The following is a 112509-nucleotide window of genomic DNA, read 5'->3' on the forward strand; positions in this document are numbered from 1 at the left end:
GGAGCATCCCCGGCATGGTTGAGGCAGCTTGCGCAGGCGCGCCCCGCTCCCACTGCTGGCGGACGCGATCAAGCACTAGCTCGTGGCTGGGCTTACGCATAGGTGCCACCCTCCCCGCGATATGCTGGAACCCCCACGGCACCAACAAAAGCCCGCAAGGAGGGCGACATGGAACCAACATACGAGCAGATCTTCGGAATCAGGCTGCTGGCGCACCAAGGCATCATGCAAACCATGCTCAGGAACTGGGGACTCCCACCCGAAGCGCTTTTGTCAGATCTGATGCGATCGCAAGAAGCCTTGATTTCTTCGATGCTTCCGCAGGGCATCACCGACGCACAGATCGAGGCCGTCAAGCAGGAATTCACGACTGCGGTCATCACTTTGAACGCCCGCATCGCACACCTACCGGACGAGCGTCCGGACCCAATTCCAGAGTGAAATTGGATTCATATGAAGGTGTCGACTTAGCAGCCGGAGCCGATGACTTTGCCCGCAGCTCTGCGCGGCTCGGTCGGCCCAACCAGTCTCGCACCAACACCCTCAGATTCCAGCGATCAGGCAACATCGGCCACCTCCAGGAAGTTGAGCGGCCAGCCCACGCGGCGGCGGCGCTCGGTGAGTGCCGCCCAGTCGTCGGCGGTCAGGCACAGGTCGGCGATATCGCCGTTGTTGTGGATCGGCAGGCCCACCAACGTGGCGAGCTCGCCCGCGGTCAAGGCGTCGTCCAGCGGAGTGATGTGGCGGGACACGTAGCACGTCTCACAGTTACTGCAGTGCGCCGACAGGTATGCTTCGGCAATTACGGCATCGGGAAGGGTGATCTGCATGGCGCAATTTTTCTGGCGCAAGACGCGAGCAGGCATTTTTCGCATCGCACATGCGGATGGCGGCTGGCAGGCGTGGTTCGAGGACGAGAAGCTCATGGGAACCTACCCCTCCCCACAGCACGCGCTGGACGACTTGGCCGGCGGATACACCGACTGGCCCTCCTGTGGCGACCCATCGGAACTCGGACTGCCCGACGATATCGACGCCTGGACCTGGCACAGCGACGCGCGATAGCGCTGGACCGCCACAGCATCGAGCAACGCCAGCGCAGTACGTTCGGCCTCACCCAGGCTCAGCCGCAGGCGCAACGCCTCGTCAGCGCGGCCACTGCTGGTGTCCAACGACAACCCCACCACGCTGGCATCAGCAGGCGGGGTCCCCACCGCACGCAGAACAACGCGCTGATACGCCGGATTCAACAATGGGCAGGGCATCAGGCCGCACTCCCCGCAATCAACGCAGCAGCCACCAACGACACACTGGTCAGCGCCAAGGCGCCATCAGCAAGCGGGGAAAGACCATCCCACTCATCCACCACATGCGTGCAGCCGAACATCTGTGCCAACGCATCTGCGTGCCGGCCTTTCCCTGCGCCTTGAGGTGCGTAGACAACAACAAAATGCGAAGCGTTAGACATGGACATGACCTTGGGCAAGCCGGACAAATTCACCGGCCGGAAAGGGGCCGCACCCCGGTGCTAGGCTGAGAGCCGCGAAACCACAACCCGAACAGCGGAGTACGACATGAAGGAAGAGATGCGAAACGCGAGAACCCAGCTGCACCGAACGCACGCAGACCTCGCGGTATTGCTGGAAGAATTCGGTGACGACCTTTTTGCAAGAAAAGGCTGGAAGGGCGGCCTGAAAGGACTCGATGCTGTGCACTACTACCTGGTGGTCACACATCACTGGACGCCCTCCCAGGTGCGGGGAATGTCGACTGAGGACATTCGCTTTGCATTGACCGAAGAGTTTCAAGGGTGGCAGCCGCAGAGATAGCAGCCGCATGTAGGGGGCAGCTCGCACGGGCTGCCTCCAACGCCAACAACCGGCTTCGCGCGGCATGCGCTTGGGCGACCAGCTCGGACAGTGAGGCGGTGGCGTGGTGAGACATCAGGCCACCTCCTGCACGTCGGTCGCGGCGCCGAAGACATCGGGCCGCAAACTATGACGCGACACCTTGGTGCAGGCCTCAATTGCCAAAACGTGGTGTGCGGCAACCGGCCGCCGCGCGGTTGCCCACTGAGAGACAAGCGCGGGATGTACGCCAAGGGTGTCCGCGAGCGCCCTCTGCCCGCCCGCTACCCGAATAGCCATCTGAATCGGAGTGTCCATAGTGCGAGCATAGCAACGCTATCTACGCATGTAAATAGCGTTGCTGATGGTTGTCCAAGGAACCTACAAATAGCATTGCTAAATGCCTAGACCAGCCAACCCTAAGACCCCAGAAGGCCACCTCATCACAGAAGCGATTCAGCGTTCAGGTCAGTCACAAGCCAAGCTTGCAGACGCGCTGGATGTCAGTGCGGGGTTCATTTCTCAGTTCGCTACTGGGCACAGGCCAGTCCCTTGGGACAAAGCCGAGCCCCTGGCGTCTCGCATCGGGGTCGCACCTGAGCAGATCAGCAGTGAGTACCGCCGACTTCAAGCCTACTTCGCCGAGTCTCACTCGCAGCGACTGGATGCAGAAATAATCCTGGCTGCGGTCGCGTACGCCAAGAAGATTGCGGGCTTGATGTCGGATGACAGCTTCAGTATCGAGCACAGGCCGCAGGAGTTAGCCGACGCAATCAACGCGACCTTGGAGATGAAGCGATTGATGGAGGAAAACAGTGAGCCTGAAGGACGAAATGGAAAAATTAGCCGAGTCGGTGGCGATGCGCGCCCAAAGGCGACTAGGCCAGAAATCGAGGCTGCGCGTGGTAGGACGCGAAAGTCTGCATAGAGAACTCCCGGGAGCGCCCCGAGCCTCCCCCTCTTCGCAAATGGATGCGATCACAAGGGAGGGTCACTACCGGATGATTCGGCACTATCGTCATTTCTGGGGTCGGTCCATGCAGATACTGATCGACCAAGCCTGCCTCCTGGTCGCTGGCATAGAGCAATTATCTGACGACGAATTGAGGCAATTAATGAGTGACATGGATAGAGGCATCGAATGTATCCGCGAGGACATTTCTTTTGAAGACGCGGGATTACTTCGACCGCTCACATAAGGAGGGAATCGTGAAAAAGATAGTTCTACTTGCAGCTGCCGTAATCTCCGGCTGCGCAACAAGCCCAAAGGGTCTCGAAAAGCCTGAGTTTTCGTCAACTTTTACAGTTGATGCTCCCTACCAACTTGTTCTTAAACGCATCGTTGAGGCTGACCGAGAATGCAGGCCCACGCAACTTGTACCCATTGGACAAGTAATCAATGACGTGCACAACTATCCCGACCTACGCGAAGCAAAGATAGTTCAGGGAGCCTCCGGTGTCGGCACCCAGATTTATGTGGTGATCTCGATAAAGGAACTCCAATCAAACCACAGTGAAGTGACGCTCTACGCGAGGACAGCTCGCGCAAAGCAATCGGCGCGCCTTCAGCGCTGGGCTGAGGGCGGCGGCGGCTGCGAATTTTGACGTAACTGCTCACAGCAAAACCATTCATTGAAAGATAGATAGCCTTGCTATTGACCGCCGTACATAGCTTAGCTATTATTTCCCCGTCAGCCCACAAAGCTGACGGGCGACCGGCGGGTCGTCCCTGCCGGTCAGCCCTCCCCGCTGCCCGGCAGCAGGCCCCTCCCCTGGCCTGCCTGACCTGCCGGCGCCCTCCTTCCTTCGGAGAGCGCCATGTCCAGCACCAGCACGCAACAGCCTCGCTTCACCCAAACCCATGGCGGCGTCCTGACCGTCATCGACGCCACTACCGGCCTTGAGTGGTCCGCCACGCCGGTTGCCAAGAATGTCAGCCACCACGCTGCCGATACGGCATGCGCCACCCTCGAACTCGGCGGGCATCGCGACTGGCGCCTGCCCACGCGGCAAGAGCTGCTCTCGCTGGTGGACCTGACCCGGCACAACCCCGCGATCGACACCACTGTGTTCCCCGGCTTTCCCTCCGCCTGGTTCTGGACCAGCGATCTTTGCGCCTGGTCTTCGGCGTCCGCGTGGTACGTCTACTTCGACAGCGGCAGCGCCGTCAACGGCCGCCGCGACAGCTTCGGGTTCGCGTTGGCGGTTCGCCGCGCCGGTCAGTAATTGGCCCTTTGCCGCTGTTTGCCTCCGCATCGCACTGAGAGACCGGCATGTCCCATATTGCAGAGCATTACCGCGAGTCCACGCTCGCACAGATCCTGAGCACTTCCAGCGCCGCTCGGCGATGCCTGAGCGCCTGCGCGTCCCAGGACCATCGCCATGCAGAACAACTCCGCCGCCGCTGCAACGCCCGCTCTGCGCTCAATTCGCGCCATGCACGCATGCGAGTGGCCAGCAAGCGCGAAGAAGCCGCCAGCCGGGATCTTGCGCAGGAGCTGCGGTCATGAGCGGCCTGCGCCTTGAAGTGCCCTGCTACGGCGAAACGAGCGCCGTCTTGTCCAAGCACCTCAACCGAGCCACGGGATCGCCGTACTGGATCGCGGAAATTTACTGCGACGCCGCCCGCGCCCAGCTGATTCAGTTGGTTGTAATCATCGGTAAAGAAGGGTCGCTGCCTCGCTTTGAAGTCCCATCCGAGCGCAAGTGCGCCCATCACACGCTCTGGCTTGACCAGAGCTGCATGGAGCTACCGCCCGCATCATGGGAAAAGCTGAAGATCTGGGCCAACAGCGCAGCACTTGCAACCGCCAGCGAGAGCTTGGCGGAGGCACGGGCATGAGCGCCGCCACCGCATCCGCCCGCTCCACCGGGCGCTTCCGCCTCGGTCGCGGCCTGCGACTGCAATTGACCGTCGTCGGCGACACTGTGCTGGCCGCCGTATGCCCGGCGATGGGCGACGGCGCCCCCGAGCATTACAGCCTCACCCGCTGTGACCGTGACCAGGTGAGCAGCGTGCCGACGCACTGCATGGTGTTCGGCAACACCGCCATCCCGGCCGATGACGACACGCGCGTGGCGATCATCGCCTGGCTGCGTGAGCACGACATTGCCGTGCGCGAGGTGCCCTGACATGCGCACCCACACACCCACAGCCGCGTTGCAATGCGCCGACTTCGCCACTGGCCACCGAGGGCAGCTGCTGTGCCTGCAGGTGACGCCAGACAGCGCGCAGTTCGGGCGCGGGCACGTCTGGGCAGGCCTGTATGCCAGCGAATACAGCCGCACCGCACAGGAGGTCTCGGTGGGGTTTGCGCGGCAGCTGGTGGCGCGCCCGACCGAGCTGCAGATCGGCGCCGGCCGGTACCGCATGTCGGCTACAGCGCTGCGCGCTGCAGTGCGCTGGCTGGACCGCGCTGGCCGCCGTGTGCGCGAGGTGCAGCCATGACGCGCCGCATGCGCATCGCCTGGTGCCTGCTGGCGCTGGCCGCCTGCTACATCGTCCCCCACCGCGTGCTTGAGCTGGCGCAGGCACACGCCGAACACGCTGAGGCCGTCGCCCGTGGCCGCTGACATCTCCCTGGAGCGCCGCGTGCGCACCGCCTTTGCGGCCCACCGGCATGCCTACACGCAGGCCACCCAGTCACGCCTGCGCGGCGAGGCACAGCTGGCTGCGTTCTGGGTCGTCATCGCTCATGCCTGCACGGCAGAGACGGATGAGTGCCTGGCAGCCATCCATGCCGGCGTGGAGGACGCTGTGCGGCCCATCCCCGGCTTGCTCACCGGCAACGCTGACATCCACCCACTGGAGGCATGACCATGCGTCAAATCGCCATCCCGCTGCATCCCAGCATCCCCGGCTGCCACGCCGGGCACCACCCCCAGTGGGTGGAAACGCACGGCGCACCGATGCGCCTGCGCACCCGCCTGGGCACGCCCGTGCCGGTGACCTTCCACATCCAGTGCGCCCGCTGCGGCGTGGCCACGCGGCCGACGCATCTGCGCTCGCTGGTGGAGAACCGCTGGACCGACCCGCTTGGCCTGCAGCGTGTGCCGCTCTCGCTCATCGGCCGCGCTCGCGAAGAGGCACTGGCCGCCCTCAACCCAGCGGCGCACGCCGCCTAGGAGCCCGTATGCACCTCAAGCCCATCGTCCGCGAAGCCCTACTTGCGGCATTCCAGTCCCCCGATCACGCACTGCGTCGTACGCGCGCCGGCTTTCGTGGCGCCACCGATCGCGCCTTTACGCGCCGCGCCATCAACTGGCTGGAGGAAAGCAGGTTGGCCGACTTCGACCACCGCGATTTCCCCAGCGTTGTCACGCTCAATGCGCGCGGCATTGCTCACGCGCAACAGCTCACCGCGCCTGTGGCGCAGGCGGGTGCGGCATGAGCAGCGGCATGCAATCGAAGGGCCTCGCTGCGCAGCTGCGCGCAGGCCTTTTCCACGCGAAGGACGGCGCCACCAGTGCCGCCCTGCAAGCCACCGCCGCGCCTGAGTGCACGCAGCCCCAGGTCACGCGCGCACTCAACACAATGCGCAGAAAGGGCCTTGTTACCTGCACGCCTGATCCGACCGGCACACGTTGGAGCCTGACAGCCGCCACGCGCATCAAGGTTGCCAGAGTCGTCATCTCTCACAACGAGAACACCGCGCGTCGCAGCCATGCCGTTGCTACGGTCTCACCAATCGCGCCACCACCGTCCGGCTTTGCATTAACCGCCGCTCAGAAAAAAGCACGCGAAAGCGCCTGCATTACCGAACAAATCGCCGCATTCCAGGCGGGGGGCGGCTGCATCGAAGTGCTTGGCACCACACCCATCCGCCATCCGCCAGGCTATCGCCAATCCATGAGCGGCATCGCCACCGACTGACCACCAGGACACCTCCAATGAACGAGATCACGATCACCACCCCGCTGCAAAAAATCGTTATCACCAGCTTGCCGCAACCCACCGGCGAGCTGCTGGAAATTCGTCCCACCGGCTGTCCGCTGGTGCTCACACCGGCCGATGCTGGTGGCGCAGCAAGCCCGCGCTACACCAAGATCCTCAACGACGGCACGCGCCTTGTCGCCGGTGATGCGCGGACCGACCACGTCGCCGTCATCGACAACACCACTGGCCTCATGTGGTCCGTGGAATCGCTGGGCGATGCGGAGGAGGCCGGCATCAGCCAAGAGGCCTGCAAGGCGCGCTGCAGTGCGCTACGCACGCTCGGATTCACCGACTGGCGGCTACCTTCCCGCACCGAGCTTACCGGCCTGGTGGATGACTGCCAGCACGAGCCTGCGATCGATACCGATGCATTCCCGCGCGTGAAGCCTTGTTGGCACTGGACGAGTACCCCGGCCGCCTGGTCTTCGGCGTCCGCGTGGTACGTCCTCTTCGGCGGCGGCTTCGTCTACTACGGCCGCCGCGGCTACGACGGGTTCGCGTTGGCGGTTCGCCGCGCCGGTCAGTAATTTGATTTTTGGGCCGAAATAATGACTTCTCGATTCCAACCGCCGCCGATTATCAAAGCTTGCGAACGCCTACTCGTTGAAATTGAGCAGTGCGTCCGCCGGTTCGTGCGTTATCACCGCTACGCGATCGGTACCGATCTTCGGCAGCAGGCAATGACGGTCTATCGCAACGCAAACCGCGCGTGGCGCGACCGCGAACATCAAGCCGATTGGGTGAGGCAGTTGGTATGGGATATCGATGCGCTCAAGCAGTACCTGCAGACCGCGAAGCTGCTGCACGCCTTTGGCAGCTTCCGACAGTTTGAAATGCTTGCCCGCCTTGCCGAACAGCTTGGCGCGCAGGCCGGCGGGTGGCACCGCCAGCTGAATCTTCCCAAGGCCCAGAATGCACAAGCCAACAGCGTCGTGCAGCGTGGTCAGAAACTGAGTACCCGTACCGCCTCTGTGGGGGCCAATCCATGACGACGCCGCGCTATCCACATCCGGGCTGCGCGGCCTGGTCGCAAGTGTACGGGGAGGCGGCCGCCTGGTCTTCGGCGTCCGCGTGGAACGTCAACTTCAACAACGGCAACGTCAACAACAACCACCGCGACAACAACGGGTTCGCGTTGGCGGTTCGCCGCGCCGGTGAGTTTCAGGAAGAGCCGACACTGCAGGAGCTACACCAGGCATGGCGCTGTGCCAGGCGCCAGAAAGTACCGAGTCACAACCAGCTTCACTTCGACACCCACTGGATGACCAACTTGCTGCAACTGCAGCGCGAACTGGTCGGTCAGACATGGGCGCCACGCCCATCGACGTCTTTCGTTGCCACACGACCGAAGGCACGCGAAATCCACGCCCCTGACTTCGCCGACCGTGTAGTTCACCACTGGCTTGTCCCGCAGCTGGAAGCGCTCTACGAGCGGACCTTCATTCACGACAGCTACGCCAATCGCCGTGGCAAGGGAAGCCATGCGGCCGTCCAGCGAGCGCAGGCGTTCTCCCGGCAAGTGCACAGCGGCCAATCGGGCGGCTGGTATCTGCAGCTGGACGTGGCCAACTTCTTCAACAGCATCCACCGGCCCACGCTATGGGCGATGCTGCGCAGGCGCATGGAGCGCCACAAGACGTCCGCAACTGTTCAGCAGACCACCCATGCGCTTCTCCGACGCGGGCCGCTGCATGCGGGCGTCCGCGACCGCGCAACGCCTGCCGAACGAGCTCAGGTTCCGCCGCACAAGCAATTGGTCAACGCACCGCCTGGGCGCGGCCTGCCGATCGGCAACTTGTCCAGCCAGTTCTTCGCCAACGTCTATCTGGATGCACTGGACCAGTATGCCAAGCACGAGCTGAAGGCAAAGCGGTACCTCCGCTACGTCGACGACTTCGTTATTTTTCATCATGACCGTGAGCAACTGCAGCGCTGGCAAACACAGATCGAACAGTTCCTGCGCGCGAAGCTGCGCCTCGAACTCAAAGCAGATATCCGCCTTCGGCAACTGACTGATGGCCTCGACTTTCTCGGCTACGTGATCTACCCCACTCACACGCTAACGCGCCAACGGGTTATCGGCCATGCACGCGCCGCATTGGCGCAATGGGAAGGCACGCATGTCCACGGCAACACCATCCGTGGCACGCCAGCCGATCTCCGCCAGCTGCAGGCGCGCATGTCGAGCTACGCCGGGCACCTACGCCACGCCGACAGCCACCGGCTACTGACCGCACTCCATCGGCGCTACAGCTGGTTGCGAAGCGCTACGCGGCATCGTCGATTCTCTCCGCGCCTGGAAGGCAAGCACCTCACTATCCGGATCAAACGCAATGGCTGACGGCTCGCACTCCTTCAACTTCCCACCCCCGCAGGTTTCGTGCCTGCGCCCCGGCGAGATCGTGGTCGATCTATTCGCAGGCGGCGGCGGCGCCAGTGAGGCGCTGAAGCAGGCGCTAGGCGTTGATCCCGCGCTGGCCTACAACCACGATGAGTGGGCGATCGGCATGCACGCGGCGAACCACCCGCTGACGATCCATCACCGCGAAGATATCTGGCACGCCGACCCGCGCAAGGATGTGGCCGGCCGCCCGATCGGCTGGTTCCATGCCTCTCCGGACTGCACGCACTTCAGCCAGGCCAAGGGCGGCCAGCCGCGCAGCCACAAGACGCGGGCGCTCTCATGGGTCGCGCTGAAGTGGATCGGCCAGCTGCTACGCGCCGACTTACGAGACGGCACGAACACCGCGCCACGCATCCTGTCGCTGGAGAACGTGTGGCAGATACTGACCTGGGGGCCGCTGGTGGCCAAGCGCTGCAAGGCGACCGGCCGCGTCCTGAAGATGGACGGCACCGTTGCGGCGCGCGGCGAGCGAGTGCCCGTGGCGAATCAGCAGCTGGTGCCGGACAAGCGCCACAGTGGCCGCACCTGGCGCCAGTTCGTCGCGGCACTGGAATCGAAGGGCTACCGCGTGGAGTGGCGCAAGCTGACCGCCAGCGATTACGGCGCCGGCACCAGCCGCGAGCGGCTGTTCCTGATCGCGCGCCGCGATGGTGAGCCGATCGTGTGGCCCTCGCCGACGCACGGCGCAGCGCCCGGTCAGCTGCCGCGCGTGCGCGCTGCCGACTGCCTGGACTTCTCGCTGCCCTGCCCGTCGATCTTCACCCGCAAGCGGCCGCTCGCTGACGCCACGCTGCGCCGCATCGCCAAGGGCGTGATGCGCCACGTGCTGCAGTCGGCCGATCCTTTCATCGTGCCGGCCACGCACCAGGGCTCGGACCGTGTCAACGACGTGCAGGCGCCGCTGCCGACGATCACCGCCGCACACCGCGGCGAGCTGATGCTGGTTGCGCCAATCCTCGCCGGCGTCGGCGGGCGTGCCGGCCAGTCCGAGCCGCGCTCGGGCGCCGAGCCGCTCTACACGATGACCACGAAGGCAGACACCGCTTTGGTGGCTCCCTGTCTTGTGCAGATGGGCCATGGCGAGGGAAAGACGCCAGGCAAGCGCTTCAGTCACGGCATCAACGATATCCAGGGCCCGATCGGCACCATCGTCGCGAGCGGCGGCGGCCAGGGCGTGATGACGGCCTTCCCGGAACAGGCGAACGGCGGCTTCTACGAAGGCGGCGGCCGCGATGCGCGCGAGCCGATGAGCACTATCACCGCGACCGGCAGCCAGCAGCAGTTGGTGACTGCGCACCTGCTAACTAACACCAGCGCACACACGGGGGCGGCGGCGGTACAGCCCATTCCAACGATCACCAGCGCTGGCAATCAGGCAGTCGTTGAGTGCACGCTGAGTCCCGAGCAGGAGGCCGGCGCGCTGCAGGTGGCCGCGTTCCTGGTGAAGTACTACGGCAGCGGCATCGCCGTGGACCCGCGCGATCCGCTGGACACGGTTACCACCAAGGACCGGCTGGCGCTGGTCACCGTGGTGATCCAGGGCACGCCCTACGTGATCGTCGACATCGGCCTGCGCATGCTCAAGCCGCACGAGCTGTTCCACGCGCAGGGCTTCCCCGCCACCTACCGGATCACCCACACCGCTGACGGCCGCGCCATCAGCACCAGCGCGGCGGTGCGCATGTGCGGCAACTCGGTCAGCCCGCCGCCACTGGCCGCGCTGGCGCGGGCGAACCTCGACACGAAGCCGCTTCCTTTGCAGGTGGCCGCATGATCCACATCGGCGACTGCCTCAGCATCCTGCCCACCCTGGCCGCGGCCTCGGTGCAGACCTGCATCACCAGCCCGCCCTACTACGGTCTGCGCGACTACGGCATGGCCGGCCAGATCGGCCTGGAAGAAACGCCGGCGGACTACGTCGCTCGCTTGGTCGCGGTGTTCGCGGAAGTGCATCGCGTGCTGCGCGACGACGGCACGCTGTGGCTCAACCTGGGCGACAGCTATGCCAATGATGGGAAATGGGGCGGTAGCAGCGGGGGCAAGCATGCAAACGCACTGCACGGCTCTACCAGTATCGGGCGTGGGAAGGTCTCGACCGAACTCAAACCGAAGGATTTGATCGGAATTCCCTGGCGCGTTGCATTCGCGCTGCAGGAGGCCGGCTGGCATCTGCGTCAGGACATCATCTGGGCCAAGCCCAACCCAATGCCGGAAAGCGTCGGCGACCGCTGCACGAAAGCGCACGAGTACCTCTTCCTGCTGAGCAAGTCGCCGCGCTACTACTTCGACCAGGGCGCGATCCGCGAACAGGTCGCCGCCAGCAGCGTGGCCCGCTGGGCGCAGGACCTGGATCAGCAGGCTGGCAGCGACCGCGTACCAGGCAAGTCCAACGGCACCATGAAGGCAGTCGGCGGACGCAGTCGGCGCGACACCTTTGCCCGCGCCGGCGCCGTTGCCGAGCATGTGCTGCCGGGCCAGCAGGCCGCCCAGCACCGTGCGGACCGCGCGGAGGCCACATTCGGCACCGAGACGCGCAACAAGCGCAGCGTGTGGACGGTGGCCACCAAGCCATTCCGCGAAGCGCACTTCGCCACTTTCCCGGAGCAGCTGATCGAGCCGTGCGTGCTGGCCGGCGCGCCCGCAGGCGGTGTGGTGCTCGATCCCTTCTTGGGCGCCGGCACGACCGCAGTGGTCGCTGAGCGGCTGGGGCGGCGTTGGCTGGGTGTCGAGCTCAATCCGGAATATGTCGCCATCGCAGAGGAGCGCCTGCGCGGCGTTAGCGCCGGCCTGCCGCTGGGAGGTGTCGCATGACCATCCAGCACTTGGTCAACGTCAGCGGCGGGAAGGACAGCACCGCCACTTACCTCAAGGCGATCGAGTCAGGCCGCGCTTTCCGTGCCGTTTTCGCCGACACAGGTAATGAGCATGAGATCACCCTCGAATACGTGGCGACGCTGGCGCAGCGCACTGGCGGGCCGGAGGTCGAGATGGTGCGCGCCGACTTCACTGCGGCGCTGGCCCGACACCGCGAATACGTGCTGCGCGTGTGGCCGCAGGAAGGCGTTCCACAAGACATCGTAGAAGAAGCGGCAGCAATGCACGAACCAACTGGCATCCCATTCCTGGACCTATGCATCACGCGGGGTCGCGTCCCCTCACATGGCGCTCAGTTCTGCACCGAAGAATTGAAGGTCCAGCCCATCATCGAGCAGACTGTCTTGCCGATGCTCAAGTGCGGCCAAGTGCTTCAGTGGGTGGGCATCCGAGCGGAGGAAAGCCCCCGGCGCGCGCATCAACCGAGATACAACCGGCACGAGTCAGGCAGCTGGATGTGGCGTCCAATCTTCGATTGGTCGGTGGACCAAGTGTGGCGCCAGCACAGCAGACACGGAATCCTCCCAAACCCGCTCTATGCCATGGGCATGGGCCGCGTCGGCTGCATGCCCTGCATCAACTGCCGGAAGGAGGAACTCCGCGGCATTGCTGATCTTTTCCCTGGGCACATCAAGCGCATAGCGCAGTGGGAAGACCTGCTGGCGCGGGCCAACAAGCGCCGACAGGCAACTTTCTTCGCACCCATGAAGGACCCTACCGACGCCGATACGCCTGGACAGTACTCGCGGATCGGCAAGGTGGTTGACTGGAGCCGGACCGGGCGTGGCGGTCGGCAGTTCGACCTCTTTTTTCAGCACCAGCCGGGCGGCGGGTGCACGTCTGACCTCGGACTGTGCGAAATGTCGGAGGCCGCATGACCATCGCCCTCCTCGGCCGCAGCATCGACGCCATCGTGCAGCACGACCTCGCCGGCATGCCGCGCCAGATCACCGCCGCCGCGCGCCTCCACCGCTACGAGAACGCCCGGCAGCTTCGCCGCGAAACCCAGTCGCCCGATGCCCGCGAGATCGAACGGCTCCGCGAGCAGTTCGGCCGCCACTACCAGACCGCCTGGCGCAACGGCCAGCGCCCAGACCTCACACAGCTGCCGCTGCACTTCGCGGCGATCGACAAGGAGCAATCCCATGCGTGACCTCACGCCAGAGGAACTGTATGTCCTGCGCCACTCGCTAGGCACCGGCGAAGGAGGGCGCAACCCGAGCTATCGAAACCACTTCGTCACCGGCGAAGGAAGCACCGACCATCCGACGTGCATGCAACTGGTTGACCTGGGGCTGATGCAACGCCGCAGCGGCAATGCGCTGTCCGGTGGCGATGACATCTTCACCGTCACGGCAGTCGGGCGCGCCGCCGAAGCCGCCAAGGTCGAGCAGTTGCCGCCTGAGCCGATGCTGACGCCAGGCCAGCGCAGATATCGCGACTACCTCAAATCCGAATCGAACGAAAGTTTCGCCGAGTGGCTTGGGGTGCCGAGTCGCAGTGATGTGCGCTACAGGGAGCGCATGCGTCGCCTGGGGATTTTCACTCATGCGTGAGCGCACCATCCTGTTCAACGGCGCCATGGTGCGCGCCATCCTGTCCGGCGCGAAGACGCAAACCCGCCGACCGATGAAGCACCAGCCGCAGAACGTGGTAATTCCTGGCATCGGCCCCATGGTGGCGGTGCGCAAGGCGAAAGGCACCGACCGATGGCTGTGGCCAAACGCGCGCGAGCAAGTCATCGCAGGATGCCCTTTCGGACGGCCCGGCGACCGGCTGTGGGTGCGGGAGACGTGGGCGCCGCGCACGCTCGGACGTTGGAGCGTGCTGGAAAAGCACATGCAGCCGCTGTACCGAGCCAGCGAGGACAAGCCCGAATGGAAAGGCATCTGGCGCCCCAGCATCCACATGCCGCGCTGGGCCTGCCGCCTTGTGCTGGAGATCACCGACGCGCGCGTCGAGCGGCTGCAGGCGATCAGCGAAGCCGATGCGCTAGCTGAGGGCGCCATGGAGTGGGTAGGCGAGCAAAACACGCCAATCCGCGACCTCAACGCCGGTGACGAACGCATTGCCTTCAAGGCTCTGTGGGAAAGCACCGGTGGCGACTGGGACGCCAACCCCTGGGTTTGGGTCATCGGCTTCAGGAGGACCGAGCAATGAGGTCGGCCGACACCCAGCTCCCGCTCGGCATCAAGCCGAAACCGACAGTCGATGACTGGCGCCAAGCCGCAGAGAAATGCGCCGAACAGTATCCAGGCGACCAGCGGCGATTGAACTACTACTTGGATGGCTTGGAAAAGGCCGAAAACATGGAGAAATCAGCATGACCAACCACACCAAATGCACTTGCCCGTCGGGCGATGGATCTCTCCGCTGGCCATGCCCGGCGCATCCACCTGGACTCACGACGAACGCCTTACCTATCGACGTCACCGACCCGTGGCGCGGGCTCTATCAACCAGAGCGCTTGCGTGCATACAACGAATACGGAGAGCTATACCACCTGGATACTCCGAGTTGGCCCGATGACCGCGAAGATGCGCTGGACAAGTTGGTGCACGCTCAGGGATTTGACTTTCAGGTTGTCGCCGGCGATTTCAGCGACGAGGCTGTGGAAGATGGTGAAGATTTGTACTGGCAGGAAATGCGCGCGTGGAATCCGAAGGCCCCGGCGGGCGACTGGCGGCTTGCATGGAAAGGCGACACCGAAGATGGCCCCTATGCGTGGTTCGTCCGCCCTATGGCGCTGCGACCCGACCCCGAGGCAATTGCCCCCCACCAACCAGCCCAGGGCGGAACACTGATTGGCTGGCGGATGATCGACGGCGTACGTGTGTACGAGGTCGCTTCGCACTCTGGAATCGTAGATCCGCAGAAGTTCGTGCTCCATGACGACTACCTCGCCGCCCAGCAGCCGGTGGGGCAGGAGCCTGTTGTGGTCGAAGCCGTAGCGACCATCAAGCGAGATGCGGACGGCGATCACTACCTTGACTGGTTGCTTGAAGGGGGCATTGCCGAAATGTCCGATGGCGACGTGCTCATGGTTTGCAATCGTCAGATCACGAACGAAGAAGGAGTCGGCGAGGTCTACACCGCCCCACCCGCTCCTGCTGCTGTGCCGGTGGAAGTGGTGCGCGATGCCGAGCGGTATCGGTGGTTGCGTGAGCAGAGTGGCGCGGATATCTCCATCGAAGAGGCTGATGAAGACGGTGACATGGTCTTCGTGAGCGGACACAGCGCCGAAGAACTTGATGAGGCGGTAGATAAAGCGTTGCAACTAGACCGGATGGTGTCGAAGGCTCATGACCGATTTGAGGCCGCCATGCTCGCCACCCACCCCCAGCCGCCAGCGGCATGCGAGGAAGCGCGACCGATGGACACCACGCCCGCGCAAGTGGAATTGAGGCAATTTCGGCCATTCGTGCAGTCCGAGCGCGACTACTTGTCTGGGCGCATAGAACGCTGCGATGCGATTGGCAGTGCTGACCGGCTACAGGCGTTGCAAGTCAAGTATCGGGAATGTGATCGCCTGCTTGCGCTGATCGACAGCGCGCATGTGCAAGCGCCTGCTGCTGTGACAATGGCTGATGCGCTTGCGGCGGGCGACGAGACGCTGCACGGGGCAGTGGATAGTTGGCAGGAGCGAGCATTGCGCGCAGAGCGGCAGATTGCCCAGACGCATGATACTCGCCGGATGTGCGTGGATGAGCTGCTGGCAGAACTGAACACCCCGCCTGCCGTTGCTGCTGTGCCGATCGGTTACTCACTCGTTCCGACCTCGAAACTTAAACAGTCAGCGTCTGTGCTTGAGCGGGACGGCGATGAGCATGGGATCGGACTCGATATTCGGGCCATGCTCGCCGCCCACCCCCAACCGGCAGCGGCGAAGGATGGTGATGCGTGATGTTCGACTTGATTGCGGCCGAAGATCCGGTGGATGTGATGAATAGGGCTTGCAACGTCCTTGCCGCAACCGGACACCCGAAATTGGCGGATAGGCTGGTACAGGCGCGCGAGCGGGTCGAGCGTGTTGTTGATGCGGCCGGGCAGGGAACGGAAGAAGCAGGCGACCGCGCAGTGAGCGTCGGCCTGTGGTTTGGGCCACAGCGAGCGACGCAACTGCGCGAAGCGCTGGCACCGTTCGCCGCTAGCGGCGACCATCAGGCCAAGCCGGCAGGCGAGGTGAGAAATGGCTGAACTATGCCTCTCGCGCGATGAAGTTGCCGCGCTTTGCCGCAGCCCTCAGCGCGCCCGTCAAGAGCTGTTTTTGAGGAAGAACGGTATCAAGCACTACCTTGATGTGCACGGCTGGCCAGTGGTGCTGCGCAGCGCGATCGACCCGACCGAAAAGAAGACCGCCATAGTCGCGGCCTGGTCGCCCAACAAGGCAGCATGATGGGGAGGAAGCCAAGCAGGCCGGGCGCGGTGCCGCGGTTACGCGCCCGCAAGCAGAAGTCGGGCGTAGTGCATTACTACTACGATCACGGCGGCAATCCTCGCAAGGAAACGCCGCTGGGCGCCGACTACGGGCTGGCTATCAAGCGCTGGGCGGAAATTGAGCATGCACGCGTGATCCCCGTGCACGCGCAGCTGACCTTTCGACACGTCGCCGATCGCTACCGGGTAGAGGTGATTCCAACGAAGGCGCCAGGCACTCAGCGATTGCACAACCTGTGCCTGACGTGGCTGCTCACGTTTTTCGATGACCCGCCCGGGCCTCTCGATGCAATCAAGCCGCTGCACATACGCAAATATCTCGACTGGCGCAAGTCCAAGGTGATCGCAAACCGCGAAGTGGCCCTCTTCTCTCACCTGTGGAACTGGGCGCGCGGCAAGGGTCTTACCGACCTTTCCAACCCCTGCGAGGGCATCCGCCGAAACAAGGAAACCGGCCGGGACGTGTACGTAGACGATGCCACGTTCCGTGCCGTCTACGAGCGCGGCGACCAGACCTTGCGCGACGCGCTGGACCTGGCCTACCTGACCGGTCAGCGCGTGGGCGACGTGTGGTCGATGGACGAGCGGCAGCTCGGCGCGGACGAGCTGGTGGTGCGGCAGGCCAAGACCGGGACCAAGCTGACGATGGCCGTCACCGGCGAGCTGGCGGCGCTGCTGGATCGGATCGCCGCGCGCAAGCAAGGGCTGACCCTGCGCAGCACACGACTCATCGTAGATGCAGAGGGGCTGGCGATCGGCCGGGCCGCGCTTCGCTACCGATTCGACCAGGCGCGCAAGGCCGCTGGCGTGGACAAGGGCGACTTTCAGTTCCGGGATCTGCGCGCCAAGGCGGGGACGGACAAGGCCGATTCGGCCGGCGACATCCGCCAGGCCCAGGCGCAGTTGGGGCATGCATCGGTGACGATGACCGAGCACTACGTGCGCAAGCGCAAGGGCGCGAAGACAACCCCGACGCGATAATTGCGGAGCGGTCTGGATTTTGCGGAGCGTGCCGAAACCACGAAACCCTTGCGGCACATGGAGCGGGCGATGGGAATCGAACCCACGTCAGTAGCTTGGGAAGCTACAGCTCTACCATTGAGCTACGCCCGCGCGGCGCAAGGAGAGTTTAGGCGGGTGCGGGCATCGGGCGCAATGTGCACGTGAGATGCAGTGACGCGCCTGCCTGGCCACAGCCAGCGCCGGGGCCCATCTCGCCGTGTGCGGCCGGGATCAGTGCTCCCGGATTCCACCTACAACGAGGGCCGGTTGCCCGGCCCTCGTGTCTTGCGGGTGCTGCGTGGTCTACGGGGTGTGGATCAGAATGCGCCGCTGAAGTTCACGAACAAGGTGGCATCGCGGGCATCGCGCTGGGCGGTCGTGGTGCTCAGGCCGATGTTGCTCTGCAGGCCCCACAGGCCGGTACGCGCGCCCAGCACCACGGTGGCGTAGTTGCGGTCGAAGTTCTGGCCAGGAACGGTGTACATGCCGAACTCCGGCATCGACTGCAGCCAGGCGCTGGCTTCGCCGCCGTCCTTGAACTCGTGGTCGTAGGTCGCCTGCAGGTACGGCTTGACCGCCGCGCCGTCCAGACGCACCTGGAAGCCGACGCGGCCGACCAGCGAGTCGATGTCCTGGTTGGCGTAACCCAGCGCGGTGGCGCTGTCGTTGCTTTCGGTGTAACCGTCGAGCTTGATCTTCTGCCAGGTCAGGCCGGCAACCGGGCCGTACTTGACGTTGCCTTCGCCCAGCGAATACCCGGCGTTGAGCGCGGCGGTGAGGTTGCTGCCGTCCGGCGAGCCGCTGTGTACGCGGGTGGCCGGCCCAAGCTGCACTTCGCGGTCCACGTCGTAGCTCAGCCAGCTGTAGCTGACCTGGGCGTTGACCCACACCGGGCCGGTGTACCAGCCGAAGAAGCCGCCCAGGGTGGTGTCGTCCTGCTTGAAGCTGCCGTTGCGGTTACCGAAATCGGCGTCCATGCGGCCGAAACCGGCAAAGCCACCGAACACCAGGTCGCCTGCGGTCCAGTCCACGCCGAACAGGCCGGCCGGGGCCATGCCGTCGTACAGGTCGGCATGGTCGTAGCGCTGCATGTCGCCGCGCACGCTGCCCCACCAGCGCAGGCCATCGGCATCCGGCTTGCCATCCAGATGCCAGGCCACCTGGTCGGCGCGCGCGCGGCCGCCGGCCTGCGCGGAATGGGTCAGCACCTGCTGCAGACGCGGGGCCTCCAGCAACGAGATCGCGTACTCACCCAGGATCTGGTGCACGGCGGTGGTCGGGTGGATGCTGTCGGCGAACACATAGGTATTCTGTGCGTTGGCAGCGACCAGGCTGGTCGGGTTGCAGGCTGGCAGCGCCAGGGCCGGGTTGCACGCGGTGCTGGTGACGTTGCTGAAGCCGAACGTGCCCGGCGTGGCGACGATTTCCTGCAGGATGTGGAAGGTATCGACCGGGATCACCCGCAGGCCGGCCGACCGCAGGCCGTTGAACAAGGCAGTGTTGTAGGCGGTGGCAGCGCCGGTGCCCTGCGCCATTCCGACAGCGCCACCAGCGCGAAAGCGCGGGGTGAGGCCCACATCCGGAATGGTCGGCACCATGACGTAGCGCGCGCCGGCGTTCTGCAAGGTGGCCACGGCACCCACCTGGGCGGTGACGGCGCTACCGATGATGGCCTGCGCCTGGGCCGGCACGGTGGCCGCGGCGAGCAGGTCGTTGGCGCCGCCCCACACGGTGTAGAGCGCATTCGGGTCGGCGCGGCCACCGTTGGCGGTGAGGTAGGTGTTGATCTGGCTGGTCACCGACGGTGCGGCGCCCAGCGCGCTGACCGAACCGGCCTGGATGCGCGCGCCACCGGCGGCGTAGTTGTCGCCGATCTGGCCGTTGCCGTTGGGAGCGGCGTTGGTGCCGAAATGATCGGCCACGTATTCGGCCCACACCCAGCCCGGGTTGGTGGTGAACTTGCCGGTAACCGCGCGCGAGGCAGCCGGCAGCAGCGGGTTGTAGTAACCGCTGTCGGTGAGGCTGTCACCGAAGAACACGGTCCGGTCGAAGGCCGACTCGGCCATGGCCGGGGTGGCCGCGATGGCGATGGCGACCGCCATCAGGGAGCGGATCGGGCGAAATGTTGAAGCCATGGAAGTGCCTGCTTGGAGTGAGTGGGACCGGACCGGCCTGCGCACGTACGCAGGCGAATGGCAATGGTTTCATCCCCGCCGCCTGCGCTCACGCTGCAGTGCCGCATAACGCAAAACGCGCGCCCGGACGGCACGCGATGCGACAATGATGCCATGAACATCCAACTCAACGGCAGCCTGCGCACGCTGCCCGACAACCTGCCGCTGGCTGCATTGCTGGACCAGGAAGGCCTGTCACAACGGCGCGTGGCGGTGGAGGTCAATGGCGAAATCGTGTCGCGCGGGCGGCATGCCGAGCATGTCCTGCACGAAGGCGACATGGTGGAAATCGTGCACGCATTGGGCGGCGGTTGATGCGTCATGCAGGCCAACGCACCCGCGCGTGATGGGTGATAATTGCCCCATGACCACTCCCACCCCCTCCGACGCGTTGCTGATCGCCGGCAAACGCTACCGTTCGCGCCTGCTCACCGGCACCGGCAAGTTCAAGGATCTGGACGAAACCCGCTTGGCCACCGAGGCCGCTGCCGCCGAGATCGTGACCGTGGCAATCCGCCGCGTGAACATCGGCCAGGACCCCAACGCGCCCAGCCTGCTCGATGTGCTGCCGCCGGATCGCTACACGCTGTTGCCCAACACCGCTGGCTGCTACACCGCCGATGATGCGGTGCGTACCTGCCGACTGGCGCGCGAGCTGCTGGATGGCCACAACCTCACCAAGCTGGAAGTGCTGGGCGACGAGAAGACGCTGTACCCGGACGTGGTGCAGACGCTCAAGGCTGCCGAACAACTGGTGGCCGATGGTTTCGAGGTGATGGTCTACACCTCCGACGACCCGATCCTGGCCAAGCGGCTGGAAGAGATCGGCTGCGTGGCGGTGATGCCGCTGGCCGCGCCGATCGGCTCGGGCCTGGGCATCCAGAACAAGTACAACCTGCTGGAAATCATCGAGAACGCCAAGGTGCCGATCATCGTCGATGCCGGCGTGGGCACCGCTTCCGATGCGGCCATTGCGATGGAGCTGGGCTGCGACGGCGTGCTGATGAACACCGCCATTGCCGGCGCGCGCGATCCGATCCTGATGGCCAGCGCGATGCGCAAGGCGATCGAAGCCGGCCGCGAGGCGTTCCTGGCCGGGCGGATTCCGCGCAAGCGCTATGCCTCGGCGTCGAGCCCGGTGGATGGCGTGATTGGATGAGCGGGGGGTTTGCTGGCGCCGTGCGTTCGACCGTCTGCAGTGCGCAACCGCCAGGCAGCGGCCGCGCGACTGCCTGCGGTGAGCAGATCCGGCGCTGCTTCGCCCGTCCCCTCACCCCCGCTCTGCGCGCCGGCGTCGCGGGCGCTCCCCGGCCTGCGCGCCCACGGCGCGCAGGCCGTGCCTCCTCGCCCCGGTGGGAAAGGGGCTTTTTTCAGCTTCTGTGTAGGGCGCGATGTGGTTGCCGCGCACGCGCGGGGCATGTGTTTGCTGACGTGACCGACCTTTCATGACCGACCCGTTTACCAGCGACGGCGCCAAGATGCCGCCCAAACCCTTCACCATCGAAGAGGGCCGCCGGCAGGTGCGTAGCTTCGTATTGCGCCAGGGCCGTTTCACCCCCGCGCAGCAGCGCGCCTTCGACGAGCTGTGGCCGCGGTTTGGGCTGGACTACACCGGCGCGCCGCGCGATCTGGATGCGGCATTCGGGAGCGACGCGCCCAAGGTGCTGGAGATCGGTTTCGGCAACGGCGCCGCCTTGCGCTTTGCGGCCCAGCACGATCCCAGCCGCGACTACATCGGCATCGAGGTACATGCGCCCGGCGTGGGACGCCTGCTCAACGCGCTGGACGAAGACGGCAGCACGCATGTGCGCCTGTATCACCATGACGCGGTGGAAGTGCTGGAACATGAGATCGCCGATGGCGCGCTGGATGAAGTGCGCATCTACTTCCCGGACCCGTGGCACAAAAAGCGCCACAACAAGCGCCGCCTGATCCAGCCGGCATTTGCGCAGTTGCTGGTGCGCAAGCTACGCGATGGCGGCCGCCTGCATGCAGCCACCGACTGGGCCGACTACGCCGAACAGATGTGGGACGTGCTAGACGCCACCTCCGGCCTGGTCAACCGCGCCGGCCCGCGCGGCCACGTCGAGCGCCCCGCCTGGCGCCCGCAGACCCACTTCGAAACCCGCGGCCAGAAGCTTGGGCATGGCGTGTGGGATCTGCTGTATGACCGGGAATCGGGAATCGGGAATCGGGAATCGCAAGAGCAACTGCCTTCGGCATCCGGATAGCGCCTGCTTGCCTCGGCCTTACCCGCTTTTCCCCATTCCCCATTCCCGACTCCCCATTCCCAGCCCCCAATGGACACCGCGCTGACGCTGACCAACGATATGAAGCTCGTCCTCGGGCTGGTTGGTTTCACGATGGCGATGTTTCTGTTCGAGCGCATCCGTGCCGATGTGGTGGCGTTGATCGTGCTGGTGGTGCTGGGCGTCACCGGGCTGGTGGCGCCGGAAGAGTTGTTCGGCGGTTTTTCCGGTAACGCGGTGATGAGCATCATCGCCACCACCATCCTTGGTGCGGGGCTGGAGCGTACCGGCGCGCTGAACCGGCTGGCCAGCTGGCTGCTGCGGCGCTCGCACGGCAGCGAGCAGCGGCTGATGATGATGACGCTGGCCATCTCCGGCTTGAACTCGTCATTCATGCAAAACCCCTCGGTGATGGCCTTGTACCTGCCGGTGGCCTCGCGGCTGGCCGCGCGCACCGGGCTCACCCTGCAGCGCTTGTTGTTGCCGATCGCCGCAGCCATCGTGATGGGCGGTGCGCTCACCATGGTGGGCAATTCGCCATTGATCCTGCTCAACGACCTGCTGGTGTCGGCCAACAACAACCTGCCCTCGGGCATGGCCAGCATCGAGCCGCTGACGATGTTCGCGCCGCTGCCGATCGGTCTGGCCTTGCTGATCGCCGCGCTGCTGTATTTCCGCTTCTATGGCGATCGCAAGCTGATCGAGGAGGAGCGCCTGATTAACGAAGGCGTTACCCCCTCGCGGACCGAAAGCTACTTCGCCAAGACCTACGGCATCGATGGCGATGTGTTCGAACTCATCGTCACCGCCGAAAGCCCGCTGGTCGGCATGACCCTGGGCGAAGCCGAGGCCTTGCACGATGCGCCGCTGCTGCTGGCGCTGAAGACCGGCAACGACACCCGTCTGGCACCGCCGGCGGACATGCGCATCTGGGTCGGCAGCGTGCTGGGGGCGATGGGCCAGCGCCAGGACGTGGCCGACTTTGCACAGAACCACTTCCTGCGCATGTCCTCGCGGCTGCGCAACTTGGGCGACCTGTTCAACCCGAGCCTTGCCGGCATTTCCGAAGCGGTGATCCCGCCCAACTCGCGGTTGATCGGCAAGAGCGCTGGCGAACTGCGGCTGCGCAAGCAGTCCGGCATCAGCCTGCTGGCGATCAACCGCGACAAGCAGGTCATCCGCGAGGACGTGCGCAAGGTGCCGCTGCGGGCCGGCGACATGCTGGTGTTCCACAGCATCTGGCAGGATCTGGCGCAGGCGGCGGAAAGCCGCGATTTCGTGCCGGTGACCGACTTCCCGAAAGGCGAGCAGCGCCCGCACAAGTTCAAGATCGCCATGGCGATCTTCGCCTTCACCTTCCTGATCGCGCTGACCTCGCGCCTGCCAGTGGCGCTGACGCTGATGACCGGGGTGGCCTGCATGCTGGTCAGCGGCGTGCTGCGCATGGACGAGGCCTATGCCTCGATCAACTGGAAGACCATCTTCATGATGGCCGGGCTGATTCCGCTGGGCTGGGCAATGGACAGCAGTGGCACTGCCGCCTGGGTAGCCGGCCACACCATCGATCGCCTGCCCGAAGGCATTCCGGTGTGGGCACTGGAAATCAGCCTGGCACTGCTGACCACCGCGTTTTCGCTGGTCATCAGCCATGTCGGGGCGACCATCGTGATGGTGCCGATTGCGGTGAACCTGGCATTGGCGGCCAACGGCAATCCCACGGCGTTCGCGCTGATCGTGGCGTTGTCGGCGTCGAACAACCTGATGACCGCCTCCAACCCGGTGATCTCGATGGTGGCCGGCCCGGCCAACTATCAGCCGCGCGAGCTATGGCGCGTGGGCGCACCGCTGTCGCTGATCTACATCGTGGTGATGGTGTCGGTCATCAACCTGATGTTCTGGTGGGCCGCACGCTAGGGCGCAGGCGCGGTGCGGCGTATCGGGTGCGCCATCCGCTCGAAGCTGACTTCCGTCCGCACCTGCTCGCTGTACTGCCGCGCTATCGACCGCAGTTATCCCAGCACCACCTGTTCGCCATCGACGCGCACCGGCACCGCCACCAGCGATTGGCCGCGGCAGGGACCGCTGATGCACTCCCCGGCAGTCAGTTCGAAGGCGGCCCCATGTGCGGCGCAGACCAGATGCCCTTCCTTGGTCTTGAGGAACTGGCCTGGCGCCCAGTCCAGCCGCCGGCCGGCATGCGGGCAGACGTTCAACCAGGCACGTACCTGCGCACCCTCGCGGTACAGCACCAGCGATTCGCTGGCCTGCTCCCAGGTCGCTTCCACCTCCAGGAATCCGGCATCGGGAATCTGCGCCAGGCGGGCGAGCGTGGTGGGTGAGGACGAGGGCATGGGCCACGGCGGAGTCGGGAACGGGCCGCCGATTGTGGCATGCGCGTCCTGCCACGCCTGCGCAAGGCTGGCAGCGGCTCGGTGCCGATAGCCCGGCAGCAGCCAAGCCAATGGATGCTCACGGTAGACGTCGGTTAGCACACCCAGCGTGATGCATTTAACAAAACGCGTGTTGAATTAACGAAGTTTTCACTCAATGACATGAAACCGCAACGATACTGCGCCCTTGTTTCCTGCCCGGCAGCCCACCGCCATGTCTGCACGTCTGTTCCAATTCGGCAATCTCCATCACCTGTTTGCGCCACGCAAGCCGCGCCATCCGTTGGTGCGCATTGCGGCGGGCCTTGCTGGACTGGCTATCCTGGCAGTGCTGATCTTCTTCAGCGTGTTCGTTGGCGCGGCGATGATCCTGGGCGGCATCGCCTGGAAGCTGTTGAGCAAGGCCAACCGCCGTCCGTCGCCGCAGGCGCGCGTGGTCGAAGCCGAGTACCGCGTGGTGCGCAAGCCCGCGTTGCCGTTGTCGCACTGAGCACCAGCGCTAGCGCTGCGTTCCGGCCGCGCCTGGAGTCGGGCTGTCGCGCTGCATGATCGATCGGCATGTCTTTGCACATGTCTATTTGCGTTTGGCCGCAGCCTGACCAACCCAATGGCGCGAAGTGGGCCGATGATGCGTCCCGCGTTTCAGCAGCGAAGGTTCCGTGTTGCACGGCGTAGCGGCTAGACTCACGCGTCCCGTTCCGAGGATGCGCGCATGACCCACGATGTGATTCCCGCCACCGATGTTCCGCGCATTCCGGTAGTCGGCGGCGGGACGTTTCCGGTGCACCGCATCTATTGTGTCGGCCGCAACTTCGCCGACCACGCGCGTGAGATGGGCGCCAGTGCGCCGGCCTCCAAGGCCGAACGCGGGCAGCCGACCTTCTTCATGAAGCCTGCCGACGCCATCGTGGTCGGTCATGGCGACCACATCCCCTACCCGCCCGGCACCAAGGAGCTACATCACGAAGTGGAGCTAGTGGTGGCGCTGGGCAGCGATGCGCCTGCCGGGCTATTGCCGCTGGACCAGGCCGAGGCGCTGATCTACGGCTATGGCGTGGGCCTGGACCTGACCCGGCGCGATCTGCAGGCCGCTGCCAAGGCCAAGGGGCTGCCGTGGGATACGGCCAAGGGCTTCGACCATTCCGCACCCATCAGCGAGTTGGTGCATGCCGGCGAAGTGGGTGCACTGGAGGCATTGAACCTGTCGCTGGAGATCAATGGACAGGTGCGCCAGCAGTCGCTGCTGGACCAGATGATCTGGAACGTGCCAGAAATCCTGCACGAGTTGTCCAAGCTCTACGCCTTGCGCGCGGGCGATCTGATCTTCATGGGCACCCCGGCCGGCGTCGGCCCGTTGCTGCCGGGCGATCACTTCAGTGCGCGCCTGGAAAACGTGGCCGAACGCCACGGCATCATCGCCGGCTGACATCGGCCGGGCTACGCTCGGCATAGCGGCAGTGGGTCCGCAACTGCATCTGGAGAACACTTATGGCAATGGTCAGCGAGTTCAAGCAATTCGCGATGCGCGGCAATGTCATCGATCTTGCGGTCGGTGTGGTCATCGGTGCGGCGTTCGGCAAGATCGTCACCGCGCTTGTCGAAAAAATCATCATGCCGCCAATCGGCTGGGCCATCGGCAACGTGGATTTTTCGCGGCTGGCATGGGTACTCAAGCCAGCCGAGCTGGATGCCGCCGGCAAGGAGATTCCGGCGGTGGTGGTCGGCTATGGCGACTTCATCAACACCGTTGTGCAGTTCGTCATCGTCGCGTTTGCGATCTTCATGGTGGTCAAGCTGATTAACCGCCTCAGCCATCGCAAGCCGGACGCCCCCAAGGGCCCAAGCGAAGAAGTGCTGTTGTTGCGCGAGATCCGCGACTCGCTCAAGAACGACACGCTCAAGCCGCCGACCACGCCCTGACCAGGCGCATCCATTGCGCGCTTCGCGCAGAAGGATGACCTTTCGCACGCAGACGGGGGACCTTGCGCTGATAAGCTCGGGGTTCCCTTTGTCGTTTGGAGCCGCCCTGCATGCGTCGCCTCGCCGTTGCCATCTCCGCCCTGCTCGCCTGCGCGTCCGCCTGTGCCGCACAGACCACCATCCCCGACAGCGCGCTGCGTACCGCCGCGCAGCTGCGCGAGCAGGCGCTGGCCGACAACACCGGCTTTGCAGTGGTGCAATCGCTGACCACCGAGGTGGGGCCTCGCCTCGCCGGGGGCGAGGCCGACCCGCGTGCCGTGGCCTGGGCCAAGGCCAAGTTCCAGTCGCTGGGCTTTGACAAGGTGTGGACCGAGCCGGTGACCTTTCCCAAGTGGGAACGTCGTAGCGAACACGCCGCCGTGCTCGGCGCGCACGCGCAACCGCTGACCATCACCGCGTTGGGCGGCAGCCCGGGCGGCAGTGTTGAAGGCGAGGTGGTGCGCTTTGAGAATCTTGCCGCGTTGCAGGCCGCGCCTGCCGGCTCGCTGGCCGGCAAGATCGCCTTCGTCGACTACCAGATGGTCAAGGCGCGCGACGGCAAGGATTACGGCAATGGCGGCGCGGTGCGCAGCAAGGGGCCGTCGGAAGCGATCCGCAAGGGCGCGATTGGATTCGTGATGCGCTCGGCCGGCACCGATTCGCACCGCGTGCCGCATACCGGCATCACCCGGTTCGACGAAGGACTCACCCCGGTGCCGGCAGCGGCCTTGTCGGTGCCCGATGCCAACCAGCTCGCCCGCCTTGCTGCCTTGGGTGCCACACGCATCCGTCTGGCACTGGATTGCGGCTGGGACGGCACCGCGACTTCGTACAACGTGATCGGCGAGATCACCGGCCGCAGCAAGCCCAAGGAAGTGGTGGTGATCGGCGGGCACCTGGATTCATGGGATCTGGGCACCGGCGCGATCGACGACGGCGCCGGCGTGGCGATCACCATGGCGGCAGGCCACCTGATCGGGCAACTCAAGCAGGCGCCCAAGCGCAGCATCCGCGTGGTGGCCTTCGCCAACGAAGAACAGGGCTTGTACGGCGGCAAGGCGTATGCCGCGGCGCACGGCAACGATGCCAAGGACATGGCGCTGCATCAGATCGGCGCAGAGAGCGACTTCGGTGCCGGGCGCATCTATGCATTCAATACCGGCGCGGCTGCGCCAGAGGACTCGCGGGCAGCGACCAAGCAGATCGCCGACGTGCTTGCGCCGCTGGGCATCGCGTATGAGCCGAGCAAGGGCGGCCCCGGCCCGGATGTCGGGCCGATTTCCGCCAAGGGTGGCGCCTGGGGATGGCTGGCGCAGGATGGCACCGACTACTTCGACCTGCACCATACCGCCGACGACACGCTGGACAAGATCGACCCGAAGGCACTGGCGCAGAACGTGGCCGCCTACACCGTGTTCGCGTATCTGGCGGCCGAAGCCGATGGCGATTTCGGCAGCCGCGCCAGCGCCGTGCAGCCGCCGAACGAGTAAGCTGGCACCGCGTTGCACGCTTGCGCTTCTACTCCAGGACGAGCACACACCATGGTGGCCAGGCGGCAACGCAGTGCGAACAATGCGGCGACCTTGCTTGACGTCGCCAAACACGCCGGTGTGTCGCCGATGACCGCATCGCGCGTCATCAACCGGCACCCGCATGTCGGCCAGGACATGCGGGCGCGGGTGGAAGCATCGGTGCAGGCGTTGGGCTACCGGCCCAATCTGGCCGGCCGCTCGTTGCGTACCAGCGGCCTGCTGCGGATCGGCGTGCTGTACAGCAACCCCAGCGCGGCCTACCTCAATCAATTCATGCTGGGGCTGCTCGAGCAGAGCAGCCTCAATGGCAGCCAGGTGCTGGTGGAAAAATGCGGCGCCATCCGCAGCCAGCGCGCCGCTACCGAGCGCCTGCTGGCGGCCGGCGTGGATGGCGTGATCCTGCCGCCACCGCTGTGCGATTCGCGCCAGACCATTGCCGAACTGGATGCACGCGGCATTCCCGTGGTGGCCGTGGCCAGCGGCGCGCCGATGGCGCAGATCAGTTCGGTACGCATCGACGATTACCAGGCTGCGCGTGCCATCGTGTGCCACCTGATCGAGCTCGGGCACCGGCGCATCGCCCTGGTCAAAGGCGACCCGAAACACACACCCAGCGCATTGCGTGCCAGCGGCTACCTCGACAGCCTGCAGGCGGCAGGGCTGGCGATTGTCGATGAACTGATCGCAGACGGCCTGTTCACCTACCGCTCCGGCCTGATCGCTGCACACGGCCTGCTCGCCCGGCCGCAGCCACCCACCGCCATCTTCTGCAGCAACGACGACATGGCTGCCGCCACCGTCGCCGTTGCGCACGGGCTGGGGCTGCGCGTGCCCGAGGACGTCTCGGTGGCGGGATTTGACGACACACCGGTGGCCACCACCATCTGGCCCGAACTCACCACCGTGCATCAACCGGTGGCGGCGATGGGGCGCGCCGCCGTCTCGTTGCTGGCCGACGCCATCCGCCAGCGGCGCAAGGGTGTTGCCGCAGACGGCGTGCACCAGGTCATGAAATACACCGTGGTCAAGCGCGCTTCGACGGCTGCGCCAGCGAAAGGCTGATGGATTGGCGCGCACCCATTGGCCGTTGGGGTGACCGTGGCGACTGCACGCGTAGGTGCACCGGGCAGACAGAAGCACCTCTGCGATCATCCATTTTGCCGATGCAGCGCGGTCACCTTGCAAGCAAGGTGCACTAGCTACGCACGACGTCAACCTCTGACACACCCAACAAGCCTGCCAAGGGTACCTGCGCCCGGCGTTGCCGTGGGCTGACAGCCAATCCCTGAGCACGCAGCCTATCCAACAACTGTTCGGCCAGGGGCATCACCATGTGCCTGCCCCAACAACGCTCCGAGGCATGACCGAACGGAAGATAGCCGGGCAGGTCATCTGGATCCAGCTGGTCCCAACGCTCAGGACGAAATGCGTCGGGAGATTCCCACAACGCAGGATCGCGGTGACTCAACAAGGGCAGGACCAATACATCGTCCTGCACGCCGATGCGGGAATCGAGCAATGGATATTCCGGCGATGCAGTGCGCAAGATATTCCAGGACGGCGGCAACAACCGTAAGGATTCGTAGACGATATTCCGGCTGGAACTCCCAGGATCAAAGGGCGATCCCAGCCAGAGCGCATTGGCGACCAGCGTCGAAATGGTGAAGCACACCGGCGCGGCAGTTCGTCGATACAAGCCCATCGCGAAGCGACGCGCCTGGTAGCCATCTGCAGCAGCAGTGAATGTCGCAAGCGCTGACGCATTGGCCTGCAAGCTGAGTGGCGTGATCGCACCGGCAGCGATGACCGCCCAGGTCAGCTTGGGAGTCAGCTCCAGCGTGCGGTCCATCAACACGCGTAACCGCAGTGGATCGCCCCCCAGCAACAGATCGCGCAAATACACATGGCCCACATGCGGCCACGGGCCTGCCAGATCCGCATCTGCCGCGATGGGGCGCTTCAATGCCTCGCGTACATCGCGCCCGATGGCTTGCATCAGTTTGGAGGCATGCGTGCGGGCGATCGATCGCCCCTGTAACGGTTTGAAGGTCGGCCGCTCGCCCTCGGTCGCCGGACGCGCATCGAGCAACCGATGTGTCAGCGTCGGCCCGGCAACACCAACGGTATCTCCGTCCAGCCGAAACATCTCCTTGCCCATGTGCTCGCGCAGGAGCGCGAACAGGCGCGGCGCGAACACAGTCTGCCTGCCGCATTCAGCGGCACTGGATAAAGACATGGAGATCACTCGGCTTCGATAACACCCGCGTCCGGCAAAACACTCACCTCGCGCGGGCGAACACTACCAATAGCACGCTGGATACAAGGCGTTTTCGGCCGCCCTGGTCAGCGCGGTCAGTACCAGATGTACCAGGAGTAGGACTTCAGGCTTTTGTTGGACGCGAGCAGGTTCTTGAGCGAGAACAGCATTTTCATGAGCGACATCCTATTCTGGGGAGTGGTTTGCCCTGATGGGCGATGCGCACAATCAATCACGTGTCACACGAGCGGCAATGGTCGCGCCCGCCACGCCAACATACGCCCGGCACTCAGCGACGAACATTGCGTGCGCGCACAGATTCGTCAGAGTGCAGAAACCGTAATGCAGTCATTTTCGTTCTGCAGCACGTAACTTCGCGTCACCTGAAAGCAACCATGGCAGGCAGGTGGCCAGGTAGCCACCCTCGGTTTTCATGCGACATGCGTTCAGCGCAGCGATACCGCAGGAGTCACAAGCTGCCACGCACATCGGCTGGCACCGGCATGCCGGCGCCAGCCGATCGCATCACCTGTTCGGTTTGGTGCGCACCACAGCCGACGGCGTACCCATTCCTGCCGCATTGTTGGCGCTGACCACATACTCGTAGCTGGCAACATTATTGACCGACTGATCGACGAACGAAGCCCCAGCGACATTGGACGCCACCGTCGTGAACGCAATGCCGGCACCACTGCGACGCTGCACCGTGTAGCTGCTCGCACCGATCACCGGCGACCAACTCAGCTTGACGCGGCGATCGCCGACGGTGGCGATGAGACCACGCGTTGCCTCAGGCACTGCGATCGGCGCAGGCCGCACTGTTGCCGCACTGGCCGTGGCGATCACCGGGTACGCATTGTTCACCAGCTCCACGAATTGGTTGTGGAACCAGGCGCCGGAGATCGGTGCGCTGGGGAAGGCACCGGTCAACACGCCATCGGCCGTGGTGTAGGTGGGATCGCACATGCGGTCGAAGCCCTTGCCCTCGTTGTTCGCGATGAGTGAGCTGGAACCATCGGATTCGCCCGGTGGCTTGACCCAGGCGTAGGCATCCAGATGCGGACCCGGCGCCGCCGTGGGCAGCTCGCCAATGCCGGCGCCCTTCTGATTGCACCAGTTGCCACGATGCAGACGGCGATCGATGCGGCCGGAATTGACGTAGCTGGTGACGTCGTTCCCGAACGCGCCACTCGGACGATTCGGCCCACCCCAACCATTGCGGCCCGTATCGATGATGAAGCCGATGGTGCTGGGCCAGCCCGCGCTGACGAAGCCATTGTACAAGGCCTGGGTAAAATCGGTCTCGTCGAAATATGGGTTCCATTCGTAGTATTTCGACGACTTGATCGGCTGCCCGTTGATGCTCAAATCGGGATTGGGGAGATTCGGTTCGTTCAACGGCGTGGTATTGGCGGTATTGGTGACGAACCCATCCACGCTCGCAAGGCCAGAACTGGTGCCCTGCACCACCCGGGTATACAGCGAAATCGATGGACCACGATTACTGTCCCAGCCCAACCAGCCGGAGTGCCCGATATCCAGATAGTTGTAGGTATTGGAAACGGCATGCAGCTTGTTGATGGCGTATTTGACGCCCTCCTCGTAAATACCGGTGGAGCTGGCCAGCGCGCAGCGCATGTCGTTCAAATTGGTGACCAGATTCGGCAAGCTGTCCGGCTCGATCACATTGACGATGCGGATATCCTTGTACTTCGGATCGGCGAAGATCGCGGCAATGACGTCGATATACTCTTTCTTGTAACGGTCCAGCGCTGCCGGCGTCAGCGGCAGCTCGCCATTGGAAGCAAGTGCATGACAATCGCGGCCCGGCAGGTTGTAGATGACGAAGCTGGCGGTGATCGGCATATTGGGCTTTTTCTGTGCCAAGGCCGCATCCAGGTGGCCGCGCAACCCCAGCCGCCCGGCGTTCTGGGAGCCGCCGCTGATCGCGGCAATGCGATCCAGCCACACCGCAGTGGGATAGGTCTTGACCACGCCCATCTGGGCCTTCAGCGTCGCACCTTTCACCTTTGCAATCGATGCATCGACCTTCTTGGCGTAGTCGGGATTGACATACCCGCTCGCACCCACGAACGGATTGTCGACATGGGCTTGCGCGCCCACCGCCCCGATCACGAACGGATTCACTGCCAATAGCGAAAACGCCAGCGAGCGCTTGAGATTGCGACGAATGCCTTTCCTGGTCATGACCTTCACCTTTATTGATCTTCGGATGGTTGGTACGAACGTTGGATTGCGGCGCGTCCTTTCGGCAGCCTTGCCTTGTCGTTCAAAACACTCGTCGGATCGTTTCCGAGGCCGGCCGAAAACGCTCCATCGACGCACGGCCGAAGAGAATTTCTGGAAGTTATGTCGGCAGCGCCCAGGACAACGCGCAGCCTGGGATGGCTGCCGATTCCTGAAAACTTGCCTGTCACCTCAGACGCGTCGAAGGCCTGGATATCGCGACGACATTATCTTCGCGACGGCAGCCTGCGTAATGTTCGGAGTGTCTCCAGGGAGCGATTGAGCGAGCAGCATCGATGCTGTGCCTGCGAACGGGTGATCGTGTTCGCCAGGCGGAAACTACGCCGCATACCTGGCATAAGCAATCGTCAAACATTGCGTTTGCACACAGATCCAGAGACTGTCCATGGCGACATTTCGACTGCGGGCATTACGCCACAAACGGACGTGCCATTCCGCACAAAAAACGGTCGCATCGCTTCCCGACGATGCGACCGAATGGGAGGGTACCCGGCGTTGACGCCGGGCGTACTGCAGCGCCGGACAACCGGCGACGGGAAGAACGCGCAATCACCACTTGGAGAGGACACACGGTAGAGCCTGTGTGGCACGCCACGCGAGAATGGCGTGCCACACGAGGGCAGGTCTGGTCAGAAACGCAGGCGTAGGCCAGCGTAGTAACGACGCTCGAAGATGTTCTGGTCGTAGTAGTGGTTGCTCCACTGCGCGTAACGACGCTCGCTTTGCCCGGTCAGGTTGGTGGCCTGGGCGTACAGCGTGAGGTGATCGTTGACGTCGTAGCTGAGCGACGCATCCAGGTAGCCCACGTCGTCGTTCCAGATTGCCAGCTTGTCGCCCCATGCGCCGCTATTGATCTGGCTGAAGCGCTTGCTGCGCCAGTTATAGGCCACACGCGCCTGCAATCTGTCTTTCTGATACCACAGCACCGCGTTGGCCTGGTGCCTGGAATTATCGCCGATCGGCAGTGTATTTCCCTGGATATCGGTGTTGTCGGTGTCGGCATCGGAGAACGTGTAGTTGAGGTTGGTGCCGAAACCGCTGAGCCAGCCTGGCAGGAAATCGAAGGCCTGCTGATAACCGATCTCGAATCCCTTGATCTTGCCGCCACCACCATTGACGATGCGCTCCACCGGGCCGCCCAGGCGTGCCACGCCATCGGCATCGGGCAGTGGCTCGATGTTGGTGACGGTGGTGGGGAAGGACTTCACGTCGATCAGGAAGGCACCCACGCTGAGCAGCGAGGCATCGGCGAAATACCATTCCCACGAGGCGTTGTAGTTGGTGGCGCGGTACGGATCCAGATCCGGATTGCCGGAGCGGCCATTGAGGAACAGCACCGCATCCGATGGCAATGCGGGATTGCGCGGCGGCGTACCGTTGACGGCGTAGAAACTCACCAGGCCACGACCGAGATCGGGCAGGTCCTGACGTGCCACAGCCTTGTTATAGGCAAAGCGCAGCTTCTGCGCGTCGGTGATGTCCAGCGACAGGTTGGCACTGGGCAACACGTCGGTGTATTGCCGGTTCAGGCGATTGGTGCCGATCGCAGGACTCACGCCGTTCCATTCGACGTTGCCGATAAAGACATTGCCACTGCTCAGGTATTGATCGATCGCCAGCTTGGTCTGCACGATGCGCGCGCCGATATTGGCCGTCCACGGCACGCGGCTACCAATGCCACCCTCCAGATTGGCGAGGAAGTACGCCGCGCTGCTCTTCTCGGTGACCTGATAGGAATCGGCGGCCTGCTGGTAGGCCACGTTGCCCGGATACAGGCTGTTGAGATAGGCGACCGGGTCTTTCATCACCTGCGGGTTGATCGCCGGCAGCCCCTGCGGCCCCAGGCCGTTGACCTTGAGCGGATCGAAGTCGTTGAAGTAGGCCCAATAGCCGGGGATGGTATTGAATGGCAGCAGGCGTGCCTCGGACACGCCGCTGCAGGTGTCGACGATCAGCGGATCCTTGAAGTAATACAGCGAACGGTTCGGATCGGCACACGCGGTGGAGACCGGCGACAGGTAGCGATAGGTGTCCAGTTTGAAATCGCGCTCGCCGTAACGGATGCCGAACTGGAAGCCGCGAACAACGCCATCGTCGAACTCGAACGTGCCGTCGGCGCGGAACGCATCCATCGTGGCTTCGATCTTGTTGCCCTGTGCCCAGGTGGACATCAGCTGCCAGTTGTCCGGATTGGACACGTCGGTACCAAGATTGACCGCCGGATAGGTACCGCGGAAATCCACCGAGGCATCCACCACCGGCAAACCGTTGGCGTTGGCCCATTGGCTGACGCCACCGGCGCGGGTGATGCGGTCGCCGCGCGTCACCACCGCATCGGCGCGGGCTTCGTCGTAGGTGCGCTGCGCATCGCCATGCACCCAGCGGAACGAGGCACGGAACGGGCCGCCGTCGTCGTAGCGCAATTCCAGATTGGTATTGAGCGCGTCCGAATCAGCCACGCCGGCCATGGAGTGCGCCTGGAAGCGGTTGTAGCGGAATTGGCCGTACTCGAGCACGCCGTTGGGATCGACCACCGATCCCGGCTGCAACTGATTGGTCGCCCAGCCGGTATGCAGCTGCGCGGCCACCGAGGTATCGTGATCTTCGAGCTTGGTGTAGGCCGCATCGGCCAGCACCGTCCAGGAGTCGTTGATATTGAACTGGAACGAGCCATTGATGCCGGTACGCTGGCGATCGGTGCTGCGGTTGTCCAGCTCGGTGGCCACCCAGTTGTAGAAATAATCGCGCGGCAGGTTGGACGGATCGGTGTTGCTACCGATGCGGCCGTCGCCGTTGAAGTCGAAGCCCACGTTCTGCTCGGTGGACTTCTGCGCGCCATTGGAATACACGCTGGGGTGCTTGTTCTCCAGCGTGGCATCGGAGTAGGACACCGCCAGCAACGCGCCCCAGCGCTCGGTGCGGAAGCTGGCCAACCCCGAATACAGCTGATTGGGTTCCTGCACGCGATCGCCGTACGACCCCTCGGCCTGGCCGCTGAAGGTCCAGCCTTCCGGCAATTCGAACGGGCGACGGGTCTTCAGCGAGACGGTGCCGCTGATGCCGCCATCCAGATCCGCGGCAGTGGGTGACTTGATGACATCCACACCGCTGAACAGCGTCGGCGGAATGTCGACGAAATCCGGCTGCGCGCGGCCGATGTTGGGCTGGCCGTACTGGTCGCCGCCACCGGCACTCAGGTACATTTCGCCGTTCATGGTGGTCTGCACCTGCGGCATGCCACGAATGTTGAGCTGCGAGCCCTCGCCGGCCGAGCGCCGGATCTGCACCCCCGGCACCCGCTGCAGCGAGTCGGTGATGGTGACGTCGGGCAGCTTGCCGATGTCTTCAGCCGAGATCGAATCGATAATCTGCGCGGCGGTGCGCTTGTTCTCGATCGCCTCGGCCTGCGCGCCGCGCACGCCCTTGACCAGGATCTTGTCCAGCTCGGTGACGCCGTTGCCGGTGCCCGCATCCTGCGCGGCAGCATGTGCAGCCACCAGTGCAAGCGCCGCCGCCAGCGCGGCGGCCAATGGGGTGTGATGGGTACTGCGAGACAGCTTGTTCATGGTCCCCTCCCAGGGATGACGACAAATCCACGACCGTTTCGAATGGCAGTGCCAAGGCACTGCGGTGTTGGCTGACCTACCGCACGGCAGGTCAGTGCGAATGCCGTGCACGCCACGGCACTTCAGCTCGCAGACGCATCTACGGCGATCCGTTGCCCGCGTCTGTCGAAGGTTCAACGTTCCACCCGCGCACCTGCAGCCGGGCAGTGCGCAGGACGGCGGCAGCCGGGCCGCGAATCTCGATCTCGCGCTGTTCGCCGGGCACCAGGCTCAGGTAGTTATCGCTGTAGTACGCCGGCAGGATGCGCTGCCCTTGCGCATCGACCAGCGTCAGCTTGGTATTCAATGCCACCTGCGGCGAGCGATTGCGCACGCTGGCGCGCAACACCGGTTCGGCAGCGTCGTCGAGCCGGGTAGCGATCTGCACCGGCACCGTTGCCAGTGCATCCAGACCACGCATGGCCTGCGCATCGCGCGCCACCCAGTAAAAGTTGCGCGACCGCACCAGCCCATCGTGGTCCAGTAGCTGCAGGCGTACGAAGCCCAATCCGTCGGTGGCCTGCAGCGCCGGCGCCAGTTGCAGCACCGGTGCCGACACCGCCACCGCTGCAGCGTCCAGCGCTTGTTCGTGCTGTTGCAGCAGCGCGCCTTGCGCCGAGTAGATCTCTGCTCGCACGCGCAGGTTGGCAACCGGTGTGGGGGCATTGTTCACCACCACCACCTCGTGCCCTGGCAGGTTCATCTGCACATGCAACATTTCGGCCGCGTTGCGCACACCGTAATACGCCGCGTGGGTGTCGTAATCGTGGCTGTAGATCTGCCACATGTTGCTGGGCCAGGCCGGATGGCTCATCCACAACAACCGCCCGCTGTTCCTGGTCCACAGCTGCGCGTTGAAGCCTTCGAAGATGGCGCGATGGGTTTCGTAGTTGAGCAATTGCGCCTTGCGCTCGAAGTCCTCCAGGCCGGTCGGCGCACCCAGTTTATCGGTCAGCGAACGCATGAAACTGGCGGTATCGCCGTTACCGGACTGATGCCAGTCGTGGTAGGCCCAGACATCGCCGATCGGCCACTGATCGGGCGCTGTCGGAACCGAGGCTTTGAACGATTCGAGTGTGGAGAACGAGGGCGTTCCCACTTCCACCGAAAACCCCTGCGCCAGCGCCGTGAAGTAGGCAGTCGGTTCGCGGTAGTTGTAGGGCCCACTGCTCTGCAGATTGATTTCGTTGGAGCTGCCGGTGTACCAGCGCGTGCCGTCCAGTTCGGCAACCAGCTTGTCTAGCCCTTCATTGAGGATGGGAGCCGGCACGCCCTCGTTGCGACCGAACCACAGCACGATGGAAGGATGGTTGCGGAAGCGCTGGATGACCTCGGCCGCGTTGTCCAGGAACAACGCCGCATCGGCCGGCTCCACGTTGTAGTTCTGCGTGGACTGCCAGAAATCGTTAAGGACCAGCATGCCGTATTCGTCGGCAAGGTCGAAGAAGCTGGCTTGCGTGTTCTGCCCAACCCAGTTGCGTACCACGTTGAAATGCGCCTCGCGCTGCAGGCGGAAGTACGGCTCCAGGCGCTCGCGCGATACCCGCTTGCGCCAATCGTCCATGCCCCAATTGCCGCCCTTCACCGCGATCCGCACCCCGTTCATGCGCAGCACCAGGTGCGGCGCCAGCGTGGTGTCGTCCAGCGGCTGCACCGCCGGCGAGCCGAGCGCGCCGGGATACAGCGATTGCGCATTGCCGCCGGGAACGGCATGGATCGCCTCGTGACGCACATCCACGATACGCTCGCCGCGTTGGCGTGCCTGGTTGAAATCCACCAGCACCCGCCGCAGCGCACCGCCCTCATCGAACAGCGACAATTCGTAGCTGACCTGGCGAATGCCGAAACGCACCTGCTGTGCGTCCGACTGCGCACCCGCCACTTCCACCCCCACCTGCAAGGTGTACAGCGCCGGCTCGCCATAGCCGTTGGGCCACCACAGCCGCGGATTGGCGATGCGTAGCTGCGGCGTATCGGCAGCGGTCAGCTTTAGCGTGCTGCCGCCGGCCGGCACGCGCACCTCGCGCTGGATGTGTATATCGCCTAATGCCAGCTGCACCGTGCCCTGTACTGCGGCGGCAGAGTCGTTGCGCAGCGGCAGGTTGATCTCCAGTTCGGCGTGACGGTGATCCGCTGCCAGACCGGCGGTCACCACCTGGACATCGCCGATCGCCAGCGGGCCGCTCGCATGCAGCTGCACGTCCTGCCACAGCCCGGCATTGCGATCGCGCACCGCCGGAATCCAGTCCCAGCCCTCACTGGCGATGAAGGTGGGCCCGTCCAGCGCCTGCATGCCGCCGTTCTCGCCCACCCCGGCGGCCATCGACTGCTCGTGTGCGATGCCCGGATGTGGCGGCGGCGACACGCGCACCGCGACGATATTGCGACCAGGCCTGAGCTGCGTGCTGACATCGAAGCGCCCGCGCGCAAAGGCACCGCGCGTGCGTCCGAGCTGGACGCCGTTGACCCAGATCTCGCCGGCATAGTTGATGCCGTTGAACACCAGCTCCAACCGCTTGCCCTGTGCGGCAGCAGGCAGATCGAAACGACTGCGGTACCACCAGTCCTGGCGGCTCAGGGATTCGGGAATGGCCATGTTGTTGAGGCCGATATCCGGATCCGGATACACGCCGCGATCGACCAGCGTGGTGAGCACCGTGCCTGGAACCGTGGCGACATGCCAGGTGTCTACGCCGGCCACCTCATCGCCGCGCGACAGGCCTGCACCCGTGGCGCTCCCGAGGTCCGAGGCCGCCGCCAGTTGCCAGCCACCCACGCGCCATGCAGTGGTGTCCAGCGGTTGCAGCACGGGCGCCGCGACGACCGGCCTGGCCACCGGCACGGGAAACGGTGCGGCGCTGCGCGGCAACGTGGCGGCGGCCTGTGGCGCGACCTGGCCGGTCATCTGCTTGACCTGCACACGCCACGCCGGCGATGCCTCCTCGAAACGCTGCAAGGCCGACTCCGGCCGCTTGGCCGCCTGCTGCACGATGGCTGCGGCTTCCAGCGCGCCGGCATGCGCGGCGAAGCCGGCAATCTCGCCGCCGAAATGCTGCGTGTAGGCGGCCGGTTGCTGGCGCGGACCAAAGACCAGCATCGGCGCAACTGCGGCCTGACGCACGCTGCCGCTGGCAACCTGGCGGCCATTGGCGTAAAGGGTCAGCCGTCCACCACGCGCCACCACCGCCACATGCGTCCACACGCCCGCAGGCAACGCCTGCCTGCTGCGCAGCACCGCATCGCCCCCTTGCACAAAGCCGAGCCTGCCCTGTTCGATCGCGAAGTAACGCCCGGCGGCCGATGGATCGCCCACCCCGGCAATCAACGCCGGCCCGCTGATGGCAGGCGATGGCCGCACCCAGCCGGACACGCTCCAGTCCGCATCGGCGGCCAGCAATGGTGTCTGCGCCGCCAGCGTCTTGGTCAGCCCCATGCCGCCGGTCAATACGCGCACATCGTACGGGCCGGGTGGTTGTCCATCGACCGGTGCGGCCTGTACCGCACCCCAGCCCATGCAACCACACAGCAACCACAGCGCTCCACGGCGGAGCGCATTGCGAACCATCAGCATTAGAGGCCTCTCCCAAGCTCTATTGCCAAGCAACGGTGCACACCGCTGCCACGCGATCAGCGAGCGGCGAACGCCGTCTTGCCGATGCCCTGCAATGGTGCCGCCCGTGGCTGCCGCCCCTGTTTCAGCGGCCATGGTGCGAGGTAACGTTACCCCAGCGCGATATCGACGACAACCGTTCTGGGTTAGGGTTGACGCTTCCAGGAGGAGGGACTCATGCGAAACCTGATCCAGTCCGTAGTACCGGCGGCCTGCGCGCTGCTGTGCCTGATCGCTGTGCCCGCCGCCGCGCAAGCGCTGCACGTGCAGTCGCCCGATGCACGCACGCGCGTGGAATTCTCGCTACGCGACGGCGGTGTGCCCAGTTACCGTGTGCTGTATCGCAACAACGTGGTGCTCGACGACGCGCCACTCGGATTGGACCTGGGCAGGGCCGATAAACTCGGTCGCGGTATGACGGTGTCCGGCAGCAGTATCGACACCCACGACAGCCGCTTCACGCTGCAGGTCGGCAAGACGCGGCAGGTGCGCGATCACTATCGGCAACTACGTGTGCAGCTGACCGACCCGCAACGCCGGCCGCTGACGATCGAATTGCGTGCCTACGACGATGGCGTCGCGCTGCGCTATGTCTTGCCCGATGCCGGGCAGGTGCGCATCCGCAACGAACTGACCAGTTTCGCGTTCCCGCGCGACTACCCATGCTGGACCTTGAACCTGGGCCGTTTCGGCACCAGCCACGAGGGCGAGTACGACGCCATCGCTGCGTCGAAACTGCGGCCGCACAATCTGCTCGAACTTCCGCTGGTCTGCCAGACCGATGCGAAAGGCACCACGCTGGCGATCGGCGAGGCGAATCTGCGCGACTACGCGGGGCTGTATCTCACCGGGCGCAGCGAGGGCGGGCTGGGCGTCTCGGCGAAGTTGTCGCCGCGTCTGGACGACCCGTCACTGGCAGTGCGCATCGATGCCAAGGGACGCGATTTCGCAACCCCATGGCGGGTCATCCTGTTGGGCGACACACCGGCCAGCCTGATCGAATCCACGCTGATGTCCGCGCTCAATCCACCACCGGCGTTCGATGCGAGCTGGGTGCGCGCGGGCAAGTCGGCGTGGGACTGGTGGTCGGGCAACCTGGCCAGCGGCGTGGCCGATCCGGGCATGAACACCGCCACCATCCGGCGCTACATCGATCACGCCCAGCAGTTGAAGCTGCAGTACATGCTGATCGACGACGGCTGGTATCACGGCAGTACCGGCGATGGCCAATACAACGCCGATGCCGACATCCGCCGCCCGGTGGAGCAACTGGACCTACCAGGCCTGGTGGCCTATGCGCGCGAGCGCAACGTGGGCCTGTGGTTGTGGGCGCACTGGCGCGCGCTCGATGCGCAGATGGATCAGGCGCTGGCGTGGTACCAGCAACTGGGCATCAAGGGCATCAAGGTCGACTTCATGGACCGCGATGACCAGCAGATGGTGGATTTCTACCATCGTCTGTTGGCCAAGGCTGCAGAGCACAAGCTGCTGGTGAACCTGCATGGGGCTTACCATCCCACCGGGTTGACCCGCACTTTTCCTAACTACCTGACCCAGGAGGGCGTGCTGGGCGCCGAGTACAACAAGTGGACCTCCCGCATCACCGCCACCCACAACCTCACGCTGCCGTTCACGCGCATGCTGCTTGGGCCGATGGACTACACGCCCGGTGGTTTCCGTAATGTGCGCCCGTCCGAGTTCAAGTGGCAGCACATCGCCCCGCAGGTGATGACCACCCGTGCACAGCAGCTGGCGATGTATGTGGTTTATGAAAGCCCGTTTGCGGTGGTAGCCGACAGCCCGGAGCAGTACGAGAACGTGCCGGCTGCGCAATTCTTGCGCGATGTGCCGGCCAGCTGGGACGAAACACGCGCACTGGACGGTGCCATCGGCGAACACATCGCACTGGCGCGACGTAGCGGCACCGACTGGTACATCGGCGCAATGACCAACGAGCAGGCGCGTACGCTAGCGCTGCCCCTGTCGTTTCTGGACAAAGGCAACTGGGTCGCCACGATCTATGCCGACGGCCAATCACCCACCGATGTCCATATCGAAACACGCACGCTCAATCGCCAGGACACCTTGCAGCTGACACTGGCCGCAAGCGGTGGCGCTGCGGTCAGGCTGCAGAAAAAGTAGCAAGGCCGTGCTGCGGAAACGTGATCGCGTGTACCTTGCACGCGATCACGATTTCAGCATGCGATGCCGTCAGCGCATCACGGCATCGCAGCCATTGACTCGGCCACGCCGCATGCACCGACGCAGTGCATGCGGCGCACTACTCAGCGCGTGCAGCCAGGTCCGCCGAAATAGAAACCGCCGTTCTTCATTTCCGGCGACAGGCTGGTGCGGGTGACGCCCGCGCCTAGGGCAAACGGATAGGCAAAGCCTGCAATGGCCATCGTATAGCACGCAGGTTGCTTCACATTCATCGACGACAGGCGCTGCGCCGGGTGAGTCACCAGTTCCGCATCGCGATAGAAGTGGTTGGCCTGGAAGGCTGCCTGGCGATAGCCGGCCGCAGCGAAACGACCACTGCCCATCGGGGCGCTGGGGCGACCATCCCAAGTGGAGATCTCCCCCCCCGCAGAGATGTAGATCTTTGAACTTCCTTCGGCCAGCTCGCCTTCGTACAGCTCGGCCTTGTAGTAACCGATCCATTCGCCGTTCAAGCGGAACCACCAATAGCCATCGGCATTACGCTGGAATTCCACACGCATCATCGCCTGCGCCCCGCCAGCGGTGCTGTAGCCACTGGGTGGTGGGGCACCAAGCACGTTGGCAGTACTGACCTGCACGAAGTCGGCGCAGTCGAGATTGTGACAGCCCGTGTGGGCATAGCCGTCCTGGGTCGAATAGATGAACAGCAACGGTCGCGTGCCCCAATTTGCAGCCGGCTGGGTCTGCCAGCCTGCTTCCACGGTCTGAGCCAGGCCTGCGCTGCTATTGCCAACCAGCCAGATCTGGCTGATCGACTGGGCATCGTTGTCGCCCACTGCGGGCACCCAGGTATTGAGGTCAGCGCCGGCGCCGGTCACTGGCGAGCCGGCGGTGTCCAGATAGACGACGGAGTGATAGTGCTGCACCAACGAAACATCCCGTACCGCCGATACCGTCGCAGCCTGCTGCGCGGGTGCGATCGCACGCGGCGTGGTGCCACGCAGAAAGCTGCGCAGATCTGCATGCTTGCTCATGTCCGACAGGCCAACCCGTTCAAGCGGCACACTCCCGGCATCGCAACGCTGTGCGGTATCGGTCGCAGTCAATGCGCCGGTGCCTGCATCCATGGTGGGTGGTGCCACCAGTGGGCTGCCATCGCGCAGTGCTGGTTGCTGCTCGCGCGGAATACAGTCGAATACCTTGCCGCCCTGATGCACGCTGCGCAGGACCGTCACTCCGTTATAGCGATTGAACAGATAACGCTGCATCTCGGCGAACGCGGTGGGGTTGGCGACCTTGGCCGACGCGCCGCGCCTGGCGTAGCTAAGCTGTGCCTGCGCGTCAAGAAACTGCTTGAATTCGCTCGTGACCTGCGGGAACGCGCGCGAGGCTGCGGTAAGCAACACGGTGTCCTGTTGCACGGCTGCGACGCGTGCGGTTGCAGGCGTTTGCAGCAGCGGCGGCATCACGGCATCGACCTCGCGGTCGCGCGTTGCAGAGATCGATGGTGGCAACAGCGTGGCGGCGATGCTGGCCGGAGCCAATACGCAAACAGCGAGCGCGGTCAAGGCACGGCCGATCACGATCGGCCGAGTAAAAGTACAACTCATGGATGTTTCCCCTGTACGCCGAAAAGAAGCGGCCTGCATGCGGCGCAGCCTGCAGACAGCACCAACACGATGCAAGGGCATACCGATGTTCACCTGGATATGCACGACTGCCGTGAAGGCGTGCAGATACTAGTAGTTGCGTTCGCAGGGACAAGGGCAATTGCGTGTTGCGTGACATGCAGCACGCGAAGAATGCGATATGCCATACAACTCTGTAGTTGCTGTCCGACGACACTTGTGCGTACGGTAGGCAACGTTGCGCAAAGGTGCGTGCGGTCACGTCAACTTGGCATGGCTGCTCTTACTTTTTTGTCTTACTTTTTGCAGCCTGATTGCAGCGCCACTGGCAGCAGTTAAACATCCGCTGCGGAGCGGCTGAGCTGTAAGCGTAAACGCATGCCTGCAGATACCGCTGCAATATACCAAGGCCACGCATTAGGTGCCGCAGGGTGTGCCGGAGCGGGCGGCAACAGCTCCCGCGCCGCCAGGTCACAACGCTGCTACTGCCGTCACGATGACCGTCGCTTCAGGGCAAGTCGAGGCCCGCGCAGCTGTCTGGCGCCGCGTCGCTGATCTGCTGTACTCCACGCGCATCGAAATGCAGCGCCGCATGCCCGGGCGCAAACGCCGGCCAGGCCGGCAACTGCTTGGCATTGGGGTTGCCTTGCTGCACAAAGGCAGCCCAATAGCGCTGCAAACTCACCGGCGGCTGTCCGATCGGCAGATCCTTGAACAGGAACGGCAATTCGGCGCTATGGGTCACCTGCGCGCCGGGTGCGGCGGTATCGAAGACGTAATGCCATACCGGTACGCCCAGTGCGGCCTGGTGCTGGGCGACGATCAACGCCGGACAGCGGAACGTGAGATCGGTGGACAGCTGCATCGCCGCATTGCCCTGCCGCGCCGCACGCTGCTCTGCGCGCGCGCGCTGCGCCTGCAGCACGGCATCGGCACGATCCGGATAGTCGCGGCGCAACCGTGCCTGCGCTCCCTGCTCGCCGCCATAGGTGAGTTCCTGCACCACGTAACCGATCAGCAGCGGCACCTTGGCTTGCGCGCCGCTTGCCAACAGTTCGGCTGGCGCGCGCGGCAGCACGCGCCCATCGACAACCGCCTGCAGCCAGATGTAGCCATCGTCGTCCAGCGCCGGCACATCCACGCCCTGCCCGGCCTTGAGCAGTTGGTCCACCGGCAGCGCACGCAATTGCGCCAGGCGCGTGGCCGGATCGTCGATACCGGCACGCTTGGCGATGCTCACGCCCAGCGCGCGATTTTCTTCCAGGCTACGCGCCGGCAAGCCGAAGCCGGCGGTGCCACTCTGTTCGATGGCGGCCGAAAACAACCCGCGTGCAGGTGGACTGAGCATCAGCAGGCCCACGTCCTGGCCGCCGGCCGATTGCCCGGCAATGGTGAGCCGCGCCGGGTCGCCGCCGAACTGCGCAATGTTGTCGCGCACCCAGCGCAAGGCCGCAATCTGGTCGAGCAAGGCGTAGTTGCCGGCCGCCGCGTTGTCGCCATCGCGCAACTCCGGCAACGACAGGAAACCCAGTACGCCCAACCGGTATTGCAGTGTCACCACCAGCATATTCTGCGCAACCAGGTTGGTCGGTAGATGCCCGTCCGCACCACCGGCCACATTGGCGCCACCATGGATCCACACGAACACCGGCAACGGCGTGGCCGGATGCAGCTGCGGCGTCTGCACTTCCACATACAGGCAGTCTTCGCTGGCGCGGCTGGCCATGGCGTTGTTCCAGCCCAGCGCAGGCTGCACGCACGGCGTGGCGGCCTGGGTGGCGTCACGCACCTGCGTCCATGCGGCGGCCGGTTGCGGTGACCGCCAGCGCAACGCGCCCAGCGGCGGTGCGGCGAACGGAATCTTGCGGAACACCGCGCTGCCATCGTCCTGCCACTGCCCGCGCAGCGCACCGTGGTCGGTGTGCACTTGCGGCGGCGCGGCAGGCGTGGGCGCCTTGGCAGCAGCAGCGCTGCCGGTGACAACGCAGGTTGCAGCAAGTAGCCAGGCAGATGGACGCATCAGAGCTCTCCAGTCATCACACGGGCACGCCAGGCGGCCTGGAAAACCGCAGTGGCCGAGGCCACGTTGAGGCTTTCGACCTTGCCGCTGCCGCCGATGGACAGCTGCAGATCGCAGTCGCGCGCGAACTGGCGGTCCATTCCATCGCTTTCCGCCCCCATCACGTACACCAGGCGTTGCGGCAGGCGGGCAGCGAACACGTCCTGGCCGCCATCAACGAGCGTGGCCGCCACTGCAAACCCGGCGTGCCGCAACTGCGCCAGCGCCTGCGCAGTCTCCGGCAACTGCACCAGCGGCACCGCTTCGGCACCCCCTTCGGCGACGCGGGCCGCCGCGCCGGACAACCCCAGCGTGGAGCCGGCCGGCAGCAGCAGGCCGGCCACGCCGAAGTGCGCCGACGAGCGCAGGATCGCGCCGAAGTTGTGCGGGTTGCCCACGCCGTCCAGCCACAGCGCCAGCACCGGACCTGGCGGCAGCGCGGCCAGCCATTCCTGCAGCGGCTGCGGTGGCACGCGCAGCACATCGGCCACCACGCCTTCGTGGTGCGCACTGGCGGCGAGCTTGCTCAGGTCGGCCTCCTCCACCACGCGGTAGCCGATGCGCTGGGCCACACACCAAGCCAGCAAGGCCTTGCACTGCGGAATCCGCGCCTGGCTCAGATAGAGCTTGCGCAGCGCCTGTGGGCGCGCCTTGAACACGGCCTGCACGGCGTTGATGCCGTACAGGCGCAGCTCGCGTGCATTGCCGCCCGATGGCGGCGCTGCCGACGGGCCGGCGTCGGGCGCCCGTTGCGCGAGCGGGTTAGGCGCGGGTGCGCGCGGCGCGGCGCGGCCCCAGGGATTGTGCGGGCCGCCTGATGGCTTGCCGCCATCGCGTGGCGGCCGTGGGCCGCGTCCATCGTGCTGTGTCATCGTGGTATCCAGAAGTTCGCGTGCATTGCCGTGTCGCCTGGGCCGTATGGCCGTTGAAGGCGCACTGCGTTCACCGCCCCCGCAGCGCCAGCCGGGGCCGTCGCTGCAGGTACAGTGGCGACGATGGTAAGCCAGTGCATCCCCGCGCGCGCATCGCGGTACTGCGGCACCAGGGCCGGGCATACGCCACCGGCCTGCGTGATTGGCCACAGAGCGAGCAAAGTACGACCGTGCCGGCCTCCGCTACTTGTTTCCAGCGCTGGCGATCCAGCGAGCGCGATGCCTCGTCCATCGCCCGGATCCTTGCGTGCGCAGCCTCAGAAGTACCGATGTTCGGCACATGGCGCAGCGGCTGCAACTGGAAGGCCGTTGCAGACGCAAATCTCTGCCATCGGCCAACAGCAGCAGCCAAGCGTGCGCATGCATGAGCGCCGGCAGTGTCCATCGGACCACTGCGGGCCGGTAGCATCTGGAAACCTCAGCGCTTGGCGGTCTGTGCCTGTTGCAGTGCAGCGCACAGGCGGATGGTCTCGCTGGCCTGAGCCAGGCCGCGATCGGCACCGCTGAGGCTGGTCAGGCGCGGCTTGAAGAAGGCCTCCAGGCGGTCGGCTTCCGCGCTGCTGCAACCGCCGCTCGCACCCAGCCCAGGCAAGCCACCACCATCGAACGAGCCGCTGCGTTGCACGATACGGTCGAAATTTGCGGTGAACCACGGCCACATCGACGCATGCGATGCCTGCTCGTCATGGCCGCTGCGCAGCAGGCTCTTCATCTCGCCGACCTTGATGGCATCAGTGAGTGCAAAATCCCGGACCTGCTTGAGCAGTGCCGGATCCTGCACCGCGCCCAGCCCGTCGATCATCGCGTTGCGCTGTGCCGGGTCGGCATGCGTGCGCAATGCCGCGATCAAGGCATCCACCGCGGCGGCGCCACGTTCCTGCACGCTCACCGCCAGTGCGTTGCCGAGCAGGTCGGGATTGGCCGCAGAAAAGTCCAGCGCACCGTTGCCGCCGGCCAGCACGGCATCGCCCTGGGCAAGCAGGGCCTTGCGTACTTCGGGGCTGCGCAGGCGCAAGCCGAACAGGCTGGTCAACGAACTCCGTAGCGTGATGTCGTCGATCGATTCACCGCTGCGCCGCGTGTAACCCAACTGACGCAGGCGCGGCAGGTAGGCCTGCTCGGCCACCTTGCGCAATGCGCCGCGTTGCGCGTCGGTGCTGGCCTGGTACTGCCAGATCCACACGAAGCGGTCCACCAGCGCGGTGGACACATCGGCCGATGGAGACGGCGCCAGCTGCTTGATCGCTGCCAGCACCGCATCGCTGTCGGCATCGCCATGGCGGTAGGCCGCATCGATCGCATCGGCATAGGCGAGCTTCTCGCTGTCATCGAGCTGGCCGACCTGCTTGCCCAGTGCGGCCAGCTGCTGCTTCGGCAGGCTGAAACGGTAATAGCCGGCACCACGCGCGTTCGGGAACACCCAGGTGTTCTTGCCCGCCCCTTCCAGCACGATGCTGCCGCTGGCGCTGTCCAGCAATTGGCAGGCCGTACCGACCTGGTTGTTGCCCTTGCCGTACTTCACGCACACCGGCACGCCCCACTGCTGTGTGGTCGATCCGGTCGAGCCCAGCGGCAGATATCGCTGCTGCCGCAGGTTGACCACGGTCTTGCCACCGGCGCGGGCCACCTGGGTCTGCAGGTACGGCACGCCCGGCTGGTCGAGGAAACTGCGGAAGGCGGCCTTGAACGCCGCGTCCTTGCCGGCGCCTGCGGCGATCGCATCGACCAGGTCGTCGGCGGTTGCATTGGCAAACGTGTGCCTGGCGATATAGGCGCGCATGCCCTCGCGGAACACCTCTTCGCCGACAAAGGCTTCGAACATCGCCAGCACCGCCGCACCCTTCTGGTAGGTGATGCCGTCGAAGGCGGTTTCGATATCGCCGTTGCCGGTGATCGGTTGGCGGATCTTGCGTGCGCTGACCAGGCTGTCGTTATCCATCGCGTGCTGCGCGCCGCCGATGCGATCCAGGTTGGCGTGATACTCCGGATGCAGCTGCATGGTGATCTTCTGCTGCATCCAGGTGGCGAAGGCCTCGTTGAGCCACAGGTCGTCCCACCATTCCATGGTCACGGTGTCGCCAGTCCATTGATGCGCCAGCTCGTGCGCATTGGTGTTGAAGGAGCGCTGCACGTTCACCGCCGGTGAGTCCTTGTCCAGCAACAGTAGCCAGTCGCGGAAGGTGACGAAGCCGGGGTTTTCCATCGCGCCGGCGCTGAAATCCGGGGCGGCCACCAGGTCGAGCTTGTCGAACGGATAGCCGAAGGCGTAGTACTCCTCCAGCGCGGCGATGATTGCCGGCGTCTGGTCCAGTGCGGGGGTGATGCGCGGGCCCTGCCCCTTGGCCGCGATACCGCGCAACGGGGTGGCCGCAGGCCGCTGCGGCGTGGCCGGCATTGCCGGTACGTCCACCACATCCCACGGACCGGCCGCGTACGCCACCAGGTAGGTGGGCAACGGCACGGTGGGCGCGAAGGTCACTGTCTTCCAGCCCTTGCCGGCCGGCTTGGTCGAGATGGCGATGGTATTGGCCAACGCCTGGTCGTCCTTGGGCACGGTCAGGCTGATGTCGAACGGCGTCTTGAATGCCGGCTCATCGAAACCGGGAAATGCGTAGCGCGCGCTGATCGGTTCCATCTGGGTCATTGCATAGGCATTGTCCTGGTACTTCACTTGATACAGGCCCTGCAGCTGCTGATTGAGCGGCGCGCTGTAGGTGATGTCCACGGTGAGCGTCTGCGGCTGGAGCGTGCGACCGAATTCCAGCCGCGCCACACCGGTCTGCGCATCGGCCTGCACATAGCGCGCGGTCAGGGCCTTGCCCTTGCCGGGCGTGACCGTGGCCTTGCTAACCTTCAGCTCCTTGCCGTGCAACCAAAGGTGATCGGAGGCCTGCTTGAGCTGCACGCGGATGGTGCTACGGCCGCTGAACTGCGCCTGGTCCGGGTCGATCTTCAGCGCCAGGCTGTAGCGCTCGGGCACCGCCCAGGTCGGCAGCCGGCCGTTGGGCACCGGTTCGCTGGCGGACTGGGCCAGCGCGGCGCCACAGCACAGTGCAAGGACGGAAGGAGCGAGCAGGCAGACGAGACGACGCATGGGAGATTCCGGTCAGGGCAAGCGTCGGAGTCGACCACAGACCGGCACGGCTGTCACGCGCGCACCGGTCACCGCGACCGCCAGGCCAGGCACGCACGCCGCTTACGCATGCCCGCCCACCGATGGGGTTGTCGCCTCCAGCGCGTCCAATTCACGCGCCAACGCTTCGGGCGATTTGGTATAGGGCGCGATCAGGCTGTAGAACGCCGGCACCACGTACAGCGACAGCAGCGTGGACAGCGAGACACCGAAGATCACCACCACGCCGATGGTGGCGCGGCTGGCCGAACCGGGTCCACCGGCCACCACCAACGGGATCGCACCGACCACGGTGGCGATGGAGGTCATCAGGATCGGGCGCAGGCGCACCGATGCCGATTCGACGATGGCCGCGTGCACGCTGCGGCCTTCGTCGCGCAGCTGATTGGCGAATTCCACGATCAGGATGCCGTTCTTGGCCGCCAGGCCCACCAGCATCACGATGCCGATCTGGCTGAAGAGGTTGAGCGTACCGCCGGTGAGCCACAGGCCGACCAGTGCACCCAGCACCGCCAACGGCACGGTGAGCATGATGACCAGCGGGTGGGCAAAGCTTTCGAACTGCGCCGCCAGCACCAGGTACACCACCAGCAAGGCCATGCCGAAGGTCAGCAACACCGCACTGCCGGATTGCTGGTATTCGCGCGATTCGCCCTTCCAGTCCACCTGGGCATATTCGGGCAATTCTTCGCGCGCGGCCTGCTGCGCCCAGGCGATGGCCTCGCCCAGCGGGTAGCCCGGCGCCAGGCCGGCGGTAATGGTGATCGCGCGCAGGCGATTGAAGCGGTTCAAGGTGCCGGCTTCGGCCACTTCGCTCAAGCTCACCAGATTGGACAGCGGAATCAGCTCGCCACGGGTGGAGCGCACGCGGATGGCGGTGAGGTCTTCCGGCGCCATGCGGCCTTCGCGCCCGGCCTGCAGCATCACATCGTATTCCTCGCCGTTATCGACGAAGGTGGTGACACGGCGCGAGCCCATCATCGCCTCCAGCGCGCCACCGATTGCGGTGACCGGCACGCCCAGGTCGGCCGCACGCAGGCGGTCGATGTTGACGCGCATCTGCGGGCGGGTTTCCTTGTAATCCGAGTCCGGGCCGACCAGGCCGGGATTGGCCTCCATGCGCAGCAGGATGCGATCGCGCCATTGCGCGATCTCGGCGTAGTCCGGCCCGCCCAGCACCAGCTGGAACGGCTGGCCGCGGCTACGTACCAGGCCACCGCTGACCTGCGTGCGCGCACGCACGCCGCTGAGCGCGTTGAGCTTCTGCTGCAGTTCGTCGGCCACTTCGGTGGTCGGGCGGGTGCGCTGCTGCCAGTCCTGCAGAAACACGCTGACGCGACCGGTGTGCATTTCCTCGCTGCTGCCAAAGCCCCCGGGCACGCGCGGGTTGGCACGCACGATGGGCTTGTCCGGGCCGACGTACGGACGCAGGATGTCTTCGACCTGATGCATCTGCCCCACGGTGTAATCAAAACCGGCGCCCTCCGGGCCATCGATCATGATCTGGAAATTGCCGCGGTCCTCGACCGGTGCCAGCTCGGAGGGAATGCGGCCCATCAGCCATGCACTGGCGCCCAGCGCCAGCAGCATCAGCAACGCAAAGACCCAGGTGCGTTGTACATGGCGCTCCAGCGAGCGGCCGTACGCTCCGGACACTGCCTGCATGCGCCCGTCGAACCATTGATGGAAGCGATTGGGCCTGGCCTGCGCATGCGAGCGCAACAACTTGGACGACATCATCGGCGTCAGCGTCAGCGCCACGAAGGCCGAGATCGCCACCGCCGCCGCCAGCGCCACCGCCAGCTCGCGGAACAGCCGCCCGGTGTTGCCTTCCAGAAAACCGACCGGCAGAAACACCGCCACCAGTACCGCCGTGGTCGCAATCACCGCGAACGCCACCTGCCCGGTGCCGCGTTTGGCGGCCACCAGCGGCGGCTCCCCCAGATCGATGCGGCGCTGGATGTTTTCCACCACCACGATGGCATCGTCCACCACCAGCCCGATACACAGCACCAGCGCCAGCAGGGTCAGCAGGTTGATCGAGAAGTCGAACGCGTACAGCGCGATGAAGGCGGCGATCAGGCACACCGGCACGGTCACGGCCGGGATCAAGGCGGCGCGCGCGCTGCCCAGGAACACCCAGATCACCACCAGCACCAGAATCACCGCTTCGACCAACGTGTGATACACGCGTTCCACCGCCGCATCGATGAAGGTGGTGGTGTCGAAGGCGACGAAGATATCGGTGCCCTTGGGCAGGGTCTTCTGGATCTCTTCGGCCCGTGCCCGCGCCTCACGCGCCACATCCAGCGCGTTGGCGGTGGAATTGCGCACGATGCCCAGGCCGACGTTGGGCACGCCATTGCTCTGGAAATACGCGCGCCGCTCGGCCGAGGTGAGCTCCACCCTGGCCACGTCACCCAACCGCACGACATAACCGCCCTCGCCCTTGCCCTTGCCCAGTGGCAGCTTGGCAAAGTCCTCCGGCTTGAGATAGCTGCGCTCCACGCGCAGGGTGAAGTCGCGCTGCGCCGATTCGATGCTGCCGGCCGGCAGTTCCACGTTCTCGTTCTGCAGCGCCGCTTCCACGTCGGCCACGGTGAGCGCGCGTGCGGCGAGCTGGTCGCGGTCCAGCCAGATGCGCATGGCATAGCGCTGACGCCCACCAATGCGCACCTGCGCCACGCCATCCAGGCTGGAGAAGCGATCCACCACATAGCGTTCGGCGTAATCGGACAGCTGCAGCGTGTCCATCGTACTGGAGCTCATATTGAGCCACAGGATGGGGTCGGCGTCGGCTTCGACCTTGGAAATTTCCGGTGGGCGCGCCTGGTCGGGCATGCGGTCGGAGACCCTGCTCACCGCATCGCGCACGTCGTTGGCGGCCGCTTCCACATCGCGGGTGGGTGCGAATTCGATGCTGATGTCGGAGGACCCATTGCGGCTACGCGCCTCGATGGTCTCGATGCCTTCGATGCCGGCGAGTGCGTCTTCCAGTACCTGAGTGATGCGGCTTTCCACCACTGCCGCCGAGGCGCCGGTGTATTCCACCTCCACCGACACGATGGGCGGGTCGATCGCCGGCAATTCGCGCAGGGTGAGCCGGGTGAACGACATCACCCCCAGCACGATCAGCAACAGGCTCATCACCACCGCCATCACCGGGCGGGTAATGGACAGGTCAGAGAGTTTCATCGTGCAGCCTGCGGAGTGGCCCGCGCGGGCGCGGGCTGGTCGGCGACCTGCAGGCCCGGACGCAGCTTGCCGGTGCCATCCACCACGATGCGCTCACCGGCCTTGAGGCCGTCGAGGACTTCCACCTTGCCATCGCGCCGCTCGCCCAGGCGCACATCGGCGCGCTCCACGCGGCTGTCGGGCTTGACCCGGAACACGTAGGACTCGCGCCCCACCTGCACCACCGCGATTTCCGGAATCACCACCGCCTGCCGCGCGGGCTGGTATAGCCGTACGTCCAGCAGCATGCCCGGGCGCAGCCGGCGATCGTCGTTGGAAAAATCCGCCCGCACCGTTACCGAACGCGTGGTCTCATCGATCCGCGAATCGATCGCGGCCACCTCGCCTTCGAAACGCGCACCCGGATACGCCGCCGCGGTACCGTTGACCGTGTTGCCCAGTTGCACCAGACCGAATTGCGATTCGGGCACCTGGAAATCCACGTACATGCGCGCCACATCGTCCAGCGTGGCGATCACCGTACTGGAGGTAATCAACGAGCCCGGGCTGATCTGGCGGATGCCCAGCACGCCGGAAAACGGCGCACGCACCTCGCGGTCGATGATCTCCGCGCGCATCTGCTGCACCCGCGCCTGCGCCGCATCACGCAACGCACGCTGGGTATCGACCGTGGACTTGGCCACCAGTTGCTGGCTCACCAGGCTCAACTGGCGGCGGTACAGCTGGTCGGTTTCCTCGAAGGTGGCCTGCGCGGCCGTCAGCGCCGCCTGCTGCGAATTGCCGCGCAGGCGCAGCAGCAGCTGCCCGGCCTTGACCTCATCGCCACTCTCGAAATAAACCTGCTCGACCACATCGCTGACCGCAGCGGTGAGCGCCACCGACTCGCGCGCACGCACGGTGGCGATGGATTGCACGGTGGAGTTCCAGGGTTGCACCGCCACCGGCTGCACCACCACGGGGATGGGCTTGGCTACCGCCGGCGCACTCGCCTGACGGGCACAACCGGACAGCCATACGGCCAACAGAAGCGCAACGCAGACGCGCGCGCTGGGCAGAACAAGCATCAGAGCATCCTGGCGGGGTACCGCGAAAGTTTACCGACCTTGCCGCCATGAATTGACAAAAAGGGCGCGCTTTGCACCATGACCAACGACCCTTGCCGCGGGCGCCACGATGCGCTGTCGAGTGTGACGCCTTCCGCAATAGCTACAGCGCCAAGCGAGCCCAAGCGGCAACTCGATCATGGCGTACATGATGCCCACCGATCACGCGTACCGCCTACTGCCTGGTCACTGTCCGCTTTGCCGCATGCGTCGCGCTCAGCGCTCCAGCCCGAGATACCCCAGTACCTGGCGCGCCAGCGCTGCTACATTCTCACCGTCGGCGTGAAGATGGACTTCCGGCACCTCGGGCGGCTCGTACGGCGAGTCGATGCCGGTGAAATTGGGAATCTGCCCGGCGCGGGCCTTGCGGTATAGCCCCTTCACGTCGCGTGCCTCGGCCACCGCCAGCGGCACATCGACGAACACCTCGACGAACTCGCCCGCCTCGAAGCGTTCGCGCGCCCGTTGCCGCTCGGCGCGGAACGGCGAGATGAAGCTGACCAGCACGATCAGCCCGGCATCGGCCATCAACCGGGCGACTTCGGCCACCCGGCGGATGTTTTCCACGCGATCCTCGTCAGTGAAGCCCAGATCGCGGTTAAGCCCGTGGCGCACGTTGTCGCCGTCCAGGATGAAGGTGTGATAGCCCAGCGCATGCAGGCGCTTGTCGACCAGGTTGGCCACGCTGGACTTGCCGGCGCCGGACAGGCCGGTGAACCACAGCACGCGCGGCGCCTGGCCCTTGATGCGTGCCCGCGCACTGCGGTCCACATCCAGATGCTGCCAATGCACGTTGCCGGCACGGCGCAGCGCGAACTCCAGCGTGCCAGCAGCCACGGTGGCATGGGTCTGCCGATCGATCAGGATGAAGCCGCCCAGCACGCGATTGCGCGCATACGGGGTAAACGCGATGGGCTCGTCCAGCGACAGATTGCAGTAGCCCACCTCATTGAGCTCCAGCCGTTTGGCGGCCAGGCGCTCCTGGGTATTCACATCGACCTTGTGCTTGATCTCGCTGATGCTCGCGGTGACCGTGCGTGCGCCAATCTTCAGCCAGTAAGGGCGCCCCGGCAGCAGCGCGGCATCGTCCATCCACAACAAATGTGCGGCGAACTGGTCGGCCACTTCGGGCGGATCGTCGATACCGGCGATGATGTCGCCGCGGCTGATATCGATTTCGTCGGACAAGGTCAGCGTCACCGCCTGACCGGCACGTGCAGCATCCGCCGCGCCATTGGCATCGAGCACGCTGGCGACCTGCGAGCGCCGCCCGGAGGGCACCACCACCACCGCATCGCCTACCCGTACCTGCCCGGCCGCGAGGGTGCCGGCGTAGCCGCGAAACTGCGCATTGGGTCGATTGACCCATTGCACCGGCAGACGCAGGCTGCCGGCGTCCTCTGGCGACGCCAGTTGCACGCTCTCCAGATGCTGCAGCAGAGACGGCCCCTGGTACCACGGCATGCGGGTGGACGGGGCGGACAGGTTTTCGCCGGCCAGCGCCGACAACGGGATGCATTGCACATCGGCGATGCCCAGCTGTGCGGCCAGCGTTTTGTAGCCTTCTGCAATCTGGGCGAACACCTGCGCGTCGTAGTCCACCAGATCCATCTTGTTGACCGCCAGCACCACGTGGCCGATGCCCAGCAGCGACACGATGTAGCTATGCCGGCGGGTCTGGGTCAGCACCCCCTTGCGGGCGTCCACCAGCACCACCGCCACATCCGCAGTGGACGCACCGGTGGCCATGTTGCGGGTGTACTGCTCGTGGCCAGGGCAATCGGCCACGATGAACTTGCGCCGGTCGGTATCGAAATAACGGTAGGCCACATCGATGGTGATGCCCTGCTCGCGTTCGGCCGCCAGCCCGTCCATCAGCAAGGCGTAATCGATGCCCTCGCCCTGCGTGCCATGGCGGCGGCTATCACTTTCCAGCGCCGCCAATTGATCGTCGAACAAGCGCTTGCTGTCGTACAGCAACCGCCCGATCAGCGTGCTCTTGCCATCGTCCACGCTGCCACAGGTGATGAAGCGCAGCAGCGGCTTGGATTCGTGCTGTTGGAGGTAGGCAGCGATGCTGCCGGGAATCGGGAATCGGGAATCGGGAATCGCAACGGCGTCCTCCTCCGTCTTGACGTTCGCGGCTAGCCGCTGTTCCGATTCCCCATTCCCGACTCCCGATTCCCGGCTCATCAAAAATACCCCTCCAGCTTCTTCTGTTCCATCGAGGCGCCCGGTGCGTGGTCGATCATGCGGCCCTGGCGCTCGGAGCTGGTGCTGACCAGCATTTCGGCGATCACCGCTTCCAGCGTGTCGGCGGTGGAATCGATCGCGCCAGTGAGTGGGTAGCAGCCCAGCGTGCGGAAGCGGACCGAGCGCAGCTGCGGGGTTTCGCCAGGGTGCAGCGGCAGGCGCGCGTCGTCGACCAGGATCCAGGCGCCGTCGCGCTCCACCACCGGGCGCGGTGCGGCAAAATACAACTGCACCACAGGGATCTGTTCGCGGTAGATGTACAGCCAGATATCCAGCTCGGTCCAGTTGGACAGCGGGAACACGCGCACGCTCTCGCCGTGGCGGGTGCGTGCGTTGTACAGATTCCACAGCTCCGGGCGCTGGTTCTTCGGGTCCCAGCGATGGCGCGCATTGCGGAACGAGAACACCCGCTCCTTGGCGCGCGACTTCTCCTCGTCACGCCGCGCCCCGCCGATCGCCGCATCGAAGCGGCCCTGCTCCAGCGCCTGCTTCAGGCCCTGGGTCTTCATGATGTCGGTGTGGACGGCGGCACCGTGGCTGATCGGGCCGATGTCCTGGGCGATGCCGTCGGGGTTGATGTGCACGCGCAGCTCCACGCCGGTGTCGGCCGCGCGGCGGTCGCGGAAGGCAATCATCTCGCGGAACTTCCAGCGCGTGTCCACATGCAGCAGCGGAATCGGCGGCGGCGACGGCGCGAACGCCTTGAGCAGCAGATGTAGCAGCACCGAACTGTCCTTGCCGACCGAATACAGCATCACTGGTGCGCGGAATTCAGCGGCGACTTCGCGCAGGATGTGGATGCTTTCGGCTTCGAGCCGGTCGAGGTGGGACAGCGGTGGCAGGGTCATCGGGATGGCATCGGCATCGGTGGCGGGCCATCCGATGGTAGGGCAAGGCGCCGCAGTGTGTGCCGGGCGACCGCCTGCCCGAAATAAGCGGCCGGCATAACGCGATAACGGCTGCTCCTTTCTGGCGGCCGCAACGCATCCCTAACATCGTCGGTCTCATCCAAGCCCCCGGACCCGAATGACTGCCGCCAGCTCCGCGCTACCGCCCAGCCCCTTGCCCGACGAGCGCAAGGCACTGCTGGAGCGGTTGGTCGACGGCCTGGATGCCGCGTCGCTGTGGTGGCTGTCGGGCTACACCGCCGGGCTGGCCCAGGGCCAGCCGCCGCGCGCGCTGGCGGTGCTGCCAGGCGGGCAGCCGCAGGCAGTGGCGCAGGACAGTCAGCGCCTGACCGTGCTGTATGGCAGCCAGACCGGCAATGCCCGCCGACAGGCCGAGCAGTTGGCCGCCGACGCCGAGGCGGCGGGCCTGGCCGTGCGGCTGCTGCGCGCCGATGCCTACCCTACCCGCGAGCTGGCCAGCGAACGCCTGCTGTACGTGGTCATCAGCACCCAGGGCGATGGCGACCCGCCGGACGATGCGATCGGCCTGGTGGAATGGCTCACCGGCCGCCGCGCCCCCAAGCTGCCCGAGCTCAAGTACGCGGTGCTGGGCCTGGGCGATTCCAGCTATGCGGACTTCTGCGGAATTGCGCGGCGCATCGATGAACGCCTGGCCGAGCTGGGCAGCCGCCGCGTGCAGCCGCGCGGCGAAGCCGACCTGGAGATCGACAGCGTGGCCACCCCCTGGCGCACGCAGGCACTCAAGCACGCGCGCGAACAGCTCAAGAGCGGCCCGCACTCGGCCACGATCACGCCACTGCGTAGCAGCCCTGCGGCCCCGGCCTGGTCGCACCAGCGCCCGTTCGGCGCCGAGCTGCTGGCAAACCAGATCATCAGCGGGCGCGACTTCAAGGGACCGGGCTTCGGTGTCTACGCACAACCGGGCAAGCGCGTGCGGCATCTGGAATTCTCGTTGGAGGGCAGTGGCCTGAGCTACGAGCCCGGCGATGCGCTCGGCATCGTCCATCGCAATCCGCCGGCCCTGGTGGACCCGCTGCTGGACGTCTTGCAACTGGATGGCGATGCCATTGTCACCATCGGCGAAGACAGCCTGGCCCTGCGCGACTGGCTGGGCAGCCGGCGCGAACTGACCAAGCTATCGCGGCCATTTCTCACCGCACATGCCGAGCGCGCCGGTGCCCACGAGCTGCAGGCGCTGCTCGCCCCGACCCAGACCGCCGGCCTGGCGGCGCTGCTGGCCGATCACCAGGTGATCGACGTGCTGCGCCGCTGGCCGGCGGATTGGGACCACGCCAGCCTGCTGAGCAGCCTGCGCCCGCTCACGCCACGGCTGTACTCCATCGCCTCCAGCCGCAAGCGTGTGGGCGAGGAGGTGCATCTGGCCGTGGACGAGCTGCATTACCAGGCCCACGGCCATGCGCACCTGGGGTCGGCCAGCGGCTTTCTCGCCGCGCTGGCCGAAGGCGACACCGCACCGGTCTACATCGAGCCGAACGCACGCTTCCGCGTGCCGGCCGACACCGACCGCGACATCCTGATGATCGGCCCGGGTACCGGCGTGGCGCCCTTCCGCGGCTTCGTGCAGGAGCGCGCCGAAACCGGTGCCAGCGGCCGCAACTGGCTGTTCTTCGGCGCCCAGCACTTCAACACCGATTTCCTGTACCAGGCCGAGTGGCAGCAGGCCCTGCAGCGCGGCGAGCTGCATGCCCTGGACCTGGCGTTCTCGCGCGATCACAGCGAAAAGGTCTATGTGCAGCACCGCCTGCGCGCGCGTGGCGCCGAGGTCTATGCCTGGCTGCAAGGCGGCGCGCATGTGTACGTGTGCGGCGCCATCGGCATGGGCAAAGACGTGCACGCCGCACTGCTGGACATCGTCAGCACCCACGGCGCGCTGAATGCAGAAACCGCTGTGGCCTATCTCACCCAGCTGCAGGTGGAGGGACGGTATGCGCGTGATGTCTATTGAGGCCGGGAATCGGGAGTGGGGAATCGGGAATCGGTACAGCCCGCAACTGAACTCTCCCGGCAGACCAAGCCGCTTTCTACGATTCCCCGTTCCCGATTCCCGATTCCCATGAGCCACTCCGTCGAAGACATCAAATCCGAAAGCCGTCGCCTGCGGGGGTCGCTGGAACAGAGCCTGGCCGATGCGGTGACCGGGGCGCTGCGCGAGGACGATCAGACGCTGATCAAGTACCACGGCAGCTACCAGCAGGATGACCGCGATATTCGCGACGAGCGGCGCCGGCAAAAGCTGGAACCGGCCTATCAGTTCATGATCCGCACGCGCACGCCGGGCGGGGTGATTTCGCCCAGCCAGTGGCTGGCGCTGGACGGCATCGCCACGCGCTACGCCAATCACTCGCTGCGCATCACCACCCGCCAGGCGTTCCAGTTCCACGGGGTGATCAAGCGCGAGCTCAAGGCCACCATGCAGGCGATCAATGCCACCTTGATCGACACCCTGGCCGCCTGCGGCGATGTCAATCGCAATGTGCAGGTCGCGGCCAACCCGCTGCTGTCGCAGGCGCATGCCACGCTGTATGCCGACGCGGCGCGCGTGTCCGAGCATCTGTTGCCCAACACGCGTGCGTATTACGAAATCTGGCTGGACGAAGAACGCGTGTCCGGCTCCGGCAGCGAAGACGAGCCGATCTACGGCGAGCGCTATCTGCCGCGCAAGTTCAAGATCGGCTTCGCCGCACCGCCGCTCAACGACGTGGACGTGTTCGCCAACGACCTGGGCTTCATCGCGATCCTGCGCGAGGGCGAACTGCTCGGCTACAACGTCAGTATCGGCGGCGGCATGGGTGCCACCCACGGCGATACCGACACCTGGCCGCGCGTGGCCAATGTGATCGGCTTCGTGACTCGCGAGCAGTTACTGGAGATCGCTACTGCGGTGGTCACCACCCAGCGCGACCTGGGCAACCGCGCGGTGCGCAAGCGCGCGCGTTTCAAGTACACCATCGACGACCACGGCCTGGATACCATCGTCGCCGAGATCGAGCGCCGCGCCGGGTTCGCCCTGCAACCGGCGCAGCATTTTGCGTTCGACCACAACGGCGACCGCTATGGCTGGGTGGAGGGCGAAGACGGCCTGTGGCACCTGACCCTGTCGCTACCGGCCGGCCGCATCGCCGACACCGACACTGCCGCACACCTGAGCGGTCTGCGCGCCATCGCGCAGCTGCAGGTGGGCCAGTTCCGCATGACGCCCAACCAGAACCTGGTCATTGCCGGTGTGCCGGCGCAACAGCGCACGCGCATCGATACCCTGGTCGCGCACTACGCGCTGGATGCCGGCAACCATGCGGCCACCGCGCTGGCACGCGGCGCAATGGCCTGCGTGGCACTGCCCACCTGCGGCCTGGCGATGGCCGAAGCCGAGCGCTACCTGCCGGACTTCAGCACGGCGCTACAGCCACTGCTGGAACGGCATGGCCTGGCCAACACGCCCATCGTGCTGCGCCTGTCCGGCTGCCCGAACGGTTGCTCACGGCCCTACCTGGCCGAGATCGCACTGGTGGGCAAGGCGCCCGGCCGCTACAACCTGATGCTGGGCGGCGACCGACGTGGGCAACGCCTCAACACCTTGTACCGCGAAAACATCACCGAAGCGGAGATCCTCGCCGCGCTCGACCCGCTGCTGGCCCGCTATGCGACAGAACGCGACCAGGCCCGCGACGAAGGCTTCGGCGACTTCCTGCATCGCAGCGCGTTGATCGCGTTGCCGCCCTACCCCACCCACCGTCACCTCGACCTGGAATTGCTTGCATGACTGCGCTGCCCGCCGCATCGAACAGCGCTTCGGCGCTAGACGACCTGGATGCACTCAACGCGCAACTGGAACCCCTGCGCGCCGACGAGCGCGTGGCCTGGGCGTTGCAGCACGGGCCGCAAGAGGCGGCGCTGTCGTCCAGCTTCGGTGCGCAATCGGCGGTCACGCTGCATCTATTGTCCCAGCAGCGCCCAGGCATCCCGGTCATCCTGATCGATACCGGCTACCTGTTTCCGGAAACCTACCGCTTTGCCGATGCATTGACCGACCGGCTCAAGCTCAACCTCAAGGTATATCGCCCGCTGGTCAGCCGCGCCTGGATGGAAGCGCGCCACGGACGCCTGTGGGAGCAGGGCATGGTGGGCATCGATCAGTACAACAACCTGCGCAAGGTCGAGCCGATGCGGCGCGCACTGGACGAGCTCAACGTAGGCACCTGGTTCACCGGCCTGCGCCGCAGCCAGTCGCGCGGCCGTGCGCAGACCCCGATCCTGCAGAAGCGCGGCGACCGCTACAAGATCAGCCCCATCGCCGACTGGACCGACCGCGACGTCTGGCAATACCTGCAGGCCCACGACCTGCCCTACCACCCGCTATGGGAGCAGGGCTACGTCTCCATCGGCGATTTCCACACCACCCGCCGTTGGGAGCCAGGCATGCGCGAGGAAGACACGCGCTTTTTCGGGCTCAAGCGCGAGTGCGGTATTCACGAGGACATTTGAGCGGTTTTTCACATGCTCTGAAAGTCAACCGCAGCAGGAGTCGTCTTGTCTGGGCCAGCCATCCCCATGCCTCTGCAACGCAGGTCAGCCGCGCATGGCGAATCGGCGTGCAGGCTTGTTCCAGGCATGCATGCGCTCCACCACCCCGCACTTGGCCAGTACCACCGCTCATCGAGCCTTGGCACAGGGCTTCCCGCTTCTTCCTGCACGCTGGCGCCATTGTGCGCGCAGACGACCGTGCGTCCGACTGCCTTACATGCCCATGCCGGGCTGCGACTGTGCTTGCGCCTGCAGGCGGCTCTGGGCGATGTACTCACTGATCTGCGCGTGCTTCAGATCGCCGGCCTGTGCCACCTCCATCGAAGCCTGGACCGACGGTGCCGCCTCGTGCATCTGCACGCGCGCGATGCCAAGCGGGTGGTCGTAATTGAGCGCAAACACGGTGTCGCGCGCCACATAGAACTCGCCCTTCCAGCCGGGCTTGAAGTAGGATTCGTTCAGCGCCGCAGTGATCTGAGTCAGGCGCTCTTCCGAAAAATCGTGGCCCTGCTTCTGCATCCGCTCTTGCACGTCCGCATACAGCGCATGCTTGGGATGCGCGGGATCGCTATAAGGGCGTAGACCTGGCGGCGGTGTGTGCGCATCGTCTTGGACGGCGGTGGCCGACAGCTCCTTGTCGCGCTGCGCCTTGCGGCTGTTCTCGTCCTCCTCGCGCTGTGCCTGCTCCTGCTGGTATTGCCGGGCCTGCAACAGCAGCTGTTGATCCTGCTGCAGTTGCAGCTGGCGTTGTTGCTCCAGCGCTTGTTGCTGCTGTTGCGCATGCAGATCGGGTTGGCTGCGTTCGGGCGCTGTTGCCGGCGATGGTGTGGAGGGCATGACCATCGTGCGATGTGGCGCATCCTGCAGCGCGACGCCACGGTCGCCAGGGCGTAGCGCGGTGTCCGGTGAGTGGGTGTGGTCGGGTGCGGCGTGTTCGGTTGGCGCCGCGTGCGCCTTGGCCGGTTGCAGGGACTGGGCCTGGAGTTGGTCTACGGCCTCGCGGATCTCCTCGGTGGTGGTGGTTGCCGCAACCCGCACCGTGCCATCGGCATCGCGACGCAAATGCCGTACCGGGCTGTCCACCGAGTAATGGCCGGACCCATCGCGCTCCAGCGCCAGCGAGGTGGTGGAGGCGTCGATGGCGTTTGCATCGCGGGTGTGTTGTAGCGCCTGCTGGATGGCCGCTGCGGTCGTGGCATTGGGCGCAACCCCGTAGGCGGCATAGGTCGCCTGGAGATTGGCCTGATCCTGCTGTTGCGCCGTGGGAAGCTGCCGTTGGGGCATCTGCGCCATCGCCTGTGCGTGCTGCGCCAGGGCGGGCTGCAGCTGTTGGCGGGTGGCATCCAGCTCCGCTGCGAGCGTGCCGTGCGCCACGTCCTCGCCAGCGCGCCATTGGCCACGCGTATCGCGCAGGTAGTGCCTGCCGTCAGAGGCCTGCAGGGCGTCCGCGCTCAACGCGGCTTGCACGGCGGCGGGCATTGGGCCGAAATCGTCCCAGCCGTTGCGCCGGTGGGCGGCTTGATAGGTCGCTGCAATGGCTGCTTGCCCATGGGCGATGTTGCCGTCGATCACCTGCGCCGCTTGCTGGTCCAGTTGCACAGCGCGCTCGGGGCTGGCCGGGTCGAGAGTCCAGACTGGCCGATCATTGCGATCAACCTCGTCGGCCACCATCCGCGACCATTGCCCGTTGTCGGCATCACGCCGCCAATCGCGTTGGTACAGATGCGCGGCATCTGCCTGGCTGGACGGCTGCACGAAGGGATTGCGCGGCGCTACCGCGCCAAGCGCCTGCTCGGTCGCCTGGCCACTGGCGTAGTAATTGAGCTCGCGTGCCTTCTCGGGCAGCGCGAACATGGCCTGCCGGTGCGGCGTATCAACACCGTCGCGCAACAGGTCGGCCCGCTCATGCCGCAACCACTGGCTGCCATCGAATTCCCAGCGCACATGCTGCTTGTCGGTCTGGGTATGGATCTGACGCTGATCCCAGAGCGTGGCGGCCTTGTCTGCTGCCATGCTGAACAGATAGGCGTCGGCCATGACCAGCCCCACCGGCCCGGCTCCCGTGGTGCCCACCACCGCAGCAGCGGCCGTTCCGCCGACCCAGCCACCCATTCCACGCGCACTGAAGTGCAGCGCTTGCGAACGGGCAGCGGCAAGATTGTCCTGCGCCAGCAAGCTGCCGATGCGATCGCCGGTCTGCACGGCATCGTAGGCGCTTGCGGCAACTCCTACACCCGCCAGCCCCGCTGTCATGCCTGCACGACGCAGGCCGGGAATGTCGGGTTCGGGCACCGGCGCGCGTGCGGGTGGCGCACCTGGGCGTACCAGTTCGTCGACGGTGGCGATGCCTTCCAGACGACTTGCAGCCCCATCCTTGACGTGCAGATCGGCATGCTCTGCCAGCAAATGCTGCTGGATGGCACCGGTGGTGTTGGGGATCTGCTGCACATGTGACGGCAAATCGCGATGCCAATCGGCTTGTTGCTGCCAGGCGTCCCGAAGCTGCCGGGTAAACTCCGGGTCCTTCAGGCGCGCATGACGTGCGGCTTCCAGCGCCTGGCCCGGCGGGCGTGCATCGCTGCGGCTGTCATAGACCTCGGTGCCTTGGCGATTGAAAATGCGGATCGGTGCAGTGGTCTGCGCGTGCACGAAATCCAGGCTTTGCGGCAATTTGGTGTAGATCGCGTCGCGGGCGCCTTCGGGGACGTAGCGGCCATGGCCGCGCTGATCGAGCGAGACTGAAAAGCGCTCATCGACGCCATGCTCGCTTTCCAGCTTGGGCGCGGCCATTGCCCTCACCTCGACGACATAACCGCGTGACTGTAATTGCTGGATTAACTCCGCGCTCCACTGGCCGTTGCTGAGCGTGGTGTCGAAGATCAGGTTCCTCTTGCCTTCCACCGTGGCCTGCAGCAACTCTTCAGCCCATTGGCTGGCATCGGCCTGGGTGTAACCGGACCAGGTGTAGGGGTGTGCGTTGCGGAGCGCTGATACTTGCGGGTGGGCGTTACGCAATTCATCCGGGTCGATCAGCACAACGTCCCTGTTTAACTCAATTTTTGCAGATCTGGCAAGACTTCCTTTGCCTGATCCTGGCTGGCCAGCCAGGATGATCGCCTTGGGCTGTTCAAAGGATGGGTGGATTCACTCACGAAGTGCAAGGGTATCGTAGTTGAAAAAGACCTCGGCTGGAGTGAGATAGCTCAATCGTTTTCTGGGTCGGTTGTTGAGTGAATGTTCAACCTGCTGCAGCTCTTGCGCCGTGATGGTGCTGAAGTCACGACTGCGCGGAAAATACTGCCGGAGCAGTCCGTTGAGATTCTCATTGCAGCCGCGTTGCCAAGGGGCATGTGGGTCGGCAAAGTACACCTTGGTCGATAGCCGGTCCTCGATGCGGGCATCCTGGGCGAACTCGCTACCGCGATCGCAGGTCAGCGTCAGCACCTTATCGCGCACACGCCATAGGCGCGCGCAAATGACCTCGGCAACAGCATCGGCGGTGCCGTCAGGACTCCAGCCCAGACGCACATAGCCACTGCTGCGTTCGACATGCGTCACCAGCACGCCAGTGCCGCGCGATGGGCGGACCGTATCCAATTCCCAATGGCCTAACTGCGCACGTGAGGCCACATGCGCGGGGCGTTGGTGAATGGATTTGCGCTCTTCAAATCGCTTGGCACGGCCACGCCCATAAGGACGCCGCCGTGTTGGCAGGCGTAGCAAATGCCGTAACCGGTGACGCTTGAGATAGCGATACACACTGGCCACCCCTACCATCGGTTGACCCAGCAAACGCGCACGGCCGTGGATCTGCGCAGGGCTACATTTTTCGGCCAGCCCGGCCAGCAATGCAGCCTGCATCGGCCCGTCCATCTGCGCGTGGCTACTGCCTTGACTGCGACGCTGGCGGGCGGTGCGGTGCGCCTGCTGGGCACGGTACGTTCCACTACTGGCATTACGATTGCGCGCGCGCTCGCGGCCAATCGTACTGGCATGACGGCCGAGCTGGCGGGCGATGTCCGCATTGGAGACAGAGAGATCACACCCCCAGGCAATCTGGTACCGTTCGTCCTGGGTCAGGTGTCGATAGCGCATGTGCAACTCCACTTGGTCGTGTAGGGGCTCAGGCTACGACACCTGGCCCGCTACGTTATAGGACTGTTGCACTTCGCGGGCGAATCCACCGATGACTTTGTTTCCAGTGCGGCATCATCAAGAATCTTTTGCTCAAATAATCTGCGATGCTCAGCATCATCGAGGCGGTATTCTTTTTCGTTCATATCAGAGATTCCTTATGCACCTCGATGTAATTCCAAAGCTGCTCTAGATCTGACATTCCGCGATTCTTCGATCTCGCATGACGTGTGACACGTTCTTTTTCTTCTGCCATATTTATAGCCTCAGCGTCACCATTGGCTTGCGCGCGCTCAAGCTCCTCGCGAGCCTCGGAGATAAATGAACCGAGTTCATCCTCCAACATCCATATCGCCCACTCGAATGGCGGAGTTACTTTTGATGGTCGCCGCACGGCAAAGTTCAGCTGCTGTTGAAGCCGCTCGATGAGCTCGGGGTAGTCCTTCAATAGCTCGCGCAGTTTTTGCGGAACAGGAGGCGCAGGCAAGCCATTTTCAATGGAAGAAGTAGTGGGCTTGGACATGGCAAGGTCTTCTCTCTCAGCAGTGGCCAGGTGCGGTCCAGGCGGCGCGTCGGCATGCGGTGGTGTGGAATGCTGGACTGGCTGCGCCCAGGGTGCCGGCTTGGGCTTGCGCTTGACCTGCACTGGCAGTCCGCCACGCGGCAATGGACCAAGCTCACGCAGCGTGCGCTCATTGATCCGTTGCACATCGTGCAGCAGCTGCGCTGCATGCGCCTCCACCACACGGCGCGCCAGGGCAGCATAACGGGATTCTTGGGCATCGCTCATATGCGTTTCCTTGCAGATGTTGCGTTGATAGCGGCTAGCGGGGGATGTTATCCCACGGATCCGGCGGGGATGCTTGCACGTCGCGCTGGGGTTACTGACGGCCAATTGCGCGATGGTAAGCCCGCTCCCAGGCAGTGCGAAGCGGCCTGCCGGTGCGGTGCATCGACACCGTCGCGAAACAGATCGGCTTGCTGCTGCCGCAACCACTTGGCGTCAATGCGCGTGTAGGTCGTCTCAAAAGCTCCAGTCCCAGGACAGCGACAGCGCGCGGCCATCGCCCGGCGAATAGCCCGAACTACCACTGTCGTACCACGCATAGACATAGCTGCGATCGGTTGCATTGCGCAGCTGCAGGCTCAACGCATTGCGTGCGTTCACGCTCCAGCGCGCGCCGAGGTTGAGCAGGGCATAACCGCCGGTGCGGCCAAGCGTGTTGCTGCGTTCAAGGTAGTAATCGCCCTGCGCATTGCCCCAGACGCTGAGCTGCACCGCTGCTGTGATCTGCCACTCCAGCCCGGCGGTGGCCAACCAATGCGGCACGTTTTCGATCTCATTGCCACCGGTGGCCGGTGCGCTTGGGTCGGGCGTGGCAATGCTGGCCTTTTGCCGTGAATACGACATCCATGCGCGCCAGTGTTCGGCCGGCTGCAGGTTCAACTGCGCATCCCAGCCACGCCGCAACGTGCGCCCCACGTTGGCTACATCGCCGATACCCGCCGCGCCGTTGACGCCCAGAATGCTCGCCACCTCGCCGGAGGCGCGTTGTTCCCAATACGCCAGGCGCCCATCCAGCACCGCCGACGGCGCAAACTTGAATCCGGCCTCCCAACCATCGTTGATCGATGGCCCCAGATTGGCAGCGTGCCGACGATAGGCTCCGTCGCCGCTACCAATCTGGAAGCTGCGCCCCCAGTTGGCATAGGCACTGCCCTGCTCGCCCACGCGATAGCTGGCGCTGAACTTGGGCTGCTTGATGGTGCCGTAGTCATAGGTGGGAGCAGACACGCCCGCCAGCACATCGTGCAACTGGCCATCGATACGATCGATGCGATAACCGGGCACCAGCTGCAGGCGCGCGGTAGGTTTGAGCACCGCCTGCACATAGGCGCCGTGCGTGCGCAGGTCGTACTTCCAATCGCGCAACTGCGCACCGCGCACACGCGCCGCGGTGCGATACCGCTGTGACTGATTGGACTGCCACTGCCCATCCACGCCGGCTTCCAGGCTGGCGTCCATTGCCTCCCAGCCGGGTTGCCAGTTGCCACGCAGCACCATGCCGCGATGGGTTTCATCGGTCTCCCGCTCCTGCTGCAGGCCAGCGGCAGAGAAGCGCACCCAACGCTGGTTGCGGTAACCGTTCTGGTAGGCCTTGGCGCTCCACTGCGCCTGCGCACCCAGCGTACCGTCTGCATGCAGGGCAGTCTGCCGCACGCGACGTTCGCTGCGATCGTCCTGCGCATACGCCGGTGAACTGCGCGGTGCCCTAGCGGCGGTGGCCGCATCCAGATAGCCGGCCTCCAGCGCATGGTTGTCGTAGTAACGCGTGGTCAGCCCGGCACGGAAGGCACCATCCGGGGCGGTGTAGAACCACTTGCCGGCCACGCTGCGCTTGCGTGCATCGGCGTGATCGCGGTAGCCATCAGAATCGCGCCAGGCCAGCACATAGTTCTGGCTCCAGGCACCGCGCTCGATGCCCTTGCCCAATTGCAGCTCGCGTGCGCCGAAACTCCCTGTGGTGACGCTCAGCCGGCCATCGTTGCCGCCACTGCGGGTCAGCACGTCCACGCTGCCGGCGATGGCGTTCAAGCCGTAACGCGCATCGTTGGTGCCGCGCACGATCTCGATGGCGCTGATGTCCTGCGGAAACACCGCGTCCAGATACGGCATGCCGCCGGCATTGTCGTTGCTGGGGATGCCGTCGATCAGCAACTTCACCGCATTGATCCGCCCCTCGCCATTGAAACCGCGAAAGGAAAATCGCCCGGCGTCGGTGCCCATGCGGAACTGGGTGACCTGCACGCCAGGCGCGCGCATCAACAGCTCCCAGCTGTAATCCACGTGCTGATCGTGCAGCAGTTCGCCGCCGATCACATCCACCGAACTGAGCACCCGCACCGCGCCCGGGAAGCGCTGGGCGTGCTCGCTGACCTGCACCTTGCCCAGCGTCAATGCCGCCTCCTGCGCCTGTAGCTCGCACACAGGCCCGTACATCAGCACCAACGACGGCGCGTACCACAACGTTCTCAACAACCCACAACGCATGACCAATCCTTTGCCGTTGCAAAACGGCACGACAGCCGCGCACCGCCGCAACACGGCGGGCGCGCGCTTGATTCAAGGCAACCGGCGATTCATCCAGCCGCGCACACGCTGGCCGAGGTGTCGGCGACGTAGCGGCTGTGGTGAGACGAACGCCCGCGACGGGCAAGGTTCACGCGGACAGTGGTGGCCCGCGCGCGCCATGCGCTGCCCGGCGCAGCGCCGTCCGGCATGACGTGCAGACGCGCGTAGCGACCGGCGCTGGCCGCAACTGCAACAGGCACAGCACGGCCAGCAACAGCCAGGGCAGCAGCCGTGCCGCCAGCGTGCAGTAGTCGCAGGCTTCGCCATGCCGGGCGGCAGCGTGGTCGCCTGGCTGTTGCCCGATCCCGGCCGCATGCCCGGTGTGATGCCACGCGTACGGCGACGGCATCGCCTGCCCGGGAAACGACGCGGCCACGATGCTGCCGGCCGGCCCGCTGCTGCACATCGGCTCCTGCGATGGCACCTGGCTCCAACGGCTGATCGGCGGCGCTGCCAGCAATAGCAGCAGCGCCAGCCAGACAAGCAGATGCAACAGCCGGTGGCGGTGGAACGAGCGCAGCATGTCCGCAGTGTAAGCGGCCCGGCACTCCCGCCGCGCTGCCGGCTGCCCCGGCGCGACCGGATGTCGCACCCTTTGTCCTGGGACCTTCGCGTGGAAGCGTTCCCTGGCAACCCCGCGACAAGAGACTGCCAGACAGCTTGCGGCGGCACTGCGCACTGGCCGACGAACCGCACGGCTGGCGCCCATCGAGGCAGTGGCAACGCCCGCGTGTCCACGCCGACAGTCACAGTTCCCTACCAGCGCGTCGGGGCACGCACCTGTTGCGCACGGTCATGCCCTATGCTTGCGGCTCATCCCATCACCTTGCGCGCATGAGCACCGTCCTGTCCGATCCAGCGGCCGAACCACTCCCCTGCGCGCCCAAGCCCCCGAGCGAAGCACTCCGCCTCCAGGCGCTGCGCAGCTACGGCGTGCTCGACACCTCGCGCGAGGCGGCGTTCGAAGACATCACCCGGCTCGCGTCGATCATCTGCCAGACCCCGATCGCACTGATCAGCCTGGTGGACGCCGACCGCCAGTGGTTCAAGAGCGAACTGGGCATGGGCGAGCGCGAGACGCCGCTGTTCAAGTCGATGTGCGCCTACGCACTGCTGGACAACGACGTGCTGGTGGTACCGGACACCCGCCAGGACATCCGCTTTTCGCGCAACCCGCTGGTGACCGGCGAAGCGCCGCTGTATTTCTATGCCGGCGCGCTGCTGAAAACGCCCGACGGCCTGCCGCTGGGCACGGTCTGCGTGCTCGACCGCAAGCCGCGCCAGCTCACCGACGAGCAGGTCGAAGCCCTGCGTGCCCTGGCGCGGCAGACCATGGCGCAGCTGGAATTGCGCCGCGCACTGCTGATCGCCGAGCAGTCCGATCGTTACCGCAGCCGCTTGATGGCCATCGCCGGGCACGATCTCAAGACACCGTTGCGCACCGCAGCCTACGCCATCGACAAGATGCGCCGGCATGCCAACGTCGATTCCGTTCCCACCCTGGTGACTGCACGCGATGCCATCAACCAGGTCGGGCGCGAGCTGGACGAACTGGCCACGCTGGCGGCAGCCGGCAAATCCGCGATGCCCGACCTGCAGACGCTGCAACTGGAAGACGTGCTGCATGCGGTCCTGGGCGTGTGGCGCCAACCGGCCATCGACAAGTGCCTGGCGCTGCGCCATGTCCCGACCTCACTGCGCGTGCGCAGCCACCCCACCTTGCTGACCACGTTGATCGGCAACCTGGTCGGCAACGCGGTCAAGTACACCGAGCGCGGACGCGTGCTGGTCGGCGCCCGCCGCCGCCCTGGCTACGCCGTGGTGGAAATCATCGACAGCGGGATCGGCCTGAACCTGGACCAGCCAGAGCAGGTCTTCCAGGCGTTTCGCCAAGCCGATCCATGCAGCGATGGCCTCGGGATCGGGCTGTGGATCGTGCACCGCACTGCCGAAAGCCTGGGCTGCGAGGTCGGCGTGCGGCTGCGGCCTGCGGGAGGCACCTGCTTTTCGGTGCGGATTCCCCTGGCCTGACCGCAGCGCCACCGGCCAACGCCGCACGCAGACGCTGGCCGGTGGTGCGCGCGTCCTGCGACGGCTGCCCTCACCCCTTCGGCTGACTGTCTACCCGGAACGCCCCGGCAAGGCGCGATGAACCACAAAAAAGGCGGATCCGAGCTCCCGACCCGGATCCGCCGCCAAGCACGCCGGGCCTCTCCCCAGGGACCCGGGTGCGCCAGCCGCGACTGCACGCAGTCTCGCGCGACAGTGATGCGACAGCGCTAGCAACCCCACAACGACACCCCACTGACCAGGCCGGCAAAGCGATCACCGCATCGCCGGCCCTGCGTCGTCCACCCCTAGACATCCGAAGATGTCGTGTCATGGCTGCTATAAGGGTTTACGACAGCGCCGGGGGCAACTTGATGGACACCATCCACCCCACCGCCGCCAGCCCTGACAGGGAGCAGGAAAATCACTGACAGCGCGCCTGTTGGCGCGCCCGGCAGCATATCCAGATTATTGATTCCAAAGGGTTTTAAAGCACTTCACCGACGGTGCAGTGCAACATCAAATCGCAAATCGCAGATTGGTGCGGCAAGCACCGCTGTTACGAATCCCCAATCCCCAATCTCCAATCCCGGCTCAACTGGTAATGGTCTGGGTCAGCGATTCCCAGGTCGGCGGCAGCGGCCAGTTCGGTGCCTGGTTGCCATCCAGCACGCGGCGCAGGTCGCGCTTGTCGATCTGCGGGGCCAGTACATGCACCAGGTCCAGCGCGTAGTCGCGCAGCACCCGGTCGCGCGGCAGCACCGCCCAGGCGATGCATTCGGCAATCGGTGCCGGTGCCGGCCAGGCGCACAGGTCTTCGTCATAGGCGCTGACCGCCATCTCCGCCACCAGCCCCACGCCCAGCCCGGCGCGAACATAGGTCTTGATGAGGTCCGCATCCAGCGCGGTCAGCGCGATGCTGGGCTCCAGCCCCACTTGCGCAAATGCGCGTTGCAGCGACGAACCCGGCCGGGTGGAGGATTCGTAGCTGATCAACGGATGTTCGGACAGCGCCTGCATGTCCGGCGCCGCGCGCGGGTGATCCAGCGCGTGCCCGCGCGGCACCACCACCAGCCGCCGCCAGCGGTACAGCGGCACCGCGATGCCGGCACTGGGCTCGCCGCCGGCCGTACTCACCACCGCGATATCCGCATCGCCCTGGCTGAGCAGGTCCAGCGCCGCGCTTTCGGCGGCCTGCTGCAGGTGCACGCTCACCTGCGGGTAGGCGTGCTTGATCTGCGCCACCGCCGGCGGCAGCACGAAGCGCGCCTGGGTGTGGGTGGTGGTCAGGGTCAGCTGCCCCTGGCTCTCGCGGCGCTGGTTGGCGGCGTAGGTGCGGATGTTGTTGGCTTCGGACAGCACCGCGCGCGCGCGCTCGATCACTTCCACCCCGGCCGGTGTCACCGTATCCAGGCTGCGCCCCTTGCGCACGAACAACAGGAAGCCCAGCTCGTCCTCCAGCTGCTTGAGCTGCTTGGATAGGCCGGGCTGGGTGGCATGCACCCGCGCGGCGGCCAGGGTGATGTTCAGCTCGGCATCGGCAATGGCCACCAGATAACGAAGTTGGGTCAGCGTCATGGGCTTATCTCCAGAAAAGCGCGAGGCGCCACAAGGACTGAGACTGTAGAGGAGTTCTGCGGGCCAGCTTATAACCGAACGCTATTTTCGGGGTGTATGAAGTCATTTCCGACGGCTATATGCCGGCGGTACGGTCTAGCCCTCCCCTTCGATCCCCCGGACCGTGACTGCTGCGTTTCCGCTCCTTGCCGACCTGCGTGGCCGTGCCGTCCTGTTGGTCGGTGGCGGTGCCGCCGCCGAGCGCGCCACTGCTGCGCTGTTGCAGGCCGGTGCACTGCTGCTGGTCGGCGCCCCGGCGCTGACCCCGCAACTGCAGCAGTGGGCCCAGGCCGGAGACCTGCGTTGGCTGGTCGGGCGTTTCGACCACGCCTGGCTGGCACTGCCCGATGCGCCGTTGTGGCTGACCATCGCCGCCAGCGACATCCCCGAGCTCAACGATGCCCTGCGTGCCGCCGCCGGTGCCCACCGCCTGCTGACCCACAGCGCCGCGCCCGCCATTGCCCCATCTGCGCCCTCCCCCACGCAGCGCGCCCACATCGCGCCACTGTCCCCCGGCAGCGTGACCCTGGTCGGCGCAGGCCCCGGCGACCCCGGCCTGCTCACCCGGCATGCGCTGCGCGCCCTGCGGCAGGCCGAGGTGGTGCTGCACGACCGCCTGGTCAGCCCGCAGATCCTGCGCCTGGCCCGCAGTGACGCGCTGCTGGTGGAAGTCGGCAAGTCTGCGCAGGGTCACAGCACGCGCCAGGAACAGATCCACGCGTTGATGCTCGACCATGCGCGCGCTGGCCGCCGGGTGGTGCGCCTGAAGGGCGGTGATGCGTTCGTGTTCGGCCGCGGCGGCGAAGAGCTGGAATTCCTGCATGCGCATGGGATCGGCTTCCAGGTCATCCCCGGCATCACTGCCGCACTGGCCTGCGCGGCCTACGCCGGCATCCCGCTCACCCATCGCGACCACGCGCAATCGCTGCGGCTGATTACCGCGCACTGCAAGGATTCGCTGGACACCCTGGACTGGCAGGCGCTGGGCCAGGAGCGGCAGACACTGGCCTTCTACATGGGTGTGGCGGGTCTGGATAGCATCCAGCAGCGGCTGCTGCAGGCCGGCCGCGCACCCGCCACCCCGTTTGCGCTGGTGGAGAACGGCTCGCGCCCGCAGCAGCGCGTCATCACCGGTACGCTGGCCACGCTGGCCGCCACTGCCCGGTTGCACGCCGTACGCGCGCCGGCACTGCTGATCCTGGGCGAGGTGGCCGCGCTGGCGCAGACGCTGCACTGGTTCGGCCCTGCGCCGCTGGGCGCGCCAGCCACCCTGCACTCACCCATCGCAACGCCGCACTCGCCCACACTCGCCCACGCAGCCTGATTCCGACGGAGACCCCATGGCCCTGTACGACACCATCCTCGACACCATCGGCCGCACCCCGGTGGTCAAACTCAACCGCCTCGCGCCGGAGCACGTCTCGCTCTACGTCAAGGTGGAATCGTTCAATCCCGGCGGCTCGGTCAAGGACCGCCTGGCACTGGCGATCATCCTGGACGCCGAGCAGCGCGGCCTGCTCAAGCCCGGCGACACCATCGTGGAAGCCACCTCCGGCAACACCGGCGTGGCCCTGGCCATGGTGGCCGCCGCGCGCGGCTACAAGTTCGTCGCCACCATGGTGGAAACCTTCTCCATCGAGCGCCGCAAGCTGATGCGCGCCTACGGCGCCAAGGTGATCCTGACCCCGGCCGCCGAGCGCGGCAGCGGCATGGTGCGCAAGGCCAAGGAGCTGGCCGAACAGCACGGCTGGTTCCTGGCCAGCCAGTTCGCCAATCCGGCCAACCCGGCCTACCACCGCAACACCACCGCCGCTGAGATCCTGCGCGACTTCGCTGGCCACCGGCTAGACCATTTCGTCACTGGCTGGGGCACCGGCGGCACCCTCACCGGTGTAGGCGAAGTGCTGCGCGTGGCGCGGCCGGAAGTGCGCATCACCGCCACCGAGCCGGCCGGCGCCGCCCTGCTGCAAGGCCAGGACTGGAAGCCGCACAAGATCCAGGGCTGGACCCCGGATTTCGTGCCAGAGGTGCTCAACCGCGAGGTCGCCCACGAGGTGCTGAGCGTGGAAGACACCGACGCCATCAGCGTGGCGCGCCGCGTGGCCGCCGAGGAAGGCATCTTCACCGGCATTTCCGGCGGTGCCACGGTCGCCACCGCGCTGCGCGTGGCCGAAGGCGCCGCGCCCGGCGCGGTCATCCTGGCCATGCTGCCGGACACCGGCGAGCGCTATTTCTCCACCCCCCTGTTCGCCGACATCAACGAAGGCTCCGACGACGACTGGCTGGCCGGCCTGCCCTGAGCAGGCCCGGAGTGTGGGGGGCGGTTTGGGCTGTGACTTTTTTTCGGGACCGGGGACCGGGGACCCGGGACTCGGGACCCGGAAGAGCAAAGCCTTGCGAAGCGCTTGGTCGCACGCCCCCCGCCTCGCAGCAACCCGGAAAACCCATCCGGCGGGTCCCCACCACCGATGCGCGAGCGTTTCGGCTTCTAGGGTCCCGGATCCCGTGACCCAGCCTTCCGCGCTCCCCTCCCCGTCAAGGAAACGTTAGGATGACGACCTGACGCGGGGGAGCAATGTCGTGGGGAATGGAGCGTGTGGACACAGCGACGGTGGCGCCGCGCGGGCACCATGGCTGGTGAAGATGACCTCGCCGGCGCATTTCGTGCTGGCGCTCGGCCTGGGGGCCTGGCTGCAGGCGCTACTGGAACTGCCGCTACCGCATCCATCGTTGCTGGCATGGATCCAGCTGGCGGGCGGGATCGTCGCCTGCCTGGGGCTGGCGTTGGCGGTGAGCTGCCTGGTGCTGTTCGCCCGCCGGCGCACCACCATCCTGCCCAGCGGCCATCCCTCGCGGCTGGTGCTCGACGGCCCGTATCGGCTCACCCGCAACCCGATGTACCTCGCCCTGGTGCTGAGCCATGTCGGGCTGTGCCTGCAACTGGGTCAGCTGTGGGCCGTGTTGCTGGTCCCGCTGCCGTGGCTGGCCCTGCAGCGCTACGTCATTCCGTTCGAGGAAGCGCGCCTGCGTGCCGAATTCGGCCGCCCATACGCGGACTACTGCGCGCGCGTCCGCCGCTGGCTGTAGCGCCCCGGGCGCAGGCACGCTCTTCCGGTCGATGGAGTCAGCCGCGATACCAGCGACGCTCCGGGCGCTCGATCGCGTGCTGGGCGCGGTCGCAGCCGATGAGATGAATGCAGGTTAGCGTGCAGCCACTGCAACGCTTACCCCATCACGCTTTCATCATTCAAATCGCATAATTATCGCCGCATGAAAATCGAAGTCTGGCAGGGCGACATCACCGAACTGGACGTTGACGTCATCGTCAATGCCGCCAATGAATCGTTGCTGGGCGGTGGTGGGGTGGACGGCGCCATCCACCGTGCCGCCGGCCCAGGCTTGCTGCGTGCCTGCCAAGCGCTGCCCCAGGTGCGTTCAGGCGTGCGCTGCCCGACCGGCGAGATCCGTGTCACCGACGGCTTCGCGCTCAAGGCCCGTCACGTCTTCCACACGGTGGGCCCGGTGTGGCGCGACGGCAAACACAATGAGCCCGAACAACTGGCCAACTGCTACTGGCAGTCGCTGAAGCTGGCCGAGCAGATGCGGCTGCACTCGATCGCGTTCCCGGCCATCAGTTGCGGCATCTACGGCTACCCGCTGTACCAGGCCGCCCGCATTGCCGTGACCGAAACGCGCGATTGGCAGCGTTCGCACAAGGTGCCCAAGCACATCGTGCTGGTGGCCTACAACGAAGCCACCTACAAGGCCTACCAGCAGGCGCTGGCCACGCAGGAAACGGTCGCCGCCTGACGGCGCGGCCACACGCTTGCAATGACGAGCGCCGCAAGGCGCTCGTTGCGTTTGGGCAGCGGCAATCGGCGCGCTTGCGGCAGTGCCATGGCAGCCGCACGGCTGACGGCCAGGCCACATCCGGATGCCACGCGCGCAGCTAGCTTTTAAGGTGCGTGCTGCAATCAAGCCCATCGCTCCAACGGCTCGCACGCCGCCACCCATGCAACAAAAAACGCCGGCATCGCTGCCGGCGTCTTCGCGTTGACCTTCGATCCGGCCTTGCGGCCGCGATCAAGCGATCAGCCCTTCCACTTGCCCAGTGCTGCCAGGCCGTTTTCCTTGGCGCGCTCGTAGATCACCTGCTGCGCCTTGGCGTAGTTGCCGGTCATGTCCTGGGACCATAGCTTCAACGCCGCCTGCTGCATGGCGCGGCCGTAGGAGAAGCTCAGCGGCCACGGCAGGTTGCCCAGCTGGTGCATCTCGTTGAGGTGCGCGGTGGACTGCTCGTCGGTCTGGCCGCCGGACAGGAACACGATGCCCGGCAGGATCGCCGGCACGGTGGACTTCAGGCACATCACGGTGGACTCGGCCACTTCTTCGACGCTGGCCTGCTCTTCGCAGCTCTTGCCGGAGATGACCATCGAAGCCTTCAGGATGGTGCCTTCCAGCACGACGTTCTGCTCGTACAGCGCGCCGAACAGCGAGCGCAGCGTGGCTTCGGTGACTTCGTAGCAGGTCTCGATGTCGTGGCTACCGTCCATGATGACCTCCGGCTCGACCATCGGCACCAGCCCCTGCTCCTGGCACAGCGCGGCGTAACGCGCCAGCGCATGCGAGTTGGCCTCGATGCAGGTGCCGGACGGAATGTCTTCGCCGATGTTGATGACCGCACGCCACTTGGCGAAGCGCGCGCCCAGCGTGTAGTACTCCTCCAGACGTGCACGCAGGCCGTCCAGACCTTCGGTCACCAGCTCGCCCGGCATGCCGGCCAGCGGCTGCGCGCCCTTGTCGACCTTGATGCCCGGGATGATGCCGTGGTCGGTCATGTACTTGGCGAACGGCACGCCATCCTTGGTCTTTTGACGGATGGTCTCGTCGAACAGGATGGCGCCGGAGATGTAGTCGCTCAGCTTGGGCGTGGTGAGCAGCAGTTCGCGATAGGCGCGACGGTTTTCTTCGATGTTCTCGATGCCGACGCTGGCAAAACGCTTGGCGATCGTGCTGGTCGATTCGTCGATGGCGATGATGCCCTTGCCCGGGGCGACCATGGCCTGGGCGGTTTCGGCAAGCTGTTCGATGCTCATGTAGTTCCTGTGGCAGCAGCGGGGAGGACGAAAGTATAGCGACCAAAGTCGCTGACATTCCTTCACGGAATGGCTGCAACCGATTACACCCGGATCCGCCTCTCCCAATGTGTGGCGCGGCTCGCATCACGGGAATCGGGAATCGGCAAAGCCGAGCATGGTGTGCAGCTTGTTGCTTGCTTCGCCGTATCCGGCCGTTGAGCAACACGCCGCCCACGGCAGAGCGCTTGCCCGCGCCCGGCATCTCCACTCAGCACAACGGCAGCCCTGGGGCTGCCGTTGCGTGTCGCGTCGTCCGGCTCAGGTCATGCGCCGGGTGCCATCGACAGGGGTTACAGCTCGCCCAGGCCGGTGGCGCGACCGTCCTCGCCCACTTCCAGCAGGCGCAAGGTATTGGTGGCGCCGTGGGTCTCCATGTGCTCGCCACTGGTGAACACCACGCGGTCGCCCGGGCCCATGCGCTCGTTCTCCACCAGCAGGCGGATGGCCGCGCGTGCAGCCTCGCGCGGGGTCAGGCCACGGCTGTCGAAGTTGATCGGGAACACGCCCCGCATCATCGCCATCTGCCGACGCGCGCCGTCATGACGGGTGAAGGCATAGATCGGCATGTTGGAGCGGAAGCGCGACAGAAAGCGCGGGGTGCCGCCGGATTCGGTCAACGCCACCACACCGCCCAGGCCGATGTGCTCGGACAAGAACATGGTCGCCATCGCGATCGCTTGGTCGGCACGCTGCAGGTTGCGTTGCGCCGCTTCGAAGTCGGTATCGAATTCGAACTGGTGTTCGGCCCCCAGGCAGATACGCGCCATCGCTTCCACCGCACGCACCGGGTAGGCACCGGCAGCGGTTTCGGCCGACAGCATCACCGCATCGGTGCCGTCGATGACCGCGTTGGCCACGTCCAGCACTTCGGCGCGGGTGGGGATCGGGCTTTCGACCATCGACTGCAGCATCTGCGTGGCGGTGATGACCACCTTGTTCTGCGCCAGCGACTCGCGAATGATCTTCTTCTGCAGGCCCGGCAATTCGGCATCGCCGATTTCCACGCCCAGGTCACCACGCGCCACCATCACCACGTCGGAGGCTTCGACGATCTCGACCAAGTTGTCGATCGCTTCGGTGCGCTCGATCTTGGACACCAGCTGCGCATCGCAGCCGTGCTGCTGGGCGATCTGGCGGGCGTCGTGCATGTCCTGCGCATTGCGACAGAACGACACCGCGATGAAGTCCACGCCGATCTTGGCGACGATGCCGATCAGCTCCTTGTCGCGCTCGGTCAACGCGCCCAGCGACAAACCGCCGCCCTGCTTGTTCAAGCCCTTGCGGTCGGACAGCACGCCATCGTTCAACACCTTGGTAACGATGCGCGCACCCTGCACATCGGTCACCTGCAGCTGCACCAGACCATCGTCGAGCAGCAGGACGTCGTCGGCGGTCACGTCCTGCGGCAGGCCGAGGTAGCTCACGCCTACCTGCTGCTGGTCGCCGGCCGGTGCATTGGCATCGGCCACCAGGTCGAAGCGCTCGCCCATGGTCAGCTTGATCTTGCCTTCGGCAAAACGCTCGATACGGATCTTCGGGCCCGGCAGGTCGGCCAGGATGCCGACTTCGGCACCGACGCGGGCGGCGGCGGCGCGCACCTCGGCGGCACGCTTGGCCTGGCCGGACGGGTCGCCGTGGCTGAAATTGAGGCGCACCACGTTGACGCCCGCCTTGAACAAGGCGTCAAGCACGCCGGGCGCATCCGTTGCCGGTCCGAGGGTGGCGAGGATCTTGGTGCGGCGTTGACGTTCTTTCATGATGGCCTCCCTGTAAAAGCCGCGAAACTTAACATACACCCCACGCATCGAGGATGGCATTGCGGCATAGCCCGCCGCTGATTCCGGCATGTCCTACAGACAGTGCGGGACAGTACGCGCCTCTGTACCCACACCGCAGCGGGCAGTGCGGGTGCCCGTTACCCTGATCCAGCAGCGACGAAAACTGTTCGGCGTGCCGAAAACAGCCAGGCTCCGGACACGCTTCGAGCCAAGCCGACACCCGCTGCTCATGCGTGGATCACCTGCATCAGCTCGGCAGGCGTTCGCGCCAAGGCGCCAGCGCCTGCGGCACGCAATTCGGCGGCGTCGCCAAAGCCCCACAACACACCGATGCTGTGGAGGCCGTGGTGATTGGCGCCTTCGATATCCATGCGGCGGTCGCCGATCATCACGCATCCGGTCTTGGCGATGTCCAGCCGTCGCAGCGCTTCGGCGATGAGGTCGGGCTTGAAGCGGCGCTCGCCATCTTCGCTGGCGCCGATCACCTCTTCGAAGCAGGCACCGAATGGCAGATGCTCGACGGTACGCCGCGCATAACGCTCATTCTTGGAGGTGACCACGGCCAGGCGATGACCGGCGCGTTGCAGGCCGGTGACCACCTCGCCGATGCCGTCGAACACGCGCAGTTCGGTCCAGCCCACCGCGTCGTAGCGCTCGCGGTAGATAGCGAGCGCGCGCTGCACCAGCGCCGGATCGTCCGGGAAGCACTCGGTGAAGCTGTCGCGCAACGGCGGGCCGATCCAGGCACGCAAGGTCTGCGGCGGCGGGCAGGGCTGGCCCACCCGCTCGAAGGCATGCGCGATACTGGCGACGATACCCGCTTCCGAATCCACCAGCGTGCCGTCCAGATCGAAGAACAGCGTGGCTGCACTCACTGGCCGCGCGCCTGCAGCGCGGCCACGGCCGGCAGGGTCTTGCCTTCCAGGAATTCCAGGAACGCGCCGCCACCGGTGGAGATGTAGGTGACGTCCTGGGCGATGGCGTACTTGTCCACCGCTGCCAGGGTGTCGCCGCCGCCGGCAAGGGAGAACGCCTTCGATGCGGCGATCGCGCGCGCCAGGGTTTCGGTGCCGTGGCTGAAGGGCTCGAATTCGAACACGCCCACCGGCCCGTTCCACACCACGGTACCGGCATTGGCGATCAACTCGGCGTAGCGCTGCGCGGTCTGCGGGCCGATATCCAGAATCAGATCGTCTGCTTCGACAGCATCGAGCGACTTCACCGTGGCTTGCGCATCGGGCAGGAACTGCTTGGCCACGACCACGTCGGTGGGCAGCGGAATCTCGGCGCCACGCGCCTTGGCATCGGCCACGATCTGGTTGGCGGTGGGAATCAGATCCGGCTCGTTCAAGGACTTGCCCACGTCATGCCCGGCGGCGGCGATGAAGGTGTTGGCGATGCCACCGCCGACAATCAACTGGTCGACCTTGTTGACCAGGTTGGAGAGCAGCTCCAGCTTGGTGGACACCTTGCTGCCAGCCACGATCGCCAGCAGCGGCTTGGCCGGGTTGTCCAGTGCCTTGGCCAGTGCGTCCAGCTCGGCCATCAGCAGCGGGCCACCGGCGGCCACGGGCGCGAAGCGGATCACGCCATGCGTGGACGCCTGCGCGCGGTGCGCAGTACCGAAGGCATCCATGACGAACACATCGCACAGCGCGGCGTACTTGCGCGCCAGGGTCTCGTCGTCCTTGCCCTCGCCGACATTCATGCGGCAGTTCTCCAGCAACACCACCTGGCCCGGCGCGACGTCCACGCCATCGACCCAGTCGCGCACCAGCGGCACGTCCACGCCCAGCAGCGCGGTCAGCCGCGCGGCCACCGGGGCCAACGAATCGGCTTCGCTCCAGCTGCCTTCCTTGGGCCGGCCCAGATGCGAGGTAACCATCACCGCCGCACCGTTTTCCAGCGCCAGCTTGATGGTGGGCACCGAGGCGGTGATGCGCTGTTCGGAGGTGATCTGGCCGTTGTCGATCGGCACGTTGAGATCCTGGCGGATCAGCACGCGCTTGCCGGAGAGATCGAGGTCGGTCATACGGACAATGGACATGGGCTTGGCTCGCTAAGTCGGGGGAATGGGGAATGGGGAATCGAAAGAGCCGCGATGCGCAGCGTGCCGCAGACGCGCGCGGGTCGTGACCATGCGCGCCGCCACCGCTGGCGCGGTGGAGGGACGGTGGTCGGTCGTACACGGCGGGCAAGCGACTGCCTTGGCGACGGGGGCGCCCATTGTCGGACCTTCGCGCCGCAGCGGCAAACCGGCCGCCCGACGCGCGCCGCTTACAGCTGGCGGCGGCATGCGTGCCGCCCGGCCAAAGACCCACCGCGCAACCACCCTGCTCGCAGTTCGCCTAAAAAAACGCCCGGAAAACCGGGCGTCTAGGAGTCATTCGCGGTAGCCGCTGTCGTTCTTGTTGTGGATGATCCAGATCAGGTTGCCGCCGGTATCCATGGACTTGCCGGCAAACACCAGCCGGCCCTGGCCCTTGTACGCCATCTCGTAACGGTAGCGGTCCCCGCCGAAGAAGAACGGAATGAACGCCTTGCCGGTCACGTACGCGCCCTGGTCGGTCGGCTGGCCGATCAGATCGGTCACCTGTTTGATCGGCATGCCGATCTTGAGCTGGGTGAACTTGCTGTCGGGCGCCGGCTTGCCGGTGATCTCGCCTTCGTAATCATTGATGCCCTTGACCGTCTCGCCGTAGCCGGCTTCAACGTCGGACGACTTGATGACCTCACCATCGGCGTTCATCCAGGCCGGGGTACCGGTCTGCTTCTTGGCGATGGCCTGCGGCGCCAGCCCTGCCAGCACCAGGGTCAGCACCATGGCTCCCACCCACATACGACTGCTCTGCACGTTTGCCTCTCCTTGAGTTCGTTGAGTGCTCCTGTAGGTCTTCTGCCATTCCAGCGCAGGAACAACCGCTGGTCGGCCGGAGATTAGGGCATGCGCTCCGGCCAATGTCTACGCCGGGCCGGCGTGCAGGCAGCAGCGACAAGTCCTTGCCGAAGGCGGCCTGCAGTGCTAAAAACGCGCCAGCGCACGGGCGAGCCCGCTTCGCAAGGACCCATCGCACCGCCGCCCTGCAAGGATGTATCGCCATGACTGCCTTCCGCCCTCACTCCCTGCCTGCACTGTGCGCACTCGCACTGCTGGCGCTCGCACCGCAGGCATCGGCCGACGTGTTCGGCAGCGCCGAAACCATCGCCCGGAGCTGGATTGGCCACGACGCCAGCGAGCTCATCATGCAATGGCCGGTCGGCAAAGGACTCTATACCGCCGAAAACACCGAGACGTTGGAGACGGCCTACACCTACAACTTCGGCACAGAGGCGTACTACCGCACCAACTACTGGTCCACGCAGGGGGGAGTCATCGGCGTGGTCGGCGGCGGCAATGGCGTGGCCCCCACCCCGATCTTTCAGGAATATCAGCATAGCGAAGAAGTCTTCGTTCCTGCGCAACATCATTGCGAAATCACCTTCATCGCCGACTCCAGCGGCACCATCACCCGATACGATTTCGCTGGCAGCAAGTGCAACGACCATGTGCGCAGCTGGGGGCGCCCGAAGAAGAGATAGCCCCATCGGCCGGATATCGATCTACCAACCAAGGAACGCACGGAATGAAAACAAGGAACTGGATGTGCCATGCCGCATGGCTGACGCTCTTGCTGACGCAAGGGGTGCTGGCTGTCCCAGGCATGGCCCAATCGGTGCGACATGGGACCATTGCGTCAATGGAACCCATCGAGAACAAGGCTGACAACGTTCCCGAACGCAACCAGAGGCTCAAGAGCGCAGCCTCGGACTTTGGCGCCATCGCGGGCGGCTTCATCGGCCTCAAAGCCAACGCACGCATTGGTGCAGAAGCCGGCGCAGCCGCAGGCAATTATGCCGGCACCAAGGCGGGCGAGAAGGTGGTCGGCAACGGCGTCCCCGCGTACTTCATGCTGAAGATCCGTTTCGACAACAAGTCGCAGGTGGTCGTGACAAAGCCGCGTGCGGACGTCGCAGGGCTTGCCGTCGGTAGCCGGGTCGCGGTCACCGGCAAGGGCGAAGACATGCGGATCGCTGCGGAATAAGTGCCTGCCGGCGCGCGTGATTGCAAACAAAAAAGCGCCCGGAGGCGCTTTTTTGTTTCATTCGGATCGGCCGATCACCTGGCGACCACGCGCACCATTTCCAGGCACTTGTTGGAATAGCCCCACTCGTTGTCGTACCAGGACACCAGCTTGACAAAGGTGGAATCCAGCGCGATGCCGGCGTCGGCGTCGAACACCGAGGTGCAGGTCTCGCCGCGGAAATCGGTGGCCACCACCTTGTCTTCGGTGTAACCCAGCACGCCCTTCAGCGCGCCTTCGCTCTGTGCCTTCACTTCGGCGCAGATCTCGGCATAGGTGGCCGGCTTTTCCAGTTCCACGGTCAGATCGACCACCGACACGTCCGAGGTCGGCACGCGGAAGCTCATGCCGGTCAGCTTCTTGTTGAGCTCGGGAATCACCACGCCCACGGCCTTGGCCGCACCGGTGGAGGAGGGAATGATGTTCTCCAGGATGCCGCGGCCACCGCGCCAGTCCTTGTTCGACGGGCCGTCCACGGTCTTCTGGGTGGCGGTGGCCGCATGCACGGTGGTCATCAGGCCGCGCTTGATGCCCCACTTGTCGTTGATGACCTTGGCCAGCGGCGCCAGGCAGTTGGTGGTGCACGAGGCGTTGGAGATGATGGCCTCGCCCTTGTAGGTGGTGTCGTTGACGCCGTAGACGAACATCGGGGTGTCGTCCTTGGAGGGGGCCGACAGGATCACCTTCTTGGCGCCCGCATCGATGTGCTTCTGCGCGGTGTCCTTGGTCAGGAACAGGCCGGTGGATTCGATCACCACATCGGCGCCCACCGCATCCCACTTGAGGTTGGCCGGGTCGCGCTCCTGGGTCAGGCGGATCTTCTTGCCGTTGACGACCAGCGTGTTGCCATCGACCGAGACATCGGCCTTGAAGCGGCCGTGCACCGAGTCGTACTGCAGCATGTAAGCCAGGTAATCGGGTTCGAGCAGGTCATTGATGGCCACGATCTCGATGTCATTGGCGAAGTTCTGCACCGCAGAGCGCAGCACGTTGCGTCCGATGCGACCGAATCCGTTGATGCCAACCTTGATTGCCATGTTCACAAGCTCCTGCGACCGCGACAGCGCGGCGGATGGAAAGGGGCCGCCATTCTAGCAGCGTCGCCCATGCGCGGCCGTGCAGCGGCGACTGCTACCGGGACGACACTCCTCCCGCCCGACGCATGGCCGACGCGGTTGGCAATGCCCATCCCACAGCCAACCCTGAATGGCGCACATCGGCAACCGAGCCATCGCGGCGACCGCATCGAGTGGCGACAGCTCCTATAAAATCTTCGCTATGGATATTTTCTATTAATTTCAGTAACTTAATACTATAAAGAATATGCCGAAAAGCGTATTCATCCGTATGCCGAACGGCAGCATTTCTCCCCTCCGTGGATTTCGATACTGGCCCTGCCAACCAAGGCACCCACTCACCCACACGGAGGCTCCCCCATGCATCGCACCCTGCTCTCTCTGGTCCTGGCGTTTGCCACCACCCCGGCACTGGCCGCCGGCGTCATGCACTACACCGAAAAAGCATCGCTGCCTGCCGATGGGGAAGCGCGCGAAGTGGCCGCGCTGTTCGATACCTGGAACGCGGCCCTGGCGACCGGCAACCCGCACAAGGTGGCCGACCTGTATGCGCCCGATGGCGTGCTGTTGCCGACCGTGTCCAACGAAGTGCGCGCCTCGCGCGAGCAGATCGAGAAGTACTTCGAGCTGTTTCTGACCAAGAAGCCGAAGGGCGTGGTCAACTACCGCACCGTGCGCCTGCTCGATGACGACAGTGCAGTGGACGCCGGCGTATACACCTTCACGCTGACCGACAAGGACGGCAAGAAGAGCGACGTGCAGGCGCGCTACACCTTCGTCTACGAAAAGCGCGACGGCAAGTGGCTGATTATCAATCACCACAGCTCGGCGATGCCGGAAAAGGACGCAGCACCGCTCGCCCAGGTCAGGTAATGCCGGCCGATCGCCGCGTCACACCGCTTCCCTGCGAGGTAACGCGCGCTGGCGTCGGCTCACCTCCCCGGCCGACGCCCGCTTCGGCGCTTTGCCCGCCTCCTTCCAGCCTTGGTGCGTCCTGCACGCACCGCACTGGTGTACGGCGATGCAGACATTGCCCAGCACTGCCGCCCTCGGCGCACGACGGCCGCCTGTCTCCGGATCACCGGTCGTGTCACGACACTGGATTGATCCGGATCAAGGCGGTCATCCCCCCAACGCCGAACACTGCACTCATCCCTACTCAACGAGACGTCCTATGCACATGCGCTCTGCCCTGCTCCTCGCGGCTCTGGCAACCAGCTTCACCACCGTCACCGCATCTGCTCAAACCAAAGGCGACTGGGCCGTTGCCGTCGGCGCCCACCAGGTCGCTCCCAAGTCCGACAATGGACGCCTGGTCGGCGGTACGCTGGAAGCGGACGTGGGCAAGGACATCAGGCCGACCTTCAGCGCCGAATATTTCATCGCCGACAACCTGGGCATCGAGGTCCTGGCCGCGCTGCCCTTCGAGCACGACATCGCCCTGCGCGGCCTGGGCCGGGTCGGCAGCACCAAGCATCTGCCGCCGGTGATCTCGCTGCAGTATCACTTCAACAGCCAGGGCAAGGTTTCCCCGTTCCTTGGCGCCGGCCTCAACTACACCCGCTTCTTCGACACGCAGACCCGCGGGGCGCTGGCCGGCAGCGAGCTGGAGCTGGACGATTCGTGGGGCCTGGCCTTGCACGCGGGCCTGGATTTCAAGCTCAGCGACCGCGGCGCCTTGCGGGTCAACCTGCGCTGGATCGATATCGATACCGAGGCCCGCTTGAACGGCAGCCGCATCGGCACGGTCAATATCGACCCGCTGGTCTATGGTGCGGCGTACGTACACCGGTTCTGAGCGGTAGCGGCAAGCACGGGACATCTCTGGCACACTGGGTCTCCAGGGACGTGCATCCACCGCCGGAGTTGCGGACAGGTCGATCGCGTCGAGCGCCTGTCCGACGACCTACCGGGGATTCCATGAGCAGCTTGTTCCGCACCGCACTTGCCATCGCACTGGCCGCTTCGACCAGCCCTGTCCTCGCCCAATCCGCCGGGCACTGGACGACCGGCTACGGTGCCGGCTACGTATCGCCGAAGTCCGATAGCGGTGCCTTCGGCACCGCGCGAGGCGAGATCAAGGGCGCGCCGACGCTCTCGTTCACCTACGAATACTTCCTGCGCAACAACCTCGGCATCGAGGTGCACGCCGCCGTTGCTGGCAGGCACGACCTAGAACTGCAAGGCGTCGGCAAGGTGGGCAGCTATTGGTCGGTGCCACCGAGCGTGTTGCTGCAGTACCACATCAATGGCTACGGCACGGTGTCGCCGTTCGTGGGCGTTGGCATCAACTACACCGCCTTCCTGGGCGAGGACACCGAGCCGGCGATCGGCAATGGCTCGCTGCGCTTTGAAGACTCGGTGGGCGCCACTGCGCATGTCGGGGTGGATTTCATCTTCAATGATCGCAGCGGCCTGCGCGTGGACGCGCGCTGGACCGATTCGCGCAGCAAGGTGGATTTCAACGGCAGGCGGCTGGGCGAAGCACGCATCGACCCGCTGACCTACGGGGTGTCGTACCTGGTCTACTTCTGATCGAGCGGCCGCCGCCCACCCGCGGCGGCATGCCGGAAGCCGCCATGAAGCCGACCCTGGCGGTTGCGTACAATCCGGCCAATGAAGACCTTTCCTCGCTCGCTCTGCATCCTTGCCGTCGCCGTTGCTGCGGCGATCCACTCCAACGCGGCATTCGCCTGGGGCGCGCAGGGCCACCGCCTGGTGGCCCGTATCGCCGAGACCGAACTGAGCCCGCAGGCACGCGCGCAAGTCGCATCCTTGCTGGCCGGCGAGCCGGACCCGACCTTGCACGGTGTGGCGACCTGGGCCGACGAACTGCGTGAACACGACCCCGACCTGGGCAAGCGTTCCGGGCCGTGGCATTACGTCAACCTTGGCGAGCACGACTGCAGCTATGCGCCGTCGCGCGATTGCCCGGATGGCAACTGCGTGATCGCCGCGCTCGAACGCCAGACCGCCCTGCTCGCCGATCGCAGCCAGCCGCTGGAGGTGCGGCGGCAAGCGTTGAAATTCGTGGTGCATTTCGTCGGCGACATCCATCAGCCGATGCACGCCGGCTATGCGCACGACAAGGGCGGCAACGATTTCCAGCTGCAGGTCGATGGCAAGGGCAGCAACCTGCATGCACTGTGGGACAGCGGCATGCTCAACGACCGCCACCTCGGCGACGAGGCCTATCTGCAACGTCTGCTGGCGCTGCCGGCCGCTGCTCCTGTCTCGCCAGTGCTGCCGCCGCCGGCAGCGGCGTGGGCACAGGCGTCCTGCAAGATCGCCATTGCCCCGGGCGCGTACCCGGGCTCCCACGTATTGCCGGAGGGCTACATGGCCACCTACCGACCGATCGCAGAAACGCAGTTGCGCCTCGCCGGCGACCGCCTGGCCGCCGTACTCAATGCGGCACTGGCCGGCTCCTGACGTGGAGACGCCGATGCCGCCGGAGGTGCTTGCGTTCTTCCATGCCGATAGCAACACCTTCACCTATGTGGTGGCCGATGCGGCCTCCGGCGCGGCGGCGGTGATCGACCCGGCACTGGACTATGCAGCCGACAGCGGCGCTATCGGCACGCAGGCCGCGCAGACGATCGTGGATGCCATCCGGCAACGCGGATGGCAGGTGCAGTGGCTGCTGGAAACCCATGCGCATGCCGATCACCTGTCTGCCGCACAATGGCTCAAGCCGCATTGGCCGCAGGCGCGCGTGGGCATCGGCGCCGGCATTGCCCAGGTGCAACGCACGCTCGCACCGCGCTACGCATTGCCGCAGGACTTTCGCGCCGACGGCTCGCAGTTCGACCAGTTGTTCGCCGATGACGAACGCTTCCTGCTCGGCGGCATCCAGGCGCGGGTCATCGCGGTGCCCGGCCACACCAGCGACAGCGTTGCGTACCTGATCGGCGATGCGTTGTTCCCCGGCGACTCGCTGTTCATGCCCGACGCGGGGACTGCGCGCTGCGACTTCCCTGGCGGCGATGCGCGGCAGCTGTATGCCTCGATCCAGCGCCTGTACACGCTACCAGATGCCACCCGCGTATTTGTCTGCCACGACTATGGCCCGGGCGGCCGGCCGGTGGCGCACCAGACCAGCATCGGCGAACAGCGGCGCAGCAATCTCCACGTGCGCGATGGCGTGGACATCGAAGCGTTCGTGGCGCAGCGGCAGGCACGCGACGCGACCCTGCCCGAGCCCAGGCTGATCGGCCCCGCGCTGCGGGCCAACCTACAGGCGGGGCGTTGCGGGGATGGAATTCCGTAACCCCAGCTGGCGGTCGCCACGCTGGTCACCGTGCAGCCGTTATGATCGGTGCCCGCCACCTGTTTGGAACGTCCCATGCGCATGATCGGTTTCTGGCAGCGCGCCCTGTGCGTGCTGATGCTTGCCCTGCCCGTGCTGGCCTGCGCGCAAGCCGCGCCGGTGACCGTCTTCGCGGCGGCCAGCCTGAAGGAGTCGATGGACGACGCCGCTGCCGCGTACGAAAAGGCCACCGGAACGCCGGTGCGCGTGTCGTATGCCGCAAGCTCGGCGCTGGCGCGTCAGATCGAGCAAGGCGCGCCGGCGGACGTGTTCTTTTCGGCCGATCTGGAATGGATGGACTATCTGCAACAGCGCAACCTGGTGGAGCCGGCACACCGCCAGCAGCTGCTTGGCAACACGCTGGTGCTGATCGCGCGAGCGGCCAGCAAGGTGCAGGTGGATCCGCGCGTACCGGGCAGCATCGCCAAGGCCTTGGGCGAGCGCGGCCGCCTGGCGGTTGGCCAGACCACCAGCGTGCCGGCCGGCAAATACGCCGCGGCGGCGCTGCGCTCGCTTGGTCAGTGGGACAGCGTGCAGGCACGCCTGGCCGAATCGGAAAGCGTGCGTGCAGCGTTGATGCTGGTGTCGCGTGGCGAGGCACCGTTGGGCATCGTGTATGGCTCGGATGCGCGCGCCGACGCCAAGGTGCGCGTCGTGGCAGCCTTCCCTGCGAGCAGTCATGCGCCCATCGTCTATCCGGTCGCTGCCTTGAAGAACAGCCGCAACCCCGCCGCCACCGCTTTCGTTACATGGCTGCGCAGCGCGCCGGCCAAGGCAATCTTCCGCCGTCGTGGCTTCTCGCTGCAGGATTGAGGCGCAGCGCTTGTCGATGTTCACCCCGCAGGAACTGATGGCCATCGGCCTGAGTCTGAAGGTTGCGCTGGTGGCGGCAGTGGCCAGCCTGCCACCGGGCATCGCCTGCGGCTGGCTGCTGGCGCGCCGGCGCTTCCCCGGCAAGGCACTGCTGGATGCGCTCTTGCATCTGCCGCTGGTGATGCCGCCGGTGGGGACGGGTTATGCGTTGCTGGTGACCCTGGGCACGCAGGGGGTGATCGGCAGCTGGTTGCTGGAGCACCTCGGCGTGCAATTCGCGTTCCGCTGGACCGGCGCGGCATTGGCCTGCGCGGTGATGGGATTTCCACTGATGGTGCGCGCAATCCGGCTATCGATCGAGGCCACCGACCGCCGCCTGGAAGCGGCGGCGGCCACGCTGGGTGCCGGGCCGTGGCGGGTGTTCTTCAGCATCACCTTGCCCCTGGCCTGGCCTGGCCTGATGGCCGGCATGGTGCTGGCGTTCGCCAAGGCACTGGGCGAGTTCGGCGCCACCATCACCTTCGTGTCGAATATCCCGGGCGAAACCCAGACCTTGTCGTCGGCCATCTACGGCCTGATGCAGGTACCCGGCATGGAATCGGGCGTGTGGCGGTTGGCGACGGTAGCCCTGGCGATCTCGCTGGCGGCATTACTGCTCTCCGAATGGCTGGTACGCCGGCCGCATCCGCGCGAGGACGGCTGATGCTGGATCTGGACCTGCATCTGCGCCGTGGCACGTTCCAGCGACACCTCTGCATCCAGGACGCGGCACGCGTGGTGGCCTTGGTGGGACCGTCCGGCGCGGGCAAGACCACGGTGCTTAACGCCATCGCCGGCCTGGTGCAGCCGGATGCGGGCCATATCCGCATCGATGGGCGCTGCCTGTACGACCACCAGCAGCGTGTGGACCTGCCCACGCACCAGCGCCGTATCGGCTATGTCTTCCAGGACGCGCGGCTGTTCCCGCATCTGGATGTGCGGCACAACCTGCGCTATGGCCGGCATGCGCGCGGTGCGGCGACCTTCGGCTTCGACGATGTGGTGGCCTTGCTCGGCATCGCGCCGCTGCTGCAGCGCCGGCCGCGCAACTTATCCGGCGGCGAAGCGCAGCGGGTGGCGATCGGCCGCGCGCTGCTGTCGCAGCCGGCAATCCTGTTGTTCGATGAGCCGCTGTCGGCGCTGGATCAGGCGCGCCGCGAAGAATTGATCCCCTACCTGCAGCGGGTGCGCGATGAAATCCGCCTGCCGATGTTGTACGTGAGCCATCACCCGGACGAAGTACAGCGCATCGCCGACAGTGTGCATGTACTGACGTGACCCGCTGATCCGGGCATCCGCATGCATGACTCAGCGTGCCACGTTGCCGGACCGCACACTTGCCTTGCCCTGCCGTACCTCGAAGGTGAAGGCAAACGGCAAGGTCACCGGCACCGGCTCCACACGCGCCGCGCCGGTACAGTCGTCCAGGTCTGCCGGAGGTGTTGCGCCGGGCGTGTAGGTGCACATCGCCGCCGGCACGAACTGCCACTGCATGACGGCGGTGCGCACGGCCTGCAGCAGATCGGCATGTTCGGGCAGCTGCCCTTTGCTGCACTCGTCGCGATCGGACAGCGGGTCCACGCGCTGCACCGCGCCGTCGGCCGTGAGGATCACCTGCACGCAGACCGTGGTCGGCGCCAGGGTCTGCTGCGACCAATCAGGTGGCAGCGTTGGTGGATCGCTGCGCACGGCGCGCGGCATGCGAAAGCGCTGTGTGGGCGACAGCGTGTACGCCTGGATCGCGCCTGTACCATCCGCAGCGGACTGCACCGGCAACATGCGTTGATCGACCGAATCCTCGCGTTGACTGCGCTCCTGCTCCACCGCAGGCTGGCTCGCGCAGCCGCTCAGCAGCAGCGCCAGTACACCGCCTCCAGACACCAGCGCGCGCCGCATCACCGCGTCTCCTGCGCGGTGCAACCCGATGCCGGACAGCCGGTTTTGTGCGCAAGCTGCGCAGTGTCATGCGCACTGTCGGTGGGCGGAGCAATATCGGACGCGTCTTCCGGTGGATCCATTTCGAAGCGCACCGGCACGCGTACCGTCGAGGTCACCGCCCTGCCGTCGACATGGACGGGCTTGAAGCGCCAGCCGTGCGCCGCCTCAAGCACGGACTGGTCGAACACACCGGCCGGCTGGCTATGCACAATGGCGATGCGTTCGGGCGCCCCACTCGGGCCCACCAGGATCTGCAGCTCGACCAGGCCGGCAAGACGCGCAGCGACTGCCGCAGCAGGGTACCTGGGCGGCTGCATCGTGCTGAAATCCAACGGGTTGCCGGCCACCGGCGTGGCTTGCAGACGCGCTGGCTGGATCACCCAACAGGCGGCACTGGCGATGACCGCCAGCAGCAGCACCACGCGACGGTTCGTGCGCGCACGCTGCCCGGTGATGGTGGGCATGCGCAGGGCCGCCAGACGCTGGGTCAACGGATGCGACGGCGCCCAACCACACGCAAGGGGCATCCAGCGGCCACCAAGCTGGCATTTGAGCATCGCATCGGCATAGCTGCGGCGCTTGTCTGGATGTCGCGCGATCACCGCAGCATCGCAGGCCAGCTCCTGATCCAGACGAAACGCGCGCCACCCCAGATGCAGCAGCGGATTGAACCAGCCCAGGCACAGCAGCACGATGGCCAGCGCGTTGGCGCGTAGATCGCCGCGGCGCAGATGCTGCTGCTCGTGGGCCAGGATCAACGCGCGCTCGTCGGCGCTGTAGCGGGTGGTGAAGTCCAGCGGCAGCACGATGCGTGGACGTCGCACGCCCAGCGACACCGGCAAGCTGGCATCATGGGTTGCCACCCATAGCGTCTTGTCCAGGGCCACCAGCGGGCCGAGACTGCGCACGAAACGCCGCTGCCCGCGCCATGCAGCGATGCCCATCAGCATCGCACCGGCCAGCCACACTGCAGCGAGCAGTTCGCGCCCACCCGCGCCGCTGCCCTGGATACCGGTTGCCGATGGCAGCACCACCAGCGCCGGTACGCGGGACAACACCGTGCCCACCGGCAGGCCTGGAAACATGGCGGCCACCAGCGCCAGCGGCACGCTTGCCCAGATTGCATACGCGGCGACCGCACCCAGCCAGCGCCGCAGCGGTCGCCGCAGCAGCAGGCAGATCAGCACCGCAACACTGCTGTAGCAGATGGCACGCAGCAACACGGCATCAAGGCTCATCGTCCAGCTCCCTGAGCAAACGCTTCAACTCGGCCACATCCGACGCACTGAGCTTTCCGCGCTCGCTGAAGTGCGCCACCAGCGGCGCGACCCGGCCGCCGAACAGCCGCTGCAGCAGGCCCTCGCTCTGTTGCTGCACCCACTGGTCGCGCTGCAGCACCGGCGTGTACAGATACTTGCGCCCGTCCTTCTGCGCGGCAATGGCGCCTTTGGTGAGCAGGCGATTGAGCAAGGTCTTGATGGTGGGCTCGGCCCAGTCGGTCTGCGACAGCGCTGCCACCACCTCCTCGGCGGTGCGTGGCGCGCCATCCCAGAGCACTTGCATCACCACCGCTTCCGCATCACTGATCGGCATACGATTACGCCCGTAATTTTTTACGATTACGCGCGTAAACTCAACCGATGTCAAGCGTCCGATCGACGCATTGCGGTTGCGGTGGCCGCCCATGCGCAGCGGCCGGCCTGCAGGCATCGCCGCGGCGGCTCGGCTACCCTTGCACGGATGACCAACCACCTGACCGACCTGGACTCCGCGCTGGAGTGGATCCTGCAGCGCATCGACGGCCCCCTGCGCGTTGGCGCGCCACTGGGCATCGGCAAACCGCACCGGCTGTTGAACGCGCTCTACGCACGGCTCAAGGACACCCCCTCGCGGCCGCTGGCGCTGTACACCGCGCTGTCGCTCAATCCCCCCAAACCGGGCGCCGGCCTTCAGGCACGCTTTGCAGCGCCGTTCATTGCGCGCCACTTCGGCGAGGACTTCCCGCAGCTTGCGTATGTCGATGCCATGCTGCGCGACGCCCTGCCTGCGCATATCCAGGTGGAAGAGTTCTACATGCAATCCGGTGGCCTGTTGCAGTCGACGCAGGCGCAGGCCGACTACACCAGCCTGAACTACACGCACGCCGCGGCGGCGGTGGCGCAGCGGGCGCCGAACCTGATCGTACAGAAGGTGGCACGCGAACCTGGCGGCACCCGGCTGTCGTTGTCGTGCAACAACGACATCACCCAGGACACCCTGGACGCGGTGCAGTCACTGGGGCTGCCGCGCCCGTTGCTGGTAGCCGAGGTCGACCCGCAATTGCCCTGGATCGGCGGCACCGCGGCGGTGGACGCGGCGTTCTTCGATCTGGTCATCGACCTGCCCGGCCCTACGCCGCGCCTGTTCGGCCTGCCGCGGCAGCCGGTGAACACCGTCGATTACGCCATCGGGCTGTACGCAAGCACCCTGGTGCGCGATGGCGGCACCTTGCAGATCGGCATCGGCACGCTGGCCGACGCCCTGAGCCATGCGCTGGTGCTACGCCACACCGACAACGCCACCTATCGCCGCGTGCTGCAGGCACTGGACCCTGACCTGGCAACGCATCCGGCCGTGCAGGCCAGCGGCGGGCTGGAGCCGTTCGCGATCGGCCTGTATGGCTGTAGCGAGATGCTCAACGAAGGCTTCAAGCAATTGGTGGACAGTGGCGTGATCGGCCGCAAGGTGCACGACGACCTGCCGCTGATGCAACGCATCGCCGATGGCCGTGCCAATGCCGACGACCACGCACGCCTGGCACGCGAGGGCCAATTCCTGCATGGCGCGTTCTATCTCGGCTCGCCGGACTTCTACCAGTGGTTGCGCACCCTCGACGAGCACACCCGCACTGCTATCGGCATGCGCCGCATCAGCGAGATCAATCAGCTCTATGGGGGCAACGAAGCGCTGGAACGCCTGCAACGGCGCGATGCGCGCTTCTTCAACTCCTGCATGATGGCCACCGCGCTGGGGGCGGCGGTGTCCGATGGTCTGGAGGATGGACGCGTGGTGTCCGGTGTGGGTGGCCAATACAACTTCGTGGCGATGGCGCATGCGCTACCGCAGGCACGCAGCGCGCTGATGTTGCGCGCCACCCGCGATGCCGGCGCGCGGGCGGTGAGCAATGTCCGTTGGAACTATGGTCACACCACCATCCCGCGTCACCTGCGCGATCTCTACATCACCGAGTACGGCATCGCCGACCTGCGCTACAAGACCGATCAGGAATGCGTACTGGAGATGGCCGGCATCTGCGATGCCCGCTTCCAAGACACGTTGCTGGCGCAGGCGACGCAGTCGCGCAAGCTACGCACCCCACCGCAACTGGCTACACGCGCGCAACGCAATACGCCCGAGGCGCTGGAGCAGGCCTTGGCCCCGTTTCGCCGCGACGGCAGCCTGCCCGACTATCCGCTGGGCAGCGACTTCACCGAAATCGAGCAGCATCTGCTGCGCGCCTTGGCCTGGCTAAAGGCTGCAACGGCCAGCCCCGGCAGCAAGGCTGCAACCGTGGCGCGTGCGGTACTTGCACCCGGAGCGGTGCAAGCCGTCGAAGCAGCCTGCCTGCAACGCATGGCGCTGGATGCACCACGCGGCCTGGGCGAGCGCGTGCAGGCCAAGCTGCTCGTCTACAGCCTGCGGCAGTGCGCATCCGCCTGACACCGCAACGCGGCGCAGCGGTGTTCCCTGCATCGAGGCACATGCGCAATGGTCCGGCTCGCACATGCGTGGTGCCCGTGCCCCGGCGACGGTGGATCGGGAGGAATCGGTCTTGGCGCGCTAGCGCGTTGGCCGCTGACCTTGCGACTGCCATTTCACGTCGACACGCGGGCGGCTGCGGCAAGGTGCCCGCATACTTCTTACGGACCCGCCCATGTCATTACGCTCCAATGCTCGTGTCTGTTTGCTCGCACTGGCGCTCGGCGCCTGGCTGCCTGCGCTGGCACAGGCGCCGCAATCTGCAGCCGCATCTGCGGCATCTGACGCCACACCCGCAGCAACGGGCGTTCCCACCGGTCCACGCTCGGACCTGCACGCACAGGTCTTGCTTGACCGTGCGCATTTTTCGCCGGGCCAGATCGATAGCGAACGCGGCTCCAACCAGAAGCGTGCGGTCTCCGGGTTCCAGGCAGCGCACGCCATCAAGGCCACCGGCGAGCTGGATGACGCAACCTGGCAGGCACTGCAGGCCGACACCACACCGACGCTGGTGCAATACACCTTGACCGAGGCCGATGTTGCCGGGCCGTTCCAACCGATCCCAAAGGGCCCGGCCGAGCAGGCCAGGCTGTCCGCACTGGGCTATGCATCGGTCGATGAGGCATTGGGCGAGCGCTTTCATGCCGACCCCGCGTTGCTGCGCCAACTCAATCCGGGCGTGGACCTGGGCAAGGCCGGCGGCGTGATCCAGGTACCCAACATCGATGGCGTAACACCGCTGGCCAAGCCGGCCAAACTGGTGGTCGACAAGTCCGATTCGACGCTGCGCCTGTTCGACGCGGACGACAAGGTGTACGCGCAGTTCCCGGTCTCATCCGGCAGCAAGCACGACCCGCTGCCGATCGGACGCTGGAAAATCCTGGGCATCTCGCGCGAACCGGTGTTCAAGTACAACCCCAAGCTGTTCTGGGACGCCAAGAAAGGCGACAAGAAAGCCACGTTACCGGCGGGCCCCAATAACCCGGTGGGCCGCGTCTGGATCGATCTATCCAAGCCGCATTATGGCCTGCATGGCACGCCGGAGCCGGGTCATGTCGGCAAGACCGAATCGCACGGTTGCGTGCGCCTGACCAACTGGGATGCCGTTGCGCTGGCCGGCGTGGTAGGGCCGTCGGTCCCGGTGGTGATGCAGGAGTAAACATGAAATTGCTGATGATCTTGATTGCAGGCGTGGCGATTGGCGCTGGCGGCTACTGGTGGCTGGAACGTCATGCACCGGAAGCAGCGGTCCCGGTGGCCGCCAGTGCCGCGCCCATCGTTGCAGCGCCGGCTCCCGCAGTGGACGTGGCTGCGCCTGCTGCGCCAGCGATGGCGCCGGCTGACTCCGTGCCTGTGACCCCGGCAACGGCATCCGCTGCGCCGGCCATGCCGGCGCCCGCCGCTGCCACTGTCCCGTCAGCAACCGCATCGGTGACACCCGCCGGCCTGCTGATTCCGGTACAAGGCATCGGCCGCGATCAATTGCAGGACACCTTCACCGATGCACGCAGCGAAGGCCGCGTACATGACGCCATCGACATCCTCGCACCGACCGGCACGCCGGTACTTGCGGTCGCTGATGGAACGGTCGAAAAGCTGTTCGACAGCGAACGCGGTGGCCTGACCGTGTATCAATTCGATCCAGGCGGCACGTATTGCTACTACTACGCGCATCTGGAACGTTACGCCGATGGCCTGGCGGAAAAGCAGTCCATCACGCGTGGCCAGATCATTGGCTATGTCGGCAGCACCGGCAACGCAAATCCTGCCGCGCCGCACCTGCACTTCGAAATCCACCACCTGGGACCGGAAAAACAATGGTGGAAGGGTGAGGCATTGAACCCCTACCCCATCCTGCGGGGCGATCAGCCGTTGCAGTAAGCAAGACAGGCACCTTTTGCAAGGTGCCTGTGCAATGACACAGCGAGGCGTAAGGTCGGCAACGCCTTGACGTGCGCTCGGTCAGAACGAATAGTTGAAGGTCAGCATGCCGTTGCGCGATGCGCCCCACGCGCCATAGCCACCGTTGAACTGCGAGAGGTAGTGCTTGTCGAGCAGGTTGTCGACGTTGAGTTGCACCGAGAACTGCGGCGACAGGCGGTAGCGGGCAAATGCACTGACCAGTGCGTAGGCACTCTGCTGGAAGGTGCCATACACCGGGTCCACGTAGTAGGAACGGTTCTGCCAGTTGACGCCGCCGCCCACGGTCAGGTCGCTCCACGCCCCCTGCGGGGTGTAGCTGCTGAATACCTTGATGGTGGTGCGCGGCAAATGCGTGTTGATCGAAGCGCCACCGGAATCACGCGCGGTGTAGTGCGACGCACCGACCGTGGCATTCCAGCCCTGGGTCAGGCGCCCGGACACCTCGAGGTCGAAGCCTTCGCTCACCACGCCATTGGCGGCCTGGTAAGCGGACTCGCTGCTGCCGGGAACAAAGCCACCGGTGGGCACACCAAGGTTGTCCTGCTCGATGCGGAACAGCGCCAGCGAGGCGTTGAGCTGGTCGTCGAACCACGCGGCCTTGACGCCGGCTTCGTAGCCCTTCCCGCTCAGCGGGTCGAGATAGCCACCGTTGGCATCGCGCAAGGTCTGCGGATTGAAGATTTCGGTATAGCTGACGTAGGTCGACCACACATCGTTGATGTCGTAGACCAGGCCGGCATATGGGGTGACTTCGGTCTGGGTGTCGGAAAACGGCAGCAACTGCTGCGTGGTGAAGTCGACGTTGCGGCCATCGATCTGCCAATCGGTGTAGCGCGCGCCCACCAGCAGCGTCAGCGGGTCGGCCAGCGAAAAACGTGCAGCCACGTAGGCGGCCTTCTGTTCGATGGTGGCTGCGCTCTGCAGCGTGCGCGGGTTCCAGTTGGGCTCCGGATAGGCGCCATTCCAACCGAAATAGCTGGTCAGAGGCGCGGGAAAATCGAAGGTGCCGTTGTTGACGTACTCGCGACGGTTGTAGCTGGCGCCGGCCACCAACTGATGCTCGCGGCCGAACAGCTGGAACGGACCTTCGGCATAGACATCGGCGCCATCGGCCTTGCGCTCGGTCTGGTAGTTGCCCGAATACGGCACCACACCGCCACCGGTGGCACGGTCGAAGCCAAAGATCGTATAGAACGGGTAGAACAGATGATTGGCCGCTTCGGTCTTTTCGTGGCTCACATTGGCCTTGAGCAGCCAGCCACTGTCAAAGCTCTGCTGCAGGCTGGCGAAGGTACGCTGCAGGCGCGTGTCCCAGAACGTCCAGTCGGCCGCCGGGTTGAACGAGCGGTCGAAGCGGGTGCGGCTGCCATCGCTGAAGAACAGCGGGAATCCGCCCCAGGTGACATCGTCCGATTCCTTCTTCTGGTATTCGTAGCCCACACTCAGCAAGGTGCTGTCGGTGAGGTCGGCATCAATGATGGCCGAACCGATCTTCTTGCGCAGCGAGTAGCGTTCCATGTCCGACTCGCCGTCCTGGTAGACGCCGACCACGCGCGCACGCACGGTGCCTTCGGGGTTCAGCGGCACGGTGACATCGGCCACGCTGCGGGTCTTGTTGAAGTCACCACCACCCACCGACACGGTGCCGGTAAAGTCGCGGCTGACCGCATGCTTGCGCACCAGGTTGATCGAGGCCGACGGGTTGCCCGAGCCGGTCAGCAGGCCGGTGGCGCCACGCACCACTTCCACGCGCTCGTACAACGCCACGTCCAGCGCGGAGTCGCCGTAGCTCCAGGCCTGTTCCATGTAGGCCGGGATGCCGTCGAACTGGTAGTTGTCGATGTAGAAACCACGCGCATAGAACTCCAGCCGCTCGCTATCGCTTTGCGCAACCGAGATGCCGGAAACGTTGTTGAGTACGTCGCTGATGCTTTGTAGGTTCTGGTCGTCCATGCGCTCGCGCGTCACCACCGTCACCGACTGCGGAATCTCGCGCAGCGACAGATTCATGCGGGTGCCGGCGGTGGTCTTCTCCACGGTATAGCCCTTGACCTGCTCGCCCTGCACGTTGAGCCGGTCCAGCGTGGTGACCTCGGCAGCGGCGGCGGCAACGGGCGTCTCGGCCAACGCCTGGCCGGCGGCCAGCGTGCACAGCGCGACGAACAAAGCGCGCGGCAGGGCGTGGCGACGCGCGCCCACGGAAACAAGACGCAACTCGGTACTACGGATCATCGGGAACTCCAACACAGACGGATCAGACCCAGCGCTGCGAAGACGCCGCGCCGGCAACAAGGGTGGAAAAGGTGTGCGCTAAGAGCGGCAGCGCGCTATCTTAATGGGAATGATTCGCATTTTAAATAGCCGATTGAGGTTTATTTAGCATTTGCTTGACACAAGCGAGCGCTACCCAAGCGAAAGGCGCATGGTGCAACTCCCGGTCCAACCGCAGCCATTGCAGCCGAACTCGCATAGACGCGACACTCACAGCGGGAGCTGCCGAACAGGTGGCTGATGCGATGACGGAACGCACTGCAACGGGAATCACATGAAGAAATGCTGGGTAGCGATCGCTCTACTGCTGGTGTGCGCGCCGGCAGTGCGTGCGGAGGAGTCAGGAAAAACGCGGTTGAATGACGCTTGCCGGGTCCCCGGCAACGCCGTCCACGAGGCAGGTCTTGTCCAGATCGGAGGCATCCAGCAATGGGTCACGATCGAAGGCCAGGACTGCCGTAATCCAGTGGTGCTGATCGTCCATGGCGGGCCGGGCAACCCGAATACGCCGTTCGCGCATCGCCTGTTCGGCAGCTGGACGCGCGATTTCACCATCGTGCAGTGGGACCAACGCGGTTCCGGCAAGACCTATGCGGCAAGCAAGCCTGCCGACGGCGAGTCGCTGACCATGCAGCGGCTGACCCAGGACGGTAGCGAGGTCGCACGCTATGCCACGCAACGGCTGGGCAAACCCAAGCTCATCCTGATGGGCGGGTCGTGGGGCTCGGCACTGGCCGTCACTCTCGCCAAGGCGAATCCCAACCTGTTCCACGCTTATGTCGGCACGGCGCAACTGGTCAACTACCAGGACGACATGGCGTCGAGCTACGCCAAGACACTGAGCCTGGCCCGCGCAGCCAACGATGCGGATGCGATCGGCAAGCTGGAGACGATCGGCCCGCCGCCTTGGACAAACCCACGCAACTTCGGAGTCCTCAGGCGCCTGACGCGCAAATACGAAGCCTTGCGTACCGACCCGGCACCGGAAGACTGGTTCACCTTCGCAGCGGACTACGACACGCCCGACTACCGCGCAGCCTATGAGGCCGGGGAAGACTATTCCTTCCTGCAGTTCGTCGGGCTGGCAGGCGACGGCATGGGCCCGCAGATCGACCTGCGCGCACTCGGGCCGCAGTTAGCCATGCCGGTCTATCTGATCCAGGGCGAGCAGGATCTGGTCACTCCGGCGCACATCAGCAAAGCCTATTTCGATGGTCTTTCTGCACCGAGCAAGGAATTTCTCCTGCTGCCACGCACAGGACACGATCCCAATCCGCCGATGATGGACGCACAGCTCAAAGTGCTGACCAGGATCCGTACAGCCGTGCTGGCCAACGAGGCGCACTGAGCCACGCAAGGCATCCGTTGAACGATGACGCACTGCGCATGGCTCGCGAAATCCAACAAAAAAGCCGGCTTTCGCCGGCTTCTTTGTTCGAGCACCACGCAAGGCGTTACAGCGCCTTGGCCGCCGCAACCACATGCGCGGCCGTGATCTTGAAGTACGCGTACAGCTGATCGGCCGGCGCCGAGGCGCCGAAGGTATCGATACCGACCACATCGCCATCCAGGCCCACGTACTTGCGCCAGAAGCCGGTCACGCCCGCTTCCACTGCCACGCGCTTGCGCACGGCGTTCGGCAGCACCTGTTCGCGGTACGCCGCATCCTGGCGGTCGAACACATCGGTCGACGGCATCGAAACAACGCGCGTCTTCAACCCCGCCGCATCCAGCGTCTGCTTGGCTTCCATCGCCAGGCCCACCTCCGAACCGGTGCCGATCAGGATCACATCGGGCGTGCCGCCTTCGGCATCGGCCAGCACGTAGCCACCGCGTTCGATCAACTTGAGCTGTTCGGCGCTGCGCGGCTGGTGCTGCAGGTTCTGGCGGCTGAAGATCAGGCAGCTCGGGCCGTCCTTGCGAGTGATCGCGGCCTTCCAGCTCACTGCCGATTCCACCGCATCGCCCGGGCGCCAGACATCGTTATTGGGGATGTAGCGCAGCGAGGCCAGGTGTTCCACCGGCTGATGGGTCGGGCCGTCTTCGCCCAGGCCGATCGAGTCGTGCGTGTACACATGGATGGCATGCGCCGGATTCAGCGCGCTCATGCGCACGCCATTGCGCGCGTAATCGCTGAACACCAGGAAGGTGGCATCGAACGGAATGAAGCCGCCATGCAGCGCCAGGCCATTGGCAATGGCGGTCATGCCGAACTCGCGCACGCCGTAATACACGTAGTTGGCGTCCGGGTCATCGGTGGCCACCGACTTGCTGGCCTTCCACAGGGTCAGGTTGGAATGCGCCAGGTCGGCCGAGCCGCCGATCAACTCGGGCAGCAGCGGCGCGAAGGCTTCGATGGCCAGCTGCGAGGCCTTGCGCGAGGCGATGGTCTGGCCGTCTTGCTGCGCCTTGGCGATGTAGGCATCGGCCTGGGCGATGAAGTCGGCCGGCAGCTCGCCGTGCGAGCGGCGGGTCAGCTCATCGGCTTCGCTGGTGTACTGCCTGGCGTACTTGTCGAACAGCTGTTCCCACTCGGCCTGGCGCAGCGTGCCGGTGCCACCGGCGCGCCAGCCGGCGTAGATCTCTTCGGGAATTTCGAACGGGCCATACGGCCATTCCAGTGCCTTGCGCGCGCCTTCCAGCTCGTCCTTGCCCAGCGGTGCGCCGTGCGAGGATTCCTTGCCGGCCTTGGTCGGCGCGCCGAAACCGATCTTGGTGCGGCAGCAGACCAGCGTGGGCTTGTCGCTGTTGTCCAGCGCCGCCTCGATGGCGGCCTTGATCTTCTCGGCATCATGCCCGTCCACGTCGCGGATGACGTGCCAGCCATAGGCTTCGAAACGCGCCGGGGTGTCGTCGCTGAACCAGCCGGCAGTGTTGCCGTCGATGGAGATCTGGTTGTTGTCCCAGAACGCCACCAGCTTGCCCAGGCCCCAGGTGCCTGCCAGCGAGGCGGCTTCGTGCGAAATGCCTTCCATCAGGCAGCCATCGCCCATGAACACCCAGGTGCGGTGGTCGACGATTTCCAGCTCCGGGCGGTTGTAGCGCTGTGCCAGCAACTTCTCGGCCAGCGCGAACCCGACCGCATTGGCAAAGCCCTGGCCGAGCGGGCCGGTAGTGGTCTCCACGCCCGGGGTTTCGCTGTGCTCCGGGTGGCCGGCGGTCTTGCTGTGCAGCTGGCGGAACTGCTTGAGCTGCTCGATCGGCAGGTCGTAGCCGGACAGGTGCAGCAGCGCGTACTGCAGCATCGAGCCGTGGCCGTTGGACAGCACGAAACGGTCGCGGTTGAACCACTGCGGGTTGTTCGGGTTGTGCCGGTAGAAATCGTTCCACAGCACTTCGGCGATATCGGCCATGCCCATCGGCATGCCGGGATGGCCGGACTTGGCGGCTTCGACCGCATCTGCGGCAAGAAAACGGATGGCGTTGGCCAGCTGGCGGCGGGTGGGCTGGGTCATGGGCGTCTATGGAAGCGGAAGGGAACACCGCTGGAAGCGGAGCCTTCATTCTCCCATACACAGCGTTACGGGAATCGGGAATCGGGAATCGGATGCAGCGTTGCGGGTTGGTCGATGGGCTCACCTTCGCGCCAGCCCGCTTTTACCGATTCTCGATTCTCGATTCCCGATTCCCTATTCCTCGCCCTTGGCCACCAGGGTCGTCAGCGCCAGATCCCCGGTCACGTTCAAGGCCGTGCGGCACATGTCCAGGAAGTGGTTGACGCCCAGGATCATGCCGATGCCCACCGGGTTGACCCCCACCATCGCGCAGATCAGCGCCACCACCGGCAGCGAGCCGGAGGGCACGCCGGCGGTGCCGATGCCGCCCAGGATGCAGACCAGCATCACCATGAATTGCTGGCCGAGGCTCAAGTCCACGTTGAAGAACTGCGCCAGGAAGATCACCGTCACGCCCTCGAACAACGCGGTGCCGTTCTGGTTGGCGGTGGCGCCCACCGTCAGCACGAAGCGCGACACCCGCGGCGGCAGGCCCATCTCGTCGGCCACGCGCAGGGCGGTGGGCAAGGTGGCGTTGCTGGACGCCGTGGAGAACGCCATCAACGTGGCTTCCTGGGTCTGCTTGAAGAAGCCCAACGGCGAGCGCCCGGCAAACTTCACCGCCAGCCCGTAGCTCACCACCATGTGCAGCCCCAACGCCAGCACGACCACGCCCACGTAGGCGCCCAGACGGATCAGCAGGTCGAAGCCAAACAGCGCGGCAAGATTGAACATGAAGCAGGCCACCGCATACGGCGCCAGGCGGATCACCAGGCCGATCAGGGTCATCGAGATCTCGAAGACGCCTTCGATCCCGCGCCGCAGCGTGGCGACCTTTTCATCGGCGCTCAGCACCATGCCCACGCCGAACATCACTGCAAAGAACATCAGCGACAGGATGGCGCCATTGCTGGACGCGGCGGCAATCACGTTGCTGGGCACGATCGACAACAGCATGTCCATGCCCTGCGGCTGGGTGCCGGAGCTGGAAATGATCTCGCGGGTGCGCTCGGCATTTTCCTGGATCAGCTGATTGGCCAGTTGCGGGTCCACCCCCGCACCGGGCTTGAGCACATTGACCAGCACCAAACCGAGCAGCACTGCAATGCCAGACAGCACGACGGTGTAGCCCAGGGTGCGCCAGCCCACGCGGCCCAGCGCGCGGATGTCGCCCATGTCGGAGATGCCCATCACCAGTGCCGAAAACAGCAACGGCACGATCAGCATGAAGATCAGATTGAGGAAAACCTGCGAAAACGGCGTGGTGACGTACTTGGTCGCCAGGCGCACCCAGTCGGCGTCGCTACCGGCCAGATAGTAGACCGCCAGCCCCAGCACCAGGCCCACGGCAAAGCCAATGCCCATCTTCCAGTGCAGGGGCAGGCCCGGGCGGCGTGCGGCAGGGGATGCAGTCATCTGGTCGGCCTTGATCTGAACACAAAGACTGGAGCTTAACAAACGCCATCGGTGCGACCACGCGTGGATGGCCCGCTGCGCGAGTTTTGCGGGGCGATAGGCCACCCCACAATTCCGTCTGGATGCTGAACATACTGGCGACTACCCGGCTGCCTTGGTTGGTTCGGCCTGGCGTAGACCGCCGCGCGAGCAATCGCAGTCGGCCTCTCATCGCAGGCAGTCGTCCGCTGGCCTGGATGGCGCGCAGGGCCTGCAGCAGACCCGTGGTAGATGCCGATCCCGGACACCGGCCACGCCTGCCTGGCGGCGGCGCAGCAGGGGGCTTGGCCGCTCTAGAAGTGGTAGCCAATGATCGAGAAAATGGATGTCTTCGTCCGGCCGTCGCCGCCTTGCGCTGCACCGCCGAGGTATTGGCCGGCACCGACGAAGGGATCGTTGCGCCCAACCAGTAGCTCGGTGGAAATCTGCAACGCAGCGCGCTTCCAGGCAATCCCCAGCGTCAAGCGCTCGCTGTCCTGGAACGCGGCCCGGTCCTTGAAGAAGCGTGAATAGCTGGCGTACGTGTTGAACGATTCGCTCCCCAGGGTGACCGGCATGCCAAATTCCGCAAACACCACGGTTCCGCAGGTTGCGATGTTGTACGACGCATCGAAGCCGCCGACGGTCACAATGTCAGGGTTCCGCACTCCCGACAGGTTGATTTGCTGGCGCGCGGCAAGCAACTTCGCGCTCCAGGACGTGGCCACCAGCTTGAGACTGGCGGCATACGCCAAACGCTGACCATCGCGATGACCGAGCCCGCTTTCGTCCACCAGCCGGGAGTGCAGGCCGGACACTGCGGCAGTGAGTTTCGCATCGCAACCACTGGCTACATCCCAATCGTAGGTGGCGGCCAGCAGATCGCGTTCGGAGGTATTCGTCCCATCGGGTACGTAACCGTCGGCCTGCACGAACGTGGTGGAGTAGCGGGCACCATCGCGGCTGAGACCCTTGCCGTTCGGCGTGGAGATCGGGTAATAGCCGGTGGACAGGCGATACCCTGGCCCGTCGTGCTTGTAGGTGATGCCCGGGGCATACACCTCTTCAAGACCGATCACGAATCCAATGCTACCCAACACCTGCGCACCCCAGTACTGATCGTCCAGTACCACCGGCGGCAGGCCTACCGCGATGCGATCGCCATTGGCAAGCCGGCGACCGGCGTACGCCTGCAGCGGGAAACCCACCTCGCCTGGATAGTTGCGATAGCCGGAGGTGGTTGGATACAGAAAGCTTCCGCCATAGAACCGGTACTGCGCTGACGCAAAATAATCGCGGCCGTCGAAGTCGGCCTTCAGGATGAAGGTGTCGAACGAAAGATGATCGGAGGTCCGCCGTTGGCCGCCGCCGCCGACGTCGTTGAAACGCACGTCCCAACGTGCGCGCAACACCGCACCGGCCGTCCAGCCAGCCGGCGCCACGGTCGCTGGAGCCGCATATTCCACTGTCTGTGCTTGCACGCTGGCAGAACACACCAAAGCCACTGCCAGGGCACTCGCGCACAAGCGCAATGGCAGGCGGGAGGGCAAAGCAAAACGATGAGCAATGGCCATGTTGAGATTCCCGGACAGGCGTGCAGACGGAAGGCAACCGCAGCCCCTCCGCCCGTCACGGCGGCAAGGCCACTGCATGAGGGAATGCCGCGTTTACGCCGGGTCAGCCGTATCGAACTCGGCGATCGCTTCCCGGGCGATGCGGAAGCTATCCACGGCCGCCGGCACGCCGCAGTAGACCGCTACCTGCGGCAGCGCTTCACGGATTTTTTCGCGGGGGACGCCATTGCGCAGTGCGCCTTTCACGTGGATCTTCAGCTCGTGCGGCCGGTTCAAGGCGGAAATCATCGCCAGGTTGATGAGACTCCGCTCGGAGCGGGCCAGATCGCTGCGCGCCCATACCGTGCCCCAGCAATATTCCGTGACCAGTTCCTGCAGCGGCTGGCTGAAGGCATCGGCCTGTGCCAACGCACGATCCACATAAGCATCGCCCAGCACTTCACGTCGAATCTGCAGGCCTTTCTCAAATCGTGCGTCGTTCATGCTGTCATGCCTCCGAAGATGGTGTACTTGATGTCAAGGAAGTCTTCGATACCGTACTTGGATCCTTCGCGCCCCAGGCCGGACTGCTTGATGGCGCCGAACGGCGCAACCTCGTTGGAGATGGCGGCACGGTTGATGCCAACCATGCCGTAGTCCAGTTGCTCACTCATGCGCCAGGCGCGGTCCAGATCGCGGGTATAGCAGTAGGCGGCCAAGCCTGAATCGGTATCGTTGGCCAGTGCCACGGCCTCGCTTTCAGTGTGGAAGCGGAAGACCGCCGCCAGCGGGCCGAAGGTTTCATCACGGGCGACCTGCATGTCCGCGACCGCGTCGGCAATCAGGGTCGGCGCGTAGAAACATTCACCGGCCGGCAAGACGTGCCCGCCCGCGAGCAGCCGCCCGCCTTTGGCCAGCGCGTCATCCACATGCGACTGCACCTTGGCCACTGCTGCCGGATTGATCAGTGGGCCCACGTCGGTGTCGGCATCCTCACCGGCGCCAACCTTGAGCGCGCTGATGCGCGCCTGCAGCGCGCTCAGAAAGACGTCGTAGACGGCATCCTGCACCAGGAAGCGGTTCACGCAGACGCAGGTCTGGCCGGCATTGCGAAACTTGGCCAGCATGGCGCCATCGACGGCGGCCGGGATGTCCGCATCGTCGAACACGATGAAGGGCGCATTGCCACCCAACTCCAGCGAGACCTTCTTGATGGTCTTGGCGGCCTTGCCATACAACAGACGCCCAATGGGAGTGGAGCCGGTGAAGGTGAACTTGCGCACATCGGTACTTTCGAAGAACGCTTCGCCGATGGCTTGTGCGTCGCCGGTGACCACGCTGAGCATCGCCGGCGGCACTCCCGCCTGCAGGGCCAGGTCGGCCAGTGCCAGCGCGGTGTACGGTGTTTCAGCCGCAGGCTTGACGATGCAAGGGCACCCAGCCGCGAGTGCCGGAGCCAGCTTGCGGGTAATCATCGCGGCAGGGAAATTCCACGGCGTGATCGCTGCGACCACGCCGATGGGCTGCTTGGTCACCATGATGCGTGCGTCGCCATGCGGACTGGGAATGATGTCGCCGTAGACGCGTTTGGCTTCTTCGGCAAACCATTCCACGAAACTGGCCGCGTACACGACCTCGGCACGCGCCTCGGCAAGCGGCTTGCCCTGTTCCAATGTGAGAATGGCCGCCAGTTCGTCGGCATGATCGACCATCAGCTGGAACCAGCGCTTGAGGATGTCCGAACGCTCCCGCGCCGTGCGGCTGCGCCATTGCGGCCACTGCGCTTGCGCCAATGCGATGGCACGCCGGGTCTCCTCACCAGCCATGCGCGGTACCGTGCCGATCACGCCTTGGGTAGCGGGGTTGAAAATGTCGTCGGTCTGGCCATTGTCGGCGGCGCACCATGCACCGGCGATCAGGGCCTTCTGGTGGAACAGGGCGAACGATTGAACGTCCATTGCGACCTCGTAGAATGGGCAAGCCACAGCGCGCGTGGCAGTGCGCGTGCAGCGCTCAGTTGACTGGAATGTTGGCGTGGCGTGGACTGCGCACCACGAGCAGCGCATAGCAGATCGCGCTGACGATCAGGCCGACGATCCAGGAAACGTCCACCCCACCGAACAGGCTGGCCCACGGCCCCTGGAAGAAGGTGTTGCTGATGAAAGGAACCTGCACCAGCGTACCGATGACATAGGCCGTCATCGCCTTGCCGTTGAACAGGCCGTAACGACCGCCGTCACGCGCGAAGATCGAGGCGATGTCGTACTTGCCACGGTTGACCACGTAGAAGTCCAGCAAGTTGATCGACACCCACGGGGCGAGGATGAACAGCAGCGCGAACACGGCGTTGATGAAGATCTCGATGAAGTTGGACGACGCCCACAACGCACATATCGTGGACACGGCCAGCAGCACGCACGACAGCGTGATCCGCGCCAGACGCCCCGGTGTCCACATGGGCGAGAAGGTCTGCAATGAAGTCACGCAGGACAGCACCGCGCCATACAGGTTCATTGCGTTGTGACCGATGATGTTGACCAGGAACAGGATCATCAGCACGTAGCCGAAGCCGCCGGTATGGATGCGCACGGCCTCCATGGCATCGGTCTGGCCACCTCCGCTGACTGCCAACATGCCGAAGGTGAAGGCCAGGATGGGCCCAAGCGATGCGCCAAGATAGGTGTAGATGAAGGGCTTGAACACGCCCACGCTGCGCGGCAATGCGCGCGAATAATCCGAGGTGTAGGGAGAGAAGCTGATCTGCCACACGCAGCCGATGCCGAACATGGAAACCCAGCCGGCTGGCGTGAAGCCACCTTGACTCAGCGTATCGGCGCTGAGGTTGGGCACCATGATGGCCAGGCCGATGACCAGCGCCCCGCCCATGAACCAGATGCCGATCCGGTTGAAGCTGTGAATGAAGGTGTAGCCGATGATACCGATGACGGTCGCCAGGGCCGCTCCCAGCACGGTCGCCAACGGCACGGGGATGGCGGGGATCACCGTGTGCAGCGTCTTGCCGGACAGGATGATGTTGGAGATGAAGTAACCCAGGTAGATGAGCGTGGTGAAGCCCACCACCAGCAACGAACCGAAGCGACCGAACTGCGCGCGGCTCTGGATCATCTGCGGAATGCCCGCCAGCGGACCTTGTGCCGATGCCAGCGCCAGGACGATGGCACCGAACAGGTGGCCGGCCACGATGGCGGTGATCGCGCTGACCACATCCAACTTGAAGGTCAGGATGGACATCGCTCCGGTGATGACCGCCAACGGCGCGATGTTGGTACAGAACCAGAGGGTGAACAGGTCACGGGGATTCCCGTGGCGCTGCTGGTCCGGGATGTAGCCGATGGAGTGACCCTCGATGGCGAAAACGCCGTCTTGCTTGTCTGCGATGCTCATGTTCGTTGATCCTTGGGCAGGATCGACCACGCCACCCGCAGACACTCTGCGCGGATGTGGACCGATTCAGTCATCAGTTTGGGAGCACTGCAACGCCCATCGAGGGGGGAAGGCGGGCAGTGCCGGCGGGTGACGCGTTGGAGTGCCGCCAATGCGGAAGAGCACAGCGCCCTAGCGCATCACGAAGGGGTCATCCATGGGCGTATCGGAGGTGCGTAACCACACCGTCTTGGTGGTGGTGTATTCCAGGGCCGCCGCCGCGCCACCCTCCCGGCCGTGACCGGAGAGGCCGAAGCCGCCAAACGGGGCCAACGGAGAGATCGCGCGGTACGTATTGATCCAGACCACGCCGGAGTGGATCGAACGGCTCAAACGGTGGGCGCGGCTCAGGTCGCGGGTGAAGATGCCGGCGGCCAGTCCGAACGAGGTTCCGTTGGCCTTGGCCACTGCCTCCTCCTCGCTGCGGAAGACATCGACCGACAGCACCGGTCCGAACAGCTCGGTGGTGATGCTGTCTGCCTGCGGGGTGTGGCTGCAATCAAGAATGGTGGGCGGGAAGTAATAGCCCGGTCGTTCGAGGCGGGTGCCACCGCAGAGCAACCTGCCCCCCTGCTGCAGGGAGGAGGCAAGCACCTGTTCGATGTGCTGCAACTGGCGCGCAGTGCATAGCGGGCCGAACTCGGTGTCGGCTTCGCCGGGGGCGCCGATGGTAATGGCAGCCACTTTCTCCAGCAGTTTGGCCAGGAAGGCGTTCTTGATGTCGGCATGGACGAGCAGCCGGGAACCGGCCACGCAGCTCTGTCCACTGGCCGCAAAAATCGCCGCCAACTGCGCGTTCACTGCACTTTCCAGGTCAGCATCGTCGAACACCACGAACGGCGATTTGCCCCCCAGTTCCAGCGAAACACGGGCCAGGTTGTTCTGGCTGTTGCCCACGATATGCCGTGCCGTTGCCGGGCCTCCGGTAAAGGCAATCTGGGCCACTGTGGGATGCGCGCTGAGCACCGCGCCGCATTCCGGGCCGAAGCCGGTGATGACATTCACCACGCCCGGTGGAAAACCGGCGTCGTGCAGCAACTGCGCGAAGGCCAGCAGCGGTGCCGGCGCGTCTTCCGAGGCTTTCAGCACCACCGTGCAGCCGACGGCCAGTGCCGGACCCAGCTTCACTGCCGAAAGGAACAGCTGGCTGTTCCATGGCACGATGGCAGCCACCACGCCGATGGGCACGCGATTCAGCCAGACCTGCATGTCCGGCTTGTCCACTGGCACGACGCTGCCTTCGATCTTGTCGGCAATGCCGGCGTAGTAGCGATAGTACTCGGCGATGTAGGCAATCTGGCCGCAGGTTTCGCGGATGATTTTGCCGGTGTCGCGCGTTTCGATCGCGGCCAGCTCCGGTGCCGCCTTCTCCAGTAGGTCTGCCAGCCGGTACAGCAGCTTGCCGCGCTGGGAGGCGGTCAAGCCGGCCCAGGCTGGCGCATGCAGGGCGCGGTCGGCCGCCTCGACGGCACGCTCCACCTGCTCGCGACGCGCCTCGGGCATGCTGGCCCACGGTTCGCCTGTGGCAGGGTCCACACTGTCGAACGTGGCCGCCCCAGCCTCGAAGTGACCATCGATGTAGAGTTCGAATGGACGGGTCATGGTCAATCCTGGAAGGCAGGCATCACGTCACGGACCATTCGCAATAGCGAGGCTTTCTTTCGTTCAAAGCTCATGCCGGTGTCGATCCAGAACGCGTATTCGTCAAAGCCCATCGCCTCGTACGCCTTGAGGCGAGCAATCACCTCGGCAGGCTCGCCGATGACGTTGTTGCGACGCATGGCCTGGGCCGAGTACATCGGATGGGCGGCGATCTCTTCCTCGCTCAGCGGAGCGATCAAGCCCTGGCTGATCTCGCGCTTGTTCATGAACCACGCGCCGAAGTAGTTGTAGAACACGTTGATCTCATCGGCCGCCAGTTGGGCATCGGCCTCTGAGTCCGCTACGTAAGTGTGGCGCAGCAGCATGATCTTCGGGCGCGGCACCTCGGTGAATTTGGCACAGGCCGCATTGAAGTGACCGATCAGCTTTTCCACTTCCTCGTCACCGAAGTGGAGCGGAGTGACCTGCACATTGCAGCCGTTTTGAACGGCGAATTCGTGACTATTGGGGTCGCGCGCGGCCACCCAGATCAGCGGATGTGGCTGTTGCACGGGTAACGGAGCCGAGGTCGTCCTGGGAAACTGCCAGAACTCCCCGTCGTGGGTGTAGTCGCCCTTCCACAGCCCCTTGATGGCGGGAATCAGCTCGCGCAAGCGCTGGCCCGCAGCCCAGGCATCCATCCCCGGCATCAGACGCTCGTACTCGAACGAGTACGCACCGCGCGCAATGCCCAGATCCAACCGGCCATTGGAAATGATGTCGGTCATGGCCGCTTCGCCGGCCAATTTGATCGGATGCCAGAACGGGGCCACCACAGTGCCGGTGCCCAGGCGGACGTTCTTGGTCTTGTTGGCAAGATCGACGAGGTTGAGCAGTGGGTTAGGGGCAATGGTGAAGTTCATGCCGTGGTGCTCGCCGGTCCAGATGGCATGCATGCCACCCTCGTCGGCGATCTTGCACAACGAAATCATCTCGTCGTACAGCTGCTGTTGGGCTTGCTGGTCCGAAACCCGTTCCATATGGATGAACAAGGAAAACCGCATCTCAACTCTCCCTTCCAATCAGTTCTTTGACCACCCCGTGGGTATGGTCGCCGTAGTAGGTGCCGTAGGTTTTCAGCTCGCGTTCCCGGCAATAGCGTTGCAGCATGCTTTTGATGGCTGCATCTGGAATGTCCAGCCCCGGAACGTCCTTGAGTTCGACGTAGATGCCGTCGGTGGCGCTTGCGTAGGGGGTGCTGCACAAGAACGCCACGAACTGTTGCTGCGTCCGGGTATCGGTGTAGACCGAGTAGACGAAGTTGGCCGAGGCCCCACGCTGGTAGCGGGCGAAGATGCGCTCCAGCGCTGCATCGGCGCCTTCGTTGCCGGTGGCGACGGTCGGCAACGTGTAGCCTCCCGACGGCGCGGCCACCAGCAACACGCGATTTTCGTGCGCGATGATCG

General features: G+C 65.2%; 106 protein-coding genes and 1 tRNA gene (2 of these 107 only partly in view). 59 read left to right on the top strand and 48 right to left on the bottom strand.

Annotation, left to right across the window (positions count from 1 at the left end; all coding sequences use genetic code 11):
* Positions 1-100 carry the 5' end (the start) of a hypothetical protein gene (locus ACCQ13_RS14810; RefSeq protein WP_223214346.1) on the bottom strand. It extends 197 nt beyond the left edge of the window, so only the first 100 of its 297 coding nucleotides appear in the window; it begins with the start codon at positions 98-100; the stop codon falls past the left edge of the window.
* 68 nt (positions 101-168) lie between these two features.
* On the opposite strand from ACCQ13_RS14810, the gene ACCQ13_RS14815 reads away from it, so the two are divergent.
* Positions 169-441 carry a hypothetical protein gene (locus tag ACCQ13_RS14815; RefSeq protein ID WP_017163184.1) on the top strand — a complete coding sequence of 91 codons (273 nt, stop codon included), beginning with the start codon at positions 169-171 and terminating at the stop codon, positions 439-441.
* 116 nt (positions 442-557) lie between these two features.
* Here ACCQ13_RS14815 and ACCQ13_RS14820 read toward each other — a convergent pair whose 3' ends face one another.
* The 3 genes from ACCQ13_RS14820 to ACCQ13_RS14830 form a co-directional block, all read right to left on the bottom strand.
* A complete protein-coding gene (locus ACCQ13_RS14820; RefSeq protein ID WP_159407442.1) occupies positions 558-830 on the bottom strand; it encodes a hypothetical protein in 273 nt (90 codons plus the stop codon).
* Between the two features lie 102 nt (positions 831-932).
* Positions 933-1265 (bottom strand): hypothetical protein, encoded by a 333-nt coding sequence (locus ACCQ13_RS14825; RefSeq protein ID WP_159407443.1) that lies wholly within the window; start codon positions 1263-1265, stop codon positions 933-935.
* A complete protein-coding gene (locus tag ACCQ13_RS14830) occupies positions 1265-1468 on the bottom strand; it encodes a hypothetical protein (RefSeq protein WP_159407444.1) in 204 nt (67 codons plus the stop codon). Before ACCQ13_RS14830 ends, ACCQ13_RS14825 begins: the two co-directional genes overlap by 1 nt.
* A gap of 106 nt (positions 1469-1574) precedes the next feature.
* Here ACCQ13_RS14830 and ACCQ13_RS14835 point away from each other — a divergent pair, with 106 nt between their 5' ends.
* A complete protein-coding gene (locus ACCQ13_RS14835; protein ID WP_223214347.1) occupies positions 1575-1829 on the top strand; it encodes a hypothetical protein in 255 nt (84 codons plus the stop codon).
* 114 nt (positions 1830-1943) lie between these two features.
* Here ACCQ13_RS14835 and ACCQ13_RS14840 read toward each other — a convergent pair whose 3' ends face one another.
* The gene (locus tag ACCQ13_RS14840) at positions 1944-2165 is read right to left on the bottom strand and encodes a transcriptional regulator (protein ID WP_159407445.1); all 222 of its coding nucleotides are present in this window, start codon (positions 2163-2165) and stop codon (positions 1944-1946) included.
* Between the two features lie 82 nt (positions 2166-2247).
* Between ACCQ13_RS14840 and ACCQ13_RS14845 the strand changes: the two genes are divergently transcribed.
* The 25 genes from ACCQ13_RS14845 to ACCQ13_RS14965 all read left to right on the top strand — a co-directional run bounded on the left by ACCQ13_RS14845 (position 2248) and on the right by ACCQ13_RS14965 (position 17479).
* Positions 2248-2775, top strand: a complete 528-nt coding sequence (locus ACCQ13_RS14845; protein ID WP_159407446.1) for a helix-turn-helix domain-containing protein — start codon at positions 2248-2250, stop codon at positions 2773-2775.
* A 281-nt stretch (positions 2776-3056) separates the two neighbouring features.
* On the top strand, positions 3057-3452 hold the full coding sequence (locus tag ACCQ13_RS14850; protein ID WP_208800379.1) for a YajG family lipoprotein: 396 nt from the start codon (positions 3057-3059) through the stop codon (positions 3450-3452).
* Positions 3453-3665: 213 nt separating this feature from the next.
* Positions 3666-4073 (top strand): Lcl C-terminal domain-containing protein, encoded by a 408-nt coding sequence (locus tag ACCQ13_RS14855; protein ID WP_159407447.1) that lies wholly within the window; start codon positions 3666-3668, stop codon positions 4071-4073.
* Positions 4074-4353: 280 nt separating this feature from the next.
* Positions 4354-4689: a hypothetical protein gene (locus ACCQ13_RS14860; protein WP_159407448.1), complete on the top strand. Its 336-nt coding sequence runs from the start codon at positions 4354-4356 to the stop codon at positions 4687-4689.
* Positions 4686-4979, top strand: a complete 294-nt coding sequence (locus ACCQ13_RS14865) for a hypothetical protein (protein ID WP_159407449.1) — start codon at positions 4686-4688, stop codon at positions 4977-4979. Before ACCQ13_RS14860 ends, ACCQ13_RS14865 begins: the two co-directional genes overlap by 4 nt.
* 1 nt (position 4980) lies before the next feature.
* Entirely contained in the window at positions 4981-5295 is a 315-nt protein-coding gene (locus ACCQ13_RS14870; RefSeq protein WP_159407450.1) for a hypothetical protein, read from the top strand.
* Positions 5292-5420: a hypothetical protein gene (locus tag ACCQ13_RS14875; RefSeq protein ID WP_267313089.1), complete on the top strand. Its 129-nt coding sequence runs from the start codon at positions 5292-5294 to the stop codon at positions 5418-5420. The genes ACCQ13_RS14870 and ACCQ13_RS14875 overlap by 4 nt, the downstream gene beginning before the upstream one ends.
* On the top strand, positions 5410-5664 hold the full coding sequence (locus ACCQ13_RS14880) for a hypothetical protein (protein ID WP_159407451.1): 255 nt from the start codon (positions 5410-5412) through the stop codon (positions 5662-5664). Before ACCQ13_RS14875 ends, ACCQ13_RS14880 begins: the two co-directional genes overlap by 11 nt.
* A gap of 2 nt (positions 5665-5666) precedes the next feature.
* Entirely contained in the window at positions 5667-5972 is a 306-nt protein-coding gene (locus ACCQ13_RS14885) for a hypothetical protein (RefSeq protein WP_372372292.1), read from the top strand.
* Between the two features lie 8 nt (positions 5973-5980).
* The gene (locus tag ACCQ13_RS14890) at positions 5981-6238 is read left to right on the top strand and encodes a hypothetical protein (RefSeq protein ID WP_159407453.1); all 258 of its coding nucleotides are present in this window, start codon (positions 5981-5983) and stop codon (positions 6236-6238) included.
* On the top strand, positions 6235-6720 hold the full coding sequence (locus tag ACCQ13_RS14895) for a hypothetical protein (protein ID WP_159407454.1): 486 nt from the start codon (positions 6235-6237) through the stop codon (positions 6718-6720). The genes ACCQ13_RS14890 and ACCQ13_RS14895 overlap by 4 nt, the downstream gene beginning before the upstream one ends.
* A 17-nt stretch (positions 6721-6737) precedes the next feature.
* Positions 6738-7310 carry an Lcl C-terminal domain-containing protein gene (locus ACCQ13_RS14900; protein ID WP_159407455.1) on the top strand — a complete coding sequence of 191 codons (573 nt, stop codon included), beginning with the start codon at positions 6738-6740 and terminating at the stop codon, positions 7308-7310.
* Between the two features lie 21 nt (positions 7311-7331).
* A complete protein-coding gene (locus ACCQ13_RS14905) occupies positions 7332-7772 on the top strand; it encodes a four helix bundle protein (protein ID WP_159407456.1) in 441 nt (146 codons plus the stop codon).
* A complete protein-coding gene (locus tag ACCQ13_RS14910; RefSeq protein WP_159407457.1) occupies positions 7769-9124 on the top strand; it encodes an RNA-directed DNA polymerase in 1356 nt (451 codons plus the stop codon). Before ACCQ13_RS14905 ends, ACCQ13_RS14910 begins: the two co-directional genes overlap by 4 nt.
* Complete coding sequence (locus ACCQ13_RS14915; RefSeq protein ID WP_159407458.1) at positions 9117-10961, top strand: DNA cytosine methyltransferase; 1845 nt, start codon at positions 9117-9119, stop codon at positions 10959-10961. Before ACCQ13_RS14910 ends, ACCQ13_RS14915 begins: the two co-directional genes overlap by 8 nt.
* Positions 10958-11998 (top strand): DNA-methyltransferase, encoded by a 1041-nt coding sequence (locus ACCQ13_RS14920; RefSeq protein WP_159407459.1) that lies wholly within the window; start codon positions 10958-10960, stop codon positions 11996-11998. The genes ACCQ13_RS14915 and ACCQ13_RS14920 overlap by 4 nt, the downstream gene beginning before the upstream one ends.
* Positions 11995-12939: a phosphoadenosine phosphosulfate reductase domain-containing protein gene (locus tag ACCQ13_RS14925; RefSeq protein WP_159407460.1), complete on the top strand. Its 945-nt coding sequence runs from the start codon at positions 11995-11997 to the stop codon at positions 12937-12939. The genes ACCQ13_RS14920 and ACCQ13_RS14925 overlap by 4 nt, the downstream gene beginning before the upstream one ends.
* A complete protein-coding gene (locus ACCQ13_RS14930; RefSeq protein ID WP_159407461.1) occupies positions 12936-13214 on the top strand; it encodes a hypothetical protein in 279 nt (92 codons plus the stop codon). Before ACCQ13_RS14925 ends, ACCQ13_RS14930 begins: the two co-directional genes overlap by 4 nt.
* Positions 13207-13617 (top strand): hypothetical protein, encoded by a 411-nt coding sequence (locus tag ACCQ13_RS14935; protein ID WP_223214349.1) that lies wholly within the window; start codon positions 13207-13209, stop codon positions 13615-13617. The genes ACCQ13_RS14930 and ACCQ13_RS14935 overlap by 8 nt, the downstream gene beginning before the upstream one ends.
* Complete coding sequence (locus ACCQ13_RS14940) at positions 13610-14221, top strand: hypothetical protein (RefSeq protein ID WP_159407462.1); 612 nt, start codon at positions 13610-13612, stop codon at positions 14219-14221. The genes ACCQ13_RS14935 and ACCQ13_RS14940 overlap by 8 nt, the downstream gene beginning before the upstream one ends.
* On the top strand, positions 14218-14388 hold the full coding sequence (locus tag ACCQ13_RS14945; protein ID WP_159407463.1) for a hypothetical protein: 171 nt from the start codon (positions 14218-14220) through the stop codon (positions 14386-14388). The genes ACCQ13_RS14940 and ACCQ13_RS14945 overlap by 4 nt, the downstream gene beginning before the upstream one ends.
* Positions 14385-15965: a hypothetical protein gene (locus ACCQ13_RS14950; RefSeq protein ID WP_159407464.1), complete on the top strand. Its 1581-nt coding sequence runs from the start codon at positions 14385-14387 to the stop codon at positions 15963-15965. Before ACCQ13_RS14945 ends, ACCQ13_RS14950 begins: the two co-directional genes overlap by 4 nt.
* Positions 15965-16258 (top strand): hypothetical protein, encoded by a 294-nt coding sequence (locus ACCQ13_RS14955; RefSeq protein WP_159407465.1) that lies wholly within the window; start codon positions 15965-15967, stop codon positions 16256-16258. Before ACCQ13_RS14950 ends, ACCQ13_RS14955 begins: the two co-directional genes overlap by 1 nt.
* Positions 16251-16457, top strand: a complete 207-nt coding sequence (locus tag ACCQ13_RS14960; protein ID WP_159407466.1) for a DUF4224 domain-containing protein — start codon at positions 16251-16253, stop codon at positions 16455-16457. The genes ACCQ13_RS14955 and ACCQ13_RS14960 overlap by 8 nt, the downstream gene beginning before the upstream one ends.
* Positions 16457-17479 (top strand): tyrosine-type recombinase/integrase, encoded by a 1023-nt coding sequence (locus ACCQ13_RS14965; protein ID WP_159408012.1) that lies wholly within the window; start codon positions 16457-16459, stop codon positions 17477-17479. Before ACCQ13_RS14960 ends, ACCQ13_RS14965 begins: the two co-directional genes overlap by 1 nt.
* Before the next feature lie 58 nt (positions 17480-17537).
* Here ACCQ13_RS14965 and ACCQ13_RS14970 read toward each other — a convergent pair.
* Together ACCQ13_RS14970 and ACCQ13_RS14975 are read right to left on the bottom strand one after the other, a co-directional pair.
* A tRNA-Gly gene (locus ACCQ13_RS14970) sits at positions 17538-17611 on the bottom strand.
* Between the two features lie 206 nt (positions 17612-17817).
* Entirely contained in the window at positions 17818-19635 is a 1818-nt protein-coding gene (locus ACCQ13_RS14975) for an autotransporter outer membrane beta-barrel domain-containing protein (protein WP_506185067.1), read from the bottom strand.
* Between the two features lie 153 nt (positions 19636-19788).
* Here ACCQ13_RS14975 and thiS point away from each other — a divergent pair, with 153 nt between their 5' ends.
* The 4 genes from thiS (at position 19789) to ACCQ13_RS14995 (ending at position 23837) form a co-directional block, all read left to right on the top strand.
* Complete coding sequence (gene thiS / locus ACCQ13_RS14980; protein ID WP_159407467.1) at positions 19789-19989, top strand: sulfur carrier protein ThiS; 201 nt, start codon at positions 19789-19791, stop codon at positions 19987-19989.
* Between the two features lie 49 nt (positions 19990-20038).
* Complete coding sequence (locus ACCQ13_RS14985; protein ID WP_159407468.1) at positions 20039-20833, top strand: thiazole synthase; 795 nt, start codon at positions 20039-20041, stop codon at positions 20831-20833.
* A 286-nt stretch (positions 20834-21119) separates the two neighbouring features.
* Positions 21120-21905, top strand: coding sequence for a tRNA (guanosine(46)-N7)-methyltransferase TrmB (gene trmB / locus ACCQ13_RS14990; protein ID WP_104603430.1), 786 nt, complete (start codon positions 21120-21122; stop codon positions 21903-21905).
* Positions 21906-21974: 69 nt separating this feature from the next.
* The gene (locus ACCQ13_RS14995) at positions 21975-23837 is read left to right on the top strand and encodes an SLC13 family permease (RefSeq protein WP_104603429.1); all 1863 of its coding nucleotides are present in this window, start codon (positions 21975-21977) and stop codon (positions 23835-23837) included.
* A gap of 95 nt (positions 23838-23932) precedes the next feature.
* Here ACCQ13_RS14995 and ACCQ13_RS15000 read toward each other — a convergent pair whose 3' ends face one another.
* Positions 23933-24274, bottom strand: a complete 342-nt coding sequence (locus ACCQ13_RS15000; RefSeq protein ID WP_104603439.1) for a Rieske (2Fe-2S) protein — start codon at positions 24272-24274, stop codon at positions 23933-23935.
* A gap of 253 nt (positions 24275-24527) precedes the next feature.
* Here ACCQ13_RS15000 and ACCQ13_RS15005 point away from each other — a divergent pair, with 253 nt between their 5' ends.
* From ACCQ13_RS15005 to ACCQ13_RS15025, 5 genes are all read left to right on the top strand, one after another.
* Complete coding sequence (locus ACCQ13_RS15005; RefSeq protein WP_104603428.1) at positions 24528-24803, top strand: hypothetical protein; 276 nt, start codon at positions 24528-24530, stop codon at positions 24801-24803.
* 222 nt (positions 24804-25025) lie between these two features.
* Positions 25026-25739, top strand: coding sequence for a fumarylacetoacetate hydrolase family protein (locus tag ACCQ13_RS15010; RefSeq protein ID WP_372372293.1), 714 nt, complete (start codon positions 25026-25028; stop codon positions 25737-25739).
* Between the two features lie 62 nt (positions 25740-25801).
* Complete coding sequence (mscL, locus tag ACCQ13_RS15015) at positions 25802-26233, top strand: large-conductance mechanosensitive channel protein MscL (protein WP_372372294.1); 432 nt, start codon at positions 25802-25804, stop codon at positions 26231-26233.
* 110 nt (positions 26234-26343) lie between these two features.
* Positions 26344-27762 carry a M28 family peptidase gene (locus ACCQ13_RS15020; RefSeq protein WP_372372295.1) on the top strand — a complete coding sequence of 473 codons (1419 nt, stop codon included), beginning with the start codon at positions 26344-26346 and terminating at the stop codon, positions 27760-27762.
* Between the two features lie 51 nt (positions 27763-27813).
* On the top strand, positions 27814-28866 hold the full coding sequence (locus tag ACCQ13_RS15025) for a LacI family DNA-binding transcriptional regulator (RefSeq protein ID WP_372372296.1): 1053 nt from the start codon (positions 27814-27816) through the stop codon (positions 28864-28866).
* A 133-nt stretch (positions 28867-28999) separates the two neighbouring features.
* On the opposite strand, the gene ACCQ13_RS15030 is transcribed toward ACCQ13_RS15025, so the two are convergent.
* The 5 genes from ACCQ13_RS15030 to ACCQ13_RS15050 all read right to left on the bottom strand — a co-directional run bounded on the left by ACCQ13_RS15030 (position 29000) and on the right by ACCQ13_RS15050 (position 39505).
* On the bottom strand, positions 29000-30040 hold the full coding sequence (locus ACCQ13_RS15030; protein WP_372372423.1) for a cytochrome P450: 1041 nt from the start codon (positions 30038-30040) through the stop codon (positions 29000-29002).
* A 116-nt stretch (positions 30041-30156) separates the two neighbouring features.
* On the bottom strand, positions 30157-30246 hold the full coding sequence (locus ACCQ13_RS15035; RefSeq protein ID WP_218956274.1) for a tryptorubin family RiPP precursor: 90 nt from the start codon (positions 30244-30246) through the stop codon (positions 30157-30159).
* Positions 30247-30586: 340 nt separating this feature from the next.
* Complete coding sequence (locus ACCQ13_RS15040) at positions 30587-32269, bottom strand: glycoside hydrolase family 6 protein (protein ID WP_372372297.1); 1683 nt, start codon at positions 32267-32269, stop codon at positions 30587-30589.
* A gap of 689 nt (positions 32270-32958) precedes the next feature.
* Complete coding sequence (locus ACCQ13_RS15045; RefSeq protein WP_104603422.1) at positions 32959-35895, bottom strand: TonB-dependent receptor; 2937 nt, start codon at positions 35893-35895, stop codon at positions 32959-32961.
* Between the two features lie 139 nt (positions 35896-36034).
* Positions 36035-39505 carry a glycosyl hydrolase 2 galactose-binding domain-containing protein gene (locus ACCQ13_RS15050; RefSeq protein WP_159407473.1) on the bottom strand — a complete coding sequence of 1157 codons (3471 nt, stop codon included), beginning with the start codon at positions 39503-39505 and terminating at the stop codon, positions 36035-36037.
* 216 nt (positions 39506-39721) lie between these two features.
* Between ACCQ13_RS15050 and ACCQ13_RS15055 the strand changes: the two genes are divergently transcribed.
* Positions 39722-41686: a glycoside hydrolase family 97 protein gene (locus ACCQ13_RS15055; RefSeq protein ID WP_159407474.1), complete on the top strand. Its 1965-nt coding sequence runs from the start codon at positions 39722-39724 to the stop codon at positions 41684-41686.
* A gap of 143 nt (positions 41687-41829) precedes the next feature.
* Here ACCQ13_RS15055 and ACCQ13_RS15060 read toward each other — a convergent pair whose 3' ends face one another.
* The 8 genes from ACCQ13_RS15060 to cysD all read right to left on the bottom strand — a co-directional run bounded on the left by ACCQ13_RS15060 (position 41830) and on the right by cysD (position 56858).
* Complete coding sequence (locus ACCQ13_RS15060; protein WP_158251446.1) at positions 41830-43317, bottom strand: neprosin family prolyl endopeptidase; 1488 nt, start codon at positions 43315-43317, stop codon at positions 41830-41832.
* A gap of 526 nt (positions 43318-43843) precedes the next feature.
* A complete protein-coding gene (locus ACCQ13_RS15065) occupies positions 43844-45355 on the bottom strand; it encodes a carboxylesterase/lipase family protein (RefSeq protein ID WP_372372298.1) in 1512 nt (503 codons plus the stop codon).
* On the bottom strand, positions 45355-46266 hold the full coding sequence (locus ACCQ13_RS15070) for a TrmH family RNA methyltransferase (protein WP_104603418.1): 912 nt from the start codon (positions 46264-46266) through the stop codon (positions 45355-45357). Before ACCQ13_RS15070 ends, ACCQ13_RS15065 begins: the two co-directional genes overlap by 1 nt.
* A gap of 478 nt (positions 46267-46744) precedes the next feature.
* Entirely contained in the window at positions 46745-49420 is a 2676-nt protein-coding gene (locus tag ACCQ13_RS15075) for a M1 family metallopeptidase (RefSeq protein WP_104603417.1), read from the bottom strand.
* A 102-nt stretch (positions 49421-49522) separates the two neighbouring features.
* A complete protein-coding gene (locus tag ACCQ13_RS15080; protein WP_372372299.1) occupies positions 49523-52654 on the bottom strand; it encodes an efflux RND transporter permease subunit in 3132 nt (1043 codons plus the stop codon).
* On the bottom strand, positions 52651-53718 hold the full coding sequence (locus ACCQ13_RS15085; protein ID WP_159407477.1) for an efflux RND transporter periplasmic adaptor subunit: 1068 nt from the start codon (positions 53716-53718) through the stop codon (positions 52651-52653). The genes ACCQ13_RS15080 and ACCQ13_RS15085 overlap by 4 nt, the downstream gene beginning before the upstream one ends.
* Before the next feature lie 255 nt (positions 53719-53973).
* Positions 53974-55950 carry a sulfate adenylyltransferase subunit CysN gene (gene cysN / locus ACCQ13_RS15090; protein ID WP_104603416.1) on the bottom strand — a complete coding sequence of 659 codons (1977 nt, stop codon included), beginning with the start codon at positions 55948-55950 and terminating at the stop codon, positions 53974-53976.
* Positions 55950-56858 (bottom strand): sulfate adenylyltransferase subunit CysD, encoded by a 909-nt coding sequence (cysD, locus tag ACCQ13_RS15095; RefSeq protein ID WP_104603415.1) that lies wholly within the window; start codon positions 56856-56858, stop codon positions 55950-55952. Before cysD ends, cysN begins: the two co-directional genes overlap by 1 nt.
* Before the next feature lie 178 nt (positions 56859-57036).
* On the opposite strand from cysD, the gene ACCQ13_RS15100 reads away from it, so the two are divergent.
* The 3 genes from ACCQ13_RS15100 to ACCQ13_RS15110 all read left to right on the top strand — a co-directional run bounded on the left by ACCQ13_RS15100 (position 57037) and on the right by ACCQ13_RS15110 (position 61421).
* Positions 57037-58884 (top strand): assimilatory sulfite reductase (NADPH) flavoprotein subunit, encoded by a 1848-nt coding sequence (locus ACCQ13_RS15100; protein ID WP_159407478.1) that lies wholly within the window; start codon positions 57037-57039, stop codon positions 58882-58884.
* Positions 58885-58992: 108 nt separating this feature from the next.
* Positions 58993-60699 carry an assimilatory sulfite reductase (NADPH) hemoprotein subunit gene (gene cysI, locus ACCQ13_RS15105; protein ID WP_159407479.1) on the top strand — a complete coding sequence of 569 codons (1707 nt, stop codon included), beginning with the start codon at positions 58993-58995 and terminating at the stop codon, positions 60697-60699.
* Complete coding sequence (locus ACCQ13_RS15110) at positions 60696-61421, top strand: phosphoadenylyl-sulfate reductase (protein ID WP_104603412.1); 726 nt, start codon at positions 60696-60698, stop codon at positions 61419-61421. The genes cysI and ACCQ13_RS15110 overlap by 4 nt, the downstream gene beginning before the upstream one ends.
* 252 nt (positions 61422-61673) lie before the next feature.
* Here the strand turns inward: ACCQ13_RS15110 and ACCQ13_RS15115 are convergent, their stop codons facing one another.
* From ACCQ13_RS15115 to ACCQ13_RS15140, 6 genes are all read right to left on the bottom strand, one after another.
* The gene (locus tag ACCQ13_RS15115) at positions 61674-64604 is read right to left on the bottom strand and encodes a zeta toxin family protein (RefSeq protein WP_483887900.1); all 2931 of its coding nucleotides are present in this window, start codon (positions 64602-64604) and stop codon (positions 61674-61676) included.
* Positions 64605-65555, bottom strand: coding sequence for an IS30 family transposase (locus ACCQ13_RS15120; RefSeq protein ID WP_159407000.1), 951 nt, complete (start codon positions 65553-65555; stop codon positions 64605-64607).
* A 50-nt stretch (positions 65556-65605) separates the two neighbouring features.
* Positions 65606-65740 (bottom strand): hypothetical protein, encoded by a 135-nt coding sequence (locus ACCQ13_RS15125; RefSeq protein WP_372372300.1) that lies wholly within the window; start codon positions 65738-65740, stop codon positions 65606-65608.
* Positions 65737-66384, bottom strand: a complete 648-nt coding sequence (locus ACCQ13_RS15130) for a hypothetical protein (RefSeq protein ID WP_159407481.1) — start codon at positions 66382-66384, stop codon at positions 65737-65739. The genes ACCQ13_RS15125 and ACCQ13_RS15130 overlap by 4 nt, the downstream gene beginning before the upstream one ends.
* A 234-nt stretch (positions 66385-66618) precedes the next feature.
* Positions 66619-68622, bottom strand: coding sequence for a TonB-dependent receptor (locus tag ACCQ13_RS15135; protein ID WP_167527015.1), 2004 nt, complete (start codon positions 68620-68622; stop codon positions 66619-66621).
* 193 nt (positions 68623-68815) lie between these two features.
* Complete coding sequence (locus ACCQ13_RS15140) at positions 68816-69250, bottom strand: DUF2946 family protein (RefSeq protein ID WP_104603409.1); 435 nt, start codon at positions 69248-69250, stop codon at positions 68816-68818.
* 311 nt (positions 69251-69561) lie between these two features.
* Between ACCQ13_RS15140 and ACCQ13_RS15145 the strand changes: the two genes are divergently transcribed.
* Positions 69562-70758 (top strand): sensor histidine kinase, encoded by a 1197-nt coding sequence (locus ACCQ13_RS15145; protein ID WP_159407483.1) that lies wholly within the window; start codon positions 69562-69564, stop codon positions 70756-70758.
* Between the two features lie 612 nt (positions 70759-71370).
* Here the strand turns inward: ACCQ13_RS15145 and ACCQ13_RS15150 are convergent.
* The gene (locus tag ACCQ13_RS15150) at positions 71371-72354 is read right to left on the bottom strand and encodes a LysR family transcriptional regulator (RefSeq protein ID WP_159407484.1); all 984 of its coding nucleotides are present in this window, start codon (positions 72352-72354) and stop codon (positions 71371-71373) included.
* Between the two features lie 163 nt (positions 72355-72517).
* Between ACCQ13_RS15150 and cobA the strand changes: the two genes are divergently transcribed.
* The 4 genes from cobA (at position 72518) to ACCQ13_RS15170 (ending at position 76203) form a co-directional block, all read left to right on the top strand.
* On the top strand, positions 72518-73717 hold the full coding sequence (gene cobA / locus ACCQ13_RS15155; RefSeq protein WP_159407485.1) for a uroporphyrinogen-III C-methyltransferase: 1200 nt from the start codon (positions 72518-72520) through the stop codon (positions 73715-73717).
* A gap of 16 nt (positions 73718-73733) precedes the next feature.
* Positions 73734-74693 (top strand): cysteine synthase A, encoded by a 960-nt coding sequence (cysK, locus tag ACCQ13_RS15160; protein WP_159407486.1) that lies wholly within the window; start codon positions 73734-73736, stop codon positions 74691-74693.
* 343 nt (positions 74694-75036) lie between these two features.
* A complete protein-coding gene (locus ACCQ13_RS15165) occupies positions 75037-75480 on the top strand; it encodes a methyltransferase family protein (RefSeq protein ID WP_104603404.1) in 444 nt (147 codons plus the stop codon).
* Positions 75481-75663: 183 nt separating this feature from the next.
* Positions 75664-76203: an O-acetyl-ADP-ribose deacetylase gene (locus ACCQ13_RS15170; protein WP_159407487.1), complete on the top strand. Its 540-nt coding sequence runs from the start codon at positions 75664-75666 to the stop codon at positions 76201-76203.
* A gap of 281 nt (positions 76204-76484) precedes the next feature.
* Here ACCQ13_RS15170 and ACCQ13_RS15175 read toward each other — a convergent pair whose 3' ends face one another.
* The 5 genes from ACCQ13_RS15175 to ACCQ13_RS15195 all read right to left on the bottom strand — a co-directional run bounded on the left by ACCQ13_RS15175 (position 76485) and on the right by ACCQ13_RS15195 (position 82121).
* Positions 76485-77489, bottom strand: coding sequence for a class I fructose-bisphosphate aldolase (locus tag ACCQ13_RS15175; protein WP_104603402.1), 1005 nt, complete (start codon positions 77487-77489; stop codon positions 76485-76487).
* Between the two features lie 332 nt (positions 77490-77821).
* The gene (gene pyk, locus ACCQ13_RS15180; protein WP_159407488.1) at positions 77822-79288 is read right to left on the bottom strand and encodes a pyruvate kinase; all 1467 of its coding nucleotides are present in this window, start codon (positions 79286-79288) and stop codon (positions 77822-77824) included.
* A 248-nt stretch (positions 79289-79536) separates the two neighbouring features.
* The gene (locus tag ACCQ13_RS15185; protein ID WP_159407489.1) at positions 79537-80184 is read right to left on the bottom strand and encodes an HAD family hydrolase; all 648 of its coding nucleotides are present in this window, start codon (positions 80182-80184) and stop codon (positions 79537-79539) included.
* A complete protein-coding gene (locus ACCQ13_RS15190; protein WP_159407490.1) occupies positions 80181-81356 on the bottom strand; it encodes a phosphoglycerate kinase in 1176 nt (391 codons plus the stop codon). Before ACCQ13_RS15190 ends, ACCQ13_RS15185 begins: the two co-directional genes overlap by 4 nt.
* A gap of 336 nt (positions 81357-81692) precedes the next feature.
* Positions 81693-82121 (bottom strand): hypothetical protein, encoded by a 429-nt coding sequence (locus ACCQ13_RS15195; protein ID WP_208800671.1) that lies wholly within the window; start codon positions 82119-82121, stop codon positions 81693-81695.
* Positions 82122-82408: 287 nt separating this feature from the next.
* Here ACCQ13_RS15195 and ACCQ13_RS15200 point away from each other — a divergent pair, with 287 nt between their 5' ends.
* Together ACCQ13_RS15200 and ACCQ13_RS15205 are read left to right on the top strand one after the other, a co-directional pair.
* On the top strand, positions 82409-82888 hold the full coding sequence (locus ACCQ13_RS15200) for a hypothetical protein (RefSeq protein ID WP_159407491.1): 480 nt from the start codon (positions 82409-82411) through the stop codon (positions 82886-82888).
* 104 nt (positions 82889-82992) lie between these two features.
* Positions 82993-83391: a hypothetical protein gene (locus tag ACCQ13_RS15205; protein WP_104603437.1), complete on the top strand. Its 399-nt coding sequence runs from the start codon at positions 82993-82995 to the stop codon at positions 83389-83391.
* A gap of 74 nt (positions 83392-83465) precedes the next feature.
* Here ACCQ13_RS15205 and gap read toward each other — a convergent pair whose 3' ends face one another.
* Complete coding sequence (gene gap, locus ACCQ13_RS15210) at positions 83466-84467, bottom strand: type I glyceraldehyde-3-phosphate dehydrogenase (RefSeq protein WP_104603436.1); 1002 nt, start codon at positions 84465-84467, stop codon at positions 83466-83468.
* 399 nt (positions 84468-84866) lie between these two features.
* Here gap and ACCQ13_RS15215 point away from each other — a divergent pair, with 399 nt between their 5' ends.
* The 8 genes from ACCQ13_RS15215 (at position 84867) to modC (ending at position 90945) form a co-directional block, all read left to right on the top strand.
* Entirely contained in the window at positions 84867-85379 is a 513-nt protein-coding gene (locus ACCQ13_RS15215) for an SgcJ/EcaC family oxidoreductase (protein ID WP_104603396.1), read from the top strand.
* A 301-nt stretch (positions 85380-85680) separates the two neighbouring features.
* A complete protein-coding gene (locus ACCQ13_RS15220) occupies positions 85681-86304 on the top strand; it encodes an OmpW/AlkL family protein (RefSeq protein WP_104603395.1) in 624 nt (207 codons plus the stop codon).
* Positions 86305-86426: 122 nt separating this feature from the next.
* Positions 86427-87041 (top strand): OmpW/AlkL family protein, encoded by a 615-nt coding sequence (locus ACCQ13_RS15225; protein ID WP_159407492.1) that lies wholly within the window; start codon positions 86427-86429, stop codon positions 87039-87041.
* Positions 87042-87122: 81 nt separating this feature from the next.
* On the top strand, positions 87123-87938 hold the full coding sequence (locus ACCQ13_RS15230) for a S1/P1 nuclease (protein WP_159407493.1): 816 nt from the start codon (positions 87123-87125) through the stop codon (positions 87936-87938).
* 13 nt (positions 87939-87951) lie between these two features.
* Positions 87952-88776 carry an MBL fold metallo-hydrolase gene (locus ACCQ13_RS15235; RefSeq protein ID WP_104603435.1) on the top strand — a complete coding sequence of 275 codons (825 nt, stop codon included), beginning with the start codon at positions 87952-87954 and terminating at the stop codon, positions 88774-88776.
* Positions 88777-88851: 75 nt separating this feature from the next.
* Complete coding sequence (gene modA / locus ACCQ13_RS15240) at positions 88852-89628, top strand: molybdate ABC transporter substrate-binding protein (RefSeq protein WP_372372301.1); 777 nt, start codon at positions 88852-88854, stop codon at positions 89626-89628.
* A 16-nt stretch (positions 89629-89644) separates the two neighbouring features.
* The gene (gene modB, locus ACCQ13_RS15245) at positions 89645-90331 is read left to right on the top strand and encodes a molybdate ABC transporter permease subunit (RefSeq protein ID WP_372372425.1); all 687 of its coding nucleotides are present in this window, start codon (positions 89645-89647) and stop codon (positions 90329-90331) included.
* Positions 90331-90945: a molybdenum ABC transporter ATP-binding protein gene (modC, locus tag ACCQ13_RS15250; protein WP_104603390.1), complete on the top strand. Its 615-nt coding sequence runs from the start codon at positions 90331-90333 to the stop codon at positions 90943-90945. Before modB ends, modC begins: the two co-directional genes overlap by 1 nt.
* A 30-nt stretch (positions 90946-90975) precedes the next feature.
* Here the strand turns inward: modC and ACCQ13_RS15255 are convergent, their stop codons facing one another.
* The 3 genes from ACCQ13_RS15255 to ACCQ13_RS15265 are packed head-to-tail and all read right to left on the bottom strand — an operon-like array spanning position 90976 to position 93198.
* Positions 90976-91563, bottom strand: coding sequence for a hypothetical protein (locus tag ACCQ13_RS15255; protein WP_159407495.1), 588 nt, complete (start codon positions 91561-91563; stop codon positions 90976-90978).
* Positions 91563-92843 (bottom strand): TonB family protein, encoded by a 1281-nt coding sequence (locus tag ACCQ13_RS15260; protein ID WP_104603388.1) that lies wholly within the window; start codon positions 92841-92843, stop codon positions 91563-91565. The genes ACCQ13_RS15255 and ACCQ13_RS15260 overlap by 1 nt, the downstream gene beginning before the upstream one ends.
* On the bottom strand, positions 92833-93198 hold the full coding sequence (locus ACCQ13_RS15265) for a BlaI/MecI/CopY family transcriptional regulator (RefSeq protein WP_104603387.1): 366 nt from the start codon (positions 93196-93198) through the stop codon (positions 92833-92835). The genes ACCQ13_RS15260 and ACCQ13_RS15265 overlap by 11 nt, the downstream gene beginning before the upstream one ends.
* Before the next feature lie 147 nt (positions 93199-93345).
* Here ACCQ13_RS15265 and ACCQ13_RS15270 point away from each other — a divergent pair, with 147 nt between their 5' ends.
* The 3 genes from ACCQ13_RS15270 (at position 93346) to ACCQ13_RS15280 (ending at position 97224) form a co-directional block, all read left to right on the top strand.
* On the top strand, positions 93346-95304 hold the full coding sequence (locus ACCQ13_RS15270; protein ID WP_159407496.1) for an acetyl-CoA hydrolase/transferase C-terminal domain-containing protein: 1959 nt from the start codon (positions 93346-93348) through the stop codon (positions 95302-95304).
* Positions 95305-95575: 271 nt separating this feature from the next.
* A complete protein-coding gene (locus ACCQ13_RS15275; RefSeq protein WP_208800675.1) occupies positions 95576-96502 on the top strand; it encodes a L,D-transpeptidase family protein in 927 nt (308 codons plus the stop codon).
* Between the two features lie 2 nt (positions 96503-96504).
* Entirely contained in the window at positions 96505-97224 is a 720-nt protein-coding gene (locus tag ACCQ13_RS15280; RefSeq protein WP_104603384.1) for a M23 family metallopeptidase, read from the top strand.
* A gap of 81 nt (positions 97225-97305) precedes the next feature.
* Here the strand turns inward: ACCQ13_RS15280 and fhuE are convergent, their stop codons facing one another.
* Positions 97306-99498, bottom strand: a complete 2193-nt coding sequence (fhuE, locus tag ACCQ13_RS15285; protein ID WP_104603383.1) for a ferric-rhodotorulic acid/ferric-coprogen receptor FhuE — start codon at positions 99496-99498, stop codon at positions 97306-97308.
* A 379-nt stretch (positions 99499-99877) separates the two neighbouring features.
* Positions 99878-100021, bottom strand: a complete 144-nt coding sequence (locus ACCQ13_RS15290; protein ID WP_372372443.1) for a hypothetical protein — start codon at positions 100019-100021, stop codon at positions 99878-99880.
* Here ACCQ13_RS15290 and ACCQ13_RS15295 point away from each other — a divergent pair.
* Positions 100004-100885, top strand: coding sequence for an alpha/beta fold hydrolase (locus ACCQ13_RS15295; RefSeq protein WP_372372426.1), 882 nt, complete (start codon positions 100004-100006; stop codon positions 100883-100885). The two genes, ACCQ13_RS15290 and ACCQ13_RS15295, sit on opposite strands and share 18 nt — an antisense overlap.
* A gap of 106 nt (positions 100886-100991) precedes the next feature.
* Here the strand turns inward: ACCQ13_RS15295 and tkt are convergent, their stop codons facing one another.
* The 9 genes from tkt to ACCQ13_RS15340 form a co-directional block, all read right to left on the bottom strand.
* On the bottom strand, positions 100992-102992 hold the full coding sequence (tkt, locus tag ACCQ13_RS15300; protein ID WP_104603381.1) for a transketolase: 2001 nt from the start codon (positions 102990-102992) through the stop codon (positions 100992-100994).
* A 174-nt stretch (positions 102993-103166) separates the two neighbouring features.
* Positions 103167-104447 (bottom strand): dicarboxylate/amino acid:cation symporter, encoded by a 1281-nt coding sequence (locus ACCQ13_RS15305; RefSeq protein WP_104603380.1) that lies wholly within the window; start codon positions 104445-104447, stop codon positions 103167-103169.
* A 332-nt stretch (positions 104448-104779) separates the two neighbouring features.
* Positions 104780-105961: a hypothetical protein gene (locus tag ACCQ13_RS15310; protein ID WP_208800381.1), complete on the bottom strand. Its 1182-nt coding sequence runs from the start codon at positions 105959-105961 to the stop codon at positions 104780-104782.
* A 171-nt stretch (positions 105962-106132) separates the two neighbouring features.
* Complete coding sequence (gene pcaC, locus ACCQ13_RS15315) at positions 106133-106522, bottom strand: 4-carboxymuconolactone decarboxylase (RefSeq protein WP_159407498.1); 390 nt, start codon at positions 106520-106522, stop codon at positions 106133-106135.
* Complete coding sequence (locus tag ACCQ13_RS15320) at positions 106519-107976, bottom strand: NAD-dependent succinate-semialdehyde dehydrogenase (protein WP_159407499.1); 1458 nt, start codon at positions 107974-107976, stop codon at positions 106519-106521. The genes pcaC and ACCQ13_RS15320 overlap by 4 nt, the downstream gene beginning before the upstream one ends.
* A gap of 55 nt (positions 107977-108031) precedes the next feature.
* Positions 108032-109423 (bottom strand): purine-cytosine permease family protein, encoded by a 1392-nt coding sequence (locus tag ACCQ13_RS15325; RefSeq protein WP_104603376.1) that lies wholly within the window; start codon positions 109421-109423, stop codon positions 108032-108034.
* Between the two features lie 171 nt (positions 109424-109594).
* Positions 109595-111064 (bottom strand): aldehyde dehydrogenase, encoded by a 1470-nt coding sequence (locus ACCQ13_RS15330; RefSeq protein ID WP_159407500.1) that lies wholly within the window; start codon positions 111062-111064, stop codon positions 109595-109597.
* A gap of 2 nt (positions 111065-111066) precedes the next feature.
* Complete coding sequence (locus tag ACCQ13_RS15335; protein WP_159407501.1) at positions 111067-112107, bottom strand: LLM class flavin-dependent oxidoreductase; 1041 nt, start codon at positions 112105-112107, stop codon at positions 111067-111069.
* A 1-nt stretch (position 112108) separates the two neighbouring features.
* Positions 112109-112509, bottom strand: partial view of a flavin reductase family protein gene (locus tag ACCQ13_RS15340; protein ID WP_159407502.1) — the end only. It continues 517 nt past the right edge of the window; the window shows 401 of its 918 coding nt (coding positions 518-918); the start codon falls outside the window, past its right edge; the stop codon is at positions 112109-112111.

Source organism: Xanthomonas sp. NCPPB 1638 (genome assembly GCF_041475635.2).
Classification (GTDB): domain Bacteria; phylum Pseudomonadota; class Gammaproteobacteria; order Xanthomonadales; family Xanthomonadaceae; genus Xanthomonas; species Xanthomonas cucurbitae.

What these genes read in the sequence shown, in the direction of transcription:
- ACCQ13_RS14815 (WP_017163184.1), top strand. Translation starts at nt 169, where the DNA reads ATGGAACCAACATACGAGCAGATCTTCGGAATCAGGCTGCTGGCGCAC.
- ACCQ13_RS14820 (WP_159407442.1), bottom strand. Translation starts at nt 830, where the DNA reads ATGCAGATCACCCTTCCCGATGCCGTAATTGCCGAAGCATACCTGTCG.
- ACCQ13_RS14825 (WP_159407443.1), bottom strand. Translation starts at nt 1,265, where the DNA reads ATGCCCTGCCCATTGTTGAATCCGGCGTATCAGCGCGTTGTTCTGCGT.
- ACCQ13_RS14830 (WP_159407444.1), bottom strand. Translation starts at nt 1,468, where the DNA reads ATGTCTAACGCTTCGCATTTTGTTGTTGTCTACGCACCTCAAGGCGCA.
- ACCQ13_RS14835 (WP_223214347.1), top strand. Translation starts at nt 1,575, where the DNA reads ATGAAGGAAGAGATGCGAAACGCGAGAACCCAGCTGCACCGAACGCAC.
- ACCQ13_RS14840 (WP_159407445.1), bottom strand. Translation starts at nt 2,165, where the DNA reads ATGGACACTCCGATTCAGATGGCTATTCGGGTAGCGGGCGGGCAGAGG.
- ACCQ13_RS14845 (WP_159407446.1), top strand. Translation starts at nt 2,248, where the DNA reads ATGCCTAGACCAGCCAACCCTAAGACCCCAGAAGGCCACCTCATCACA.
- ACCQ13_RS14855 (WP_159407447.1), top strand. Translation starts at nt 3,666, where the DNA reads ATGTCCAGCACCAGCACGCAACAGCCTCGCTTCACCCAAACCCATGGC.
- ACCQ13_RS14860 (WP_159407448.1), top strand. Translation starts at nt 4,354, where the DNA reads ATGAGCGGCCTGCGCCTTGAAGTGCCCTGCTACGGCGAAACGAGCGCC.
- ACCQ13_RS14865 (WP_159407449.1), top strand. Translation starts at nt 4,686, where the DNA reads ATGAGCGCCGCCACCGCATCCGCCCGCTCCACCGGGCGCTTCCGCCTC.
- ACCQ13_RS14870 (WP_159407450.1), top strand. Translation starts at nt 4,981, where the DNA reads ATGCGCACCCACACACCCACAGCCGCGTTGCAATGCGCCGACTTCGCC.
- ACCQ13_RS14875 (WP_267313089.1), top strand. Translation starts at nt 5,292, where the DNA reads ATGACGCGCCGCATGCGCATCGCCTGGTGCCTGCTGGCGCTGGCCGCC.
- ACCQ13_RS14885 (WP_372372292.1), top strand. Translation starts at nt 5,667, where the DNA reads ATGCGTCAAATCGCCATCCCGCTGCATCCCAGCATCCCCGGCTGCCAC.
- ACCQ13_RS14890 (WP_159407453.1), top strand. Translation starts at nt 5,981, where the DNA reads ATGCACCTCAAGCCCATCGTCCGCGAAGCCCTACTTGCGGCATTCCAG.
- ACCQ13_RS14895 (WP_159407454.1), top strand. Translation starts at nt 6,235, where the DNA reads ATGAGCAGCGGCATGCAATCGAAGGGCCTCGCTGCGCAGCTGCGCGCA.
- ACCQ13_RS14900 (WP_159407455.1), top strand. Translation starts at nt 6,738, where the DNA reads ATGAACGAGATCACGATCACCACCCCGCTGCAAAAAATCGTTATCACC.
- ACCQ13_RS14905 (WP_159407456.1), top strand. Translation starts at nt 7,332, where the DNA reads ATGACTTCTCGATTCCAACCGCCGCCGATTATCAAAGCTTGCGAACGC.
- ACCQ13_RS14910 (WP_159407457.1), top strand. Translation starts at nt 7,769, where the DNA reads ATGACGACGCCGCGCTATCCACATCCGGGCTGCGCGGCCTGGTCGCAA.
- ACCQ13_RS14915 (WP_159407458.1), top strand. Translation starts at nt 9,117, where the DNA reads ATGGCTGACGGCTCGCACTCCTTCAACTTCCCACCCCCGCAGGTTTCG.
- ACCQ13_RS14920 (WP_159407459.1), top strand. Translation starts at nt 10,958, where the DNA reads ATGATCCACATCGGCGACTGCCTCAGCATCCTGCCCACCCTGGCCGCG.
- ACCQ13_RS14925 (WP_159407460.1), top strand. Translation starts at nt 11,995, where the DNA reads ATGACCATCCAGCACTTGGTCAACGTCAGCGGCGGGAAGGACAGCACC.
- ACCQ13_RS14930 (WP_159407461.1), top strand. Translation starts at nt 12,936, where the DNA reads ATGACCATCGCCCTCCTCGGCCGCAGCATCGACGCCATCGTGCAGCAC.
- ACCQ13_RS14935 (WP_223214349.1), top strand. Translation starts at nt 13,207, where the DNA reads ATGCGTGACCTCACGCCAGAGGAACTGTATGTCCTGCGCCACTCGCTA.
- ACCQ13_RS14940 (WP_159407462.1), top strand. Translation starts at nt 13,610, where the DNA reads ATGCGTGAGCGCACCATCCTGTTCAACGGCGCCATGGTGCGCGCCATC.
- ACCQ13_RS14945 (WP_159407463.1), top strand. Translation starts at nt 14,218, where the DNA reads ATGAGGTCGGCCGACACCCAGCTCCCGCTCGGCATCAAGCCGAAACCG.
- ACCQ13_RS14950 (WP_159407464.1), top strand. Translation starts at nt 14,385, where the DNA reads ATGACCAACCACACCAAATGCACTTGCCCGTCGGGCGATGGATCTCTC.
- ACCQ13_RS14955 (WP_159407465.1), top strand. Translation starts at nt 15,965, where the DNA reads ATGTTCGACTTGATTGCGGCCGAAGATCCGGTGGATGTGATGAATAGG.
- ACCQ13_RS14960 (WP_159407466.1), top strand. Translation starts at nt 16,251, where the DNA reads ATGGCTGAACTATGCCTCTCGCGCGATGAAGTTGCCGCGCTTTGCCGC.
- ACCQ13_RS14965 (WP_159408012.1), top strand. Translation starts at nt 16,457, where the DNA reads ATGGGGAGGAAGCCAAGCAGGCCGGGCGCGGTGCCGCGGTTACGCGCC.
- ACCQ13_RS14975 (WP_506185067.1), bottom strand. Translation starts at nt 19,635, where the DNA reads ATGGCTTCAACATTTCGCCCGATCCGCTCCCTGATGGCGGTCGCCATC.
- thiS (WP_159407467.1), top strand. Translation starts at nt 19,789, where the DNA reads ATGAACATCCAACTCAACGGCAGCCTGCGCACGCTGCCCGACAACCTG.
- ACCQ13_RS14985 (WP_159407468.1), top strand. Translation starts at nt 20,039, where the DNA reads ATGACCACTCCCACCCCCTCCGACGCGTTGCTGATCGCCGGCAAACGC.
- trmB (WP_104603430.1), top strand. Translation starts at nt 21,120, where the DNA reads ATGACCGACCCGTTTACCAGCGACGGCGCCAAGATGCCGCCCAAACCC.
- ACCQ13_RS14995 (WP_104603429.1), top strand. Translation starts at nt 21,975, where the DNA reads ATGGACACCGCGCTGACGCTGACCAACGATATGAAGCTCGTCCTCGGG.
- ACCQ13_RS15000 (WP_104603439.1), bottom strand. Translation starts at nt 24,274, where the DNA reads ATGCCCTCGTCCTCACCCACCACGCTCGCCCGCCTGGCGCAGATTCCC.
- ACCQ13_RS15005 (WP_104603428.1), top strand. Translation starts at nt 24,528, where the DNA reads ATGTCTGCACGTCTGTTCCAATTCGGCAATCTCCATCACCTGTTTGCG.
- ACCQ13_RS15010 (WP_372372293.1), top strand. Translation starts at nt 25,026, where the DNA reads ATGACCCACGATGTGATTCCCGCCACCGATGTTCCGCGCATTCCGGTA.
- mscL (WP_372372294.1), top strand. Translation starts at nt 25,802, where the DNA reads ATGGCAATGGTCAGCGAGTTCAAGCAATTCGCGATGCGCGGCAATGTC.
- ACCQ13_RS15020 (WP_372372295.1), top strand. Translation starts at nt 26,344, where the DNA reads ATGCGTCGCCTCGCCGTTGCCATCTCCGCCCTGCTCGCCTGCGCGTCC.
- ACCQ13_RS15025 (WP_372372296.1), top strand. Translation starts at nt 27,814, where the DNA reads ATGGTGGCCAGGCGGCAACGCAGTGCGAACAATGCGGCGACCTTGCTT.
- ACCQ13_RS15030 (WP_372372423.1), bottom strand. Translation starts at nt 30,040, where the DNA reads ATGTCTTTATCCAGTGCCGCTGAATGCGGCAGGCAGACTGTGTTCGCG.
- ACCQ13_RS15035 (WP_218956274.1), bottom strand. Translation starts at nt 30,246, where the DNA reads ATGTCGCTCATGAAAATGCTGTTCTCGCTCAAGAACCTGCTCGCGTCC.
- ACCQ13_RS15040 (WP_372372297.1), bottom strand. Translation starts at nt 32,269, where the DNA reads ATGACCAGGAAAGGCATTCGTCGCAATCTCAAGCGCTCGCTGGCGTTT.
- ACCQ13_RS15045 (WP_104603422.1), bottom strand. Translation starts at nt 35,895, where the DNA reads ATGAACAAGCTGTCTCGCAGTACCCATCACACCCCATTGGCCGCCGCG.
- ACCQ13_RS15050 (WP_159407473.1), bottom strand. Translation starts at nt 39,505, where the DNA reads ATGCTGATGGTTCGCAATGCGCTCCGCCGTGGAGCGCTGTGGTTGCTG.
- ACCQ13_RS15055 (WP_159407474.1), top strand. Translation starts at nt 39,722, where the DNA reads ATGCGAAACCTGATCCAGTCCGTAGTACCGGCGGCCTGCGCGCTGCTG.
- ACCQ13_RS15060 (WP_158251446.1), bottom strand. Translation starts at nt 43,317, where the DNA reads ATGAGTTGTACTTTTACTCGGCCGATCGTGATCGGCCGTGCCTTGACC.
- ACCQ13_RS15065 (WP_372372298.1), bottom strand. Translation starts at nt 45,355, where the DNA reads ATGCGTCCATCTGCCTGGCTACTTGCTGCAACCTGCGTTGTCACCGGC.
- ACCQ13_RS15070 (WP_104603418.1), bottom strand. Translation starts at nt 46,266, where the DNA reads ATGACACAGCACGATGGACGCGGCCCACGGCCGCCACGCGATGGCGGC.
- ACCQ13_RS15075 (WP_104603417.1), bottom strand. Translation starts at nt 49,420, where the DNA reads ATGCGTCGTCTCGTCTGCCTGCTCGCTCCTTCCGTCCTTGCACTGTGC.
- ACCQ13_RS15080 (WP_372372299.1), bottom strand. Translation starts at nt 52,654, where the DNA reads ATGAAACTCTCTGACCTGTCCATTACCCGCCCGGTGATGGCGGTGGTG.
- ACCQ13_RS15085 (WP_159407477.1), bottom strand. Translation starts at nt 53,718, where the DNA reads ATGCTTGTTCTGCCCAGCGCGCGCGTCTGCGTTGCGCTTCTGTTGGCC.
- cysN (WP_104603416.1), bottom strand. Translation starts at nt 55,950, where the DNA reads ATGAGCCGGGAATCGGGAGTCGGGAATGGGGAATCGGAACAGCGGCTA.
- cysD (WP_104603415.1), bottom strand. Translation starts at nt 56,858, where the DNA reads ATGACCCTGCCACCGCTGTCCCACCTCGACCGGCTCGAAGCCGAAAGC.
- ACCQ13_RS15100 (WP_159407478.1), top strand. Translation starts at nt 57,037, where the DNA reads ATGACTGCCGCCAGCTCCGCGCTACCGCCCAGCCCCTTGCCCGACGAG.
- cysI (WP_159407479.1), top strand. Translation starts at nt 58,993, where the DNA reads ATGAGCCACTCCGTCGAAGACATCAAATCCGAAAGCCGTCGCCTGCGG.
- ACCQ13_RS15110 (WP_104603412.1), top strand. Translation starts at nt 60,696, where the DNA reads ATGACTGCGCTGCCCGCCGCATCGAACAGCGCTTCGGCGCTAGACGAC.
- ACCQ13_RS15120 (WP_159407000.1), bottom strand. Translation starts at nt 65,555, where the DNA reads ATGCGCTATCGACACCTGACCCAGGACGAACGGTACCAGATTGCCTGG.
- ACCQ13_RS15125 (WP_372372300.1), bottom strand. Translation starts at nt 65,740, where the DNA reads ATGAACGAAAAAGAATACCGCCTCGATGATGCTGAGCATCGCAGATTA.
- ACCQ13_RS15130 (WP_159407481.1), bottom strand. Translation starts at nt 66,384, where the DNA reads ATGAGCGATGCCCAAGAATCCCGTTATGCTGCCCTGGCGCGCCGTGTG.
- ACCQ13_RS15140 (WP_104603409.1), bottom strand. Translation starts at nt 69,250, where the DNA reads ATGCTGCGCTCGTTCCACCGCCACCGGCTGTTGCATCTGCTTGTCTGG.
- ACCQ13_RS15145 (WP_159407483.1), top strand. Translation starts at nt 69,562, where the DNA reads ATGAGCACCGTCCTGTCCGATCCAGCGGCCGAACCACTCCCCTGCGCG.
- ACCQ13_RS15150 (WP_159407484.1), bottom strand. Translation starts at nt 72,354, where the DNA reads ATGACGCTGACCCAACTTCGTTATCTGGTGGCCATTGCCGATGCCGAG.
- cysK (WP_159407486.1), top strand. Translation starts at nt 73,734, where the DNA reads ATGGCCCTGTACGACACCATCCTCGACACCATCGGCCGCACCCCGGTG.
- ACCQ13_RS15165 (WP_104603404.1), top strand. Translation starts at nt 75,037, where the DNA reads ATGACCTCGCCGGCGCATTTCGTGCTGGCGCTCGGCCTGGGGGCCTGG.
- ACCQ13_RS15170 (WP_159407487.1), top strand. Translation starts at nt 75,664, where the DNA reads ATGAAAATCGAAGTCTGGCAGGGCGACATCACCGAACTGGACGTTGAC.
- ACCQ13_RS15175 (WP_104603402.1), bottom strand. Translation starts at nt 77,489, where the DNA reads ATGAGCATCGAACAGCTTGCCGAAACCGCCCAGGCCATGGTCGCCCCG.
- pyk (WP_159407488.1), bottom strand. Translation starts at nt 79,288, where the DNA reads ATGAAAGAACGTCAACGCCGCACCAAGATCCTCGCCACCCTCGGACCG.
- ACCQ13_RS15190 (WP_159407490.1), bottom strand. Translation starts at nt 81,356, where the DNA reads ATGTCCATTGTCCGTATGACCGACCTCGATCTCTCCGGCAAGCGCGTG.
- ACCQ13_RS15200 (WP_159407491.1), top strand. Translation starts at nt 82,409, where the DNA reads ATGACTGCCTTCCGCCCTCACTCCCTGCCTGCACTGTGCGCACTCGCA.
- gap (WP_104603436.1), bottom strand. Translation starts at nt 84,467, where the DNA reads ATGGCAATCAAGGTTGGCATCAACGGATTCGGTCGCATCGGACGCAAC.
- ACCQ13_RS15215 (WP_104603396.1), top strand. Translation starts at nt 84,867, where the DNA reads ATGCATCGCACCCTGCTCTCTCTGGTCCTGGCGTTTGCCACCACCCCG.
- ACCQ13_RS15220 (WP_104603395.1), top strand. Translation starts at nt 85,681, where the DNA reads ATGCACATGCGCTCTGCCCTGCTCCTCGCGGCTCTGGCAACCAGCTTC.
- ACCQ13_RS15225 (WP_159407492.1), top strand. Translation starts at nt 86,427, where the DNA reads ATGAGCAGCTTGTTCCGCACCGCACTTGCCATCGCACTGGCCGCTTCG.
- ACCQ13_RS15230 (WP_159407493.1), top strand. Translation starts at nt 87,123, where the DNA reads ATGAAGACCTTTCCTCGCTCGCTCTGCATCCTTGCCGTCGCCGTTGCT.
- ACCQ13_RS15235 (WP_104603435.1), top strand. Translation starts at nt 87,952, where the DNA reads ATGCCGCCGGAGGTGCTTGCGTTCTTCCATGCCGATAGCAACACCTTC.
- modA (WP_372372301.1), top strand. Translation starts at nt 88,852, where the DNA reads ATGCGCATGATCGGTTTCTGGCAGCGCGCCCTGTGCGTGCTGATGCTT.
- modB (WP_372372425.1), top strand. Translation starts at nt 89,645, where the DNA reads ATGTTCACCCCGCAGGAACTGATGGCCATCGGCCTGAGTCTGAAGGTT.
- modC (WP_104603390.1), top strand. Translation starts at nt 90,331, where the DNA reads ATGCTGGATCTGGACCTGCATCTGCGCCGTGGCACGTTCCAGCGACAC.
- ACCQ13_RS15255 (WP_159407495.1), bottom strand. Translation starts at nt 91,563, where the DNA reads ATGCGGCGCGCGCTGGTGTCTGGAGGCGGTGTACTGGCGCTGCTGCTG.
- ACCQ13_RS15260 (WP_104603388.1), bottom strand. Translation starts at nt 92,843, where the DNA reads ATGAGCCTTGATGCCGTGTTGCTGCGTGCCATCTGCTACAGCAGTGTT.
- ACCQ13_RS15265 (WP_104603387.1), bottom strand. Translation starts at nt 93,198, where the DNA reads ATGCCGATCAGTGATGCGGAAGCGGTGGTGATGCAAGTGCTCTGGGAT.
- ACCQ13_RS15270 (WP_159407496.1), top strand. Translation starts at nt 93,346, where the DNA reads ATGACCAACCACCTGACCGACCTGGACTCCGCGCTGGAGTGGATCCTG.
- ACCQ13_RS15280 (WP_104603384.1), top strand. Translation starts at nt 96,505, where the DNA reads ATGAAATTGCTGATGATCTTGATTGCAGGCGTGGCGATTGGCGCTGGC.
- fhuE (WP_104603383.1), bottom strand. Translation starts at nt 99,498, where the DNA reads ATGATCCGTAGTACCGAGTTGCGTCTTGTTTCCGTGGGCGCGCGTCGC.
- ACCQ13_RS15290 (WP_372372443.1), bottom strand. Translation starts at nt 100,021, where the DNA reads ATGGACGATCAGCACCACTGGATTACGGCAGTCCTGGCCTTCGATCGT.
- tkt (WP_104603381.1), bottom strand. Translation starts at nt 102,992, where the DNA reads ATGACCCAGCCCACCCGCCGCCAGCTGGCCAACGCCATCCGTTTTCTT.
- ACCQ13_RS15305 (WP_104603380.1), bottom strand. Translation starts at nt 104,447, where the DNA reads ATGACTGCATCCCCTGCCGCACGCCGCCCGGGCCTGCCCCTGCACTGG.
- pcaC (WP_159407498.1), bottom strand. Translation starts at nt 106,522, where the DNA reads ATGAACGACGCACGATTTGAGAAAGGCCTGCAGATTCGACGTGAAGTG.
- ACCQ13_RS15320 (WP_159407499.1), bottom strand. Translation starts at nt 107,976, where the DNA reads ATGGACGTTCAATCGTTCGCCCTGTTCCACCAGAAGGCCCTGATCGCC.
- ACCQ13_RS15325 (WP_104603376.1), bottom strand. Translation starts at nt 109,423, where the DNA reads ATGAGCATCGCAGACAAGCAAGACGGCGTTTTCGCCATCGAGGGTCAC.
- ACCQ13_RS15330 (WP_159407500.1), bottom strand. Translation starts at nt 111,064, where the DNA reads ATGACCCGTCCATTCGAACTCTACATCGATGGTCACTTCGAGGCTGGG.
- ACCQ13_RS15335 (WP_159407501.1), bottom strand. Translation starts at nt 112,107, where the DNA reads ATGCGGTTTTCCTTGTTCATCCATATGGAACGGGTTTCGGACCAGCAA.